This window comes from Limnobaculum zhutongyuii (assembly GCF_004295645.1).
GTDB classification, from domain to species: domain Bacteria; phylum Pseudomonadota; class Gammaproteobacteria; order Enterobacterales; family Enterobacteriaceae; genus Limnobaculum; species Limnobaculum zhutongyuii.
In genome coordinates this window covers 4345330-4460672 of sequence record NZ_CP034752.1, presented here as the reverse complement: position 1 = coordinate 4460672, position 115343 = coordinate 4345330, and the positions used below count along the sequence as shown (strand labels likewise).

Sequence of the window (115343 nt, the reverse complement as noted above, 5' to 3'; positions counted from 1 at the left end):
GGCTCAGCCTGACTGCTTGCGCCTCCTGTAACGCCAGCTTTAGCGGTTCACTGCCGGATTGAGCATAAGCCGATAAGATGGCCCCGACAAACGCCGCCCCCAGACACTGGCCGAAAGTGCGCATGATCGCCAGCACCCCAGATGCATAACCACTGTTCTCACGGGATGCATTCGACAGCATCTCCCGATTATTCGGGCTTTGAAAGCAACCAAAGCCGATACCACACAGCAAACTGCGAGCGCCAATATCCCATTCCTGCGGGTGAGCGGGTAGCAATGCCAGCAGCACCAGCCCGACAGCGAACAGACACAGCCCCACGGTAGAGATAATGGCTGCCGGATAGCGATCCGCCAGTCGTCCGGCATAGGGTGCCGCCAGAATAATACCGATTGGCCAAGGGGTAAAAAGCAGCGCGGAGACAAACGCGCTGTAACCATAAACGCTCTGGAATAAGAACGGCAGCGCAACAAAGGTAATCCCCTGACTGACAAAAGAGGCCAGCGAGGTTAGCGCCGCCAGTGAAAATCGGGAAGAGGCAAACATACCAAGGGGAAGCAGCGGCTTTGGCGCACGCTGTTGACGCCAGACAAAGGCCAGCCCGGCAGCGATGGCGGTTAGCCCATAGCCCACAGAGGTTATCAGTGGGCCAAATGAATATTCTACCCCCTCAGGGCGAGAAAAAGCGCCTGCCGCCATGATAAGCGCCCCTAACATCACCGCAGACAGCACCGCTCCGGGGATATCGAATGGCTCCCGGGTGGTGGTTCGTTTACCGGGAATAACCCGCAGCGCGAGTACTATGGCGATAATGCCCAACGGAATATTAATGGCAAACAGCCACTGCCAGCTCAGGGTGGATAAAATAGTCCCGCCAAGCACCGGCGCAATGGCGGTGCTGGCAGCAACCAGTAAGGCATTCAGCCCCAGTATTCGCCCCAGCAGGCGATTGGGGAAAATAGATCGCAGGATTGCCGGGCCAATACTTAATGTTGCCGCACCGCCAATGCCTTGCAGTATGCGCATTATCACCAGCATTTCCAGCGATGACGAAAAAGCACAGCCCACCGAGGCCAGCGTAAATACGCTTAAACCGATGGCAAACAGTGTCCGAAAGCCAATCTGGCTGGCAATGGCGGCAAATATTGCCAGCGTCATCGCCGCCGACAGCAGATAGCCGTTAGAAACCCAGACCGCATCGCTGGAGGAAACGCCTAAAGCCTGCGCGATTTGCGGCAGGGCGATATTAATCATCGAGCCGTCGAATACGGCCATGGTGGTCATGGTCATTACTGCCACCATGGCTAAACAGCGTTCCCGGCCGGGAAGCCCTTCATCGCCAGGCAGGTCAGAAAATAGTTCCATACGGAAGTTGCTCTTGTTAATGCCATTCTGGCTGGTTAGTTTAGATTAGTTCAGGGAATATAACCCTGTTGGAGATATGGCGGAAGACGCAGCATTTGCACTTATAACCTGCATCAGACGCCTTCTCATATTCATTCGCCAGGAGTACTATGCCAGTATGACTGAACCTGACCTCAATTTACTCATTGCGCTTGATGTGCTTCTTGCTGAAGGGAGCGTGGCCGGTGCTGCCCGTCGTTTGGGGTTAAGCGCTTCGGCAATGAGCCGAACCCTCAGCCGCCTTCGCGCCGCCACCGGCGATCCACTGTTGGTTCGGGCCGGGCGCCATATGGTGCTAACCCCTTATGCTGAACAGATACGCGGGCGAACTCAAAACGCGGTGTTTGAAGCGCGGGTGTTGCTTCGCCCCTCGTCAACGGAACTGGATTTATCCACGCTGGAACGCACCTTTACCATTCGGGCGAACGATGGCTTTGTGGAGGCTTTTGGCGCAGCGCTGATTGCCGCTGCTGCTCTGGTGGCTCCTCTGGTGTGTTTGCGGTTTGTCGCCAAGCCAGAGAAGAGTTCCCGATATTTGCGTGAAGGGCTGGTGGATCTTGAAATCGGCGTTTTAGGGGCGATGGGACCGGAGATTCGTTTGCAGGCGCTATTCAGAGACAGGTTTGTGGGGGTGGTCAGAAAAGGGCACCCTCTTGACGGGGAAGCAGAAGTTACCGTTGAGCAATATGTGGCTTTCGGGCATGTGGTTGCTTCCCGCCGTGAACATATCAGCGGGCCGGTAGATGAAGCGCTGGCGGAGTCAGGTTTAAAGCGTAAGGTTGCTGCTGTGGTTCCCAGTTTTCCTGCGGCGCTGGCAGTGGCTAAGGCATCGGATCTGGTGGCGTTGGTTCCGGCTTCTTTTCTGATTAATCAGTCAATGACTGGCGCGACCGCCACACTCAGGGCTTTTGAGCTGCCGGTAAAAACCAAAGGCATCACAGTGTCGCAGATGTGGCATCCCCGGGCAGAGGTGGATCCGGGGCATCGTTGGTTGAGGGGGGTGGTGTTGGAGGTTTGTCGGGGGCGAGTGTTATGTTGCTAAGGATATATTGCTCAATTCCTGATGAATGAAATCAATGAGCGCTCTTGTTTTAGCAGGCAAGTAACGCCGATTTGAATAAAGTGCGAACAATTGCAATGGGGCTGCCGATTGTTCAAACTTAACCTCGATTAACCGTCCATCGTTAATATAGGGTTGGCAGGTTTGTTTCGATAGAATTGCAAAACCAACACCGGATACCGCAGCTCGTCCTGCCATCTCTCCGCTGTTTACCCGATAATGCCCCTTAACCTTAATTGTCTCGAATCCCCCCTTGATATTGACAAACTGCCAGGGAGCACCTTTCAGTGCACTTACCGTTGTAATGCAGGGTAATTCTTCAAATTGCTGGATATGAGAAGGGGTACCATAACGCTGAATGATGGAGGGGGCTGCAACAATAGTGCAAGGGATAGTCATCAGATGGCGGGCGATGTAGTCACTGTCATCCATTTGGCCACGGGTAATAATGATAGCTAAATCCAGATCGTCTCGCAGGGATTCGAAACCTGACAAGTTTGTGACACAGCTGATCTCCAGGTCCGGGTACTGACAGGCGAAATCAGCAATAACAGAACCCAGCAATGCAGGACCTATTTCATTGGGAATACAGATGCGTAATGGGCCCTTGAGTTGCATTTGCCGCAACGTTAATTCTGTCTCGGTTTGCTCAAGCGCCTCCAGTAATGGTTTCGCTCGGGTATAGAGTAGGTGCCCCGCCTGAGTGAGTTTCATATGTCGGGTGCTGCGCTCAATAAGCTGAAGATTCAGTTTTTCTTCTAACTGAGAAATGCAACGACTAACATTTGATGTCGGCATTTCAAGGACTTTCGATGCCCCAACAAAGCTTTCTCTTTCAACCACAGCAATGAACACTCTCAGGGTATTAAAATCAAGAGCCGAACGCATCAATTATCCCACATATGATAATAATAAAAGCCATTTTTACCATATAATTAACATCATTGATAGCAGTTAAACTCAGGATATCTTTCATCCATAGGTTGCTTGCTATGCCACTGGTCACACAGACGTTTAATCATAAAGCCCTCATGCGGATAGCCATCGTAATGGCTTTTATCCAGTTCACTAATGCGCTGGAGTACATGGCGTTAACGCCCGTTTTTGCTTTTATGGCAAACGGGTTTTCGGTTCCGGTATCATTTTCTGGCTATGTCTCTGGTATGTACACTCTGGGGGCTGTTCTTTCTGGAATTGTCGCTTTTTATTGGATTGACCGGTTTAATAAAAAACAATTCTTGATCAAGAATATGGTGCTGTTGGGAGTACTAACATTTTTGTCCACACTCACTACTGATTTTGACATTCTTCTGGCACTACGATTTTGCGCGGGGTTGGTTGGTGGTACAACAATGGGAGTGGGGATGAGTATTTTGATAAATTATGCCCCAGCAAACTTACGTGGAAAAATGCTGGCAACGGTGATTGCATCATTTTCGATGGTCAGTATTGTCGGAATGCCTGCTGTATTATTTTTGTGCACGCACTATGGTTGGCATACCGCGCTGTGGCTAATCAGCTCACTTTGCCTGTTATCTTTACCGTTGATAGTCTTTATTATTCCCAAGGATACGGCCACGTCAGGCGTGAAGGCTAACCTGTCTATTGATACTCAAACCTTACTTTTCGCCTCTTGTGCTGGACTAGTACAATTTAGTCCAATGCTGATTATTCCCATTTTGACTCCATTAATGATGCAGTATATGGGAGCACAACAAAACCTATTACCCTTATTGTTCTTAAGTGGAGGGATTGCAGGTTATCTGTCTACAAAAATAACAGGTGTTCTAACATCGCATTTATCCGCTCTGATGTTGGCAACAATTTCAACCCTGTTCTTTGTAGCAAGTTTGCTGATCCCTGCGATGAGCTATCATAATGCAACTCTATTTATAACCTTATTTCTAGGGGCCTCATATAGCCGACTTGTTTCCGTTTCGGCAATTGCTGTCCAGTATCCTGAGGATGAAAAACGAGCCAGTTTTTCTTCACTACAGACAGCAATGATGTACCTGATAACAACTCTCGCATTCTTTCTGTCTTCCTTATTACTACCTGACCAGGGAATAACAACGCAAAATCTAAACAGACTGTTGGTTGTCAGTGCATTAGCCGCATCTGGATTTCCCATAATGGTCATCATACTTCAAAAGAAACTGGCTAAACGTACTGTCTAGGCTGATCTTCTTATTAGTGATTAGGATACGAGCGATAGGCCTGTTCCTGCTCCGTGGATAGTTGAACTGGAGAAGGGAGGGGGGCATACGATTGAGCAGGTTATTGATTGTGATAAAACGCCGGATTCTTGTATTAGATTGCCGTAGTGGTTTTGGTGTTTTATGGCTGGCGCGGTTGGAGGTTTATACCACGCCAGTAGTTTGCTTTCAGGATGTTAGTTGTCCATTTGCCGTTCAAAAGCCTGAGTGACTAATGCCATTACCTGCGGCAGGTCTTCCAGATTTTCAAAGCCGACTTCAACATCACCATTACCCCAACGACCAACGTTAGAAACGTCTTTGCATAATCCGTGTGGGTCGTTGATTTCTGCAAAAGGCATATTTAGTGAGAGTCGTAGGCGCTTAGCTTGTGGAACTACGTCGACAAAATTTACTTCGGCTTTGTAAGTGATGTGTTGCTTGAGAAAAGCTTCAGCAACATATGTCAGTTAAGAGTGAAAAGCGGAGGTCATCGTTTATCTTCTCGCCAGAACTTACATTTAATATTCGATTAAGTTGTCCGAAAAACATGTGGGATAAAACATATAATACCTTGCTACTAATTAATGATTTTGTGTGGGCTTCTCATAAAAAGCCATTGCGAGCTAAAAATCACAATGGCTGTACGTTAAACTACTGCAAGTAAGAGTTATTTAAGCTGGTTACCATAGCGATAAATTTCTACCAAGGCTTTACCACAGCTAGGGCTCCCATGTCTTAGACCGTCGGATAAAGCCGTTTTAACATCAGGTAAATTCATAATCGCCTGACGAATCAATTCAGGTAAAATATTCTGAATTTGTGCAATAGCCTCCCCATACCCCACCGTTACACCTACGGACAGTCCATCACGGAACCCTTGTACGTAGCCTCCATCTGTACTTGATGTGGGAATTAACTCACCTTCCAAAGAGGAAATGACCGGAATGTTGCCTAAAAGATCATTGTTTTGCATATTAACTCCATCTGTTAGTAAAAGATATCTGAGCTATTACTCAGTCGGTTTTCAGAATCAATGGTAATCAGCGATGAAAAAACATGAAATACAATGGTTTTTTTTTTGATTTGCTATTGTTATTAGTGAATAATTATGGTAACGAACTACTCTTGATTTTCAATCCCAAGAGGGCTAAGCGATTCATTGCTGAGGACATAACAGATGAGTTCTGATGTGGTATCTCGATTAACAAGTATTTTTGAGACAGGCATTTTCTACAATACTGCAATTGATCTCTATTACGACCAAATACAGCTCGTGGATGAGCTAGAGGGAATCGTATTAAATTGTCCTTCTGAAATTCAAGAAAGGATATTGTCTCTCATCTCTCATTACCATTTAGAAAAAAATCCAAAGCAAGAAAATGAATTTCTTAGAAAGATTAATATATTGACATCAAATCCTAGATTGGTTTCTGCTGTCAATAATACTAAGTTGAAGTTGAATCTTACTTGGGAGTTAAGTATTTTAAATAAAAAAATACGAGACAAGTTACAGCCTGAAACTTTATTAGATGAGTATTTTAATGTTTATAATATCACTGATGGATTCAAAGTTTTTGATGAGAAGAATTTGGCTCCAGTAATAATAAGATTATCAATACTAGAGTTACTTAGGAAAAAAAATACCTTCTTTAAGTATAGGGTTGATTTATACAGAAATAGTGAAACTGGAACCATACATATATTGTATGATGAGTTAAGAACTTCATTCCGCCAATCTCTTGTATTCGCATATGATAACTCTGCAGGAAAGGATGGCCTTGATTTTTTGAAAGAAGCAATATCTTCAAATAATTTAAAAAATCATGGTGGTATTTTAATGGCATTATCTTTTAATCAGGAAAAAAGAAAACATACTATTTCTAAGGAAGCTTATTATGAAAATTTTTTTCAAAAACACCTTAGATCGAATAATGCGGGATTTAGTGATAAACGGATTATTTATCGAGGAAGTAAAAAATTAGATGATTTGAAAATTATAATTAAAAATAAATATGAATTGAACGTTGAGGATAAACTTAATCAAAATAGAGTATTTACGAATGAAAGTAACGCTAAAATTGATGATAGGGTTAGCGCTTACGTTACATTACAAAGCGCACTTTCGGCATATGTTAATTTTTACGCATTTATTTTAGCAAATCTCGATTTCTTTAAGAATTTGAAAGAACTTAAAAAATCGATTGAAAATGAATTTTCTAGCCACTATGAACCTCATCAACTCGATAGTTATCTTCTTTCATTATTTAATTTTATCAATCATCCAGTTGAAAAATCAAATAAAACCAAACTTGATGCTGATTTAGATTATATTAATATCAAATACTCTTCCGAGCTAAAAATACTTAGAAGTTACAATGTGCAACAGGAATATTGGGGTTATTTTTTTACCCCTGCTATTTTTCCTGATCTTAAAGAAATAATAACTATTATAAGTACTATTTATAAAGTATGTGATGGTGATTATACCTCCGTTTCACATAAGCAATTGGACTCCTTGGGGATAACTGACACACTAAAGAAAACAATATTAATAAATCGATTAATACCTAGAGAAGCTAAAATTATTTATGCATGTTATGGTAAAAGCGATCATGCAATTGTTAGACCAATGAATAATATAAACGATATCCCAGGGAATATTATGGCTGCTTTAAGATTGTACGATAAAAATGCTAAAAGTGATTTTTTAGTCAGTACTATATCCATTAAAAAAATAAATAAAATTGAAGAAATAATATGGGGATTACTCCACCATTATGAAAAAGAGTTTTCAAAAGAAAAAATAACAAATAAAATTACTCTTGATAAAATTGATGAGCTATATAATGAGCCAATATTGGAAACTAGGTTTTTATCAGGGTTGAAAGCATCAAAAAAAATAATTAACTCGTTTAGAGAAAAATAATGAATTAAGTTTATGGTTATTATTCTAGCCATCATGCATTTTGTCGCCTCATTAGTTTGACCTTTATTTTTTTAGATGCGTATGGAATGATGTAGAGCTATATGAATCATGATTTATACAGCTGAAAAGGAGAGCTAAACTTGATTTTCTTAAGTGTTCGCTTTTGACACTAAGCTAATTATTAACTCTGGCTGGATTCAGCGTAGTAAAGGAATTAGCTCAAGTATGCGCCAATACAACCAATACCTGTTTAACTATCCCAGTGAATTGACGAGTAAACCCCCATTTCCTGCGATACACATTCCATATCCACATACAACTCCATGTAAATCCCCCCAGCCTATTTCATTAACAAAACCTCAAGCATATAGTCACCTTGCTGCGGCAAAATCCGTAGCCGGAAATTAGCGTTCCGTATCAGATATACTCGGTTATTCTGTGGCATAATGCCGCATGCCTTGATCCATCCAGAACTATGGTGGCTCAGGTAGGGGCTTCGAAAGAAGCGCCGGTTTCCGAGTCCGGTAACGCTAACCCCGCCTGAGCTACCACCCGAGTTTAGCGTCTCGAGTGTTATCAAATATTTTTACTCGGAGTATTAAAATGACTAACACCTTTACCGAAACCACCCCCGACACCTCAATCACCATCCTCCGCACCCTAATCGCCGATCTGCAATACACCCAACTCAGCGACATCGAACTACACGATCTCAGCAGCATCGCCGCCGAATCCATCGAAGGGCTATGCCACGGGCTGCTATACACAGGAGAGTCACTGGAAAACGGAATTCAACCCCAACCACAAAACCTCGGACAACTCGGCGCATGGTTAAAAGCCTCCGCCCATATCATCCCCATACTGCTTGAGCTATACGAACAATCAACCACCCAGCTATTTCAGATGCAAAACGTGAACAGAAGTTAATGGAACAGGAAAGGGATGGCGGATGCCATCCCTTGTAGAATGTAGAAATACTAAAATGCTGAACAAACATGAGCCAGAACGAAAACAATCATAAAACTGACAGGTGTACAGTAACGAACTATAATGACAACACAAATGACACCACAAAAGAGGGCGGGTTATGACCACAATCCATTTTCGCATAGATGAAGAAACCAAGCGTCTGGCAATGAAAGCGGCAGAACGCCATAAGCAAAGTCTGACTGAATTAATGCGTCAGCGGGCAGAGGAACTGGCTGCAGAAGAAAGAGCATATCAAAACAGTGCAAACGATGAATGGCTGGAACAGCAGATAAATCAGGCATTCAGTCGCTACGATGAAGGAAAGGGGGAGTTTGTCAGCAATGATGAGATGACCCAACAAATAGATACTCTGAAAAAATTGGCATCACAAGGCAAACTATGACTATTGTGTTGTGGGAAACTCAGGCGCAAATAGACAGAAAAAATATCTTCCTCTATTTGTACAGAGAGGCTGGGCTACCAGTAGCTAGTGCTGCAGATGAGAAATTCATTATGCTGGCTGGGCTGTTGGAAGATAATCCACAAGCTGGTGTCGTGGCGGGAAAGTTTGGAAAGCATCGTAAACTGACGGTTGCCAGATTTCCTTTTATTATTGTGTATGTGATAGAACCCGGTGAAGTTCGGATACTTCGAATTCTGCACACCTCAAGAAAGATAGCGAGTCGATACAGACAATAGTATCGAATATATTATCCCTTAATCGAGGCTGTGCGAGTAATCAAACAACCAACTGGCAGAATGTAAATAGACGTTAGTGACGCCAAAAGAGATGCCAAACACCACCCCTTCATTAATTAACTCTATCCGCCTTCAAATCCCGACACCCATTAAGCCACTTCTGCCTTTCAGCAAGACCAGCACCCCGCCAAAAGTTATTAAAGCTTCGCGCTTCTTCACTCCAGATAGCCATATCGGCAAGGTTATCTATTATATTTAATGCCGTTTCCGTATTCTCACCAATGCAAAGATGATGTGTAGCCTGCTCAAATAACGAATGATTACTGCCAATTTTTGCCAGCTTATTTTTCCAAAATTCAATGTCCTGATTATTCTGGCTATATTTCGCCTGCGATAACATCCATAACATAGCCGCTATATCCCCACCTTTTGCGGCTATTAAATAATGTGCTTTTGCTTCCTGTTTACTTTCAGGAATAGCGTTGCCTGATTCATATATTTGAGCTAATAACCTTTGTGCAGCAGGATCATTACTCTGCATCAAAGAATGAATCCGGGATTCAGGCATAACGGATGTATAAAATTCTCTGGGCCTATTCTTATACCAGGCAATGGCTCCTTTTGGCGCATCCTGCCTCTTTTCAGTACTATAAAAATAGGTTGTACCATCAGGGTATTTTATTGTTCTGCTGGAATATTTTTTTAAGTCCTTAGTACTGGATTCAAAAAAGGTATCAATTTGTACCCGATAATCCGAATCCATAACCGGCGTCAGCGTAATAGCGATATTTTTGGCGGCAGAAAAATTAAGAGAGTAGTCAGTTCGGTTGGCCTGAAACCATTCACTGGCTCTACTGTCACTGGTGACAAGCCGCCGTTCCTGAGTGCTGACACCATTATTCAGCGAATTAATATCGATAGGATAAATCGTTGGATTTAAAGCAAGCCTGTTAGCGTCTTCATCAACATTAGCACTGTCTGTAAACGTATAAGAATAGGATAATCCTTTATCATCCTTTTGGGGGGAAGTGTTATCTGTATAAACGAATGTGGCCTTAATGCTATCTAAACGCCATTTACAGCTTCCTATTGGCCCGGTAGGTACAGAGATATCGTATTTTTGACTGACGGATGACGCCCGGTACACTTTATTAATACTTGAAGAGATATCTTGTTCTATCCATTTAGGATGCAGAAAATCCCCACCGGGTGTAATCAGCCTGGTCTCTGAACATTGTGTTGAGCTGTAGCTGGAATGAAAATTTAATGCGGTATTCGGGGGTATGGAACCTTGTACCGACACCCTTGGACTATCCTGACTAATCAGCACATGGTTTATCGATTTATCATTACAACCGCTAAGTATACAAACCAATAACCCTATCCATAACACCCTTACTTTATTCACGGTTTGTTCCTTAAATATATTCATTCCAGCTATCTCTTAAACTACAAATAAAGTCCGATAGTGCCAAACAGCCAAACAGCCAAACAGCCAAACAGCCAAACAGCCAAACAGCCAAACAGCCAAACAGCCAAACAGCCAAACAGCCAAACAGCCAAACAGCCAAACAGCCAAACAGCCAAACAGCCAAACAGCCAAACAGCCAAACAGCCAAACACCCAAAACACCCAAACCAACTAAACCAACTAAACCAACTAAACCAACTAAACCAACTAAACCAACTAAACCAACTAAACATAAACGCAGCTAAACGGAGGGAGAGACGGGCGTGGGGGTCGACTTGGCGTAAGCCAACGAAGTGCCCGTAGCCCGGCTAGGCCCGGAGCACTCCGCACTCAAGTACAGATGGTCTACCGGCCGAGCACAACGGTTATATACTTACATTGCTATTTACGGCCGGAACATCCACAAGAGCAAACCAAACCCCAATCTCGAGCCGATGCACTCCGTACTCAAGTACAGATGGTCTACCGGCCGAGCACAACGGTTATATACTCACATTGCCATTACGGCCGGAATATCCACAAGATTAAATCCCGAGCCGACGCACTCCGCACCTAAATACAGATGGTCTCCCGGCCGGGCACAACGGTTATATACTCACATTGTCATTACGGCCGGAACACCCACAGAATCTAACTAACAATAATCCTCTCCGGACAGGTATAAACCGTCGCCCGCCCCGGCTTACTAAACCCCACCAACGTCAAATTACACTCCTCCGCCACCTTCACCGCCAGCGACGTAGTCGCCGAAACCGCAAACAAAATCTCCACCCCACACATCGCCGCTTTCTGCACCATCTCATAACTGGCACGGCTGGAAACTAACACCGCACCCTGCTGCCAGCCCTGCTTCGCCCGCACGCCCAACAGCTTATCCAACGCCACATGACGACCCACATCCTCACAGCCGCCCAGCATCTGCCCTTCAGAAGAGACCCAACCCGCAGCATGAGTACAACCGGTCAACTGACCCACGATTTGCACCTTATTCAACTGCGGCAACACACCATCCAACAGACCCAGATCGAAGGTTTGAGTAAACGGCAGCGGCTTAAGTGGGCGTAAAACCTCACCCAACTGCTCAACCCCGCATACACCACAACCGGTGCGACCGGCCATGGCACGACGCCTCTCCTTCAACCCGACAAAACGACGGGTAGCCAGCTCAATCTCTACCTCAATACCGTTACAACCGTTGTTGATATCGATACCGTAAATTTCCTGCGGCGACTCAATAATTCCCTCCGCCAGAGAAAAACCAATAGCGAATTCTTCCAGCTCTTTTGGCGTAGCCATCATCACCACATGAGAGATACCGTTATAGCTCAGAGCAACCGGAACCTCCTCTGCAACCCAGTCTGGCTCGGGTGCGTTTAAAGCGTTGTGTCGGCGCACGGTAAGCTGCTTCACACCAACAACAGATTGAGAACAGTCGTTTTGCACAGGGATATCGGTTTTCACGTATAGGCCTTCGAATATTGGGGACTTGATGAATATTATTTTCGGGTTAACATTAGAGGTACAAATGCAACGAAAATAGCCAACAAAAAGTTAATTTTTGTAACATTTACGAGATGGATCAAGTTAATCACTATTCTATCTTCGTACAATAATAATGTCTTTAATTGGTTAGTTGGAACAACTGGCGCATCTGGTGAAGAAGACAGTCTATTGGTTATATTTTTTCTTTTTTGGTTCGATTTGCTAAGAAAGCAATAACAAATTGCTAAATAATCCTTAAGCAAGCCAGTAACCGGCAAAGTGTTTGTACGTGAATTTATTCGAGCAATGTAACAGTAATAAGAAAAAAGGAGAAAACCATGCAGGTCAGCAGAAGGCAGTTTTTCAAAATCTGCGCTGGCGGTATGGCAGGTACAACGGCAGCAGCGCTGGGGTTTGCCCCTTCGATGGCGCTGGCAGAGACGCGTAGTTATAAGCTGTTACGCGCTCAGGAAACACGTAATACCTGTACCTACTGTTCGGTGGGATGTGGGCTGTTAATGTACAGCATGGGTGATAGTGCCAAAAATGCCAAAGCCAGCATTTTCCACATAGAGGGAGATCCGGATCATCCGGTCAACCGCGGTGCGCTTTGTCCTAAAGGGGCAGGGCTGATTGATTATGTTAACAGCGCAAGTCGTCTGAAATATCCGGAATATCGTGCTCCGGGCTCTGACAAATGGCAGAGAATCAGTTGGGATGACGCTTTTACCCGTATTGCCAAATTAATGAAGGCAGACCGTGACGCAAACTTCCAGCAAACTTCGGAAAGTGGCGTAACCGTCAACCGTTGGTTAACCACCGGATTACTCGCTGCCTCTGCTTCCAGCAATGAAAATGGTTTACTGACTCAGAAATTTTCGCGGGCGCTCGGTATGCTCGCTGTCGATAACCAGGCACGCGTCTGACACGGACCAACGGTAGCAAGTCTTGCTCCAACATTTGGTCGCGGTGCGATGACCAACCACTGGGTTGACATCAAAAACGCAAACCTCGTCGTCGTGATGGGCGGTAACGCAGCCGAAGCGCACCCGGTAGGATTCCGCTGGGCGATGGAAGCGAAAATCCATAACAACGCTAAGCTGATCGTCATCGATCCACGCTTTACCCGTACGGCCTCCGTTGCCGATTTCTACACGCCTATTCGTTCCGGTACTGATATTGCGTTCCTGTCAGGGGTTATCCTTTACCTGATGGAAAACAACAAGATCAATGCTGAATATGTGAAGGCTTACACCAACGCCAGCCTGCTGGTGCGTGAAGACTTTACCTTTGAAGACGGGCTGTTCAGCGGCTATGACGCAGAAAAACGTCAGTATGATAAAACCACCTGGAACTATCAGGTTGGTGAAGACGGCTTCGCCAAGCGCGACCCGACGCTGACCGATCCAAACTGCGTATGGAACCTGCTGAAAAAACACGTCAGTCGCTACACCCCTGAAGTGGTCAGTAATATCTGTGGTACGCCGCAGGATGACTTTATCAAAGTGTGTGAACTGATTGCTGAAACCAGCGCCGTCGATAAAACCACGTCGTTCCTGTATGCCCTGGGCTGGACCCAGCACTCCGTTGGTGCTCAGAACATCCGTACCATGGCTATGATTCAGCTGCTGCTGGGTAACATGGGTATGGCCGGTGGTGGGGTTAACGCCTTACGTGGTCACTCCAACATTCAGGGTCTGACTGACCTTGGCTTACTGTCACAGTCTCTGCCGGGCTACCTGACCTTACCGTCAGAAAAGCAGCCAACATTGCAAACTTACCTGGATGCCAACACGCCGAAAAAAGCGCTGGCGGATCAGGTGAACTACTGGGGCAACTATCCGAAATTCTTTATCAGCATGATGAAGAGCTTCTATGGTGATAAAGCCCAGAAAGACAACGATTGGGGCTATGACTGGTTGCCAAAATGGGATCAGGGCTACGACGTTCTGAAGTATTTCGAAATGATGGATCAGGGCAAAGTGAATGGCTATGTCTGCCAGGGCTTTAACCCGGTTGCTTCGTTCCCGGATAAAAATAAAGTTGTTCGCTCACTGTCGAAACTGAAGTATCTGGTCACCATTGACCCGCTGAACACCGAAACGGCAGAGTTCTGGCAAAATCATGGTATGCAAAACGACGTGAAACCAGCGGAAATCCAAACCGAAGTGTTCCGTCTGCCTTGTACCTGTTTTGCTGAAGAAGATGGTTCTATCGTTAACTCCGGTCGCTGGTTACAGTGGCACTGGAAGGGCGGCGAACCACCGGGAGAAGCCAGAACTGATGGTGAAATCCTGGCCGGTCTGTTATTCAAAATCCGTGAGCTGTATGCACAGGATGGCGCTAACGCCGTCGGTGCTGAGCCACTGATGAATATGACCTGGAACTATCTGGAGCCAATGCATCCTCAGTCTGAAGAGATGGCGAAAGAGTCTAACGGTCGTGCCCTGGCAGATATCACCGATGCCACCGGCAAAGTGATCCTCAAGAAAGGCCAACTGCTCGACAGCTTTGCTCAACTGCGGGATGACGGTACCACCTCCAGCGCCTGCTGGATTTACACCGGTAGCTGGACTGAAGCAGGTAACCAAATGGCCCGTCGCGATAACTCTGACCCATCCGGTCTGGGTAACACGCTGGCATGGTCATGGGCGTGGCCGCTTAACCGCCGTATTCTGTACAACCGTGCATCAGCGGATGTTCAGGGCAAACCATGGGATCCAAAACGTAAGCTGATAGAGTGGGATGGCGCTAAATGGACAGGGATTGATGTTCCTGACTACAGCGCGGCACCTCCGGGCAGTGATGTTGGTCCGTTTATCATGCAAAACGAAGGCATGGGCCGTCTGTTTGCCACCGATAAAATGGCCGAAGGTCCGTTCCCTGAGCACTACGAGCCGTTTGAAACACCAATCAGCACTAACCCGCTGCATAAAGACGTGATCTCTAACCCGGCAGCCCGCGTATTTAAAGCGGATCTGGCGAATATGGGATCGGCGAAAGACTTCCCATACGTGGGTACCACCTATCGCTTAACGGAGCACTTCCACTACTGGACCAAGCACTCCGTACTGAACGCCATTACTCAGCCGGAGCAGTTTGTTGAAATCGGTGAAGGTCTGGCTCAGGCGAAAGGTATTCAGCACGGTGATACGGTGAAAGTCAGCTCTCAGCGTGGCTATATTGAAGCCAAAGCGGTAGTGACTAAACGTATTCGCACCCTGAAAGTTAACGGTCAGGATGTGGAAACCGTCGGTATTCCGATTCACTGGGGCTTTGTCGGTGCAGCCAAAAAAGGCTATCTGGCTAACACCCTGACACCGTTCGTCGGTGATGCCAATACGCAAACGCCAGAGTACAAGGCGTTCCTGGTTAACGTGGAAAAGGTGTAACGGAGAGAAAATATGTCAATGCAATCTCAAGACATTATTAAGCGTTCCGCCACCAACGCTTTGACGCCGCCTCCACAGGTGCGTCATCACCAGGAAGAAGTGGCGAAGCTGATTGACGTCACCACCTGTATCGGCTGTAAAGCCTGTCAGGTGGCCTGTTCAGAGTGGAACGACATTCGTGATGAAATCGGTCATAACGTGGGTGTCTACGACAACCCGGCAGACCTGAGCGCCAAATCATGGACTGTCATGCGTTTTTCTGAAGTGGAAGAAAATGGCAAGCTGGAGTGGCTGATCCGTAAAGACGGTTGTATGCACTGTAGCGACCCTGGCTGTCTGAAAGCGTGCCCGTCTGCGGGTGCGATCATTCAGTATGCTAACGGTATCGTCGACTTCCAGTCAGAACACTGTATCGGTTGTGGCTATTGCATCGCCGGTTGTCCGTTCAACGTTCCTCGTCTGAATAAAGAGGATAACCGGGTGTACAAATGTACCCTGTGTGTCGATCGGGTAACCGTAGGTCAGGAACCAGCCTGTGTGAAAACCTGTCCGACCGGCGCCATTCACTTTGGCACCAAAGAGGCAATGATTCAGCTGGCAGAAGAGCGTGTTGCCGAGCTGCACACTCGCGGATATGAGAACGCAGGTCTGTACAACCCGGCAGGGGTTGGTGGTACACACGTAATGTATGTGCTGCACCATGCTGATCGTCCTGAGCTGTATCACGGCTTACCGAAAGATCCGGTCATCAGCCCGGTGGTTGGCTTCTGGAAAGGTGTTCTGAAACCGCTGTCAGCAGCCGCATTTGTTGCCAGCTTCGCAGGCCTGATTTATCACTACATCGGCGTTGGGCCGAACAAAGTAGATGAAGACGATGACGAGGAGGAGGATCATGAAGAAAAGTAAGATGATTAAACGAGTCTCGTTTATCGATCGAGCGTGTCACTGGACAGTGGTCATCTGTTTCTTTCTGGTGGCGTTGTCCGGTATTGCGATGTTCTTCCCGACTCTGAGCTGGTTAACCCAGACGTTTGGTACACCGCAGATGGGGCGTATTTTACACCCCTTCTTTGGCGTACTGATTTTCTGTGTGCTGGTACTGATGTTTTTCCGCTTTGTGAAACACAACATCCCGAAGAAAGAGGATATCAGTTGGTTCGTCCATATTGTTGACGTACTGAAAGGCAAAGAGCATGAAGTGGCTGACGTGGGTAAATATAACCCGGGTCAGAAGGCGATGTTCTGGAGCATTATGGGGTTAATCCTTGTTTTGCTGGTGAGCGGCGTGATTATCTGGCGTCCTTACTTTGCTGAGTTCTTCCCGATATGGGCTATCCGCTTAGGTTTAATGATCCATGCCGTAGCGGCTATCGTGCTGATTCACGCTATCCTTATCCATATTTATATGGCATTCTGGGTGAAAGGTTCTATAACCGGGATGATAGAAGGCAAGGTCAGCCGCAAGTGGGCCGCCAAGCATCATCCTCGTTGGTATCGTGAAGTTGTAGCCGAGGAAGAAAAAAAGAATGAGTAGTATCCGCATCGTCTCCCCGGACGAAGTGGCAAAAACGGCGGGAGCAATCCCGCCGTTGTTATTTGCCAATTTAAAGAGTCTCTATTCCCGTCGTGCTGAGCGCCTGCGCCAGCTGGCTGAAAACCATCCGTTAGGTGACTACCTGAAGTTTGTCGCGACGGTGGTGGATGCCCAGAGCCATGCTCAACACGATCATCCGTTAAACATTGACCTCTCCGAGACGCTGAAAACCTCGGCGGCCACCGGAAATCCACCGCTGTCGGTGAAGTATTTCCCACGCACTCAGCACTGGCAACAGCTGCTGTCGGCGATTATCGCCGAGCTGGAGCCGGAAGCGCCGGAGCATGTATTACCGGTTCTGGAATCGCTGAAGAAGATGGGCACTCAGGAGCTGGAAAATCTGGCCACTGACCTGCTGACCGGCGAAATCGGTAAAGTAGGCAGCGATAAAGCGCCATTCCTGTGGGCGGCGCTGTCGGTTTACTGGGCGCAAATGGCGACTCAAATACCGGGCAAGGCTCGCGCTGACTATGGCGAAGGCCGTCATAACTGCCCAATCTGCGACAGCGCACCGGTAGCCAGCATGGTTCATATCGGTACGGAAGCGGGCTTACGCTACCTGCATTGCAGCCTGTGCGAAAGCGAATGGCATATGGTACGGGTGAAGTGTTCCAACTGTGAACAAACAGGTAAGTTGAATTACTGGTCGCTGGACAGCGAAAGTGCCCCGGTCAGAGCGGAAAGCTGCGGCGACTGTGGAAGCTACCTGAAGATTCTGTATCAGGAGAAAGATCAGTACGTTGAGCCGGTGGCCGATGATTTAGCCTCGCTGGTGCTGGACGCCAAGGTAGAAGAAGAAGGTTTTGCCCGCAGTGCGGTGAATCCGTTCCTGTTCCCTTCGGGAGAGTAGTTTAACGCCGCTGTATTTTAACCGTTATCCCGGCTTTTTATCGGGATAACGGTTTCATCGTTTATTGAAGATGGGAAGACGCTGCTCCGGCGTGAGACCCCTGTTGAAACATCTGTTGCTGCTGTAACGTCCAGACCCCGCACTCATTCCAGCATACCTTTTCTTTTTTCCGTTCAATCATATAGTTAGTAAAAAGGCCGGTCTTCATCATTCGGTTGAGGAAAGCAAAGGATTGGTCGTACTGTTTCCAGTTAATTTTTTGCGCGACGATGTCCGCCGTAAGCGGCGTCATTTGCACTTTATCCAGATAGCCAACTTCACAGGCCAGTGTATAAACATGGGCCTTATACAGGATCTCAATATGCCTGAGGTGGTCAGCTAAATGCTTATCGGCAAGCAGCGGAGCCATTTTTTTAGGATGAACCTGCGCAATGGCCTGTAACGCGTCGTTAATGGTGTGAATATCAATGTCAGCCAGCAAATTCTGGTATTCCGTTGCCGAATGATTGTGTTTAATAGCAATCAGCAGCGGAGGCGATATCTTGAATAATTCAACAAACTGCTTGGGGGTCAGGTAGATTAACAGCAGTTTGAACAGAACAACTGCCCGGTAGTGATTCAAATCTTTCGCACCGTTAATGGCAAAATCATCGGCTAATATTTCTCTTAACGACCTCTTCTGCTCTTCGGAGTAATAACCCGGCATATGATTTTCTGGGGTAAATTGATTATTAAAGAAAAACTCTAAACAGCGCAGGGGTTGTGCGCAGGCAACCAGCTTAAGCTCAGCCGGAGTATGCTCATTTCGTTGCTGCATCAGCTTATCCGTATTGAGCTTATTCAGATTTTTCCGTACCGATTTAATAAATGCGCGGGCGATAATAATAAAAACGATACTTGCGAAGATCGCTATGATCATAGTTCATTCCATTGATTAGCTAAACTCACACCGAATGCATATTAAGACAGAATGGTGGAGAAGGGATATGAAATTTAATCCCAACCCATTCGTTCGGATGGGTTTACCCGCTTGAAGAAGTGAGCGCCCTTATCCCGTTACTGCCTGGCATAAGAGCGCTTATCAAGGTATTAGTTAACCCGAAAAACGATTAACCAGGGAATATCCACACCTGATCCGCCGGCATCGAGAGCCGACAGTGGCTGCCGCTGGCAGGTTTGGTGGTGCCGAAAGCCCTCAGTACCGGAGAGTCTTCATTAGACTCACGGAACAGGTACTCCCAGTGGCTACCGAGGTACATACCGGTAAGCAGCGGCAGTTCCAGACTGTTCTGTTCGGCCGCGTCATTGAGTTTCACCTGCTCAACGCGGATCACCGCCGTGACGTTTTGCCCGACTTTCAGCGCACCTCCCGGCTTTCCCCACAGCTTCCAGCTATTTCCCTGAATACAGGCGTAGTCACCGGCAAGTTCAGCAACATGGCCATAAAGCCGATTGTTGCTGCCCATAAATTCGGCACTGAACAGGGTGGTGGGAGTAGAGTACATCTCCTGAGGCGTGCCCTGTTGCTCAATCACACCGTTATTCAGCAGCAGAATACGATCGGAGATTGCCATCGCTTCATTCTGATCGTGAGTCACCATCAGTGCTGATAGCCCCAAATCAACAATCAGACTGCGCAGGAACACCCGCGCTTCTTCGCGTAGCTTGGCATCCAGGTTGGAGAGTGGTTCGTCCAGCAGCAGCACCGGCGGGTTATAAACCAGCCCCCGACCAATCGCCACCCGCTGTTGTTGCCCACCGGATAGCTGATGAGGGTAGCGCTGGCCTAAATGGCCCAATCCCAGCTGATCTAATACCGCCTGAACCCGCTGTTTTATTTCAGCGGTTGGGGTTTTGCGTAGTTTAAGTGGATAGGCGATATTGTCGAAAATGGTCATATGGGGCCACAGCGCATAAGACTGGAAAACCAGCCCCAGATTACGCTCTTCCACCGAGATTTCCTGATTGGTGTTGCCGTCGTACACCACCCGATCCCCAATGATAATACGACCCTTGCAGGGGGCTTCTAATCCGGCAACGGCACGTAACAGCGTCGTTTTTCCACTGCCCGATGGACCGAGCAGCGTAACAACTTCGCCTTTTTTCAGCTGCATCGAAACCCCTTTTAATACCGGGTTAGTGCCGTAATTTAAATGCAGACTCTCTACTGTGAGTTCAGTCATTGAGTTTTACTCCAAAACGCAGTGCGATGCCTAAGCCGAACATGACTAAAACAATATTGATAAATGACAGGGCGGCGACGATATCGACGGCACCGGTAGCCCACAGGGAAACCAACATTGAACCGATGGTTTCTGTGCCCGGTGACAGCAGGTATACGCCAGTTGAATATTCCCGCTCAAAGATCAGGAACATCAACAGCCAGGAGCCAATCAGGCCATAACGGGCCAGCGGCACGGTAATCTGTCGGGTAACCTGACTGCGCTGTGCGCCGGTACTGCGAGCCGCTTCTTCCAGCTCTGCTCCTACCTGCAACAGGGCTGAGGAGATTAGCCGCAGGCCATAGGCCAGCCATACCACGGTATAGGCTAACCAGACGCTAAAGATGGTATTGCGGGTTGCCCGCATCCAGACGATAACGTTATCCCGCATCCACTGAGCGCCGGGCAGAACCGACATATAGCCATTCTCCAGCGACCTGTCCATCCACATCGGGGTGAACAGGAATACCCATAAGAAGGCCAGACCCGCCAGGATTCCCGGTACCGCCCGAGGGATCAGCACGCTATAGTCGAGAAAACGCGTGGTACGGTCCGGCTTACGGTGCATCGCCAGGCCAATAAAGGTGTAGCAAATTACCGCCAGCGCTCCGCCGAATACGCCAATCGCCACCGAGTTAACAATGGCCCGAATCAGGTTAGGCTGTGAGAACACCGTGCGGAAGGTATCCAGCGAAAGCTGATCAAATAGCGAAACACCTACCCCCCAGTTAGAGACAAACGCCCGCAGCAGTATGCCGGTGAGTGGCACAAAAATAGTCACAATCAGCCATAAGATAACCACGGCCGCAGACACCCAACGCCATTTGCCTAACGGCAACACGTGAGCCTGTGAGGCTTTGCCTTTTACCGTGACGAAGCGGTTAGCGGTACGCATTAAGCGGCGCTGTAGCATGATCAGCGGAATGGTAATGTTGATCAGTACTACCGCCACCACCGCCATCAGATGGTAAGAGGGGATGCCCAGCTTGTTGGTCAGTTTGTATAAGTAGGTTGCCAGCACCAGGTTACCTTCCGGATCTCCCAGTACTAACATCAGGCCAAATACTTCCAGTCCGAGGAAGAACAGCAACACGGTGGCGTACAGAATCGCTGGCCTGACCATTGGCAGGCTAACGGAAACCATCACGCGAAACGGTGAAGCACCAGAGATGCGCGCCGCCTCTTCCACATCGGAACCCATATTACGTAACGCGGAGGCGATATACAGATAGGCGTGTGGCACATGCATCAGACCGGCAATAATGATAATGCTGGTCATGGAGTAGATGTTCCACGGCACAAACCCGAACAGATCCTGCATCCACAGCGAGAAAAACCCCACCGGACCGGCGGCAACCACGTAGCCAAACCCCAATACCATTGGCGAGACAAACACCGGCACCAGAATCATCGGTTCTATCCAACGGCGACCCGGCAGATCGCTTCTGACAATCAGGAACGCCAGAATACCGCCCAGAGGAATAACAATAACCACCAGCCCGATAGCCAGAATAAACCCGCTTTTCAGCGCTTTATAAAAGTCCGGATCGTCAAACACGAAGCGGTAGGCATCGAGGCTGAAGGTTTTGTCAGGAACAAAAAAAGGAGCAGACAGAAAGCTTTGGGTGACAATAAGCGCTAAGGGGCCGTAGATAAACAGTGCCGTTAGCATCACTACTACACCGCGCGGCAAACTCTGCTTTATTTTGCGCAACGAGTACATGATAAAACCCTGTAGAAAAGAGAAGGGTTAACGGCAAGTGTGCACACAGCAGCGCTTGCCGTTAGAGTCTTTTTTATTATTTACCGGTGACAGAACGCCATTTTTTCAGATAGTCCAGACGCTTATTCTGCTCCAGATACTCCAGCAGCGTTTCATTAACCGGAATCGGCTTCAGTGAATTTCCCAGCAATTTAGTGGTGCCTGCTACGTCGTTATCACCGTTGATATCGTCACGAATGGAGGTGATATTGGCCTGATTAGCGACAATATCCTGACCTTTTTGTGACAGCAGATAATCCAGCCATAGCTTGGCAGCGTTAACGTTTTTCGCCTGTTTGCTGATAAAGGTCACGCGGGAAAGCACCAGGGTGTAATCCGATGGGTAAGCGATACCCAGCGATGGGTCTTTAGCCGCACGGGTTTTTGCATAAGGTTCCAGAATGTTGTAACCGATCAGGTTCTCTCCGGAAGAGACGCGCTCCAGCATAGTACCGGTAGATGACTGAACCACCATACCTGCACTGGAGATGTCTTTCAGATGATCCCAGTATTTAGCATCGTTCTTCATGTCTTCAACCGAGAGCATAAAGCCAAGGGCAGATTTCTCAATATCATAAGTGGTGACTTTGTTTTTGAATCTGTCCGGCTGACTTTTCACTAATTCACCCAGAGCGGCGTGGGATTTAGGAATTTCATCTTCTTTAATCAGACGCTTGTTATAGATAAATACCAACGGCTCATAGGTGGTGCCGTAGGCAGTATCTTTCCACACTGCCCAGGTTGGGATCTTACCGGCTTCCGGTGATTTATAGGTTAATGCGTAGTCGGTAGCCAGTTTCAGGCCGGTATCCATTGCGGAGCTCCAGACCACATCACCGCTGCCGCTGGATGAGGCTTGCTCGCTGATATAGCGGTTATACAGCTCGGTACTGTTCATATCGTTATATTCAACGGTGATATTCGGATAGAGCGTTTCGAACCCTTTAATAATCGGTGCGGCGGCAGCAGTATCGGTGGTGGAATAGATCACCACTTTGCCCTCTTTATTGGCGGCATCGATGATTTTTTGATAGTCGGCAGGGTAGTTTTCAGGGGCAGCCAGAGCGGAACCAACGGACAGGGTTAGCATACTGACGATGAATAAATTTGATTTCTTGGACATGCTAGTATTCCCATTATTTATCAGGTTATAGACAAAATTAAGTATGGGTGGAAAGGGGGGGATGACAAGGTGATGGTAGGTGAATGTTAATTAAATGTGATGAGATTCAAGTTATTGTTGTTGAGTTGTTAATTTTTGCATTGGGGGGTGATGGGAGAGGGTTTTTGGAGTTGGTGGGAGTGGTTTTTATGGAGTTAATTAAGGTTTTTTATTTAACTGTTTGATAGAAAAGATTTTGTTAGGGACGCATGGAGAAGGTTTCGTCCACTAAGAGCGCGGTGTCTGAATGTGCTGTTGTGCACGTGGCCGAGTCAAGGGGGTTGGCGAACCCCCTTAACAATCCCGCGCCTTCGCACCCGAATCCAGGTCGCTTAGGCGACTTCCCTCCGCCTTCATTCGGGCTTACGCACCGGCACTGATTCGCTCCAGGCGAAGCAGTGCCTCGCCAAACATCCCTGTTTGGCGTGCTACCCTCTCTCAGTTGTCGGCTGAATTCCAGTGCTCCTTTGAAGGTCAAAGGATAAAGGTCAACGGACAAAGGCCTAAAGGTCAAAAGATAAAGACTGGAAATTATAAGCTTTCCGTTTCAATTGATTTCATATCAATAACAAACCGGTATTTGACGTCGCTTTTTAGCATTCGGGTGTAGGCCTGGTTGATTTCCTGGATGTTGATCATTTCTACGTCGCAGGTGATGTTGTGTTGGGCGCAGAAGTTGAGCATTTCCTGCGTTTCGGCGATGCCGCCGATCAGTGAACCGGCCAGGCTTTTACGGCCCATCACCAGTAGGCCGCTGTTCATTGGGGGTTCTACTGGTTCCAGCAGGCCGACCAGTACGCAGGTGCCGTCGCGTTTCAGGGTGGCGAGGTAAGGGTTAAGGTCGTGCTGTTGAGGTACGGTGTCCAGAATGAAATCGAAGTGATTGCTTACCGCTTTCATCTGATCGGCATCGGTGGATAGCACCACGTGATCGGCGCCCAGTCGGGTGGCTTCCGGGGCTTTGCTCATGGAGCGGGTGAACAGGGTGACGTCAGCGCCCAGTGCTTTAGCGAACTTCAGTGCCATATGACCTAAGCCCCCTAAACCGACCACCGCCACTTTATGGCCTTTACCAATCTTCCAGTAGCGTAACGGTGAGTAAGTCGTGATACCTGCACACAGCAAAGGCGCGGCGGATTTAGGATCGAGTTTTTCCGGCAGGCGCAGGACGAACTTCTCGGAAACCACGATAGATTCTGAATAACCACCGTAAGTAATGGTGCCGTCATGGCGATCTTTACCGTTGTAGGTAAACGTGGCGACGTTTTCACAGAACTGCTCAAGGCCATCCTGACAGGAGGCGCAGTGCTGGCAGGAATCCACCATACAGCCAACGCCAACCCAGTCTCCCGGCTTATAGTGATTGACGTTCTTACCGACGGACGTGACCTGACCAATAATCTCATGGCCGGGAACCACCGGATAAATGGTGTTATGCCATTCATTACGGGCCTGATGGATATCAGAGTGACAAACGCCACAGTATAAAATCTTGATTACGACATCGTCTTCTCGCGGATCACGACGAATAATGGCGTGAAGAGCAACGGGAGACGTAGCGGAAGTGGCAGCAAAGCTGCGAATATTCATAGTCATAGTGATTATCACCTTGTAACGCTGACGGAATAAAAAGAGGGATGAGCGGAAGTAAAGCGTGCCGCATCCATACAGCATAAAAATTATGCTGACTGCTATTAAGCGTAGCCGCCATTGACTGATTTCACCATTTCATCGATATCATTCACGCCCTGATAAGCTTACGCTTCACGTTATGGCGCTGAGCCGATATATTAGCGTCATTGATTTTTAACAGGCCGCACTCATGAATAATCAAACTCAATCCCTGTACAGCCAGCTTCCTTCGGTAGATCGCTTACTTAATGAGCCGGATATGGAGCCGCTGTTGGTTCAATTCGGTCAACATCTGGTAGTGGCGTCGCTGCGCCATTTGCAGCAGCAGGCCAGACAGGAGATTAGCCAGTTCAATCGATTACCCGAGTGGAGCCGCAACTGGATTGAGGCAGTTAGCAGCCATCTGATGCAAAAACAGCGCAGCGGTTTACAGCCGGTATTTAACCTGAGTGGAACCGTACTGCATACTAACCTTGGGCGGGCGCTGTTGGCGGAAGAAGCGATTGATGAGGTTGCCAGCGCTATGCGCCATGCGGTGACGCTGGAGTACGATCTGGACGGTGCCGGGCGTGGCCATCGGGATAATGTGATTTCCGAGTTGCTGAGTGAATTAACCGGTGCAGAAGCGGCCTGTATCGTGAATAACAACGCCGCCGCGGTGATGCTGATGCTGGCTGCGGTCGCTGCCGATCAAGAGGTTATCGTTTCTCGCGGTGAGCTGGTGGAAATTGGCGGTGCATTTCGGGTGCCGGACGTGATGCGTCAGGCGGGATGTCAGCTGGTGGAGGTGGGGACGACCAACCGCACACATCTGCGTGATTACCGTGATGCGGTGAGTGAAAACACCGGACTGTTAATGAAAGTGCATACCAGCAATTACAGCATTCAGGGCTTTACCGCTGCGGTTGATGAGCAGGAACTGGTGGCGCTGGGGCGCGAGTTGAATTTACCGGTAGCTACTGACCTTGGTAGCGGTTCATTAATCGATTTACAACAGTATGACCTACCCGCTGAGCCAATGCCGCAAAACCTGATTGCGGCCGGCGTTGATTTAGTCACCTTCTCCGGCGATAAACTGCTGGGGGGCCCACAGGCGGGAATTATTCTTGGCTCGAAAAAGTGGATCGAAAAAATCCAGCGTCACCCATTAAAACGCGCGCTGCGCGCCGGAAAACTGACGCTGGCGGCGTTAGAAGCCACCTTACGCCTTTACCAACAGCCAGAACGTTTAGCTTACTCCCTGCCGACTTTACGTCTGTTAAGCCGTGATGCCGCTGAAATGAAAGGGATGGCCTCACAGTTATTATCGCCATTGCAAGCCTGTTACGGTGGGCATTTTACCGTACAGGCAGAGCCTTGCCTGTCGCAGATTGGCAGCGGTTCATTACCGGTAGACCGTCTTCCCAGCTATGCCGTGACTTTCGAGCCAAAAGATGGCCGAGGCCGAACGCTGGAAGCACTGGCGGAAAAATGGCGCGCCTTGCCCAAACCGGTGATTGGCCGGATACAGGAAGGAAAGCTATGGCTGGATTTGCGCTGCCTTGAAGATGAATCAGAATTGCTGGAGATGCTGTTAGCATGATTATTGCCACCGCCGGACACGTTGACCACGGAAAATCTACCCTGCTGCAAGCGCTGACCGGTGCAGGCAGCACTGACCGCCTGCCGGAAGAAAAACGCCGGGGAATGACCATTGATTTAGGCTATGTTTTTTTGCCGCTGGAAGATGGTCAGGTACTTGGTTTTATTGACGTTCCGGGTCATGAAAAGTTTTTAGCCAATATGCTGGCAGGGGTGGATGGTGTCCAGCATGCGCTACTGGTGGTGGCCTGTGACGACGGCATTATGGCGCAAACCCGCGAGCATCTGGCGATTTTACGTCTGGTGGGCATTCCTGCCATTACCGTTGCCTTAACCAAGACGGATCGCGTCACGCCGGAGCGGGTTGCCAGCGTCAAAAGTCAGATTACCGATGAGTTAAACGCTCAGGGCTGGAATGATTGCCCAATCTTTATCACTGCCGCTCCACAGGGAACCGGCATAGCGGAGTTACGCGAGCATTTAATCAATTTATATCAGCGCCGAATTGAAGATCGTGAAGCAGCAATACACCGCTTTCGTCTGGCAGTTGACCGTAGTTTTACCATCAAAGGCAGCGGCCTGGTGGTCACCGGAACCGCATTTAGCGGGCAGGTTAGCGTAGGGGATACCCTGTGGCTGACGGGTGTTAACCGACCGGTCCGGGTAAGAAGTATTCATGCCCAAAATCAACCGGCAGAACGGGCGGGAGCCGGTGAGCGTATTGCATTAAACATTACCGGCGATATGGGAAAGCAGGATGTAAATCGTGGAGACTGGCTATTACAGCAAACGCCACCAGAAGCCGGGGACAGAGTGCTTGCGCTTCTCCATTGTGATAAGCCAATTCGTCACTGGCAGTCGGTACATTTACACCATTCGGTTAACCATATTACCGGACGCATTTCTCTGTTACAGGAAGGGGCGGTTAGCGCTGGCAGTGACGTTTTAGTGGAACTGGTGCTGGATGACGCTTTATTGCTGGCGGAGAACGACCGCATCATTGTGCGCGATATCAGTGCCCGGGAAACGCTGGGTGGTGCGCGAGTGCTATTACTTCAACCTCCGCGCAGGGGCAAACGCCAGCCGGAATATCTTGAAAAACTCAACCTGCTCAGTCAGGCACAAAACGATATGCAGGTGTTACAGCTGCGTCTGGCGGAAGGAAGTTTATCCCTTAAAGCGTTCGGTTGGGCGCGTCAGTTAACTGATGATGGCCTGCAAATGTTGTTAACGGCATCAGGTTGTAAAGTCGTGGGTGATACTGCCCTGCAGCAGGAAAAAGTGCAGGAGTTTCAGCAGCGATTAGTTGATACCCTGAAAGATTTTCATGAGCAGCATTTAGATCAACTGGGGGTTGGACGGGCCAGACTGCGCCGGATGGCATTACCTGCTGAGCCGGAAGCATTGGTGTTCTCATTGATTGATATGCTGCTGGCCGAAAAACGCCTGAGCAATAGCCGGGGTTGGCTGCATCTGCCGGAATTCAGTCTGGCATTCACCCCAGATGAACAGGCGATATGGCAACGTATAGAAGAGAAATTTGGTGATGATCCCTACTGGGTGCGGGATTTAGCCACCGAGCTGGGGCTGGATGAGCAACTGGTGAGAGGCGTATTGCGTAAAGCGGCGCAGCTGGGTCACGTTACTGCGGTAGTTCGCGATCGCTATTATCTGAGCGGTCGTATTCGCCAGTTTGCCGATTTGATTCGCACCATGCATACCACTCAGGGAAGTACCTGCGCCGCTGATTTTCGCGATCGGTTGGGGGTTGGGCGTAAACTGGCGATTCAGGTTCTGGAGTTCTTTGACCGCAGCGGCTTTACCCGCCGACGTGGCAATGACCACTTGCTTCGCGATCAGGGGCTGTTTCTGGATTAAAATATTAAGCCCGCGGTATAAAGCGCGGGCTTACTTTTGTTCTTCAGGTGTTTTTTCTTCTAGGGCCTTTTCTTCTTCCGCTGCTTTAACCACTTTGCTTTCAATGGCAAACGGGTCGATGCCACGTTTTTGCATGCGATAGAAACGAATAATATTAAAGCCGTTCATCAGCAGAAAACTCCCTTCAATCAGGGTTCCGCCGATGGAGCCAGCCCAAATATTGTGGGTAACCCAACAGGCGGTTGAGCACCACATAATGCTGCGCATTTTCAAACCATGAGTACGAAACATCGCCCAGGTACTGGCGATAGTACCGGCAATCGGCAGGGCTTCAATTGGGTGCTGAATTTTCATGGTGGCTAATATCAGCGTCAGAGTAATGAAGATCATCATTACCCAAAGATTGCGCCACCAGATGGAGGTGATAGTCCGTATTGCGCTAAGCAGTACGCTCATTGCAGCTGCATTGGCACCCATCATAAAGAAGTGACAGCTCATGATGGTTGAGTAGGCCGACAGTTGATATTTAAAACCGCGCTCGTTGCGGTTAAAAAACATGGTAATGCCTACCAGAAATGCCACGCCGCCCACGGCCTGCGCAGCCCAATAAAATGTCATGACCAAAATATCCTTACAGAAAATACTGTTATTTTTTTGCAGATAATAAAACGTGAGAAGTGAATCGCATCACTCGGGTTGGTTCAGAGATACTCTTGATCAGGTCATTTAGGGAATGGCTGTTTCAGTCACTAATTAATGTGAAGTTTATCACACTTTAATCGGGTGCTCCCATAGCATTGTTAGCAGGGTTAAAATATAGTCAGATATCAGGACATTCCTGAATTAATCGGGGTTTCTGTTTATAAAATCATAGAACTTTAAACAATAATAAACCGGAAAGCCTGTCAGACAGTTTGCTTTAAGGTGTATCGTTTTACTTCAGGGCCATTTTTATGTCGATTAGCCGTTCTTCCTTGCCGTTAAATGAAGATTTACGGGTTTTCCTTACCGTAGTCAGAAAGCATAGTTTTGCTAAAGCCGCCGTTGAGTTGGGGGTTTCTCCTGCTTACATCAGCAAACGGATTAATGCACTGGAAAAGGTACTGGATATAAAATTGTTTCATCGCAGTACGCGCAGCATTGTATTAACCGAAGACGGAGAGAAAGCCAGAGTCTGGGCAGACAGAATTCTGGGAGATCTCGATGACTTTATCAGCGATGTTTCAGAAGCACGTCATGAACCTCAGGGCACATTGCGCATTGTCAGCTCGTTTGGCTTTGGACGACAGTTTGTTGCCCCGGCCATCTCTCAACTGGCAAAACAGTATCCTAATCTGGCCATTCAACTGGTTACTTCGGACCACGTTATTGATCTGGTTGCCGAAGGTTTCGATTTAGAAATCCGTGTTGGCAGCGACCTGCCAAATCACTATATGGCGAAAAAGCTGCTGGATAACCAGCGGGTACTTTGTGCCTCACCCGCCTATCTGGCGGCTAAAGGTCAGCCTGAAACTCTGGATGATTTAGCCCGGCACGACTGTCTGGTGATCAAAGAGCGGGATACCCCTTTTGGCAGTTGGCTACTGAGCGGCAAAGATGAAAAACCACAAACCGTTCGGGTTGACGGTCGTCTCTCCTCTAACAGTGGTGCCATTGTATTGCAATGGGGTCTCGAAGGGCACGGCATCTTCCTGCGCTCCATGTGGGATGCCAAACGCTATATCGATGAAGGCAAACTGATCAACGTACTGCCGGAATACAGCCAGAGTGCTGACATCTGGGCGGTATACCCAATGAGACTATCAAACTCGGCCAAGCTGAAGGTCTGTGTCGAATTCTTACAGCTCTATTTTAAGTGGGCAGATATAGAGGAGTAGGATTTATCCCTAAGCCGTTGTGTTATTGCTCTCATCCTCATCTTTTGCTTAATCGACCAAAGTGTCGAATACCTTTTAATTTTTTCAATCCATTCATGTAAGACCATTCGGTCGATAGTCATCATCGTCTAACTCCTGAGTTCAACGCCCGACAATGCCGGGTATCAGCATATTGAGACTCTCCCTGAGCAGGGGATTAAGGGCTATGAGCTATAGCTTCTTCTCTTTCAAGGGACGCTTTTTATTCACCGGAAGGGATGTCGTTTGAGATCTTGCTCACTTTTCTGCATGAAACATGATTAATTTCTACTCATTATATATTATATATTATATATTATTTTTAAGAGTCGAGTAAGTGATGCTTGTATCGCTTTATTTTTCATGTGGTTATGTTTTTGTGCCTTAAGGAGAATTAAGATGAAAATCGTTAGTGTCGATATTATTGATGTGAAAAACCCACTTCAGTCTGCTGTTGCTAAGTGGCGCCCGATTGTGGTTCGTATTAATACCGATGAAGGCATTTCTGGCTTCGGTGAAGTGGGCATGGCTTACGGTGTGGGGGCTTCGGCCGGGTTTGGCATGGCTAAAGATCTTGCCAGTATTATCATCGGTATGGATCCCATGGAAACGGAAAAAATTTGGGACAAGATGCAGAAGAAAACCTTCTGGGGACAAGGCGGAGGAACCGTCGTTTCGGCCGGGATGAGCGCTATTGATGTTGCGTTGTGGGATATCAAAGGGAAAGCGCTTAATGTGCCCTGTTATCAGCTATTGGGCGGGAAATGTCGCGACACACTGCGTACCTACGCCAGTCAGTTACAGTTTGGCTGGGGAGATGCAGAGAAGAAAGAGATCCTGACCACGCCGGAACAGTATGCGGCGGCGGCAGAACAGGCAGTGGCTGATGGTTATGATGCGATTAAAGTTGATGTTAATGAGATTAACGAACAGGGCGGCGTGAAGAAAAGTAACCTGTACGGTGTATTTAGCGACCGTGAACTGAAGGTAGGTTATAAGCGCCTTAAGGCTATCCGTGACGCGATTGGTGATGATATTGATATCATCGTAGAAGCTCACGCATTAACTGATACGGCTTCTGCAATTCGCTTTGGTCGGATGATTGAAGAGCTCCGCATTTCTGCCTATGAAGAACCTGTGATGAACCTGAATCCGGGGCAGCTGAAAGAAGTGAAGCAAAACGTCAATATTCCTATCGCTGCCGGTGAGCGTATTTATACTCGCTGGGGCTTCCGTCCCTTCTTTGAAGAACACATTATTGATTTGATTCAGCCCGATCTCGGTACTTGTGGTGGCTTCAGTGAAGCGAAGAAGATTTGTGATATGGGCCATATCTACGATACCACCTGCCAAATCCATGTTTGCGGCGGTCCGATTATGACGGCGGCGTCGCTTCAACTGGAGTGTGCGATCCCTAATTTCGGTATTCACGAGCTGCACCGCTACTCCTTGTTAGATGGCAATCGTGCGACCTGTAAGTACGACTATTTACCGGAAAATGGTCAGTACAGTGTTCCCGATCTGCCGGGAATTGGTCAGGAATTGACAGATAAATCAATTGCTGAGTCACCAAAAGAGACCGTGAAGTAATCAGCAACTATTACCGAAGGGCACCGCCTTTAGTGAGTGTTGAACATACCTGATGTGAGTAAGAAAAATGTCGATTGGCGATATGTCGTTGTTATGACATTCGCCAGCAAGTTTGACGATTAACAACAACACATTCAGGTCAGTGCTTCATCATGAATAAATAATAAAAGAACAGCGGTAGCCCTGATGAGGGAGGCAAAGTCCAGGGTGTTAATACCTCCCGAATATTGATAGTGGGTTATTTGCGCGAAGCCATTGGTTTCGTGAGGAGTCAAAGTATGGGATTAACAATATCACTTGTTGTTATCGGGTGGGTCGCCTGGATGATAGCAAGAAAAGGATATGCGACGGCGGTGCTGTTGATCGCCGGCGTGTTCTTGTTAGGAACATCAGTAATGCTCGATCTCGGCCCGGGATTAACGCTGAAAAAATCAACGGGTAGTGGTTTTTTTGATATTTTTCAGGTCGTTCAAAATATTATGTCCAGTAACCTCGGTGGGTTGGGGTTAGCCATTATGGCGATGGGGGGATTTTCTCGCTACATGGATACGCTGAATGCGGGTCAGGCGCTATATGCCGTTGTTGGTGGCCCGTTGAAGTATATCAAATCGCCTTATTTACTGGCATGTATGGGGTTTGTTGTTTCTCAAATCATCGGTATGGCTATCCCGAGTGCATCAGGATTAGCGTTGATGCTGATGGTGACGTTGTATCCCGTCATGATCCGCGCAGGCGTGTCTCGACTGACTGCGGTGGCTATCATTGGCTCTAGTCGATTCTTTGATTTAGGACCCGGATCGGCCAACTGTCTGCTGGCGGCCAAGATCTCAGGTATTGAGTGGGCGGAGTATTTCCTTAGCTGGCAAATGATGATCTACTTTCCCCTGTTGGCGACGATGCTGGTTTCTCACTACTTCGTACAGCGCTTCTGGGAACGTCGTGAAGGGCCAGACCCAGAGGATTTGATCTTGCAGGCGCGGTTTCGTCAGGAGCAGGAAGGGCAGGTGGCCCAAGTACCGAAGATTTACGCGCTGCTGCCGATCGTACCGCTGGTTATTCTGTTGCTTTTCAATCCAGTGGTGCTTGGTCAGTTCGGTATCGATATCAAAGTCGGTGTGCCTTCAGCGATTGTGCTCAGTACGCTGGTTGCCATGCTATTTGAGTTCATCCGTAACCGTAACACGCTTGAAGTGCTTAACGGCATGAAGTCTTTCTTTGAAGGTCTGGGAAAACAGTTGACCATCGTTGTGGCGCTGATTATTGCCGGTCAGGTGTTCGGTGAGGGGCTTATCGCTATCGGTGCTGTCGAATCACTGATTACGGGTGTAGAAGGTGCAGGACTGGGTGCTGGCTTTATGATTATTCTGATGAGTCTGATCATCGGTGCCGTTGCTTTCCTGATGGGTTCAGGTAATGCCCCATTCTTTTCATTTGCTTCGCTGATTCCCGCTATTGCCGCGAAAATGGGTGTGCCATCTGCCGCTATGTTGTTGCCACTGCAAACCATGACGGGTTTTGGTCGCACATTATCACCGGTAACCGGTGCGATTGTGGCTGTTGCTGGTATTGCCGGTGTTTCGCCGTTTCAAATTGTCAAACGCAACGCGATTCAGCTCATCTTATGTATGTTAGTCAATTTTATATTGACCTTTACTGTCGTGTTGCCTTGAACCACGTTTCATTAATACCACCACTCAGGAGGCCGCGGCGCGTTAAACGCGTCGTAGCCTCCTGATCAAGGGGGGAGATCATGGGAAAAGATGTTCAGAAAAAATTAGCCGATTTTATTGTTGATTGTCGTGACGAATCGATAGCAGAGCGGCTGATGACGGACATGAAGTATCGAGTAATTGACTGGCTGGGTTGTGCGGTGGCAGGAGTGCACTATCCGCAATCCGACATCGCTCGTCGTGTTTTTACGGGTTCTGGCGGATTGGAAGAGGCGACGGTTATCGGCACTGGAGCGCGTTATCCCGCAGCGATGGCGGCGATGGTAAACGGTGTCATTGGTCATGTATCTGAACTGGATGATGGTCATCGTAAGGCGATAGGTCATCCGGGTTCAGTAACCTTACCCGTTGCGTTGGCATTAGGTGAATCACTGAATGTCAGCGGCCAGGCGTTTCTGAAAGCGCTGATTATTGGCTACGATGTTTATATTCGCCTGGGGCAGACAGTCAATCCTTCACATTATGCTTATTGGCACACCACGGGTACCTGCGGGACCTTTGCGGCTACCGCCACGGCGGCATCATTAATGCAGCTCACGCCAGAGCAAACCTGTAACGCGTTGGGTATCTCAGCAACGTTAGCCAGTGGATTGGTGGCATCATTTGGTTCACACGCCAAAGCGTTAAATGTGGGACATGCCTGCCAAAATGGTGTTTATGCTGCGCTGTTGGCGAAAGAAGGATTTACCGGATCACCGTCGGCAATGATGGGAGAAAAAGGATATGTAATGGCGACCAGCGATGCGGACTCTTTAGCCTACTTTGATCGCCTCTCTGCGTCAGAACTGCTGTCCGATACGGCATTTTATAAGGTCTACGCGTCCTGTGGTCACACGAACTCGCCGTTGGACGCCATATTTAGCCTGATGAAAGAATATGCGCCCGATGTGAAAAAAATAATCGGTATTAAGGTAGAAACTTACCGTATTTCAGTATCCCTGACGGCGGCGCTGAAAGTGAAAAATGAGGATGAAGCCAAGTTTTCGCTACCATACTGTATGGCGGTAGCCATGCTGTTTGGTCAGGTCTCGTTAGCCGAATTCCAACCCGAAGTATTACAAGCCCCGGATGTGCTGGAATTGGCGAAAAAAATTGAGGTTGTTGAATCTGAGCTGGCGACGGCACGCTTCCCTAAACGACAGGCGCATGTCACTGTCTTTATGGAGGATGGGCAAGTCTATCAATGCGAAGTCATGGACTCCACTGATGTTGCGGATTTCGCAATGTTGGAGAAAAAGTTTCTCAACTTGACGCATAACGTAGATCGGCAGGCGTCGGAAGAGGTGCTGGCGTTCATTAAACACATGGACCAAAGCGCGGAAATTGTACCGCTGTTGAGTTATTTGAGAAAAATTTAACCAGCGTTAATCCATCAGGTGCTCAATATAAAAAGAATGATTTATTGTATTGAGCACTGTTTTGCTGATATTCCGCTATCCCTTCAGTAACAAAAATCTCGTTTTCACTCAAACTTATAACCTGTTCACAAGAACGCCTGTAAACAGGTTATGCGTTGATAATCATGCTTAATATATAAGATATAAATGGATGCTATTGCAGGGTCGTGTCAGAAATATGAGGCCGAAAGTATTTCTTGACGCATTCATCACATGCGCTAACCTCATAAAAGAAAAAGTATTCTACTCTTTTCCCCGTCTATTGAGTAAAATCATGCTTATACACAGCGGTTTTCGCTGTTTGACACTTGACGTTTGGTCTCAATAAAAATGAAAACAAAAGCGAAGACGATCTACTTTGATCTAAAACATCGGATTCTGTCAGGTGAGCTGAAGGCAGATACCCGTCTGGTTATTCACCAACTGGCAGGTATGTATGACAGCAGTGATATTCCTGTTCGCGAAGCGTTAAAGGAATTGGCCGCTGAAGATCTGATTGAAATGAGTCCTCATAAGGGGTCTCGGGTGAAGAGGCTTTCCGTTAAGGAAATGCAGGATATGTTGGAAATCCGCAAAACCCTTGAGCCTCTGGCCGCCAGACTGGCCGCAGAAAATTCGACGCCAGAGTTAGTTGATGAGCTCGAGAAAGTATATGAGAAAAGCGTACATATGGCGCAGGAACATAATTACACCGATTACTCTAATGCTAACCGTGAGTTTCACCAACTGATCGTTGAAGCAAGCGATAATACTTATTTAAAAAAGCTACTGAGTGAGCTTTTGAGCAATGAGCGACGTACTAAGACCATCTTCGATCTGTTCCCTGACGTTGTTGACATGTCATTACAAGAGCATCGGGAGATGATTCAGCTGATTGCGGAAAAGAAAGGAAAAGAGATGGCAGAGCTGATGCTTAAACACAAGAGCCGCTCTTACGATAAACTTAACAATTATTTTTCTAATCTGCTTAAAGAGCAAGATAACGACCAGCCATAACAAAGGCGTTCACGCTGTCTTTGTTATGGCTGAAGAACCAGACTTAACGAATTTAGCTTTTTTCTTTCATGATGGCGTCCGCTTTTTCTTTAGCGTGAGCCTTCACTGTGTCATAACGGCTGTTGCCTTTACAGTCCATCGTGACGATAAATGGCCCGAAACGCTCAGTCTCCATGACCCACATCGCTTCCGGCATTCCATTTTCCAGCCAATGAACGGCTTTAACCTTGCTGACGCCTTCGGCCAGCACGACGGCACAACCAGGAGCGGCTTGTAAATACGCCTGTTTGTGTTTTTTAAAGGCCGCTAAGCTACCTTCTGCCATTCCACCTTTACCGATAATCAGTTTAATACCCTGCTGACCGATAAACTCAGCGTGAGGCTCCATGCGAATTGAGGTTGTGGGACCAATGACCCGAAGCTGCCAATGGTCTTGTGCATCTTTCACCATCACCGGCCCTGCGTGAAAGATAACTCCGCCCTGAAGGTTTTCTGGCAGCGGATGGTGATTATCAACCAGTTCACGCATGTTAAGATGGGCCATATCTCTGGCGGTACAAACAGTGCCGGTCAGGTACACTGCATCACCAACATTAAGCTGCTCAATGTCAGTATCTTGTAAGGGTATGGTTAGTTCATAAATGGCCATAATTATTCCTTCACCTGAAAGAGCATTTCACGTTTGCCGTCCGGGTAAATACGAACGCCAAATCGACGGGCGACCCAGCAGTGAAAATTGATAGTGACCGGGCAAATAGCGGTGTGAGTGGCGGCACCGGCTATTTTCACTGCCAACGTTGTTGTTTTTCCACCAATTCCCGCAGGGCCAATGCCCAGCTGGTTGATATCTTCCAGTAATTCTTGTTCCAGTTGATCCAGCAATGGGTCGGGGTTGTGATCCAGCCAGCTACGGGTACTAATTGCTTCGCGGCTCAGTTTGGCGCTAACATCCATTTGTCCACCGAGACCAATACCAATAGCGGAAGGTGGGCAGGGGAATCCACCGGCATTAATGACCGTATCCAACACCAGTCGTTTTAATCCACTGTAGTTTTTACCCAGCGTCGCTGGCGTCAAAATTTTTGATACGTTACCCAGCTCGGCACCGCATCCTTTGGCACTCATGATGATTTCTACATATTCCTGACCAGATACATGTTGCAGTTCAATATTTGGCACCCCTTCACCGGTACTGTCGCCAGGATTATGACGAGTCAGTGGATGAACAATACTGGGGCGAATTAAGCCTGCTTTGGTCGCTTCGGTTAACGCCTTGGGCAGATAGCTTAATAACGGATCCATATCGAATGCTTCACCAAAACGGATCCAAACGGTGGGGTAGCCAGGAGACTGACACACAGGCTTATCTTTTTCAGTTGCCTGAGCGACGTTATCTATCATCGTTTGTAAAAATACTTTGGCTTCCGGGTAGCTTTCTTGCTCCACCGCATTTCTCATGAGGTAGAGCACATCAGGAGAAATCGTGGTACAGGCTTGGTGAAGGAGGTCATAAACCTCTTCATAGGTAATGCCCAACTCTCTCATTTTTTTATCCTCTGATTGGCATCGGCAAATCATATATAATATATAATATATGAAAATGCAATGCTTTTGCTTCATCGGGCAGAAATGAAAATCAGCAGGTAAAGGCCGTAGTTATTCTAATCAAGGTACAAAGGGGGGGGTTGGATTGCTGTGTTTGAAACGTCAAAGCTCGCCTTCAAGCTCAACATGATTAGGCTTCAATGCAGGAAGTGCAGGAAGTGCAGGAAGTGCAGGAAGTGCAGGAAGTGCAGGAAGTGGGGAATAGAGAGGCGTTTATTTTAACGCCTCTCTACCATTCTTCAGCGTAAACGTTATATGGTTAGTCATTGAAATGGGATCAATATTTAATAATATATTAATGACTAATTTTCAGGGCGGGGTATTTGCACCCAAAGATTTCTTTCCCTGTATTGTTCTTCGAACTCCCTGATTTCTCCCTCATATTCCATTGTTACCCCAATGGCATCCAATCCTTTCATGAGTGCCTGTCTGTTGCGTTCATCCAGTTGAAAGCCAATAGTGCGTCCATCGTCCAACTGAATTTGCTGTAGCGATAAATCAATGCTGACGGTGTTGTGATGCGGCTGAGCGGCGACGGCGGCCACTTCTGCAACCTGTTCGGGCGTCAGGCAAATCAGTAATACGCCGTTGCGCTGGCAGTTATCCGCAAAGATTCCGGCAAATGAGGTGCCAATCAGGGCGCGAATGCCGGTTTGCTGTAAGCCCCACACCGCATGCTCACGGCTGGAACCACAGCCAAAGTTAGGGCCAACCACCATAAATGCGCTGTCGCGCCACGGCGGACGGTTAAGAATGAACTCAGGATTGGGTTGACCGTCTGATAGCAGGCGCAGATCGAAAAACAGGCCACGATCCAGATTTTGACGATCGATGCCTTTTAAAAACTGCTTTGGCATAATGACATCGGTATCGATATTGGCATCCATCATCGGTGCCACTTTCCCTGTAACCACTGTGAACGTTTGCATTATTGTTCTCCACCGTTGATTGAGCGCACATCCGTCAGATGCCCGGCGATAGCTGCCGCGGCGACCATAGCCGGGCTCATTAAATGGGTACGGGAGCCGGCACCCTGCCGACCGGCAAAGTTACGGTTGGTACTGGAGGCACAGCGATCGCCGGGTTCCAGTACGTCTTCATTCATTGCCAGACACATGGAACAGCCGGACTGACGCCACTCAAATCCTGCATCGATAAAGATCTTCGCCAGGCCTTCCTGCTCCGCCTGCTGCCGTACCAGGGTTGAGCCGGGAATTATCATCCCTCTGACGTGTGAAGCGATTTTCTTACCTTTCAGCACTTCTGCCGCCAGACGCAGGTCTTCAATTCTCCCGTTAGTGCAGGAACCAATAAAGGCGTGAGAAATTTGAATATCGGTTAAACGCATACCGGGTTTCAGCGCCATATAGGCCAGGGCTTTTTCCTGTGCCAGACGCTTCTGAGGATCTTTTTCGTTTACAGGGTCGGGCAGTTTGCCGCTGATATTATCGGCCTGATCCGGGCTGATACCCCAGGTCACCATAGGTTCGAGGGTATCGCAATTCAGTTCTACTTCCCGGTCGAATTCTGCTCCCTCATCGGTAGATAAGTTTTGCCATGATTGCAGCGCCAGCTCCCACATTTCGCCTTTTGGCGCGCGGGGCTTATCCTGCAAATAGTGATACACCTTTTCATCCGGCGCCATAAAGGCCCCGCGAGCACCGGCTTCCACCGCCATATTACAGATGGTCATTCGACCTTCAACGCTGAGTTGAGTAATCACCGGGCCGGTAAATTCGATGGCAAAACCGGTAGCGCCGGAAGCCCCAATCTTCTGAATCAGTAACATAATGATATCTTTGGCGGTGACTGACGAACCGAGTTTACCGATAACCTTAACCCGCATGGTTTTCAGACGTTTGTAAACCAACGTTTGGGTTGCCAGAAAATGTTCAATCTCAGAAGTACCGATACCAAAGCCAAAGGCGCCAAGGGCTCCGTAGGTGGTGGTGTGGCTGTCTCCGGCAGCGATCACCATACCCGGCAATATAAATCCCTGTTCGGGGGCGACCACATGCTCGATACCCTGACGGGTATCTAAAACATCAAACAGTTCGATACCAAAATCGCGACTGTTTTCGCGAAAATAGTCCACCTGTAACTGACCGCCGGGATCGGTCATTTTGTTATCGCGCACCGGGCGGGTAGGGTTTACGTGGTCTACATTCAGCAAGACGCTTTCAGGTCGCCATGCCTTGCGGTTTTTCTCTCTTAGTCCGCTGAATGCCTGCGGACTGGTGTATTCATTCAGTATGGAACGGTCAATATACAGCAGCACATTGCCCTGATCGTCCAGCTCACGGACGGTATGGGAATCAATCAGTTTTCGATATAAGGTTTTTGCACAAGCCATGATGTTATTCTCTTGGTTCGTTGTCTGGTTGGCATTAGCGAATGGAGGTAAAAAAATCCATTACTTCTCTGGTGAGCAGCTCAGGCACCTCTTCAGCTATATAATGGCCGGATGGCATGGCTTTTCCCTGAACATTGGTGGCGACTTTCTTCCATTCCGTCAGCGCATCAAAACATTGCTCTATTGCGCCATGTTGTCCCCACAGTGCCAGCATCGGACAGGTAACGTGGTGCCCTCGATCCAGATCGTGCTGGTCGTGCTCCAGATCGATACCGGCGCTGGCCCGATAGTCTTCACAAACGCCGTAGGCCCCACCGGGAAGGCTCAGGCAGCGTTGATATTCAGCCAGTGCTTGTGGGGTAAATGGCGCCATACCCGCGCTGCGAACCCCCATTACGCTGTGCAGATAAAGTAAGGGATCGCTTTCGATTAATTTTTCCGGGAAAGGGGTAGGGCGAATCAGCGTAAACCAGTGCCAATAGGCGCGGGCAAATTTTTCATTGGTTTGGCGGTACATGGCCAGCGTTGGGGCAATATCCAGCAGAACCATTCCTGATACCGCATCTGCGTGATCCAGTGCCAGACGGTGGGCTACACGCGCACCTCTGTCATGTGCCAGCACATAGAATTGTGAGAACCCCAGTTGATTCATCAGTTCACGCATGTCCTGAGCCATCAGGCGCTTGGAATAGAGGCTCTGACCCGGTGGAGACACCGGCTTATCGCTGTCTCCGTATCCACGCAGATCGGCCGTTACAATGGTAAAGTGCTGTGCCAGAGCCGGAGCCACTTTATGCCACATCATATGGGTTTGGGGATGGCCATGAAGCATCAACAATGCAGGCCCCTGACCGGTGGTGCGATAACTAATATCTATATGATTAACTTTGCATTTTCTTTGTTCTAATCCAGCCAACATTGCGACATCCTCCCGCTAACAGATCGTTTTTAAGCATTGTAAATAGCCTGTTGGCATTAACAATAGAGCGTTATGTGAACAGATTAAACACGAATTGTGTTGAGTGAGGTTAATAAATGAGCAATAAGCGGTGGTGTAGACACTGAATATGTTAGTAGTCACTAACTTAATAAAAGGGGATAAAGATATTTGAATGATTATTAAGGATATTTATTTTTCCCGGTATTTGATGCCGATAATCTGAAAAGCAAATCAATCAAGATGAATTGTTAGTAAGCACTCACTGGGAGAGTGCTTGTGACTAAATTGCTTTGAATAAGGGTTAACGCTTTTTCTTTCCACCCTGTACCGCTTTAAATCGTGGATTGGTTTTGCATATTACGTAAATCTTGCCCCGGCGGCGCACCACTTTACAGTCCGGGTGGCGCTGTTTGGCGGAACGTAGAGAACTTAATACCTGCATGATCACCTCTTAATTGATATGTTATAATATAACAATTGCAAGTATGCACTTACCTTGGGGTAGGGTCAATTGGTTGGTGATAAAAAATGATGTGATGATTAGCGGAAATAAAGATGTCAGGCGAGATATATGAGACTGCTAACAAACCCGATAAATTGGCCTCACTGAATATTCCGACCGTAAAAACACGGTGCTTATATCTGCACGGAGTGCGGTCGGGAAACCGTCAGTAGTTAGCTATGGAGCGCTTATGCCAAGTCGATCCCAACACCCGTCCTTGCCGTCGATTGACAATCTTAAGAACCATCAGACTTGAAATATCCCGCCTGATGGCGGGATATTTTTGTTATGGAGGGAAGAATCAGGCCGCTTTTTTCAGGCAGGTGTTCATAAAGGTTTTACGGTCGTCGCCTTTCAGCGCTTTATCACCGGCTTCTTTATTACAATCGGCCATTTTTTGTTGCTGTGGCGTTACGGCCTTTTCAGCTGTATCCGCTTTACCTTTCAAACAGCTGCTCATAAAGGCTTTACGATCGTCGCCTTTCAGGGCTTTTTCACCGGCTTCTTTATTACAGTCAGCCATCTTTTGCTGCTGAGCAGTCATTTTCTTTTCGCTTTCTGCAGGTTTGGCTTTCAGACAGTTACTCATGAAAGCTTTGCGCTCATCACCTTTAAGATCTTTGTCTGTTGCTTCTTTATTACAGCTGCTCATTTTATCGCGCTGGGCGGTTTGAGCTTTGGTTGGCTCTTTTGCCGTTGTGTCCGCAGCCATCGCCGCGCCGGATAAAAAACAAAGGCTTAGTACAACAGGTAAAACAGAAGAAATACGCATCATGGTTACTCCCTTCAAATAGTGGAAATCGTGATAAGCATAGACCTTGTCGTAATAAAGTGACACCGAGAGGCAAAAAATTTACCGATGTGACGATCGAAAAATCAGAGGTAATCACTTATAATTCAAGTGGTTGATTAAACCTGTTCATTATGTGGATTTAATGAACAGGTTTGGGTTTGATTAACACAATGGCAGGAGTTGCTGGTAAAGCGTTTTAAACGTCGCTCTTCTTTCCTGATAGCGGGCATAAAGCGCAGGATTTGGCTGATGGCGCTGTTCTAACGGTAATTCCGGACAGAGATCTGCCAGCGCAACGCCAGGGTTCATGGCAATTTGCGCCAGTCGTGCAGCACCCAGTGCCGGACCAACGTCGCCACCGGTACGGTATTCCAGCGTTTGGCCGCTGATATCCGCCAGAAGCTGACGCCAGTATGGGCTACGGGCACCACCGCCAATCAGTGCGATTTGAGTTGGTTTCAAGCCAGTAGCGTGTAATACGTCCATACCATCGGCCAGTGCGAAGCTCACCCCTTCCAGCACCGCTCTGGCCAGATCGGTGGCGTTATGTTGATGAGTTAACCCCCAGAATGCGCCTTTAGCTGCCGGGTTATTGTGCGGTGTGCGTTCCCCGGAAAGGTAGGGCAGGAACCACACTGGCGTATCGGCAGCAGGGGTTTGCTCAATGGCTTTCAACAGTTCCGGTACGCTGGAAATATTGGTTAATTTACAGGCCCAGTCAAGACAGGAAGCAGCACTGAGGATCACCGACATTAAGTGCCAGGTATTTGGCAACGCATGGCAGAAGCTGTGAACCGCGCTTTCCGGATTACTTAAAAAACCATCGCTGACGGCAAAATAGACGCCGGAAGTTCCCAGCGAAAGCATCGCCTGACCTGCACGATACAGCCCAATGCCAATAGCACCGGCTGCGTTATCACCACCACCGGCCGCTACCGGGATTTGGCCAATCTTCCAGCGAGCAGCGATATCCGCTTTAACATTGCCGGTAATCTGACAGCCTTCAAACAGCTTCGGCATATTATTGCGGCTGAGATGGCAGGCAGAGAGGATCTCATCGCTCCAGTCACGTTTACCAACGTCCATCCACATGGTGCCAGCTGCATCAGACATATCGCTGGCCAGTTCGCCGGTAATCAGCAAACGCAGGTAATCTTTTGGCAACAGAACTTTATCTATTGCCTGAAAGATTGTGGGTTCATGTTTTTCCACCCACTTTAGTTTAGGGGCGGTAAATCCCGGCATCATCAGGTTGCCGGTAATGGCTCTTGACTGAGGAACCTGTTTTTCCAATTCCGCACATTCGGCAGCACTGCGGCCATCGTTCCATAAAATGGCCGGGCGCAATACCTTCATCTGCTTGTCCAGCAAGGTAGCTCCATGCATTTGTCCGGTCAGCCCCATGGCTTTAACCGAACTCAAATCATGCTGTGCTGCCAGCGCTAACATTGCCCGATCGGTGGCTTGCCACCAGTCATCAGGGTTCTGTTCTGACCAAAGGGGATGAGGACGGGAAATAGAAAGTGCTTCAGAGTGAGTGGCAATAACCTGCTGCTGCTCGCTGAGGAGGATAACCTTTACGCCGGAAGTACCGAGGTCGATACCGATGTACATAGTGAGTGATCCTTGTTGTTCAGGATGTTTGTCCAGAATGGTGTTAGTTTCGCCGTTAATCGTTCAGTGTCTATATCGGCATTGTGCTACCGGCGAGCAGGGGCATTAGGGCGAATGCCCCTGTACCCCGCGCCTTTCGCACAGGAACTCAGGTCGCTGACGCGACTTCCCTCCTTCTTCGTTCGGGCTTACGCACCGGCACTGCTTCGCCTGGAGCGAATCAGTGCCTCGACCCGCGTCCATGCGGGTCGTGCTACCCTCTCTCAGTCGTTGGCTGAGTTCAAGTGCTCAAAAAAATAACGTCAAGGTCAACCGAAAGATCAAGAGCTTAACCAAACAAATACCGGTTCACCATATTCTCCAGCAGCTCCTGCTGCCCTGACTTATGCTGTGGCTGCAGGTTATTGCTTTCCACATACTTCGCCAGTGAATCCAGTGAGCTTTCGCCTTCCAGGATTTGTTGACCCAGTTTGCCATTCCAGCCAGCGTAGCGCTCGGAGACTTTTTGGTCCAGTTTACCGTCTTGTACCATTTTAGCGGCAATTTTCAGCGCCAGCGCCATGGTGTCCATGGCACCAACATGGCCATAGAACAGGTCATATTTATCGGTGCTCTGGCGGCGTACTTTGGCATCATAGTTCAGGCCACCGGTGGTGAAACCGCCCGCTTTGATGATTTCATACATAATTAGCGCGTTTTCTTCTACGCTGTTCGGGAACTGGTCGGTGTCCCAGCCAAGCTGAGCATCGCCACGGTTGGCATCCACTGAGCCAAAAATACCCAATGCAATGGCAGAAGCGATCTCATGGTGGAAGCTGTGGCCCGCCAGCGTAGCGTGGTTAGCTTCGATATTAACCTTAATCTCTTTTTCCAGACCAAACTGCTTCAGGAAGCCGTACACGGTTGCTACGTCGTAATCATACTGATGCTTGGTTGGTTCCTGTGGTTTTGGTTCAATCAACAGGGTGCCGTTAAAACCAATTTTATGTTTATGCTCCACCACCATTTGCATAAAGCGACCTAGCTGCTCGCGCTCCTGACGCAGGTCGGTATTTAACAGCGTTTCATAACCTTCGCGGCCACCCCACAGCACATAGTTCTCACCGCCCAGACGTTGAGTGGCCTGCATGGCACTGACTACCTGAGTGGCGGCGTAGGCAAATACTTCCGGATCCGGGTTAGTCGCTGCACCGGCAGCATAGCGCGGGTTGGTGAAGCAGTTAGCCGTGCCCCATAACAGTTTTACGCCGGTTGCCTGCTGCTTTTCTGCCAGTACATCGGTCATTATCGCCAGATTGTTCAGATACTCTTTAACCGTACTGCCTTCAGGCGATACGTCCACATCGTGGAAGCAGTAGAAAGGAACATTTAGCTTATGGAAAAACTCGAAAGCAACGTCGGCTTTGGCTTTTGCCAGTTTGATAGCATCACCTGCTGATTGCCATGGGCGATCGAATGAACCTACGCCAAACATATCGGCACCATTCCAGCAGAAGGTGTGCCAGTAACAGGCGGCAAAGCGCAGATGGTCAGCCATACGCTTACCCAGAACCAACTCATCCGGGTTATAGTGGCGGAAGGCCAGTGGATTGTTACTGGCGGTGCCTTCGTAGCGCACCTGGTCAAGTTTATCGAAATACTGAGTCATGGTGGTTTCCTTTAAGCGATGTATTTAGGTCATTCGGTCAAGTGCATTAAGCGCAATTTATTTTTTATTGAAACAACAAGCTGAATAAATAATAAAATTGCGTTATTACATTTTTTTAAAAATATAAATGGACGCAGTTTTAGCGCTATTAGTTTTATATGGAGGGAATCATAGAACTTTAAAAAAAGGAGGGTTATTCCTAGATTTGAATAGTGAATTACGAAATTTAACTACTGTGATTATGCTCACAATAATAAGCCATGAAACGGTAAGATGATTATTTTGTGGGGTGTTTGTTTTTATGGTTTTATAAGAATATTGTATTTATATACAATTGGTTATGTTTTATTTTTAAAATCAAAACATTCATTTGTTTTTTTATTTTATTAGTAAAACATGACCTCTCTCAAAAAAATGAAAATAAACTAAAAAACGTAATAACGGGGTAAGAATCTGTAATTGATACTCTGGTTATAACTGATAACACTATAGTGGTTAAATATTTATCGGTAATAAATAGAAACGGGGAAATACCCAGTTTCACTGAAATAGCTTAACCAAAATAGGATGTTATCAAATGAAATTAAAGCATGTTTTACTTGCCGTTTGTGCATCGCTGGCGCTATCAGGACACATGGTAAATGCCAAAGAAGTCAAAATAGGTATGGCGATTGACGATCTGCGTTTAGAACGCTGGCAGAAAGATCGCGATATCTTTGTCAAAAAAGCCGAGTCGCTAGGGGCCAAAGTCTTTGTACAGTCTGCCAACGGTAACGAAGAGACCCAAATGTCGCAGATTGAAAACATGATTAACCGTGGCGTAGATGTACTGGTGATCATTCCTTACAACGGTCAGGTACTAAGCAACGTTATTGCAGAAGCTAAACGCGAAGGCATCAAAGTACTGGCTTATGACCGCATGATTAACGATGCGGATATCGATTTTTATATCTCCTTTAACAATGAAAAAGTGGGTGAGTTACAGGCTCAGAGTCTGGTTGAGCGTGTACCTCAGGGGAACTACTTCCTGATGGGCGGCTCACCGGTGGATAACAACGCCAAGCTGTTCCGTCAGGGGCAGATGAACGTGCTTAATCCTCTGATTAAAGAAGGGAAAATCAAGATAGTTGGCGACCAGTGGGTTGATGCATGGTTAGCAGAAAACGCGTTGAAAATTATGGAAAACGCCTTAACCGCTAACAATAACAAAATTGATGCAGTGGTTGCCTCCAATGACGCCACCGCCGGTGGTGCGATTCAGGCACTGGTAGCACAAGGACTGTCGGGGAAAGTGGCTATCTCCGGTCAGGATGCCGACCTTGCCGGTATCAAGCGTATCGTTGCCGGCACTCAAACCATGACGGTGTATAAGCCAATCAGCAAGCTGGCAAATGATGCGGCAGAGATTGCGGTAGAAATGGGTAAAGGCGAGACGCCAAAAGCCAACGCCACCCTGAATAACGGTAAAAAGGATGTGCCATCTTATCTGCTGACGCCAATTCAGGTGGATAAATCCAACATCGATTCAACGGTTGTGGCCGATGGCTTCCACAGCAAAGAGAGCATCTATAACTGATTTTCCTGCAATCGGGTGCCGCACAAGTGGCACCCAGCATCAGCTTAATGGTCGTTATCGCTTTGTGGAGTACATGTGATGCCACATCTGTTAGAAATGAAAAATATCACCAAGGCTTTTGGTGATATCAAAGCCGTCGATGACATCTCTTTAACGTTAGATGCCGGGCAGGTGCTCTCCTTGTGCGGGGAGAATGGCTCCGGTAAATCAACGCTAATGAAGGTGTTGTGCGGTATCTATCCTTACGGTCAGTATCAGGGTGATATTCTGTTTTCTGGTGACGTCATACAGGCAAAAACCATTCGCGATACCGAACAGAAAGGCATTGCCATCATTCACCAGGAACTGGCTCTGGTGAAAGAGATGACCGTGCTGGAGAATATTTTCCTTGGTTCGGAACGCGGGCGTTTTGGCATCATGGATTACGACAGCATGTTTTTACGCTGTCAGCGTCTGTTACAGCAGGTGAAGCTGGCGGTCAGTCCGGATACCAAAGTGGGTGAGTTGGGGTTAGGCCAACAGCAACTGGTGGAAATCGCCAAAGCGCTGAATAAGCAAGTTCGCCTGCTGGTACTGGATGAGCCCACCGCATCACTGACGGAAAGCGAAACTGAAATTCTGCTGAATATCATTCGCGATCTGCAAAGTCATGACATTGCCTGTATCTACATCTCTCACAAACTGAACGAAGTGAAAGCCATCTCCGATCTGATTTGCGTCATTCGCGATGGCAAACATATTGGCACCCGTCAGGCCAGTGAGATGAGCGAAGACGACATTATTGCCATGATGGTAGGTCGTGAGCTAAAAGAACTCTACCCTCAATCAGAACACACTATTGGTGAAGAGGTGCTGCGGGTGGATAACCTGACCGCCTGGCATCCGATTAACCGCCATATTCGTCGGGTGAATAATGTCACTTTCTCGCTGCATAAAGGGGAGATTCTGGGCATTGCCGGATTGGTGGGCGCAGGAAGAACCGAAACCGTTCAGTGCCTGTTTGGTGCCTATCGCGGGCGCTGGGAAGGGGAAATTAAAGTTGGTGGCAAAGCGGTAAAAATTCGCAACTGTCAGGACGCCATCAGCCACGGTATCGCCATGGTGCCGGAAGATCGTAAGAAAGATGGAATTATCCCGGTGATGGGCGTTGGTGCCAATATGACGCTGGCAGCGCTGGACGATTTTAGCGGCTGGCTGAGCATACTGGACGATGCCAAAGAGCAGTCCACCATTCAGCAATCTATTGAGCGGTTGAAGGTCAAAACCTCATCGCCGGAATTAGCCATTGCCCGCCTGAGCGGCGGTAATCAGCAAAAAGCCATTCTGGCTAAGTGTCTGTTACTTAATCCTAAAATTCTGATTCTGGATGAACCAACCCGGGGCATTGATATCGGTGCCAAATATGAAATTTATAAGCTGATTAATCAACTGGTTGAGCAGGGTATTGCCCTGATTGTTATCTCTTCAGAATTACCCGAAGTGCTGGGCCTTAGCGACCGGGTATTAGTGATGCACGAAGGCTGTATTAAAGCGGATTTAGCCAACCGGTCTTTGACACAAGAACAGATTATGGAAGCGGCACTCAGGAGTGAACAACATGTCTAATGAAACATTATCAACCACGGGAAATACCGGCGGAAAAGCCGCCGGTCCGGCTCAGCCTAAGCGCGTGAACCTGCAGGTTTTCGTGATGCTGGCCGCCATTGTGGTGATCATTCTGTTTTTCAGCGTAGCAACGGATGGCGCCTACATCAGCGCACGTAATATCTCTAACCTGCTGCGCCAGACGGCGATTACCGGCATTCTGGCGGTAGGGATGGTGTTTGTCATTATTTCGGCGGAGATTGACCTGTCGGTTGGCTCGATGATGGGGCTGCTCGGCGGAGCAGCGGCGATTTTTGATGTTTGGTTTGGTTGGCCTTTGCCGCTGACGATTGTTGTCACGCTGGTGATGGGGCTGTTATTAGGCGCATGGAACGGCTGGTGGGTTGCCTATCGCAAAGTGCCGTCATTTATCGTTACGCTGGCAGGAATGCTGGCCTTCCGCGGAATTTTGGTCGGGATCACCAACGGTACTACGGTTTCCCCAACCAGTAATGCCATGTCGCAAATTGGTCAAAGCTATCTACCGGACAGCCTGGGTTTTGGTATTGGTATCGGCGTGATGGTGCTGTTTGTTATCTGGCAATGGCGTCAGCGGGCGCACCGTGAAGCACTGGGATTGCCGGTGCCGGGTAAAGGCAGCGATGTGGGGCGTCAGGCCATCACCGCCGTGATCCTGTTAGGGGCTATTTACCTGCTGAATGATTATCGTGGTGTACCAACGCCGGTACTGATTCTGGCTGCGCTGATGATGGTGGGTATCTTTATGGCAACCCGCACTGCATTTGGCCGTCGTATTTATGCCATTGGTGGCAATATTGATGCGGCCCGACTGTCAGGTATTAACGTTGAACGGACCAAGCTGGCGGTGTTTGCGATTAATGGACTTATGGTGGCGATTGCTGGTTTGATCCTCAGTTCTCGTTTAGGGGCGGGGTCACCTTCGGCGGGTAACATTGCCGAGCTGGATGCCATTGCTGCCTGCGTTATTGGCGGAACCAGTCTGGCAGGTGGTGTGGGCAGCGTTGCCGGGGCGGTGATGGGGGCATTTATTATGGCATCACTGGATAACGGCATGAGTATGCTGGATGTTCCGACCTTCTGGCAGTACATCGTTAAAGGTGCCATTTTACTGTTGGCCGTGTGGATGGATTCTGCCACTAAAAAACGCGCCTGATAGATTGGTCTGGCGGCTCCGTACATATTTTCAGCTATGGGTTTATTGGTTAGCTGAAAAGTGTGCGGAGCGTTGTATTTTCAGCAGTGTGACCTGACAGGCTATGGATAATTGTGTTACTCCATTCAACCTGAACAGAGGGTTGCCGACCCAGCGGCAGTGGTGATTTATCTTGTGTTGATCGGGAAATTGAACGCCATGTTTGAAAAACGCTTCCGTATTACGCTGTTGTTTAATGCCAATAAGGTTTATGACCGGCAGATTATTGAAGGTGTTGGCGAGTACTTACAGGCTTCTCAATGCGATTGGGATATCTTTATCGAAGAAGATTTTCGCTGCCGCATAGACAGCGTTAAAGACTGGCTGGGTGATGGGGTGATTGCCGATTTTGACGATCCGGAAATCGAGCAGGCGCTAAGCCAGGCCAATATACCGGTAGTGGGCGTTGGCGGTTCTTATCATCGACCCGAGGATTATCCTCCGGTTCATTATATTGCTACCGACAACCATGCTCTGGTCAGCACCGCCTTTATGCACTTAAAGGAGAAGGGACTAAACCACTTTGCCTTTTACGGACTACCACACCATATCTCTCATCGCTGGGCAACGGAGCGGGAGCATGCTTTCCGTCAGTTGGTTACTGAAGGAAATTACCGTCACTCTATTTTTCAGGGAATGGAAACCGCGCCGGAAAACTGGAAGCACGCTCAGAACCGCCTGGCGGATTGGTTACAGAACCTGCCAGCCCATACGGGAATTATTGCGGTTACCGATGCCCGCGCTCGTCATTTGCTACAGGTGTGTGAACATATGGATATCGCGGTACCAGAAAAGATGTGCGTTATTGGCATTGATAATGAAGAGCTGACCCGCTATTTGTCGCGGGTGGCACTCTCTTCGGTGGCGCAGGGTTCTCGTCAGATGGGCTATCAGGCGGCCAAGCTGTTGCATAAGCTGCTGAAGCAGGGTGATTTTCCGGTTCAGCGCATTTTGGTACCACCAGTGAAAGTGGTGGAGCGCCGCTCAACGGATTACCGTTCGCTGCACGATCCGGCAGTGATTCAGGCGATGCATTTTATCCGCTACCATGCCTGTAAGGGCATTAAAGTGGAGCAAGTGCTGGATGCAGTCGGTATTTCCCGCTCTAATCTTGAAAAGCGCTTTCGTGATGAAACCGGCAATACTATTCATGGCCTGATCCATCAGGAGAAGTTGAATCGGGCCAGCGAGTTTCTGGCTGCCAGTACCCTGTCGATTAACGAGATTTCCCAGATGTGCGGTTATCCATCGTTACAGTATTTCTATTCGGTATTTAAGAAAGAGTACGGCATCACGCCAAAAGAGTATCGGGATAAGTTCGGCGAGCTGGTGTATTGATTGCGGTTTGCGGTGGTTGTGAGCACGCGCAAAAACCGCAAGTTACGAGAAAAATTAGCAGTTCCATCCCATTCGTTTAACGGTATAATCGACGGGCTCATCTGTTACAGCACTTCTGTTGCTTCTAAAACGGAAGGTCATCGTCCCCGGTGGGGCGGCTGGACTTCAAATCCAGATGGGGCCGCCAGCGGTCCCTGGCAGGTTCGACTCCTGTGACTTTCCGCCACTTCATGTCTTTTTACATCTCACAAAGTCTACAAAACCCTTATTTAATCAGTGTTAAAGACCCGCCTTAGTATCTTGATGTATTTTATAGTCTATTGAAATCTACGGTCATCTGGGGGTACATTTGGGGGTACATTTTATACCCCCAAAAAGAGATACCCCCAAATGAAGCTAAATGCCCGCCAGGTGGAGACTAGCAAGCCGAAAGAGAAAGACTATAAGCTCACTGATGGAGGAGGTCTGTATTTATTGGTTAAAGCGAATGGTTCTAAATATTGGCGGTTGAAGTATCGAATTGCGGGCAAAGAAAAATTACTTGCTGTAGGGGTGTATCCAGATACCTCTTTGGCTGATGCCAGGTTAAAACGTGAAGAAGCTCGAAAACTGATTGCTGCTGGTGAAGATCCCAGTGAACAGAGGAAGGCAGAAAAACAGGCACAGAAAGTATCAGTAGAGAACACATTCGAAGCTATTGCCAGAGAATGGCATAAATCCAAAGCTGATCGTTGGTCTATTCGCTATCGTGACGAGATTATTAGTACTTTTGAGGGTGATATATTTCCGTTTATTGGTAAGCGCCCTATTGCGGATATAAAGCCTATGGAGTTGCTAGAGACGTTAAGACGAATGGAGAAACGTGGGGCTCTGGAAAAGCTGCGTAAGGTTCGTCAGCGTTGTGGTGAAGTATTTCGCTATGCCATTGTTACCGGAAGGGCTGAATATAATCCAGCTCCCGATCTCGCTACTGCATTAACTCCTCATAAAAAGAATCACTTTCCATTCTTAAAAGCTGATGAGCTCCCTCATTTTCTCCGTGACCTATCCGGCTATACAGGTAGTGTCATTACTAAATTGGCAACAAAGTTCCTGATGCTAACAGCAGTCAGAACGCAAGAGATGCGTTTTACGCGATGGGAAGATATCGATTTTGAACATGGTATTTGGCATGTTCAGGTTGAAATAATGAAGAAGCGTCGCCCTCATACGGTTCCATTATCATGCCAGGCTATTGATGTACTTCACCAGTTACAGCCTATTACTGGCCGTTACCCTCTGGTCTTTATTGGTAGAAATGACCATCGCAAACCCATCAGCAAAGAGAGTGTTAATCAGGTTATCGAGCTTTTAGGATATAAAGGCCGAACTACTGGACACGGCTTTAGGCATACCATGAGCACAATTCTAAATGAGCAAGGCTATAACTCTGATTGGATTGAAATACAGCTTGCTCACGTCGATAAGAATAGCACCCGCGGGACTTATAACCACGCTCAGTATCTGGATGGGCGAAGAGAAATGCTCCAGTGGTACGCGGACTATCTGGATAGATTGGAATGTGACGGTAAATAATTTTTCTATACGCGCGAGAAAACAGGTCGGGTAAGTCGGGTAGTCGGGTAAATAAAATAAAAGGTATCTATATCAGTTAATTATATCTTTCAAGTTACCCGACCTATACCCGACTTAGGGGCCATTTACCCGACCTATACCCGACTTAGGGGCCATTTACCCGACCTATTAACTTAAATCGCACTTTCTGGTAGGTAACTCCGTGGTGTCATCATTCATGAGGTAGCGATAATGTGATTTATGGCACATTAGGCAATCGGACTTAAGCTGGATATATAGACAGTGGTAAACTATAGTAGACGTTGATTTATATGTATAATGAATTGAAAGAACAAGGTTATGCCTAGGTTCGCTACCGAAAACCAGTACACCTCTACTGGCTGGCATAATCTCTACTGAATGATAGAGGGCAAGAGGTGGTGTGTGGTTAAAAGTAAATTGTTAAAAGTAAAAAAATGGGTTGATTTAAATGAAGCCGCATCAAGATTATCTATCGCTCTTAATGAACCAGTTAACGCTTTAGACTTGTTGGAACTTGCTCTTGATGGCGAGTTGGTTTTATCCGTTAAATTCCCTTTTGACAAAAAATATGTTGCTAAAAAAATGTGGGAGATACACACCCCTATGGGTGAGAGGATGAGAAAGTTATTTTCATTTTCCTGTTTCTTTTCTGGCAAAGATGAAAATGATGTTAATTATATCGAAAAAGAAAATGAATATTTAATAGCGAAACATAAAGAATTTTTAGAGAAAAGCCATGGCTGTGAGTTATCTGAGGAACAAAAAACATTTGATTACTATTGTAATAGTGTACAAATGGTTGAATGGAAATATGGCGAAATTGATTATTTAGAAGAACAAATATATGAACTATCGATGTTAGGTTCTGAATCCATTGATATTATGTGGTTAATTCAAGCAAATAAAAATAAGGAAATGGACGAGCTGACAAACCTTGATGGAGTTATCTTAAGGGATAACGATGGTATTCTTTATAATTTGCAAGAAAAATTTGATGAAAAGTATATTAATAAAAATCGTGATGATGAAGCATTAGACCCATTAGATAAATTAAATAAGATATTCAAATTGAATGGGAGTCATTATTTTCCTGCTGGTGGACTCCCTTCTGGATGTGAAATAGGAATGTCTCCGGCTAACATGTCAAAATTTGAAGCAAGGTTATCAGAGGACGAATCCGCGTTTTCTGAATCTCAGCTTTTAACTGTTATAGGAGCAGTTCTTAAAGAGATAACAACATCAGAAGCCAGGAAGTGGACTCAGGGCGACCTTGCTTCTCGTATAGATGATAAAAAGATGGCAAATCTTAGCGAGAGAGTTATAAATGGTGTCTTTGCAAATGCAAATAAACATTTAAAATCAATTAATTAATTTTGCATGCAATGACGAGATTATCTTTCAATAACTATATTCACCCTGTTATCTCAACGTCCACCCGCGACAATAAACAGAAACAGGAGAATACATGTCACAATCACTCATTCGCTTATCAGAAGTCCGCCGCCGTACTGGTTATAGTAAGGCATGGATTTATCGCCTTATTAGTCAGAAACGCTTTCCTCAATCCGTCAAGATTGGCATCCGTTCTATTGCTTTCGTTGAGAGCGAAATTGACGAATGGATTAATCAGCGTATCGCTGAGTCTCGTAAGGAGGTTGCTTAATTTTATGAGCTATATCTTCAGTATTAGTTATTACGCAATAACCTTATTTAACGGGAAATAAATCATGAAAATGAAAAATTCTGGCTTAATTGCCAGCGGCCAAACTCAATCTGAATTTATGCATTATGGTATTTCTGTAAGCCCCACGCCAACTATGAGCAGTCTCGAGATGGTTGATTACATCAATGCTGATCGTAAAGAAAAAGCAGTGATGGAAGGGCTTCATTTTCCTTCTAAGAAATATCGTAAGTTATCTCATAAAAACTTTATGGCAAAGGTGCCGAAAGTCCTTGGGGAAACATCAGCTAAATTTTTAGCCGATGATTCTTATGTTGTAGGAAATGGGGCTGTGAGTACCCGTAGTATTTATCAATTTCCGAAACGTGAAGCTTGTCTGATGGCAATGAGTTACAGCTATGAATTGCAAGCTCAAGTATTCGATCATATGACAACCTTGGAAGGTAGCAAAGATATTAACCTGCTAGATTTTTCCGGGCTAACCGATATGGCAATTATAGAAATGCAGAATAGAGTCGTTTTGGCTGAGAGATTTTCATTCGAACGACATGGACAACACGGTAGTTCTCTAATGCATTTGCGTAAACGTGAAAAGAAAGCCATCAAGAAAGCGGAATTACTGGTGAAACAGTTTATTCAATACAGCTTAGGGCTTGAGGACTTCCCTAAAGTAAATTACCAGGCTCTAGAGGTTTAATTATGGATTGCTTGATATTAATTTTAGCTATTTCAGCTAATGTTGGATTAGCCCACTTAGCTAATCAAGTGAAGGATATGAAAAGGGGTAGCGAGAAGAGTACTACCCGTAATGTTTATTCTTTATCTTGTTCTGACTTCAGTTTTTGTCCGCAAGCATCTAGTACCCATGCAGAAAAATTAGCATTCGGATTATCTTTTTTTTCTCGTTCAACGCAGGCATCTATTTCCTCAATTAGCTCATGTGGAAAACGGATATTCTTTTTTGCAGATTTATTGTTTGTATTACCACTAGGCATGCTAGCTCCTCAGTATTGCTATAGCTATGTGCGCACAAAATACAATAAAAATAATAGAAATGTAAGTATTGACATGTGCGCACACATAAGGCTAATCTGTGCGCACAATTTGGGTGTTAGGTCTTATAATGAACAATGCCCCAGAGTGCTGCAACACATCTGAGGCATCTAAACACATAATGTAGTTAGAGGTCACACTATGGCATTAAATAATAGTACCAAACCTGTATTAATTTTACAGGATAGTTTTTATCTGCCCATAGTGATCTTTGGAAAAACAACAGGAGGTCAATATGTTAGCAGATAAGGCGTTAGTTAAAAAAGCTAGGTTTTGTATAAAAGTTATTCCAAACGAATGGGGATGGAGACTAGCTAATCATAAGCTGAAAGAGGCTTATGGAATCTTTGATGAACCACCTGTGCCAAATATTGGTGATATCAATGGCAATTTTGTTTGTATCTATTCCGATCCAATTTCCGGTGATTATGAATTTGCTCATAGAAGTAAGGTGGTTTGTCATGCATGAATATTCTCTTGATAGTTACTACAACGCTATGGATCGTATTAATACTATTATCGGCAATGCTGAGACATCAATAGTAAATACGGTCGATAATCTTTCTCGTGACAGATTGTTCAGAGTACAAAAGGGCTTGCTTCATTTACTGACTGAGATAATCCCACAAATTGAAGATGAACAGAAAAAGACTGAAATACATTATTGGATTGATAGTATTTACATTATAACTCGATGCCAAGAGTGGGATTTTAATAAGGGGACAAGCTATGTGTAATCTACCAATTGTTCATAAAGAGTCTTTTTCAGAGAAACCGTTAATTGAAAAGAGAGATTTTCGCTGTATTAGTGAATTCAATGATGTAGAACGACTTGCTTATTACGCAAATGCTGCAAAGACATATGCTAAACAGATTAGAGAACTTTATATCGGGTTATTGGATACGCCATTAAGGAAGGCCGATATAGCTACAGCGGCACGTATGTGGTCACTTACTCAAGAGCTACAAGTAATGGTGGGTTTAACTGTGAATGGTATTGAAAAAGTTACAGGAGTAAGACATGAATAATTCACAATGCGTTATGGCTGTCCATCCTATGGATGGCGATTCCTTAGCAAAAATTTATACATGGGATGTATCTGATAATGGGGTTGAATACCAGATTCTTATTAGAAAAGGAAATTATTGGCATGAAGATATTTCTTTTATTGAAAGTGAGATTGAGTCAGTGCTTGAAATGGGACTACTTAATAAGTACCCAAAAGGTGTGAATAGATACTTTAAAAGATTATTTGAATATCAGAGAGAATATTTAATTAACTAAATAAAATTCATTTATAACTAATTAGCTATTTTAATTTTTATTACGGTTCCCCCACCGGGGGATCGCTCGGCCAAAATCTGGGAAGAAGAATATATTTATGAGCACTCAAATTAAATTAAATCGTAAGCATATTGCACAGGCTTTTCTTGATTATTGTCGGTGTAGAAACGGTGGTCATTCAGTAATGGCTGTAACCGTAGGAAGTCAGAAAATTATCCTCAGTGATTTAACTGTAGATGCGATCAGCCGCTGCTTGACGGATTGTTTTGAGGTGAAGTGTTTTCAAAAGTTAGGAAGAGATAAAGCCATGCCGCAATTAATGGCGACATATTCTGGAATGTTAAATAAGGACAATACCAAACTAATGCCAGAAGGAATTGAGTTTATGAATTTGGTTATGACTAATAGTGTCGAAATCGCACTGAAGAATCCCAAAGATAATACCTTCGGACTGGAGATGTACTGATGAATAACGTCATTCAGTTTAAAAGAAATACTGTTCTTGAAGGGTACTACGTCGAAGCTAAATCTGAGGTGATAAAAATCTATCAATTGCAGTCTGACAATAAGTATCACGAACAGGAAGCAATTCCTTTCGCTGATGTTGCCAGACGTCTTGATGAGGGCGCGTGGGATGATAAACCTGCACTGGCGCTAAAAATCATCACCATATGGGGTAATACAATTAACCAACTTTCTGATACAGACGTGCTTTTAACCTGGCGCTGGTTAATTGCTTCGACGTTCGAGCGGGAGTTGCGGGAGAAGAATGGAGTTGTTCGGGTTGAACGCTGTCCTGATGAGTTTGTTGATTGCGCTGTGTATCGGAGTAATCAGGGGGCAATGAATATCTATTTGTCCACGGAACGTTTTGCAATGGCAAATAATATCGAAGCTGCATTAATTGAACGGTTTGGGGTAGAGCAGGGCACACGCAATGCAACTCAGTTTTACATCATGATGAGAAGCGAGGATGGCGGATTATCTGACTTTGGATGGGAAGTTCTTACTGAAATGCATGATGGTTTCCTTCAACAACTGAATGAATCCGGCATGCCGGAAGCGCCAACTGCTCACTGAGGGAAATAGCATGAAAATTATTGAAATTATCCGGTCAGTAAAAAAACAGGCTTCAGGCCGTTGGGATTATGTGCTCTCTGCTTGTGGTGTGGATGTTCCGGCAAAAGGGAAACATGGGCCTTGCCCCATCTGTGGCGGTACCGATCGCTTCCATTTTATCGATGATAACGACAACGGCGAATGGCATTGCCGTCAGTGTACAGAACCGAATTACGGTGATGGTTTGGATTTGGTTGCTCGCGTTAATCAGGCATCTATTTATGAAGCGGTAGAACGTGTGGCGAATGTGTTAAATATGGATATCCGCTCAATGAAAGTCATGTCCTCAATCCATGTCGAACCAGCCAGAAAGGAGGCTCCGAAATCAGAGGCTCAGCCTATAGCCGATAAAGTCGCAGCGTTGCTGACAAAATCTGAACTGGGACAATCTGCTTATCTGACTGCTAAGGGGCTTCAATACCCTATGCCGTTGCTTTCTGACGGATCGTTGCTGGTGGTACTGGCGAACGGCGATGGAGAGACTACCGGCGCACAGGTGATTAAACCTGATGGTAGTAAACGACTATTAGCCGACAGCACCAAGAAAGACTCATTCTTTGTTGTTAACCCATTGATTAATGCAGAGACCGTCACCTTGGCGGAGGGATTAGCCACGGCGTTATCTGTTCATCTTATGTTCCCTGATGCGCTGACTGTAGTAGCTATCGATGCTGGCAACCTTATTCATGTGGCTAAGGTGATGAGAAACCGCTATCCGGAGGCAAAAATTATTATTGCCGCTGATAACGATGTGAAACCTGATCACAAAAATGTAGGAAAAGAATCAGCAGAGAAAGCAGCCGCCTCTGTTTCGGGTTGGGTCACTCTACCACCAACAGACCACAAATCAGACTGGGATGATTACCGTCAACAGTCTGACGTATTGAGTGCAAAACAGGCTTTCGAAAATGGACTTTATCAACCCAAAGTGCAGCCCGTTCATGTTCAGTCCGGGGTAAAGCGTAAGGATGACCTAAAACCCTATGTGGATGACCGTCATGGCGGCCTGTATTGGATAGAGCCAAAGTTGGATAAAGATACGGGTGAGATTAACGACCGGGAGTCATGGCTTTCAACATCCGTTTCTGTTGTAGGTGTCGGAGAAGATGAATCTGAGCGTTATCTGGTGCTGTCATGGACACCAGAGGGCGATAAGACCGTGAAGACAGAAGCGATCCCATTAAAGGATATTGGTGAGCGCGAAGGCTGGTCACGGATGAAGGCAGGGGGATTGCTGGTGACATCTAAAACAGCACTCAAAGCTATTCTTGCCGATCACCTCCAGCGCAGTGGTGAGCGTGGGTTATGGCATGTATCGAGTGCAACCGGGTGGCAGTATGGGGCTTACATCATGCCAGACGGGGAAATTATCGGTCAGCCTGAGCATCCGGTGTTATTCAACGGTCGCTCATCAGCAGCAAAGGGCTATATCGTGAAGGGAACGCCGGAAAGCTGGCGCGAGAATGTCGGTCTGTTGGCCTCAGGCAATCCTTCGATGATGCTGGGCATTGCGTGTGCTTTTGCCGCGCCGCTGATTGGTCTTGTTGGTGCTGATGGATTCGGAGTTCATCTGTTTGGTGGTTCATCGGCAGGTAAAACGACCACAGGCAATGCAGCTACTAGTGTCTATGGTGAGCCAGAGACTTTAAAACTAACCTGGTATTCAACGGCGTTAGGGCTGGTTAACGAGGCTGCTGCCCATAACGACGGATTTATGCCTCTGGATGAAATTGGACAGGGAAGCAACCGGAGAGCCGTTGCAGAGTCTGCCTATGCTTTATTTAACGGTGTCGGCAAAATTCAGGGTGCTAAAGATGGCGGTAATCGGGAGTTGAAACGTTGGCGGGCGATGGCTTTCAGTACAGGAGAGATTGACCTTGAGAGCTACATCCGTGCGGATGGAGGAAAGATTAACGCAGGCCAGTTAGTCCGGTTGTTAAATATTCCCATCTCAAAGGCGACAGAGTTTCATGGTTTTATCGATGGTAAAGCTCATGCTGATGCAATGAAAGATGCATATCAGAATCATTACGGTGTTGTTGGACGGGCCTGGATTAAGTACCTGTGTGGACATTATAGCGAAGCTGTTACGGCAGTGCGGGATGCTGAGCGGCGTTGGCTGACCTTACCCCAGGTGGAAGCCAGCGAGCAGGTCAGGCGGGTTGCTTCCCGGTTTGCCATTCTAGAGGCAGCACTTCAATTATCCTTACCGTTGACGGGGTGGACGTCTGAGCTATGCCGTGATGCGCTTCAACATAGCTTTAATGCGTGGGCAGATGAATTCGGCACGGGTAATCGGGAGGGAAAGGCGTGGGTAGAACAAGCTGAGTCATTCCTCCAGCGATTTGGGTATAGCCGATACCTACCTTACCCAGACTCGGATCCCCGAGATTTACCAATAAAAGATTTAGCCGGGTACCGTGTTTCCAATAAAACGACTGAGACGGTTGTATTCCATACGTGGCCAGCCGTTTTTCGGGATGAAATAGCCGTTGGCGCTAACCCTGCTGCTTTTGCCCAGGCGTTGGCCAATGCCGGCATGCTGGATAAACCGAAAAAAGGATTCACGAAAAAAACACTCACGCACAATGGAAAGCAATGCCATTTCTATGTGATGACAATAATTGAATCACCAGAAAATAACGATGAATAGAGCTTTATCTGAGTAGAGCATATTTCAATATTATCCTTATGGAGTATCAAATTATGACAGTACATATTGCAGCACATGGACGATTAGTCGCTGATGTTCAGATAAAGACAACCAGTAACGGTAATCAGATGGCTTTAGGGAGAATGGCAGCAGCATTACCTTGCCATAGAGCAGAAGTAGGGACAAGTCACTCTCTGGCTGGCCATTACGGCCTTTGGTAAGCAAGCTGACTTTCTGGCCCGACACGCCAAAGGAGACCTGATTAGTGTCTCTGGTTCGATGAACGCCAACCAATGGACAGGTGGAGATGGGAAAATGAATACGGGATATCAAATATTAGCTGATTCTGTCATCAGTTCAAAGACGGTTAGAGGTGGCCGTAGTAAGAGAGCGACATCCCAGCAATCATTGGATGAAATGGAAGATGGAATCCCATTTTAATCATCGAGGAATATTGGTGTTAATGCATTGTTTCATTATACGCAATGAAATTAATATTATTTCATTTTATGGGATAATTATCCTTTATATATTAAGTCTGGGGTAATGAGATGAAACTCGAATCAGCACTTAAGCATTTTAGCCCACAAGGGATGACTATCACTGACACTCCTAATGGAACGTCAGCAGATCGTCTTACGGGAACTGATGTCATGGCTGCTATTGGGATGACAAAAGCAAAGGCGAGTTTCGGTATATCTGCATTCCTGGGTAAAACAGGGATTAGCGCTGAAGATAAGGAAAAGGCCATTCATGAGCTAATTCAATACGCTTACCAGAAAGCTCCAAAGCTGGTGGGTAAAGTTGCCGGACGTCGAATGGCTCGTTGTATGCAGATTCTGTCCACTCTCGCTTATGAGGAATATTCTCACTCAGCAGGTGCCAGTGTGACATGTCACAGTTGTTATGGAAAAGGGACTGTAGAAGTTTGGCGGGATGTTGTGAAGTATCCCGGGTATATCGGTGCTGATGGTGAAGAGAAAATACCACCAGTCATTGAACGTGAGATAGTTCGTGAACTCTGCCAGCCCTGCAACGGGAAAGGAGTAATATATAAACGTTGCCGTAACTGTAAAGGCACAGGGAAAGCGATTGATAGAGATGCGACAAAAGCTACTGGTGCGCCGGTTATTAAAGGGTGTGAACGTTGTGGAGGAAAGGGATATAGCCGGATGCCGTCATCGGTAGCTTACAGGGCGATTACCGCATTATTGCCAGACCTGAATGAAAGGACATGGCGCAGAAACTGGAAACCACTTTATGACCTATTAGTGACTAAGTGCGACATAGAAGAAGGTGTGGCGGCAGATGAATTTCAGAAAATAACGAAATAGTGATAGAGACGGATACAATATTTTTATCACAAACTTGCATTTTGTCCGAAAGTGGCGTAATTTATCTAGATAGTGGGAATTTTTAACTATATGCCACTGATAAGAATTAAGGATAAATGCAGTTAAGACTACATCTGATTAAATGACGTCTTAACACTACTTGTTGTCCTACCAAACAAACAGAGCCCTGTCAGAAATGACGGGGTTTTTTATTTGGCTGTTTTTTTTGTTATTTTGCATGACCCGTGATTTAACTAATGGATATCCTCATGTCATATCAATTGAAAACAGAATTTATAGTCATACGGTTAACAAAAGAAGAGCGGTCGATCCTGGAGTCTAAAAAGACGCATCTACTTATTGGTGATTGGTTAAAAGAATTAGCTTTTTCTGCGCCGGATCGGCAAGAGAAAACGTCTGAGTGAGATCTTCCACACCCCGTAGAACGGGGCTTTATGGCGCGTCGGGTAAAATGCCTTAGCGCCACTTGTTGTTCTGTTAATAAAGGGGCAGTTTTTATGTGAAACTACGCATTTTTTAGGCTATATGGTAATTATCGAATTACCAAAACAGGGCACTTTGCATAACGAACTATCGCAGCAGCATTTGAACCAAGAAGATAAGTGGCCATGCTTGGGCGATGTGAAGCGACAATGATAATGTCTGCTTGAATAGATTCTGCAAGTCCTAATATCCGATCTTTAGGGGAGCCTGTAGCTAAATGCGTTTCCATTCTGCTTTTTGGAATATTAAATGGTTTTATTGCTTCAGTCAGTTGTGATAACGCTTCACTTCTTATCATTTCATTATCAGGCGCCTCTGGTGAGTAGGCTAACCCTAACGAAGCATAATAAGGAAAAATGGGAATAACTGTTAGAAAATGAACGCGAGCGTTGTCATTAAGGCTAACCTGAGCTTTAACATGAGGAACAACTAGCTGGGTTAACTCAGGTGTGGAAATATCTATGGGTACTAGAATCGTGTGATACATATTACCTCCTGTTTGCTTTGCTCTCAAATTAAGTGTAGTTATTCTCTGAAAGTTGGCAATATTTCTAAATTAGGTCATATACTTTCTGTGTGTGTACAAAAAGCGGAGGTAGTATGAAATACTTTGTTCATACAGAAGCAGATGATCGTGGTCATCATACAGTGCATGTTGAAACGTGTGTTCATTTACCAGGTAAGCTCAGATGTCATGATCTTGGTGAATTTAGTAATTGTAAGGCTGCAGTAACAGAAGCAAAACGCTTAGGATATTCGCGAGTCAATGGTTGTTATTATTGCTGTAATTCATGCCATGCTACATCATGACCTGATGGGCTATAAAACTCCCGCCTTACATAGCAGGGAATAGTTTCGACTCCTCAATCTTCCGCCAATTTGAACTATCCAAGAATTTGAGGTAGTTCGCTGGTACCGGCTCCCGAACTGCTCCCCCTAGATTGGATTTTGAATCCATTTTTCGGGGGCAGTCCATCGAGTTGTTTTTTGCTATCTGGAAGGTTGGTTTAAAGGCACTTCTGGGTCTGGCTCACGAGTTATTCTATTCCGTAAATCACGACGAATAATTTCAATAGACCAAAACCAAATCAAGTGACCAAATATCTCCGAGACATTTTCATACCAAGGAAGATCGAAAAGCGGTGGTGTTAATCCCATAATAGGGAATGAAATCATATGAACAAATAATTGTGCTAATGCTCCTGCAAACAATCCCTGCCATAATTTGATTTTAGGAAACACCTCAGCAACAATACAATACCCAACCGCAAAGACAATTGAGAATATAATATGCGTTACACCAACCCAGTTAAATACGTGACCAGCAAACGTATAAACTACCGCATTAGGATCCGCTAATCCAAGCCAATCACGAAGAAAAATGTATGGGGGATTGAGAAAATTTCTAGAGCAATCTATTTGCCCCGCGACTCGGATTAATGATTCTGGCCCACAAGCGCTAGTAAACATATCTACAGGGCTGCGAGGAGGGAGAGGAACTTCTGCACCCCATTTTACAAATGCAGAAACGATACCAGCGATCACCCCTATAAACGCAGCAAGACCATAACGTCTCCGTGTTTTTGGTGTTTGTTCAAATAAATTCATCTTTATCCTTGCTTATATTAAAAAAATAAAAAAGAGATTAAATAATAAATTATGAAATAACGTGATGCACGATTTTTCTATTTAAATATCATTAAGGAACGCCAAATCGAGAGCCTCGCCATCGTGCAGGGCTTCTCGTATCTAAATGAGTCACCGGCAGTTATTAGACCCTTAGTTTCCTAGGCCAAGATCTAATAGCTGCTTCTTTATTTTAGCCCACAACCAAACGTCAACCACTCCACACAGACTCTGCACATAGTGACTAACGGCTGTGGGCTAATATTAAATATATTCTGGTTAGGGAAACGAGAAGAATAGAACCTCACCTCAGTCAAATTTGAGATACTAACTGGCATACAGTTTTATTGAGGATTTGTAGAGGGAACACTTTACGATCGTAAAAGCATTGCTATCCATTAAGAATCAAGCAAGAGAGAATCTGTTTGAATAGCGGTTTTTTTGTTGTAACTGATGATTGTAAAGTAGTCAAAGTTATGGAGCTAAATTTTTAGCCTATGTTATTGTGATTAGGCTGAAATCTTAAAAACCAATTACGCCATTAGCTTAACCGGTAGAGTAGTCAATTTTGTAGCGGAAGTTGAGAGTCGGGGTTCGATACCTCGATGGCGGATCAATCAAATATAGCCTCGCCTTGTGCGGGGCTTTTTGTTATCTGATTGGGCATTGCTTCAGCGTGAAGTATGTTTTTTCTTTACCTAAGTCATTCAGCATCCACCCTGTTGTAACTGATACTGCACACATGGCAATAACTAAGGTAATAGCAGAAAGTGACATGTTCATAAATATATCCTCATCGAAAAATACTGGTTATATTTAATTACATAATTTTAACAATGTCACTTATTTTTTAACATTAAGTGTGTTTTTAATTAAGCTGAGTCACCGGCAACTCTTAAAACCCTTAAGTTTCTCAAGCCAAGATCTAATAGCTACCTAGTTTTAATATACGCTAAAAACAAGAATGCCCGATATGGCACATAGGCATAAGATGACAAGTGTCATTAGAATAAACGCTTTTTCAAAGTTACTTATTTTCATGTTCTTTCGCCATTCTATAGTGATTATCTAATGTTATAGTTTCAAATCGAAATAATTCAAGACTCGTAAATAAGGGCGTATTCAGCCCCAGCCAAAACCAACACTCCCTCATCTATCAGAAAACGACTGATGGCTAATTCTATTAGAGGCATTCGTATTAAAATATTCAGCAGTACATTTGTATTGGCGATTTAACCGAAGATAAGTTAGTTGAATGGTTGAAGCGGCAGCATATAGCTTTGTCCTACTATATAAAATTGAAAAAAGAAAGAGCCGCACTGATAGAACGGCTCGGAGAGCTTGACTTGATTATAAGTGATTATCAACCTGAATATCATGAAGGAAAGCTGAGCTTTCCCCAGGAGCCCACTCATTATCAAGAAAGCCATCAAACGTTAGAGAATAATCATTTCTCTTTAAATTTAACGAATAATGGACACTTCCAACGGAGGTGGATATGCGTATGTATAAACAACCAGATATTTACGGAACCATCATCGCGTGGATTGCTGAACATCGAGGCGAATTACTGAGTGCTGTATTAGCAGCTCTTATGGCTTTGTTACGTGGGGCTTATGCAGGTGGCGGAAAGGCAAAGGTAATGCTTGATGCTGCTATGTGTTCAGTAATCGCGTGGTTCATTAGAGATATCCTGATGATAATTAATGTCGAGCCAGACTGGGCATTAATAACAAGTGTATTTATTGGGTATCTGGGAACTGATTTTATTGGCTCAGTTCTGAAAAAACTAATTAGTAATAAATCAGGAGCGGCAAACACAAATGGCAGCTAATCAATCACGCGGTATTAGAAATAACAATCCTGGCAATATCGACTACAACCCGGAAAATAACTGGAAAGGTCAGTTGCCATTTGATCCGGTATTAGAAAAACGCTTCTGCCGGTTCCAGTCTGCTGAATATGGTATCAGGGCATTAATGTCATTACTGGGAACATATCAACGGAAGTACAAATTAAGGACAGTAGCTGCACTAATTAACCGCTGGGCACCGACTAACGAAAATAACACGTCTGCGTACGTTAACGATGTAACTAAAGACCTTGGTGTATCACCGGTGCAGGAAATCAGTGTAAGCGATAAGAAAACAGCTATTGCGCTGGCTAAAGCTATTGTCCGGCACGAGAACGGTTCTCAACCCTATCCAGATGAGATGTTTGAAAAAGCGTTTAGCTTGCTATGAGCTTCGTTAATAAGTGGATTACTGCTGCTTTAGGTACTCTATGCGTTGTGATGTTGCTTCTTTATTGCCGCTGGTTAAGTCATCAACTAAATCAGTTGAAAAATGAGAAGCAACAGGCAGCCGTGGCGTTAGCAGAAGAACGCGCCTATTCAGCCAAAATCAGAACGCAGTACCTACAGATTCAAGAGGTTATGGATGGAGTCGCAGAACAAAAGCAGGCTAGTGAGAGTCGGGCCAAAGAGCTGCAAAAACAGCTTGTCGCAGCGCAGGCCAACAGCAAGTGCTTTAGCGTTCCTGTGCCTGACTCTGTTACTCAGCAGTTGCGTGAGCGCGCCGCCGAAATCAACGCTGCCACTACCGGTGCCAAGTAGCCTATTTAAGTCGTGCCAAGTACCTGATTATCAGGTTCAGAATTACGGTGATTATCCCGGTTATATTGCGGAACTCTTCGCAGTCATCGAGCAGTGTAATAGTCAGATATCAGCACTGAAGACGATAGAAAGAATTAGCTTCACGCTAAACAATAGTGCTAATTAAATAAAATCTAAGCGTTGTAAATACATTAAATTCGAAAGTTTTCTCCTAATAAATTCCTAATATTTTTAACTTATTGAATGCAAATCAATAATGTGATCAATATCACAAAGAATACCATGCTAGTATAAATAGCAGTTAAAATATCCTCTAACATGTTCATTATTATAATACTGCTTGTAGATATTTATTTTGAATATCAGCAGGGAAAAAGGGAGCGTATTATGGTTAGGAAAATATTATTATTATGCACATCTGGATTTATATTTATGGTGTTACCAGCAAATGCTTACCAGACAGGATGTTCTGAAAGGTGGGGAAACTGGCAATACTTGTCGTCATCGTCAAATGGAATTTTTGTTACGTGTAAATGGCGCAGACCATTTTACACAAAGTTCTGTACTACTCAGTGGGTGCCTAAAACGACTAGCGCAATGGGCTTTTGCCCGATGCCATAGCCGTGAGATGCCATAAACCTACTTCGGTGGGTTTTTCATTTAAGCCTCTTTCACAACGGCTTTTACTCTGCGTCAAACAAAAAAAGCCCCGAGAAGGGGCGTCCAATAGGTATAAAGCAAGGTATTTATTAGAATATGTACATGTAAATAACATGTTCTTTAAAGTTAGTTGATATTCAGTGAAGAGCAAGGTGAATTTGCGAGTGCGTCCAAAAAAATCCCCTCGCGAAGAGGGGAAGGAAAGAAATGAAACATATAATTATTGTATTAATCTTGAATGTCCCATCCTTGGGGTGCTCAATAAATATACTCGATTAATGACTTAATTGAAACAGTCGAGTCACAGGAACTTCATACAAAAGTAGTATGACGGCTTCCAACACAGGCGTAGAGGTAAGGGATGCTAATCTCACCTCTTTGCCATTAGGATAATTATTTCATTTGCATGTCATTTTTAATCGTCTTAACACCACTAATTTTAGATGTAATATCAATTGCCTTGTAAATATCATTTTTGGAATTAACGAAACCGCTTAGTTGTACATTTCCTTTAAAAGTTTCAACATTAATTTCAGATGATTTTAACGATGGTTCATTGAAGATAGCGGCCTTTACTTTTGTTGTAATCACTGTGTCATCGAAATATTCACCAGTACCTTCATGTTTTGCTGTTGGTGCACAACCGAGCATTGTAACTAGTACAAGAGCCATTAAAGAGGTCCCTATATATTTATTGAATATCTTCATAATAATCTCCTGATAATTTTAAGTGTTTTGATTTAGTTAGATGCGTGGAAATTGAGTGGGAATGTGTAATGATGATTAAAAAGAGCCCCCAATAGTTTATGGGGGAAATAGTTCTAAAGTGTTATACATTAATGCAAGAATTAGGATTGCATTAATAGTTATATACTCTACTTATTTGCGATTTATGCAACTTTTTTATTTTTTAGTAAAAAATCCAAATAACGAGTTTTGGTTGTTTTATTTATATGTGCCCATGTACATTCTGATTATCCTTTAAAACTGCGATTGCAGTTTGCATAGCAATCCTGTCGTTGAGCTTCATTTTTTTAGCGGCCTGAACGACATATAAATATTCAATCAGGGTTCTGGTGTTGATTGGACGGCCTTGCCTTACGACTGCGATGATAGCAGTCCCGAGTATTAGTTTGACTGAGGGTAATTGAGATGGATACCAGGCTAAAGTTTCTGATGATTTCATTTGATACTCCTGAATAGGGCACCAAATATAGCACAATATGATAGTTCATTCATTGTATAAAAAACTATCAAAAGTGAGAGTGTGATACAATAAGACTCATTCGCCAAAGAGGTAGAATATTATGTCTTATCTTCATGAAATGATGCAGAAGATGAAGGAACGTACTTCTACAGTAGAGTGCCCTTTATGTAAGGAAAATTCAAAGCAATCGACGCTGAAAATTTCTCAGGAGCTTGTGTTATGTTGCCCGCATTGTAGGGGGTTATTCGTCATTCATCGGTAAGGATATCTTGATATTAAAATGCGAATAATTATTAGCCCCAGCATCTGCTGGGGTTTTTTCATTTCAATCTCTTTCACAATGGATTTTATTCATAGTTCTAAATGAAGTATTTCAGCGCCAATAATCTTTGATTCATTACCAGTCTCAACCACTGTAGTTAGTCGGACTGGAATACCATTAAGTTTAACTTTCTTTTTTGTCGGTCTTTCTAGTTCAAACTCATCAGGCAACTCAAGAGAATCTTCCACTGAGGGATTGCAGTTGGTCATTGCAATAAGATAAATCAGGTTAGGCGAATCAGGGGAATTAGCTCGAACAAAGACGACTTTAGGGTTATTTAATGGCTTATTACTTTTTGATATCTGGCTAATAGTCAGTTTCATAACACCCCCGAAGTAATAGAGAAGGATTGTACTGTTAAAAAAGCCCCAAGAAGGGGCTACCAAGATGGTTTAAAGCAAGGCGGTTCTAAAGGCATGTACAGGTAGGTAACATGCTATCTAAGGGTAGTTGGTATTCAACGAAGAACAAGGTGAGCTTACATTTGCTCATAAAAAATCCCCTCACGAAGAGGGGAAGGAAAGGAATTAAACATATATGATTTTACGTTATGCTTTGATTATGTCATAGAGTGATTAAATAATCATCTATTGCTGATTGGTTGCCGGGTGTCAACTGGACCCTATATAAAAGACCGGGCATATTCCCCTTGCAGGTATTGTATTACGCCTCTCCACCCAACATCAGGTCGTTGATTTTAGTTTAGAATATTTCATATATCCAGATATTGAGCTATTTTTTATGTTTGGAGAGCGAAAAATAAGAGCCCCACGGGACAAGCGCAGGGTTCTTTAGTTTTACTATTGGTGCTTTATAAGAGGCGCTGTAATGATTATATAGTTTTATTCGTTGAGCAAATGACGGATTAAATATTTCGATACATCGCGCAAATATTAAATTTAACCAGCCAAGTGCTGGTTTTTTATGTCTGGAGAATATTGGAATGAGTATTAACTGATGCCAGCGAGAATACCAAAAGCCTGTCGTAAACGTGGGTGCCCTAAGACTACAACGGATAGATCGGGTTATTGTGATAACCATAAAGGCGATGGCTGGAATAGTTATCAGCAAGGCAAGAGCCGCCATGAGCGTGGATATGGTTCATCATGGGACCGACTAAAACCGATTGTTATGAAGCGCGATCGCTATCTTTGTCAAAACTGTTTAAGAAATGACATTGTGATATCGGGTACTACCGTTGACCATATTATACCTAAAGCCCGTGGCGGTAGTGACGAACTGTGTAATCTTGAATTGTTATGCGTGCCTTGTCACCGCAGAAAAACGGCGAGAGAAAGAATAAAATAGTTTCAAGTGAAATTATAACGCATGTTGGGGGGGGTAAAAATCTCTGAAAACCTCTCTTTCCCGTACTGCCCGCCTCCTTACATTTTTATACCCGCGAAAAATGAAATTTAACCCAGATGAGAAATAGTCTCATTTATAACGGAGATAGCTTATGGCTGGAACGGTGGGCCGGTCTGGTCGCCGCGCTAAGCCAACAGCGCGAAAGGAACTGGCTGGAAATCCCGGCAAACGGGCATTAAATAAAGATGAGCCTGTATTTACACCAATTAAGGGTGTAGCACCTCCGGAGTGGTTCGCAGAATGTGATCTTTCTCTGGCTTCCATTATGTGGGCGATGACCACAAAAGAGCTGTGTGGGCAGGGGATCTTGTGTATTACGGATCTTGCAGTTCTTGAGCGTTGGTGCGTTGCTTATGAGTTCTGGCGTCGGGCTGTTAAAAAAATTGCTATCCAGGGTAATACAGTACCTGGAGCAACAGGGGGAACAATAAAAAACCCTGAGCTTACAGCTAAAAAAGAACAAGAGTCTGAAATGAATTCAACGGGGGGCAATGCTTGGACTGGATCCCAGTAGTCGCCAACGGCTCATCGGTTTGGCCGGAAAGCAAAAAGAAAATAACCCATTTATTAAGATGATCACCTCATGAGCAGAAAATCTTACCCGAATGTTAATGCGGCAAATCAATATGCTCGTGATGTTGTACGCGGGAAGATTGTCGCATGCCGATATGTGATTGATGCTTGCCAGCGCCATATAGATGATCTGACCGTAGAAAAAACGAAGAAATTTAAATACAGATTTGATAAAGACCTGGCGGAAAAAGCGGCTAGGTTCATTCAACTGTTACCCCATACAAAAGGGGAGTGGGCATTCAAACGAATGCCAATAACTTTGGAACCGTGGCAACTATTTATTATTTGTTCTGTGTTCGGCTGGGTACATAAAGGAACAAAGTTACGGCGATTTCGGGAGGTATATACAGAAATTCCCCGTAAGAATGGAAAATCAGCCATATCTGCTGGCGTGGCTTTATTCTGTTTTACTTGTGATGCGGAGTTTGGGGCAGAAGTTTATTCAGGGGCGACAACAGAGAAGCAAGCATGGGAAGTTTTCAGACCTGCGCGTCTAATGTGTAAACGCACACCGATGATGGTAGAAGCTTTTGGTATTGAGGTTAATGCGTCTAATCTAAATAGGCCAGAAGATGGCGCCCGATTTGAACCATTAATTGGCAACCCTGGCGATGGGCAGTCACCGCATTGTGCTGTTGTTGATGAATATCACGAGCATGAAACTGACGCGTTGTATACCACCATGATAACGGGCATGGGGGCAAGGCGTCAGCCGTTGATGTGGGCTATTACAACCGCAGGTTATAACATTGAAGGACCGTGTTATGACAAACGCCGCGAAGTAGTCGAAATGCTTACTGGAATGGTACCAAATGATGAGCTATTTGGTGTTATCTATACGGTTGATGAGGGCGATGACTGGACCGATCCAAAGATTCTGGCAAAAGCTAACCCCAACATGGGGGTATCTGTTTATACCGAATTCTTATTAAGTCAGCAGCAAAGAGCTATTAATAACGCCAGACAAGCCGGTGTATTTAAAACTAAACATTTAAATATATGGGTTTCTTCACGTTCTGCTTTTTACAATATGGTGAGCTGGCGTAATTGTGAAGATAAAACATTAACGCTGGAAAAGTTCGAAGGGCAACCATGCATTTTGGCTTTTGACTTAGCCAGAAAGCTGGATATGAACAGTATGCCTCGCCTGTTTACCCGTGAGATTGAAGGTAAACGTCATTACTACTGTGTTTGCCCAAAATTCTGGGTGCCGTATGACACCGTATATAGCGTTGAAAAAAATGAAGACCGCCGTACAGCAGAACGTTTTCAGAAATGGGTTGAATTAGGTTTTCTCACTGTTACCGATGGGGCTGAAGTTGATTACCGTTACATTCTGGAAGAAGCCAAAGCCGCAAACCGATTAAATCCAGTTTCTGATTCACCCATTGACCCATTTGGAGCAACGGGCATTTCTCATGAGTTAGATGATGAAGAGATGAATCCCATTACCATCATTCAAAACTATACCAACATGAGTGACCCAATGAAGGAGTTAGAAGCAGCAATTGAGTCTGGCCGCTTTCATCATGATGGTAATCCTATTATGACCTGGTGCATTGGTAATGTGATCGGTAAGTATCTGCCCGGTAATGACGATGTTGTCAAACCTATTAAGGAGCAATCATCCAGTAAAATTGATGGGGCGGTTGCTCTTATTATGGCGATAGGGCGGGCTATGCTAAATGAGCCTAATGACTTCCTTTCCAGTCTGGATCCTGATGAAGATATTCTTTTCTTATGAAAACACTACTAATTGATTTAATTGTGTTGGCTGGTTTCAGTCTGCTGGTGACTGGTATCTACCTCCAATTTGGGCTGGCTACAGCATTGCAGATTGCTGGTAGTGGTTTGCTTGCATTTGCATTACTGGCTGCGTGGAGGGGTAAACGTGCTTGAAGCTATTTTTCGTAGCGATCCACTGGAGAATCCTTCTGTTCCTATTACAGCTGATTCTTTTGATTCTGATGGCGTATTTAAAAGTGATGTTTATGTAACGCCAGAAACATCAATGAAGCTGGCAGCGGTATATGCCTGTATTTATGTTCTTTCATCCAACGTTGCGCAGATGCCGTTGCATGTAATGAGAAAGGATGGAGATAGGGTTAACGTAGCTCGTGATCACCCTGTTTTCTATTTGATCCATGATGAACCTAATATGTGGCAGACCAGTTACAAATGGCGAGAACTTAAACAGCGACACATATTAGGCTGGGGGAATGGCTATACGAAAGTTGTAAGATCTAAGCGTGGAGAAGTTACGGGGCTTGATGCCTGCATGCCATGGGAAACCACACTAATAAAAACGGCTAACCGTTATACCTACGGTGTATATAACGATGAGGGGGCGTTTTCCATTCCGGTTGATGACATGATTCATATTCGGGCGCTTGGGAACACCCAAAAGATGGGGTTAAGCCCGATACTCCAGCATGCTGAGACAATTGGCATGGGGATGAGCGGGCAAAAATACACGAATACCTTTTTTAGTGGTAACGCTCGTCCGGCAGGAATTGTTTCTGTTAAAGGTGAAATTAAATCTGATGGCTGGGAACGTCTTAAAAAGATGTGGCAGAAGGCTTCATTAGCTTTACGGGGTGAAGAGAATAAAACGTTATTGCTTCCTGCTGAACTTGATTATAAGGCTCTGACGGTATCACCGGTCGATGCTCAACTGATCGATATGCTGAAACTGAACAGGTCAATGATTGCCGGTATTTTTAATGTGCCGGCTCATATGATTAACGATCTGGAAAAAGCGACATTCAGTAATATTTCAGAGCAGGCCATTCAGTTTGTCAGATATACCATCATGCCCTGGGTGGCAAATTGGGAACAAGAGCTAAACCGGCGATTGTTCACCAGAGCAAAGTTGGCTGCCGGGTATTATGTGCGTTTTAATCTTGCCGGGCTTTTACGCGGAACGCCAAAGGAACGGGCTGAGTTTTATCATTATGCTGTTACCGATGGCTGGATGAGCCGAAATGAAGTCAGAGCATTCGAAGATATGAATCCGGTAGAAGGCCTGGACAAAATGCTGGTGAGCGTTAATGCAGCGACACCGATTAAAGGTGATAAAGAAGAAGGGGAGCCTGATGAGTGAAAGAGAAACCCGATGTTATAGCGGGGAAGTAAGAGCAGAGCAGCGAGAAGCGGAGCCTACACGAATTATCGGATATGGCTCCGTTTTTAATTCCCGCTCTGAAGCGATGTGGGGTTTTCGTGAAATTATTAAGCCTGGCGCTTTTGATAACGTGCTGAATGATGATGTGCGCGGGTTATTTAACCATGACCCTAATTTTATCTTAGGTCGCCGTGCTGCTGGAACCTTATCACTATCTGTTGATGAGCATGGTTTACGTTATGACATAACGGCACCGGATACTCAAACTATACGCGATTTAGTGATTGCACCAATGATCCGCGGTGATATCAACCAGTCATCTTTTGCTTTTCGTGTTGGTCGCGATGGTGAGCATTGGTATGAAGATGATGAAGGGATTGTTATTCGGGAGATTACCAAGGTTTCCCGTCTATTTGATGTATCACCGGTGACTTATCCCGCATACCAGGAGGCTGATTCTGGTGTGCGTTCAATGAAAGCATGGCAAGAAGCTCGCGATAGTGGAGCTATTCAACAAGCCATTAATCAAAGAATGGCGCGTGAGCGCTTGTTACAACTTATTAATAAGTAAGGATTTAAGATGTCATTAAAATTTCATGAAATGCAGCAAAAACGCCAGACGATCGCCAAAGAAATGCGAGCGCTTCACGATTCTATTGGTGAAAGTGTCTGGACAGAAGAACAGCGTAAAAGTTGGAATGATGCCAAAACTCAACTTGATCAACTTGATGAACAGATCCAGCGAGAGGAAGAGTTAAGGCAGCTGGATGATATCGCTGTTAAGAAACAAGAGCCGGAACAGCGTCAGCAAAACAATGAGCAGGAAGTTAGAGCTGCAGCTTTTGATAAGTTTCTGCGTCACGGTATGGGGGAGCTAACCAATGAAGAGCGTAACGCTGTCAAAGAGTTACGAGCTCAAGGCGTATCGCCTAACGAGGCTGGTGGTTACACTGTGCCAACTCAAATGTTGAATAAAGTTATTGATTCAATGAAAGCCTACGGTGGAATTGCATCAGTAGCGCAAATTTTAACAACTTCAAATGGTCAGGATATTCCCTGGGCAACGTCTGACGGTACGGCAGAAGAAGGTGAGTTGCTGGGTGAAAACACTCAAACAACGGAAGAAGATGTTGAATTTGGTGGCGCAACTTTAGGTGCCAAAAAGTTATCGTCTAAAATTATTCGGGTGTCTAACGAACTTTTACAAGATAGCGGCATTGATATTGAAGCCTATCTTGCAGGTCGAATTGCCCAGCGTATCGGGCGTGGGGAAGCTAAGTATCTTGTTAATGGAACAGGGGCAGGAACACCATTGCAACCAAAAGGACTGGCGGCATCGGTAACCGGAGCTACTACAGCAAAGGCATTAACATTATCATGGCTGGATATTAATGCTTTAAAACATAGTATTGATCCTGCGTATCGTAATGGACCAAACTTCAGACTGGCATTTAATGATTCCACTCTGAAGGTCATTAGTGAAATGGTTGATGCTCAGGGGCGCCCATTGTGGTTACCCGATATAGTTGGTGCTGCTCCAGCATCGGTGTTACATACTCCTTATGTCATTGATCAGGCCATTGCTGATATCGGTGCCGGCAATAAGTTTATGTATTGTGGTGATTTTAACCGCTTTATTTTGCGACGTATTGCCTATATGACATTAAAACGCTTGGTTGAGCGTTATGCTGACTTTGATCAGACGGCGTTTTTAGCATTCCACCGCTTTGACTGTGTGTTGGAAGATGTTGCGGCCATTAAAGCTCTGGTAGGTCCGGCCAGTAAATAACTTTTTCATGTAGCCAGTGATGCCGCGTAAGCGGTTTTTTTATGCCCGTAATTCAGTGTTGCGGGCTTTTACTTTGAGGAGCACCAATGCTGACACTCAAAGAAATAAAGATTCAGTGCCGTATTGATGCAGACTATACCGTTGAGGATGATTTTCTGGAACTGATAGGAAAGGCGGCGATAAAACGTATCGAAACACGGACTAATCGTCACCTCTACAAAACAGAAGTACCGGAAACCGATCTGGATGGATTGTTGTTTCAGGAAGACATTAAATTAGCTGCTCTTCTGTTAGTCGGTCATTGGTATGAAAACAGAACCGCTGTCGGGGATTTTGATCAAACCGAAGTTCCTATGGGGTTTAATTTTATCATCGATCCTTACAGGTTTATTCCATTATGAAAAGACGTTTAATGGAGATAACCGGGAATTTCAGAAACCCAAAGATAGGGGAGCTGGATAAGTGGATTACTTTCCGGAACCGAGAAGACCTCCCTGCTGATGATTTTGGTACGACTGCTGTTTATCAGGATATTTGTAGTACATGGGGGAGACTGGCTCCGGTTGGTGAGTCTGTTCGTATTGGCTCTACTCAGATAGATAACGCGATTACCCATAAGATATTAATCCGGTTCAGAACGGATATCGATACAGACAGTGAGGCCGTGATCGGTGGTGTTAGCTATCGGGTTAAAGGTGTGACTGATTTGAACGGAAAAAAGCGATTTCTTGTCGTGAACGTGGAGGAGTTATATGGCGATAGAGGATTCTAATACGGGTCTTTATCTGCACGTTGATTTCCCTAAAGATCCTGAGTTCAGATTTATCAGGGCAAGAGTCAGGAAAGCATTTATTGCTTCTGGTCAAAGTGTAATGAAAGAGGCACGCAGGCAACTGGCTCGTCGTGCCGTCTCACGTGCTGGGGAAATACCTGGATTTAGAACGGGTAAATTATCTAAATCTATTGGGTACTATGTACCCCGAGCCTCATCCCGACGACTGGGATTTATGGCTAAGGTTGCGCCTAATCAGAAAAATGGGAAGGCCAGTCGCCCCATTAAAGGTGATTTCTATCCTGCGTTTCTTTATTACGGTGTTCGTCGTGGCGCTAAACGCCGCCGCAAGCATCACAAAGGGGCGAGTGGTGGTCAGGGGTGGAAGATTGAACCGCGTAAGAATTTTATGGAAGTGGCGCTGTTAAATCGCCGGGCATGGGTCGAGGCGGTGTTATTTAAAGCTCTTCAAGATTCATTGAGGCCAGTTAAAAAATGAAACTTTCATTAATTATCGCCGCACTTCGGCTGCGTTGTCCTGTGTTTGAAAGCCGGGTTTCAGGCGCAGCTGAATTTAAACCCCTTCCCGACACTGCAAAAATGAAGTTGCCAGCAGCTTATGTTATCCCTCTGGATGACAATGCCGAAGATAATAAATCTCAAACTGACTATTGGCAGAATATAACAGATGGCTTTGCTGTTATTGTCATTATTGATAATCAGTCTGATGAGCGCGGGCAAAAGTCCAGCCATGATGCTGTTCATGACATCCGCAATGAGCTATGGAAGGCGTTACTAGGCTGGCAGGTAGATGATTGTTACGATCCTATTCAGTATGACGGCGGTAATTTGCTGGATATGAATCGTAGCATGTTGTATTACCAGTTTGAGTTTTCAGCTCGCCGTGAAATATCAGCAGAAGAAACCCGACAATGGGATGACCTGCAGCAACTAAAAGAATTTAGTGAAGTGCTGGGGGGCATTGATTTGATTGTTCATGAAGATCAACAGCCCGATGGACATATTGATTTTCCTCTTCAAATTCTATTAAACGAGTAAAAACATGCATGTAATTCCTGTAAAAGGGCGGTCGGTTCCCGATCCTGCCCTGGGGGATCTTTTGCCTGAAAAAGGGCGGAATGTGACCCCGAATGGATATTGGTACCGTCGGATCGCGGCGGGTGATGTTATTGAAAAAAAAGTAAAGGTGAAAAAGCATGTCAATGAGCTTTAATACCGTTCCAGCTGATATTCAGGTGCCGTTGTTTTTTGCAGAAATGGACAACAGCGCGGCAAATACCAGTCAGGATAGCAGTCCAGTTCTTCTTATCGGTCATGCTTTGTCTGACTCAAGCATTGAACCAAATACATTAACCATCATGCCATCCGCTGATCGTGCCAAGAAGCTGGCTGGTCGCGGTAGCCAGTTAGCACGGATGGTTGAAGGGTACCGTAATGTTGATCCGTTCGGCGAGGTATGGGTGATTGCTGTACCTGAAACAGCATCAGAAGAAGCTGCTACGGGTGAAATAACCATTACCGGGACAGCGCTTAGCGCGGGCGTTATTTCGCTTTATATCAGTTCTGTCCGCGTTAGTGTTCCGGTGGTGGCTCAGGATGAGGCAACAGCGGTTGCTGCTTCTATTGCTGCGACAGTGAATGCGAATTTAGATGTGGCTGTAACGGCACAGGCAGAGGCCGGAAAAGTAACGTTAACGGCTAAAAATAAAGGCATTAGTGGTAATGAATTACCGGTTTCTGTCAACTACCGTGGTACGGTCGGTGGAGAAGAAACGCCATCAGGCGTCAATATCGCCATTCAGGTGATGTCTGGTGGCGTGGGCGTTCCGGACTTAACGGCGGTCATTGCCACCATGGGTGATGAACCCTTTGATTTTATTGGGTTACCATTCAATGATGCTGCAACGTTGGCACTAATGGGCGCAGAAATGAACGATGACACCGGGCGCTGGAGTTATGCCCGCCAACTTTATGGTCATGTCTATACTGCCAGAATTAGCGATCTTTCAAACCTTGTCGCATTTGGTTCAACACTCAATGATCCGCACCTGAGTGTGGCAGGCTATGAGTCTGATATTCAAACGGCTGCGGATGAATTGACCGCTATTCGTGTGGCTCGTAATGCGGTATTTATTCGCAATGATCCCGCCAGACCAACACAGACGGGGGTGTTAAACGGTGCTTTACCTGCCGTGAAAGGGAAGTGCTTTGCGTTGCCGGAACAACAATCACTGTTAACTCATGGCATTGGTACGGCGTATGCAGAAGGAAATACATTGCGTATTCAGCGCGATATCACAACCTATCAGCGTAACGCCTATGGTGTATCCGACAACAGCTATTTTGATAGTGAAACCTTACATACCAGCGCTTATGTTTTACGCCGCCTGAAATCAGTGATTACTTCAAAATATGGACGGCATAAGTTAGCAAATGACGGTACCCGTTTTGGTCCCGGTCAGGCGATAGTGACACCCAAGGTTATCAAAGGTGAACTGTGCGCGGTATATAAAGAGCTGGAACGGGCAGGGATTGTTGAAAATTTTGAATTGTTTAAACAATACCTGATTGTTGAGCGTAATGCTGACAACCCAAACCGTCTTGATGTTTTGTTCCCGCCTGATTATGTCAATCAGTTGCGGGTGTTTGCGCTGATTAACCAATTCCGACTGCAGTATAAGGAGGCCGCATAATGGCTAAGATTGGCGGTACGACTTATTTTAAAGTGGATGGATACCAGCTTTCTTTAACTGGCGGTATTGAAGTGCCCATGAATACCTCTGTTAAAGATGATGTAGTTGGTTTAGATGGCTCTGTTGATTATAAAGAAACACACCGGGCCCCATACACCAAGGGGACGTTTAAAGTTCCCGAAGATTTTCCGATTGATAAGCTGACCAGCTCTGATGCGATGACGATTACATCAGAGCTGGCAACTGGTCGGGTTTACGTTTTATCAAATGCCTGGCTGCATGGTGAAGCAAACCATAATGCGGAAGAAGGTACAGTTGATATGGAATTTCACGGACAAGAAGGGTTTTATCAATGATTACTGTTCCTCTTAGTAAACCAATTAAAGCACATGGTGAAGAGCTTAACGAATTGAATTTAAAGGCTCCATCCGTACCGGATATCCGTAAAAATGGTATACCTCTGATATTTCAAACTGACGGGGCGATGTCTATTAATGCCAACGCGGTATTAAACTATTTACCTGCGTTAGCAGGAATACCGCCATCTGCGGTAGATCAACTGGATCCACCTGATATCACAGCTATCTGTATGGCGGTAATTCCTTTTTTTACGGGCTCGGGGACGTAACTTCACTCATTACCCGAGTATATAACCTGGCCTATTTTTTCAAGATTAACCCCCTGGATTTAATGAATGAACCCATCTCAGTTATTGCTGAGATGGAGATTCATGCCAATCGTATTGCCGGTATTTGACTATCAGATGGAAAACGGTCTGTTTGCCAGCACGTTGAGAGGCATTGGTTATCGGGGCGACATTGGCAATTTTGACTACAGCGCTTCACTTAACTATCGGCCAGAGCGTAAAAGCAAAGATCTGCGTGATAGTCAGGATAAAAAAGGCACCCTGAAAGGAATGGGGAATGTTAAAGCCTCTATGGTTGCCGATGTGGGGCTGGGTTACAGGTTAACCGACTACCTGAGTGTTAATGCCCAAATGAATCTTCCCCTGACGGAAGATAAAAATGGTAATTCCATGCAGCTTGGTATGGATGCATCGTTGCTACAGACTGACCAACATCAAATTGGCTGGAATATTGCCACTCACTTTGCCGATAGTAAGTACATGCAAACTTACTATGGCGTCACTTCACGACAGTCGGAAAAGACTGGCCTAAAAGATTATAAGCCCAGAGCCGGTATCTATGCCGTTAGTACCGAGTTGAGCTGGCGATATGGTGGAACTGACGGCTGGTCGCTCACGACCAAAGCCGGGGTCGCTCAACTGCTGAGAGACGCATCAAAAGGGCCGCTGATAAGGCGCAAAACCGAACCGGGTGCCGGATTGATGGTGGCTTACACTTTTTAGTTTGTATTAAAGCAAGCAGGTTATCAGATGGCCATAACGTTGAGGTCATCTGAGTGAGTTACAGGAGATAAATTATGTATCGATCCATCGTTGTCCATGAATTAGTTGACTGGATTGAAGAACATTTGGAGGAGCCGTTATCCCTTGATCGCGTTGCCTATAAATCAGGTTATTCCCAATGGCATTTGCAGCGGATCTTTCGTGAAGTGACCGGCGATTCTGTGGCTAATTACATTCGTAAAAAACGCTTACAGGAAGCGGCATTCGAGTTAAAGCAGAGTGAGAGAACTATCGCCGATATCGCCTATCAGTATCAGTTTGATTCTCACCAGAGCTTTACTCGCGCATTTAAAAAGCTATTTGATGAGACGCCGTCAGTTTATCGGCAGTATCGCTGAAAGCAGTGTATTGGTGGGTCAAAACATAAGTTAAAAGGCTATAAATCGACATCTTCTCCTGTGGTTGAGGAATAGTTCAATTTAATCAGGGGTGAATAAGCAGAAATAGTTGTAAAGCTATGCTATATCCCTATTAAATACAGGCCATATCTATTTTCTTCGATATATAAAACAGTTAGTAGATATTATTAATAATATGTTTGTTGGCATTTGAAATCATACGAATGGGTGACTAAATTTGAAGGTAATGTGTGTTACCTGTACACACATAATAGTAAGCGTATTTAAGACCTCATTTGGTTGAGCCCCTCGCTGAGGGGCTTTTTTTTGGGGGGGTGTTATTTATATTCAAGATTATTAAATCATCGGTAAACCACTTCATTCTGGCTTCACGTTGTAGCAATACAGTTATCAACGTTGAATAACGAATAATGAGAAATTGCTATGATTAAGCTAATTATGACTATGGCGTTTTGCGGTATTCTCCTTGCAGGATGCAATAAGGGCTGTGAACCAGGATGTAATAGCAGCTGTGCATCAGGCATGGTAAAGGCGGCATTTTCTGCCTGCGGTCCTGTATAAAATGACGATTTCAAGCCTGTCAGGGAAGTAAGGAGTGTAGCGAATGCTACCCATAAAATATTCTGCAGTTATCGGATGTTTGCTTTTACCGCTTGTCACTGCCTGTGCCAGCCCCCTCTCACAATCATCTCAACATGTTCAGACCAATGACGGGCCGAATTCTGCTGCACGTAACAGTACGCATAACGGCGTCGTTACCCAGTGGAATGATGAGGGGCAAAAAGAGCAGGTAACTTACGTTAATGGCGTGAGAAACGGACGCTGGACTCAGTGGGATAAAGATGGTCAAAAAATTGCGGAAGGGACTTATCAATCAAATCAGCCAGAAGGCGAATGGACCTATTGGTATAAAAGTGGTCAGAAGCGCACGATTACCTATTATAAAAATCTTAAGCGAGATGGCGTCTGGCGCGGCTGGACTGAAGAAGGGCAACTGAACTGGGTCATTCACTATCAGGATGGTAAACGGCATGGGGTATCAACCTCCTGGCATAGTAATGGGCAAAAATATCAGGAAACTTTTTATCACAATGATAAGCCCGATGGCGTGAGTTCACGTTGGTATGAAAACGGCCAGAAATTATCAGAAACGGTTTATCAACATGGTGAACCAATCGGTATTGAGCGTGGGTGGCATCAAAATGGACAAAAGGCAGCTGAAGGTGGTTATCTGAATGGTAAAAAGGATGGAGAATGGCTGCGGTGGGATTTTAATGGTCAGATAAGCCAGTCTGGCCATTATAAGCGCGGTCTGCAGGAAGGTATGTGGATAGACTACTGGTCAACGCGACATCTGGAGCGCCTCTCCGGTATTTATCGAAAAGGAAAGCGCGAGGGCGTCTGGCTGGCATGGCATCCGAATGGTCGGCTGTCAGAGAGAATGAGCTATCAGCAGGGGCAACTTAATGGCCGGTGGGAATATTGGGATTCTCACGGTACAAAAACAGAGGAAGGTGAATATCTGAACGGCTCAAAGAATGGCCTTTAGTTTTTTGATGAGTCTTGCCCTGGGGGAGCAGTCTGGATACTTGAAGATGGCTATTTGGAGTGGACTTAAAATGAAGCAGAGATTATTTGATGAATAAGAAAAGTTTTTATGAAGAGAAACTACTTTGGAGGCTCCAGAGAAATAAGTTAAGTTCTTCTGATAAGTTAGTGTTCACAGGGTTGCATGATTCTATCAAGCAGCATTTGTTAGAGTATGCGGGTATAGAGACCATCCCTGTAATTGTATTTTGGAACGGTAAAGAGTTATGGACTTTTATTAGTGGATTAGAAGTCGTTAGTATGCACAGTGGCTTAGTTCATCGTATTCATCTTGATGATATTAATAAGAAAATAAAAGTTCCATCATTGGTTAAACAAGGCAAAGAATCGAAAATGACTTTTAACTATCTTGATCTTGGTGACGAAGGTATCCGTGTTTGGGCTCCTGAAGGGAAAGAAATGTTTGTTTTGATGAATCTGCTTCAGATGTTTCCTTTACTTAATAATCAAATTACATAAATAACAAATAATGGTTAAATTTAGGGGATATCAATAATGAAATTACCAGATGGTTTCAAATTTGATTTTGTTGAGTACTGTAATGCGTTAGAAGGTCGAAATTTACAGTCTGTTTGGTGGTCAACAGAATCATTAGCTAAAACATTTGAGTTAAGAAAAAAAGTGTTTTTCATACTGTTTGAAAGGCTATTGGAAAATAATTTAATAAAATTAGCGAAGAAGGGTATTTTTTTAGAAGGAACGATATCTGAATAAATTGAGCTTTTTAAACAAAAATTTCCTAAGACAGAAGTTGAAATGGAAGAGGGACTTTGGTTTTTTGATGAAGACTGTCCGGGAGGGGCAGTATGGCTTCATAAGAATGGTACTTTGGTGTGGACCTGATGTAGAAGGTTAAAGTTGAATATCTATTTCAATCATCAGTCAATGAGTGATATGTATTGGAGCCAGAATAGTGAGTACACCAGAGTTTGATAATAGAGATGTTAAATTTATTAGGGAGATATCTTATATAAATCAGGGTGAGTACTTTATAAAAATGCAATCTAAAAATGGCGATTATATATCGTCGTTATGTAAATTATCTATATTGAATGATAATAAGTCAGGCTCAAATAAAATAATTAACTTCGAGTCTGATGAATTTAGTACAGAAATTATGATGGGTTTTATTAACGTAAAATCACTCTGCAAAATGATTGGGTATTTTCATGATCTAACATTAATTACTGATTAAGATTAGTTCTGATCTTTTGTATTTAGATTCATATGATAATCACTACTTTAGCTACCAAAAGTAATGATGACTGCAATGAATTTTGCATCAAGGAGGAAAAATGAACATTGTACCTAACACTGAGAAAATAATTAAAGATTCAAAAGGGTTATGGCTATCCGGGCTATTTGGTTCCACTATTGGCTGGAATCCTGATCATGCTCTATCTACATATAAAAATATGTTTTTTAATATTATCAAAGTATTACTTGATGATGGGGCTGTACGATTTTGTAGACCAGACGATCCTTTAGGTAAGAAAGAACCATATTGGAAAACAGATAGTGACACCATCATTAATTATCTTCAGGAAAATTGGCCGGATAACGTAACCGATGAAAATGATGAAGAGCTGAATATGTATTTTTATGAAATGCCCGCTATTTTATGGCGAGATGACTCTGGTAAATATATAGGTTCGTAGTGAACGCTTCAGTGAAATAAATCATTCCATTTTTGCGATACTCCCCCAAAATCCCAAATTTTCCCATCAAAACCCCGGCCATTCAATTGACCCCTTTGCTGTATAAATATACTGTGGCGGTGCAGGTCAATATGCCTGCTAAAAGGCAAAACCCCGTAGTGCGGGAACACTAACGGGGTTTCTAACCACAACGTTACTGGAGTAACCTCATGGCTGTCGTGAAGCATACCCAAACTCACCCTGAATTTATAGCTCGCCCCCCATCCAATTTCAGATCGGGATCGGAAAAACGCTCCTCCATTGCAGTTTGTTACCTGAAAACTGGAGGGCGTATCGATGATTAATCCTGTTGAAGTGACCTCAAATGACCCACTGGAACTGGCGGAGCAATGCCTTGCGCTGATTAGCGCGGTAGTGAATCTTGATGACACGCCGACAAAAGAGTCGCTACAGTTTATTCTGCAAGAGAAGATGACGGCATTGTTTGCCGTGTTATATGCCAGTAACGGCTAAGTTCAGGTTTGAGGTTGTTCTTTGAGGCTTACAGGTGCCAATGTGCACCTGTAATGCACATTGGCACCGTTTTTGTTCAACAAAATACTAATACTTTCCTGCTTGTTCCTAAAGTTTTATGAAAGGGCATTATTCTCTTGTTAATTCAATATCGTAACGTTCTTTTCCAATGAAAAACGAATATAGCATTTTATTGTTGGATATAATCTTGATTATTGAACTATGTTGTGACTTGTGGAATGGATGTTCATATAGAGTTTCTTTTTTTGAATATGCATAGGATTCGTAATGTAATTCATTATTGACCCAATGGACATTATTGTAGAGGAAAGTCCAATTTTCATTACTATCTGTCTTTAAATAAGCGTGACCATTCTCATTTTGAGAAATTTCAATTTGTGTAACACCCTCATTATTAGCCCATTTTCCTATGTAGTCATTAATGTTTTTATCTGATGGTATCATCGGAGATGGAATAAAATCACTTTCTTTATATTCAGTCTTAGGTGGGGCATTTACAGGTCCGATGTAGAGTTTGCACAAAGGATGCACATTATCCATTTTCAAATAATCGAATGAGAGATTGATATCATCATTGATTTTTTGTTCTAGTCTCATTGTAGATAGCTTCAATTCTAATATTTTTAAGTCGAAGCTATACGAAGGAGATTTTAATTGGATTATGTTATTTTTTTCATTAATTGAATATGTAAATATTTCTAACTCATTTTTTTCATTAGGTTTTGCGCAATTAAAAGGGTGTAATAGAGATGTTCCATTTGATTTAAATTCAATTACATTGGCAATGCCATTTTTCAACGGATACATAGCCCAGATACCAATCAAATTGTCTTTGCTGGTAGCAAATGAATTTAATGAAAGAAAAACTAAAATAATAGAAAATAATTCTCTCATTGATAAATCCTATAAATTTAATTTTGTAGATAAGCAACTAATCAGGCTCTATATGAACCCTTAGTATAACCTTTCACGATAACAGTTAAGCTCAGTTGTTGTATGTGGCTAGCCGCAATAATGAATGTCATCCGTTGCGGCTATGTTGGAATTAGATGATCAAAGGTGATGAAAGTCAACGTATGGGACTGGACAAGGTAATAATAGATAGTCAATTAAAATATCGCTCCAGAAGATAAAGTGTGAAGTACTAACTTTTCTGAAGTTATCCAATCTCAATTAATAAAAACTAAAGAACCAAACATCTCCTGAATCGCCCGACGTTTCACCTCTGGCATTGAATGAATTCTCCATTACTGGCCTGCATCATATTAATGACTCAGCTACGGCTGGCACTCAATCACTTCCGGCTTATCATGGCTGATGACCTTCACCAACCTCGCCACATCAAAGTCATCATTTTGTTGCTCATTAATACGGTAATCCGCCACCTCTACCGTTAGCTTACCGCTATAGCCACAACCCTGTCTGGGCGGGGCGGCGGGAACATCTAATGCTTTTCTGGCCTGCTGGAAATCACTAAAACAGAACCAAAGATCCCGCTCATCACCCTTACTGCGGGGGATCTGTTTACCGCTTTGGGCATCCGGGAATATACAGATATTTTGCCCGATCATCTCCAGGCTCATTTCGTCGGTATAAAAGGTGTATTCTCCCGACAGCACCATAGTGCTTGCAGCTACCGAAGTACCCGCCGTTATACCCAGCAAAATGCAGGCGATTAGCCCGGTCTTAATGTGCGGCATGTTCTGTCCTGTTACTGTTGTTTGCCATAGATTAATCATAACCTAATTACTATGCTTTTCTGCCCAACGGCAAAACGCATCTTCACTGTCCCGATCGCCCATCTCCGCCGGATGCTTAACAATTTCCAAAGCCGTGGCTGGAATAGTGGTATTAAAGGTCTTTTGCACCCACTGCTGAAATTCCACGTTAGGGTGAATATGCATACCACTGTCAGATTGTGCGTGATTGGGTGGATAAGGGAACTCTTCATTCCAGCATATCTCATCATATCCAATGGCCAGTAATCGCAGAAAGTCCACCATATTATCAGCCAGAATACAGCTGAGAATAGAGCCGGAACCTGAACCCATATGCACTATTTTGAGCTTTCCATCATCGTCCAGCCACAGTGCCGCTTCAGAACCCTCCGCTCCGGTGCGGGCAAAAACGCACAGGCGTTGGCAAATTTCCGGCTTATCTTCCTCCAGCCCGAACCAGTAGCGTAATCCATCATTTCTGTTCGCGTTAAACAAAATGATGGTTCCCCCTTGTCGTTCCTCGTCTGTCCAGCTCTCTTCCAGCTTATCGGTGGGATATAAAAATCCGGTGCGATGACCATCGTCGTAGTCTTCATAATAGCCTTGCTGCTCAATCCATTGATAAAGCTGTGCCAGTTCATCCGGAACCCAAAGTTTTTCAGGTAATACGGCTTTTAGTTGTTCCAGTAGTTTTCCCATGATGGTTTCTCCTGACAGAGGTAAAATTGGGATACAGATAGGGCATTTTAACGGAAACGCTGGCGGTATTCGCTGGGGGATATGCCCAGAGCCCGACTGAAGACGGCAGAGAAGTAGTTGCTGTCTTCAAAGCCACATTCTGATGATATTTCACTAATTTGTATTTGTTTTTGCCGCAGCAATGCCATCGCCTTACACAGCCTGAGCTGGCGCAGGTAATGGCTGATACTGACTCCGGTATGCTGCTTAAATAGCGCCTGTATACTTCTCGGCGATAGCTGGTGGCGGTGGCAGAAATCCTCCAGCCGGAAGGCGTTACCGATACCCGCATGCAAATCCAGCATCAGACGGTCGAGCAACTGCGCATCTGCCAGTTGATGACTGTCCGGCGGGTGGCGATAACGCTGTAACAGTAAAATTAATTGTAGAAACAGGGACTCACTTAGCTGAACAGAGAGGGCATCAGATTTAATACACTCTTTTGCCAGCGCATCAATTACCGTCTGAATGGTGGATATTCCCTGAATGCCCAGTCGCCAGTAACGCTTTTCCTGACTGTCATTATCGCCGGGGATCAGTGTCTCCCAGTCTGCGGACAGGTTTAATCGCGAGCGGCAATAGAGAATATTGTTCAGCTCCAGATCGTTAACCGACTCATAGCCATGATGGTCGCTGGCGTTGATATAGAACAAATCGCCGCAGGTAATATAGTAGGGCACGTCATTGACGATATGCAGGCCATTGCCGCGTCGGACAATCACCAGTTCATAAAAGTCATGGGTATGAATAGGGAAAACCGGTTGGGGTAACCGTTCGGCAACGGTTACCGTATTTTTCTCGCTAAAAAAGAAATCATGAGTGTGAAGTTTCAGTAATGACATGCGATCTGTTTCCCTGCCGGCACTTCTGGTATTCAGTGTGACATATCACCGTCAGCTTTACGGTGATGGAGGTCTTAATCTGGTCGTCATTAGTCACCTTGATTAAAGTAACGGTTTGTTATTACTGGCTGGTAGCGTTTCTCATTTGTAGTGGCGACAGCGAGAATTCTCGCCGAAACTGAACCGAGAAATTATTACTGTCACTAAACCCGCAGGCATAGGCAATATCGGTAATACTGTCATCGCTTTGAAACAGACGCCGTCGGGCCTCCAGCAGCCGGAGTCGGTTAAGATAGCGCTGTGGCGTCATACCGGTGGCCTGTTTCACCTGACGGTGCATGGTGCGCAGGGCCAGCGAAAAACGCTCTGCCAGCTCTTCCCAGTTCACCTCTTCATTGTAGTTATTGCGTAGCCAGTTAAGCAGTGCGCCAACGCAGGCTTCCCGACTGTCTTGTCTGGCGGTTTCGAAGCAGCTTTGACGTAGCAACATCAACAGTTGTAAGAATAAACCTTCGCTGGACGCAATATCTTCCAGTTCGCTGCTGTTGGTACTCGTTTGCAGACAATCAATGCAGTTTTTCGCTTTTTTTAATGCAGATGAGTTGATTTGCCAGTGTGATTGCTGCTGGGCATGAGAACCGGGTAACCAGGCTTCGATATCCGTCAGAAAACGAAAATTCTTCGGTGAACGGTACAGCACATTGGTTAAATGCAGGTTATCCACGTTTTCAAACTGATGATGATCTCTGTCGCGAACAAAGCAAACGGTGCCGCTGCATAGTGCATAGGGAGTGTCGTTAAAGATATGCACGCCGGAACCGTGCTCCACAAGAACGATTTCATAGAAATCATGGCTGTGTTCAGGAAAAACACATTGTGGTGCCCGGTTCTCAATTGCAACCGTTGAGGCATCGGATGCAAAAAAGCCATCACTTTTTAGTAAGGTCATTTTTGTGACTCCTTTCAACATCGTGTAGCTCAAAGCTTAGAGGAAGATCGGGGCGCTTCGCCTTAGAAATCAGACGTGACATCGGCCAAAAATGACCATTTTTTTAAGATTGACGAGTTTATTGATTAGTTTGTGCAGAAGGTCACATTACATTTTTGGCCCGATAATTCAGTGCGGTTTTGCCATTTTGTGATCGGTTTCACATCAGTCTTTGTTATTTTGCCAAACCTGCTGGTGGCATGGCAGTGGCCCGAAGGTAGAGGCGACTTACTCTCCGTAGACTTCCCGCTATAGATGAATAAGGGGAAGGTTACTATGAGCGTACGCAATATTGTCGCCATTGATTTAGGCGCATCCAGTGGGCGGGTGATGCTGGCAACCTGGAGTGCTTCAACTCAACGCTTAACGCTTAAAGAGATCCATCGGTTTACTAATTGTCTGACGCCGGTGGACGGTCATGATACCTGGGATCTGGCGGCGCTTGAGCGCGAAATTCTCACCGGACTGACCACCATTGATAATAATGGTGTGCGGATCGCCAGTATCGGTATTGATACCTGGGGCGTTGATTACGTTTTGTTGGATAAGCGTGGCGAACGCGTTGGGTTGCCGTATGCCTATCGGGATCATCGTACCGATGGCGTGATGACCCGAGTGATGAACGAACTGGGCCAGAAAAACCTGTACTGGAAAACCGGTATTCAGTTTTTGCCCTTTAATACGTTGTATCAACTGAAAGCCTTCAGCGAGCAACAGCCGGAATTGATTGAGCAGGTTAAGCATTTGCTGCTGATACCTGACTATTTGCACTATCGCCTCACCGGCAAAATTAACCATGAATATACCAATGCCAGCACCACGCAAATGCTCAACTTGAGCAGCGGTGACTGGGATAAGGAGCTGCTGGATTATCTGGGCATTCCCGCTCAATGGCTGACTAAACCATCCCAGCCGGGAACGCCAATTGGTGAGTGGCAGGCGCCGTCAGGCCGTTCGGTTCCGGTGGTTTCTGTTGCCACCCATGATACCGCCAGCGCGGTGATTGCCGCGCCGTTAACCGGACACCATTGTGCCTACCTGAGTTCAGGAACCTGGTCGCTGATGGGAATTGAAAGCGTCAATCCGTTTAATGACCTGAAGGCGATGGCCGCTAATATCACCAACGAAGGCGGCATTAACGGTACTTACCGTGTGTTAAAAAATATTATGGGTCTGTGGCTGTTGCAGCGCATCTGCTGTGAGCTGAAGATAACCGACCTACCGCAGCTGATTGCTAAAACAGAGAAGCTGCCGCCTTTTACCAGCCTGATTAATCCCAATGATGAGCGGTTTATCAATCCTTCCTCCATGGTGGAAGAGATCCGTCAGGCCTGCGCTGAACATCAGCAACCGGTGCCACAAGTGCCGGAAGAATTGGCTCGCTGTATTTTTGACAGTCTGGCCATGCTCTACCGTCAGGTGATGCTGGAGCTTTCTGCCTTACAGGGGCAGCCGATTAAGCAACTGCATATCGTGGGTGGCGGCTGTCAGAACGCCTTCCTGAACCAACTTTGCGCCGATGTTTGCCAACTGACGGTATTAGCCGGACCGGTTGAAGCTTCCACGCTGGGAAATATTGGTTGCCAACTGATGGGGCTGGGAGAAATCGACAGCGTTGCCAGCTACCGCAAGCTGCTAACCGAAAGCTTCCCGCTGCGCTGCTATACCCCAAATCCTGTTTTTGATTTTGCACAACACTGGTGCCGCTTTCAGGCACTCAGCCACTCTTATGAGGAATTTGTACTATGACAACATCAATTGACCAGGCCTGGAATCTGGCCAAAGCCCGCTATGCCGAATTTGATGTGGATGTGGAATCCGCACTGAAGCTGCTGGATACCTTACCCGTTTCTATGCACTGTTGGCAGGGGGATGACGTTGCTGGTTTTGAGAATACCGGTGGCGCTCTGACGGGCGGTATTCAGGCGACGGGAAACTATCCCGGAAAAGCCCGCAACGCGGCAGAACTGCGTTCGGATCTGGAGCAGGCGCTGGCGTTAATTCCGGGGCCGAAACGCCTGAATCTGCATGCTATCTATCTGGAATCCGATACCGCCGTTGAGCGTAACGAAATTGAGCCAAAACACTTTGCCAACTGGGTTGAGTGGGCGCGCCAGAAAGGCATGGGACTGGACTTTAACCCAAGCTGCTTCTCTCATCCTCTTAGTGCCGATGGCTTTACGCTATCCCACGCGAATCCGGAGATCCGCAAATTCTGGATTGAACACTGTCAGGCCAGTCGTCGTATCTCTGCCTACTTTGGACGTGAGCTGGGCACCGCTTCAGTGATGAACATTTGGGTTCCGGATGGCATGAAAGATCTGACCGTTGACCGCTTTGCCTTCCGCGAGCGTCTGATGACTGCACTGGATGAAGTGATTAGCGAGAAGATTGATGAGAAATATCACCTTGATGCAGTAGAAAGTAAGCTGTTTGGTATCGGTGCTGAAAGCTTTACCGTGGGTTCTAATGAATTCTATCTGGGTTATGCCACCACCCGTAAAACTGCACTTTGTCTGGATGCCGGACATTTCCACCCGACCGAAGTTATCTCCGACAAGATCTCTACCGCCATGCTGTATGTGCAACATCTGCTGCTACACGTCAGCCGTCCGGTGCGCTGGGACAGCGACCATGTGGTACTGCTGGACGACGAAACTCAGGCCATTGCCCATGAAATTATCCGTAACCGCCTGTTTGATCGTGTACACATCGGTCTGGATTTCTTTGATGCCTCGATTAACCGGATTGCTGCCTGGGTAATCGGTACCCGCAATATGAAGAAAGCACTGCTGCGGGCGCTGCTGGAACCTACCGATATGTTGCGCAAATTGGAAGCTGACGGTGATTACACCGCCCGACTGGCAATGCTCGAAGAGCAAAAAAGTTTACCGTGGCAGGCCGTATGGGAAACCTACTGCCAGCGTCATAACGTACCGGCGGGCAGTGAGTGGTTACAAACCGTTCGCCAATATGAACAATCCGTACTCAGCAAACGTTAAGGGCTCTCTATTATGCAACACATTATTTCTTCTTGGTTTGTTCAGGGTATGGTCAAAGCGACCAGCGATATGTGGCTTAAAGGTTGGGATGAACGCAACGGCGGCAATATCAGCCTGCGTTTGCTGCCTGAAGACATCGCCCCTTATCAAAAAGATTTTTATGCCGAACCTCGTTACGAGGCGCTTAGTCAGGCGATGCCACAGTTGGCAAATCACTACTTTATTGTGACCGGATCGGGCAAGTTCTTCCGCAATGTGCAGTTAAATCCGGCGGAGAATCTGGTGGTTCTGCAGGTGAACGGAGAAGGGAGCGGATATCGTATTCTGTGGGGGCTGGATAAAGGCGGTTTACCGACCTCTGAACTGGCGGCTCATTTCCAGTCACACATTGTGCGTATGGGTGTCAGCGCAGGCAAAGATCGCGTCATCATGCACTGTCATGCCACTAACCTGATTGCTCTTAGCTATGTGCTGGAGTTGAAAAACGAAGTGTTTACCCGCGAATTGTGGGAAGGTAGCACCGAGTGTCTGGTGGTTTTCCCTGATGGGGTAGGGATTGTCCCATGGATGGTGCCGGGTACCGATGGCATTGGCGTTAGCACCGCAGAACAGATGCAGCACCACCCGCTGGTGCTCTGGCCGTTCCACGGTATTTTCGGCACTGGACCAACGCTGGATGATGCATTTGGATTAATCGATACCGCGGAGAAATCGGCAGAAATCATGGTGAAAGTTCGATCCATGGGCGGTAAAAAACAGACCATCTCTTCGGAGGAACTGGTGGCTTTAGCTAAGCGGTTTGGTGTTACGCCGATGGCGTCGGCGGTTAAACTGTAGCGTATCAGGCTGCTGACAAACCAAATAAATTGGCCTCAATGAATATTCCGGTCGTAACATCGAAAGTGATTATATTGACGTTGTGCTCGACCGGAAGACCGCCTGTATTTGGCTTCAGAGCGTGTCGGGCCTGGTCTCCCTACGGGCAGTTATGAAACACCTTGCGGTGTTTCACCCTGACGGGCCAGCGCAAGCGCTGTTCAAACAGGCTTTGCCTGTTTGTCGTTGGCTCACGCCAAGTCGACCCCCACGGGAGCCCCTCCCGACAATTGACCATTTCAAAACACAAACTGAACAAATCAGATTTTGTCATGAATCTGAGACTGCAAGACATTGGTAGTCTTTTGTCAGGTAGTGAATGGAGTTAATTATTATGATTCGTAAAGCCTTCTTAATGCAGGTAAATCCTGACTCACATAAAGAGTATCAGCAGCGGCATAGCCCGATATGGGAAGAGCTGGAACAGGTGTTGAAAGCCCATGGGGCGCACCATTACAGTATTTTTCTCGATGAACGTGGTCATCAACTGTTTGGCTATGTTGAGATTGAATCAGAAGAGCGTTGGAATGCGGTAGCAAAAACCGATGTTTGCCAACGCTGGTGGAAGTATATGTCTGATGTTATGCCTTCTAATCCGGATAATAGCCCGGTGAGTGCTGAGCTGCGTCAGGTTTTCTATCTGGACTAAGTATTCGTCTGTTTTTGCCAGCGCGCTGGCAGCCGGAATCGGAGGGGGTTTCTCTGGTTCCGGCTTTTTTATTTCCACGCCTTTTATACTCCTTGTTTTTGTTCGTTCTGACAGTTTGTTAAAACCACTGAATCAGTGGTCATCAAATGAGACATCCTGTTTTAATTCACTATTTTGTGACTCCGCTCACCTTCATCTTTTGTTTTTTGCCAATACCCGTAAGACAGTGGCACTGGCATAAAGGCTGGCGGACAGATTCATTTTTAGAATGAAGGCATTGTAGTGATGAGGTATTCCTCATTCATTCATAATGCCGCGATACGGATTGCGGCCCCCTGCGGTTAATAATGTTTAATAATAAAGGGTTACCGGTATGAGTGGTTCTATTCTTCTGGGTATTTTCTGGCATTTCGTTGGCGCCGCCAGCGCCGCATGTTTTTATGCGCCATTTAAACAGGTTAAAAAATGGTCATGGGAAACTATGTGGTCTCTCGGTGGCTTTTTTTCATGGATTATCCTTCCCTGGACCGTTAGTTATCTGCTGTTACTTGATTTTTGGGCTTACTTTGGATCGTTCTCCATTGCAACGCTGCTGCCCATATTTTTGTTCGGTGCGATGTGGGGGATAGGCAATATTAACTATGGCTTAACCATGCGTTTTCTCGGCATGTCGTTAGGGATAGGTATTGCTATTGGGGTGACGCTCATCATCGGAACCCTGATGACGCCAGTATTACAGGGCAAGTTTGGCCTGTTGCTCAATACCTCTGGCGGGCAGATGACGCTGCTGGGGGTGTTTGTCGCGGTTATTGGAGTCGCGATTGTTAGTTACGCCGGTTTGTTAAAAGAGCGGGCGCTCGGAATTCAGGCTGAAGAGTTCAACCTGAGAAAAGGTCTGATTCTGGCGATCATGTGCGGCATTTTCTCTGCCGGTATGTCATTTGCTATGGATGCGGCAAAACCAATGCATCAGGCGGCAGAGCAGATAGGTATCAGCCCGCTGTATGTGGCACTGCCAAGCTACGTGGTGATTATGGGTGGTGGAGCCATTGTTAACCTGGGCTTCTGTTTTATTCGTCTGGCAATCAAACCAGAGCTTTCTGTTAAAGCTGACCTCTCTGTGGCTAAAAAGCTACTGATAACCAACGCGCTGTTCTCCATTCTGGGCGGTGTGATGTGGTATCTGCAATTCTTCTTTTATGCCTGGGGACATGCCAACGTTCCGGAACATTATGGCTATATGAGCTGGATGCTGCATATGAGCTTCTATGTGCTGTGCGGTGGCATTGTTGGCCTGCTGCTTAAAGAGTGGTTGGGTGTTGGCCGCAAGCCGGTACGTATCCTGTGTATTGGCTGTCTGGTGATTATTCTGGCGGCAAACATTGTTGGTATGGGTATGGCTTCTTAGTTTTTCCTTTTCTCAGATTCGCGGGGATATCACCAGATATTCCCGCGATGATATTTAGGGCCGGTGAATGGTGTGACATTCAGCGTGCTAAATCCCAAAACGCTGAACGGCACACCTACTCCGGCCAACTATGTGCCAAAAGGAGTAATCGATGAAGAATACAATAAAATCTCTGGCTACGCTGTTTCTGGTAACGGCCATGACATGGGGGCCGATTTCTGCATTTGCAGCCTCGGTATCGAAGACCGATGAAGCCAAGGTATTACGCTTTTATCTGGTCAGGCATGGTCAGACTTATTCAAATATTAAAGAGATGACCATTGGCGGCGGAGGTAACGCTCAGCTAACGCAAAAAGGACGTTATGATGCCAGCAGCCTTGGGTTAGGCTTGGCTGATGTCCCCTTTGTTGCCGGTTACAGCAGTACTCTGGGTCGCGCCTATGAAACCGCCAATCAGATTCTGCGGGGCAGAAACATGCAGGTAACGCAGATTGAGAATCTGAAAGATATCTCATGGGGCGATGCTGAAGGTGGGCGCATTGATGATTTAACCGGTAAATTTGGTCATTCCGGTAATGATTTTGAGTTCTACTTTGGCAAGTTTAACGATCCGGACTTTAAGTCGCCGGTGAATGCGGAAAATATGTATCAGTTTTCTGAGCGATTTGAAGGTGCGTTAAAACAGATCGCCCGCCAACATCAGGGACAAAGTGGGAATATTTTAGTCACGGCCCACTCATCCATGGCTTTCTACCTGCAAAAATATCGGGGAGATAAACCCCTTTCCGGACTATCCAATACCAGCGTGTCAGTATTAGAGCTAAAGGATGGGACATTCTCGCTGGTGGACTTTAATAACACTGAATACCTGAAATCTGGCTATGCCAAAGAGAAGCAACTGCCTCCGTTAGACATCACGCTGGTGATCAATCCGATGACTATTTTGAATAAGGTCGGCGTAATGGAAGGAACTTCAGATTCAGACTTTACTGCTCAGGGAATAAAAGCCAATCAACAATTGAAGAGTGATTTAAAAAATACCCATTTTACTGCCGCATACAGCAGTGAACTGGGGCGTGGGTATAAGACGGCAGAAGCCGTGCTTGCCGGACATCAGCAAACCTTAATCAAAGATAAAAATCTGGACGAAATGTTCCTTGGCCACTGGGAAGCAGAAAAGATAGAGACGATTAAAGCCAGTGATTCTCAGGCAGCAAAAGATCTGTTCTCCGCCGATCGCGTTATCCACTTTCTGTCGCCGGATGATGGTGAAAATGGTGATATCGCTGCTTTCCGCTTAGATTCGTTATTATCCGGGATCGGTTACCAGTATGAGTTCAGTAAAGGTCATGTGGCGGTGTTTACTCATCCGCTGATTGTAAAAGCCTTCCTGAATAAACGGGTTCCTGACTACCGCTTACCGGAAAGCGACGGTATTCAGGTGATTAATCTGCAATATAAAAATGAAGCTTTTAGCGTGAAGGATGTGAAGGTCGTGAAGTAATTATCGAATGGATTAATCCAACCCCGCACTCTGATGGCGGGGTTTTTTGTTGCTTTAATCACCGGATATTGCTTGTGCTTATTCAGCAGAGTTTTTATATTGCACGGATGTCTGCCTGATAAGACGAGAGTCGCTTTTTACAGGTGAGAGTGCGGGAAACCAATAAGGAACGTTATGCGATTAACCGTCTTGCTGGATAATAATACGCTTATCGACCGTTATCTGGTGGGTGAGCCGGGGGTGTGCTACCACATTGATATTGATGGTCGGCAAATTTTGCTGGATACCGGTTACTCTGATGTGTTTATGCAAAATGCCGATATTTTGGGTATCGATCTGAAACAGGTGGATACCATTGTTTTGTCCCACGGGCATAACGACCATACCTGGGGATTAGGTCACCTGATGCAGTACTTTGATCGTACCGATCGCGCAACGGACCGGCGCATTCAACTGGTTGCCCATCCTGATGCCTTTGCGCCCAAGTTCCACGGCGAGAAGATTATTGGCGCAAACTACCCACAGGATTGCTACAGCAATTATCTGGACAAGGTGGAAACTAAGCAGCCTTATTACATTACTGACAACTTACTGTTTCTTGGTGAAATAGAGCGAACTAATGACTTTGAAGCTCAGCGGCCGGTAGGCCAAACTAAAGATTGTTGTGGCAATCTGGTGGGTGATTATATGCTGGATGATAGTGCATTGGTGTATATCAGCCCCGAAGGTCTGGTCGTGATTTCTGGCTGTTCTCATTCTGGTATCTGTAACATTGTGGATTACGCTATCAGCGTAACCGGAGAGCAACGAGTGCTGGCAGTGATTGGCGGCTTTCATCTACAAAATGCCAGTGAAACCCTGATGTCCCGTACTGCTGAGCATTTAGGTCGGATACAGCCGGAGCGTTTATATCCCTGCCACTGTACCGATCTGAACGCCAAAATTGCGCTGGCCCGAACCACTAATGTTAATGAAGTGGGTGTCGGGAAAGTCTTCGAGTTTGCCTGAGTCTGGCACCAGGAATATCGTGAAAAGTTAAGGACAATAGAATAGTGGAATCCATGAAAATTAGAACGGCCCAACCGCAAGATACCGCCCGCTGCTATCAGATTGAAATAACCGCCTATGAAGGTGATGAAGCCGCGACGGAAGCGAACATAGCCAAACGCATAGAAACTTATCCTGAGGGCTTTCTGGTTCTGGAAACGCCGGAAGGCATCGCGGGCTTTATTAACTGTGGCTGCGCTTATGATGTGGTGATGTCTGATGAGGAGTTTAAAGAGCTCATCGGTCACGATCCTGATGCGCCAAACGTCGTGATAATGTCAGTGGTCGTTGATCCTGATTTTCAGGGCAAAGGCTATTCTGCAGTTTTAATGAAGGCATTTATCAAACATATGCAGAAGCTGGGTAAAAAAACGATTCATCTGATGTGCAAACAGCGCCATATCGGGTTGTATGAAAAATTTGGTTTTGTTTATGTGAAGCAATCAGAATCCGATCACGGCGGGATGTCGTGGCATGAAATGGTAATGGATATTTAAGGTGTATTGATGACAGGGATAGTTAAGAAAAGGCAATTATGGTCTGGGTTAGCGACCATTTTTCTATCTTTTTTATTGCTTGGGTGCGACCAGTCTGATACCGATAAGAAAGAGCATGGGAAGTATTTACCTCAGGTTATTTTTCAGCTGGATAATGACAGGTTTCTGACATTAGAGAACTATGAAAACTGTGAAGGTGGAAAAGTTTGGTATAACGACACCGGCAAAGCGCTGCGCCATGAGCTAAGTGAAGATATTCTTTACTATCAGGGTAAAGTTTTCTTTGAAAATAGCGATCCGGATATTGTGGTACTACCAAAAGCACTCAGGCAATACCATTGCAATAATCGTGGTGTATGTTGGGAATCTTTCCTGAGTTATTCCGTTGATGGTGGTAACAGTTTTTCTGGATTGCCTTATGGCATTGGTGGCTCAGGAAGCCATATGCATATGTCGAGAGATTTCGCCATCATTGTGAATGATGAGAAGTTATACGTGGTTAAATATATGCATAAAAGAGATTATCACTGTGAGAGCACGGATAAACCTTGTGATGGCATTCAGTCAGTGGCCTTTTTTGACGTCGATGAATTTGTTATCAGTAAAACAGAGCAGGAGCCCGAACACGATCCGGACAAGGTTCGTGGGTCTAAAACTCCGCATCTTTCAAAGCATAAGCAGTATGGTCTATCGGTTTATAGCGACGGAACTTTCTCCGGCCATAATTATGATTATCAGACGCGAGTGAACAGGTATCAGGATGAGTTCCCTGAACAGTATGTTCCATTGATTAGGCAGGCCATTGAACAGCATAATAATCCTACGCCTTATGCAGTATGTGATATGGCTAAAGCTAAAAAGAGAAATTAATGCCCGTGCGCATAGCCCCATAGTGTGACCAGAATCCAGGCGGCAATACCCCAAGCCACACAGGCCATCAGCAGTGAGGGTACCAGCCGAAAATAACCGACCAGACAATAGAGCGCCACCAGATAGCTGAGCATCGGTAGGGTGGCGAATCCGCTAAATAGTATGGTTTCCCGTAAATCTGATGTTGAACGGGTAGACCCAACGCTGTAATGGGCTATCAGGGCAAAGGTAGGGAATAGCGGAGCCAGCCCGGCGATATAGTAATATTTTGATTTAGAAAGCAGAGAAATCAAAATGACGACAGCAGCGCCGATGAGTGATTTAAGTAACAGTGCCATTAAAATGCTTGCTTCCTGTCCGGATGAGAAACGATGTGTATCAATACTATATGCCTCCCCATCAGAAGTTACCAACCGAAATGTGTGGTAAATCAGCGCAATATGTTTGTTGTTTACTGACCGGGGTGATAAGGCGGCAGAATGTGGTACTGGACGACTCAGGAGTAGGCTATAATTTGTTTCTGACCGAATGGAGAATTGTATATGAGTGATGATATTTTTGATTTTGATATCGATGCTGAATTAGAGAAAGCAGAGAAGAAAGCCGAACAGAAAGTAAATGAACTTCCTGAAATTATTCAAGATCAAGATGACTGTGAAGGCTGCAAAATATAATCTTTAGCCATTTGATAAAAGCCACCATCGTGTGGCTTTTATATTTTTAATTGATAGTAACATGGGGGATTAGTAGTCTGCTCTTTTTTTCATTTAATACTTCAGATTTATCCTGGCTATTTTATAATTCCTCTTATATTAATTAAATGCCTGCCTGATTAATCCATATAATATTAAATTGTTATTTATTGGTTAATAAAATGAATATATATTGATGTATATATTTAGAGAACAATTCACAGGTCGTTAACCATTGGTATCGCTGGGCTATCTTGTTTTCCGTTATTTCATTTTAATTTCCCTTTTATATATCGTCTGAGCGCAAACTATTAGTTAAAAATTATATCTGCATCAAAAAATGGATGGATTAAACCATATATAGTCGAATAACCATATGGGAGTAGAGCAGGGAAAATTAATAATGAGATTTTTGGGATAATTATTAATTTTATAATTTCATATGTTTTGGCAAGGCTGCTCATCGTTTCGAGTAAGTCTTAATAATTGATGAAAATCACTGACAAATTAGAAATAACAAAACAATTAAATTTCAGATAACAGATTCACTTTTTTTGATTATTAATTGGTATGTTCGGGGGTATACATGGATTTTGCTATACAACTTCTTATCATCTTGATCTGTCTGTTCTATGGGGCACGTAAAGGTGGTATTGCGCTCGGTTTACTGGGCGGTGTGGGTTTAGTTATTTTGGTGTTTGTGTTCCATCTTCAGCCGGGTAAACCTCCTGTTGATGTAATGCTGGTAATCATTGCGGTGGTGGCCGCGTCGGCGACGTTGCAAGCCTCCGGTGGCTTAGATGTGATGCTGCAGATAGCGGAAAAGCTGCTGCGTAAAAATCCAAAGTATGTCTCTATTGTGGCACCTTTTGTGACCTGTATACTGACGATCCTCTGCGGTACTGGTCACGTGGTGTACACCATTCTCCCCATTATTTATGACGTGGCGATTAAGAATAATATTCGTCCTGAACGCCCAATGGCGGCCAGCTCCATTGGTGCCCAAATGGGTATCATTGCCAGCCCGGTATCCGTAGCGGTAGTTTCTCTGGTAGCGATGTTGGGGAACTTTACCTTTAACGGTAAGCATCTGGAGTTTTTAGACCTGCTGTCAATTACCATCCCATCAACCCTGATTGGTATTCTGGCGATTGGTATTTTCAGCTGGTTCCGTGGTAAAGACCTGGATAAGGATGAAGATTTCCAGAAATTTATCTCTGTTCCGGAAAACAAACATTATGTTTATGGCGAGACCGCTACGCTGTTAGACAAAAAACTGCCAACCAGTAACTGGATTGCCATGTGGATCTTCCTGGCTTCTATTGCGGTTGTTGCTCTGCTGGGTGCCTTCTCTAACCTGCGTCCTTCCTTTGATGGCAAAGCGCTGTCAATGGTACTGGTTATCCAGATGTTCATGTTGCTGTCAGGGGCATTGATCATCATTATTACCAAAACCAATCCGGCATTGATTTCCAAGAATGAGGTGTTCCGTTCGGGGATGATTGCTATCGTGGCGGTATATGGTATCGCCTGGATGGCAGAAACCATGTTCGGCGCGCATATGTCTGAAATCAAATCTGTACTGGGCGACTTAGTCACCAAGTACCCGTGGGCATACGCTATTGTGTTACTGCTGGTCTCTAAGTTTGTTAACTCTCAGGCGGCTGCGCTGGCGGCGATTGTTCCAGTGGCACTGGCCATTGGTGTTGACCCTGCATACATCGTTGCTTCTGCACCGGCGTGTTATGGTTACTACATTCTGCCAACTTACCCAAGCGATCTGGCGGCTATCCAGTTTGACCGCTCTGGTACTACCCGTATCGGTCGTTTTGTTATTAACCACAGCTTCATTCTGCCGGGATTAATCGGTGTGGGTGTCTCTTGCGTATTCGGCTGGATATTCGCCGCAGCGTACGGATTCCTGTGATGTAATTAGCGTGCGCTATATCTGCAATAAAAAAGCAGTGGTAAAAGGATATAGCGCACCGCTTTCAGGAATATCTACTGGATATTTTGTAGCCCTTTCAGTGCGATTCTGTTCATTAAAATCATAATAAAAATAAATAAAACTCTTATAAAATCAGCAGAATAAAAACGCTTTAAATTTATGAGCCAAATGGGTTCACAAACAGTTGTATAAAGAGTCTCCTTACTTTATGGTGTCGGCGTCGCTCAGGCATCAGTCACGATATATCGTGTTGATTTTTTCAAAAAACTTATAAAAGGCTGGAAGCACATGTCAACGATTGAATTTAAATATCAGGAGTCCTTTCCACTAGGAAAAGACGATACAGAATATTATTTACTGACAAAAGATCACGTTTCAGTAGCAGAGTTTGAAGGAAACGAGGTCCTTAAAGTTGAACCTGAAGCTCTGACACTGCTGGCACAGCATGCATTGCATGATACCTCTTTCTTACTGCGCCCCGCTCATCAGGCTCAGGTAGCCCAAATTCTTGAAGATCCGGAAGCCAGTGAAAACGATAAGTATGTTGCTCTGACATTCCTGCGCAATGCTGAAATTGCGGCCAAAGGCATTTTGCCTTTCTGTCAGGACACCGGCACCGCCATTATTATGGGGAAAAAGGGCCAGAACGTCTGGACCGGCTGTAATGATGAAGAGGCATTATCTCGCGGCGTGTTTAATACCTTCGTGGAAGATAACCTGCGCTACTCTCAAAATGCTCCGCTGAATATGTACGATGAAGTGAATACGGGTTGCAACCTGCCTGCACAAATCGATATTTATAGCACCGAGGGTTCTGAGTATAAGTTCCTGTGCATTGTTAAAGGCGGTGGTTCTGCAAACAAAACCATGTTGTATCAGGAAACTAAAGCGCTGCTGACGCCAGAAAAACTGGAAAAATACCTGATCGAAAAAATGAAGAGCTTGGGTACGGCAGCTTGTCCTCCTTACCATGTAGCTTTCGTTATTGGTGGTACCTCTGCTGAAACCAACCTGAAAGTCGTGAAGCTGGCCTCTGCCAAATACTATGATGAGCTGCCAACGACCGGCAATGAAGGCGGTCAGGCATTCCGTGATTTAGATATGGAAGCCAAACTGCTGAAGGCGGCGCAAAACCTGGGTATTGGTGCGCAGTTTGGCGGTAAATATTTTGCTCATGATATTCGCGTGATCCGTCTGCCTCGTCACGGTGCTTCTTGCCCAATCGGCATGGGGGTTTCCTGCTCTGCAGATCGTAATATTAAAGCGAAAATTAACAAAGAAGGTATCTGGATTGAGAAGCTGGAAGACAATCCGGGTAAATATATTCCACAGTCATACAGAGAAGCTGGCGAAGGTGAAGCGGTACATATTAACCTTAACCGTCCGATGCCTGAGATTCTTGCCGAACTGTCGAAGTATCCGGTTTCAACTCGCGTTTCTCTGACGGGCACGATTATCGTTGGTCGTGACATCGCTCACGCACGCTTGCAGGCTATGCTGGATAAAGGCGAAGATCTGCCACAGTACATTAAAGACCACCCAATCTATTATGCAGGTCCGGCGAAGAAACCAGAGGGCTATGCTTCCGGTTCACTGGGCCCAACCACGGCGGGCCGTATGGACTCCTATGTCGATGCTTTCCAGTCTCGCGGTGGTAGCCTGATTATGTTATCAAAAGGTAACCGCAGCCAGCAGGTAACGGATGCTTGTAAGAAGCATGGTGGTTTCTATCTGGGGAGTATCGGTGGACCAGCGGCTATTCTGGCGCAGAACAGTATCAAGAGCCTGGAATGCATAGCTTATCCTGAGCTGGATATGGAAGCTATCTGGAAAATTGAGGTAGAAAACTTCCCTGTGTTCATCCTGGTGGATGATAAAGGTAATGATTTCTTCCAGAAATTTAAATAAGCACTAAGTCTGCTATTTAGTCCGTCTCAAGGCCCTGAGTATTGCTCAGGGCTTTTTTATTAATAAGTAAAAAATTCAAATAGATAAATTGATTTTAGTCTCGCGGCTGGTTCCACTTTCCTTTCCCAATATCCCCTTATCATTATTCTGGTTATTTTCTGTTATTAGGCACGATATGTTCGTTTGAGTTGTAAATGAAGAGTTATTCTATTTGAGCGTTCATGTTAACAAAATATGATCAAAATCAAAAAAAGCGATAAAAATAGGATAAGCGAGGAAGCCAATGTCTGATATCAAACATTCCAATTCCCGGCGCGATTTCTTGCGTAAAGGATTTGGTGTTATTCCCGTGGTCGCCATTGCCAGCAGCGGATTAGTTTCTAATATCGCTCAGGCGGATTCCCCTTCACCATCCAGCGACTATAAGCCAACATTCTTTAATCAGGCTGAATGGGCCTTTGTTCTGGCAGCCTGTGATTTATTGATCCCTGAAGATCAATACGGTGCTGGTGCGATTAAAGCCTGTGTACCGGAATTTATCGACCGCCAGATGGATACCCCCTACGGCCGTGGTGAACTCTGGTATATGAAAGGGCCTTTTCATCCGGATGCGACCCCCGAGTTTGGCTATCAGCTAAAGCTGGTACCCCGGGATCTTTACCACCTGGGCATCAGCGGTTGTGACAAATGGTGCCAACAGCAGTACAAGAAAACCTTTGCCGAGCTGGATAAAGAGACTCAGATTGCGGTACTTAAACAGTTGGAAGCAGGAAAAATTGAACTGGGTGACGTACCGGCAAAAACCTTCTTTTCTTATTTACTGACCAATACCAAAGAGGGCTATTTCGCCGATCCTCAATATGGTGGTAACCGTCATTTGGTGGGATGGAAAATGGTTGGTTTCCCTGGTGCCCGGGCTGATTTTATGGATTGGGTAGAACATTCTGAGCGGCCTTATCCATTAGGGCCAGTATCAATATCAGGCGAGCGGGGATAATCAATATGTCGATCAAAAAAGAAGCCGTTGATGTTGTTCTGGTCGGTTTTGGCTGGACGGGCGCCATTATGGGCCAGGAGTTAACCGAAGCGGGTTTGAACGTACTGGCGCTGGAACGTGGAGAAATGCGCGATACGCCAACGGATGGTAAATATCCAAATGTGGCGGATGAACTGGCTTATTCGGTACGTGGTAAGCTATTTCAGGATCTTTCCAAAGAGACCGTGACTATTCGTCACAGTGTGAGTGAGCAGGCAGTTCCCTATCGTCAGCACGGCTCGTTTTTATTAGGTACCGGCGTGGGTGGTGCGGGCCTTCACTGGAATGGCTTACACTGGCGTGCTTTGCCGGAAGAGCTAAAAATTCGTAGCCACTATGAAGAACGATACGGTAAAGATTTCATTCCGGAAGGGATGACGATTCAGGATTTTGGTGTCAGCTATGAAGAGCTTGAACCCTATTTTACCCAGTTTGAATATGTGTGCGGTGTTTCCGGGTTAGCCGGTAATGTCAATGGTGAAAAGCTGGAGGGCGGCAACCGGTTTGAAGCGTCGCGCAGTAAACCTTATCCTCTGCCGCCACTAAAAGACGTATACAGCGCTCAGCTGTTTGCTAAAGCGGCCAGTGAGTTGGGTTATAAACCATTCCCGATCCCGGCATCCAACGCTTCAGAAGCCTATACCAATCCTTATGGTGTCAGGTTAGGACCCTGTAATTTCTGTGGTTACTGTGAACACTATACCTGCTATCTCTATTCTAAGGCATCGCCACAAACCACTATTCTTCCGGTGTTATTAAGAAAGCCTAACTTTGAGTTGCGTACTCAGTCTCAGGTGATTCGGGTTAATCTGGACTCTACCGGCAAAAAAGCCACCGGTGTAACCTATATCGATCCACAAGGGCGGGAAGTAGAACAGCCTGCCAGTATCGTGATTCTAAGCGCCTTCCAGATGCACAATGTGCGTTTACTGCTGCTGTCCAAAATTGGTCAACCCTATAACCCAATGACTAATGAAGGGGTAGTGGGAAAAAACTATGCTTATCAAATGTTGAATTCCGTTAGCCTAATGATGCCTAAAGGCACAACGCTGAACCCATTTATTGGTACTGGCGCCGGTGGACAAGCAATTGATGATTTCAATGGTGATAACTTTGACCATGGCCCACTTGGGTTTGTTGGTGGTGCGAATATAAACCATCACCGTTCAGGTGGACGTCCTATTAAGCAAGCAACGGTTCCTGCCGGTACGCCTTCCTGGGGTTCTGAATGGAAGGGTGCAGTTCAGGATAGCTATCAGCGGGCAATGAGCATCAGTTCATCCGGTTCGGTGATGTCGTATCGCGACAGCTATCTGGATCTCGATCCCAACTATACTGATAGCAATGGTCAGCCGTTGTTACGTATGACCTTTAACTGGCATGACAATGAGATCAAGATGGCGCAGTTTACGACCAACAAAGCCGGGGAAATTGCCAAAGCAATGAACCCTGAATCTTATAAGGTGAATGCCAAAAAATTGGGCGCACAGTATGACACCCGACCTTATCAGACAACCCATAATACCGGGGGCGCCATTATGGGCAGCGACCCTAAAACCAGCGTAGTAAACCGTTATCTGCAAAGCTGGGATGTACCAAATGTCTTTGTTATGGGGGCTTGCGTATTTCCACAAAACTTTGGTTATAACCCAACCGGGTTGGTGGGGGCATTAACCTACTGGTCAGCACATGCCATACGTGAGCAATATCTGAAGAACCCTGGCCCACTGGTGCAGGCATAACAGGAGACGGAAAAATGAAAAAACTGCTTCTTGCCGCCAGTTTAACCATGGGCTTAGTAACGTCTGCCTGGGCTGCGGAAAATATTGATTATACGGATGCCAAACTGATTAAGCAGGGGGAATACCTTGCTCGTGCTGGTGATTGTGTGGCATGCCATACGGCATCAGGTGGTCAGCCGTTTGCCGGGGGACTGCCTATTGAATCTCCGATCGGAACCATCTTTTCTACCAATATAACTCCGGATAAACAGACCGGTATTGGTGAGTACAGCTTTACCGATTTTGATAATGCCGTGCGTCACGGTATTGGTAAGGATCATACGCTGTATCCTGCCATGCCTTACCCTTCTTATGCTCGGGTAACGGATGAGGATATGCAGGCATTGTATGCCTACTTTATGCATGGTGTACAGCCGGTTAATCAGGCGAATAAAGATACTGATATCACCTGGCCGCTCTCTATGCGTTGGCCACTCTCTGTATGGCGCTGGACTTTCGCACCAGAGGTTAAAGCATTTAAAGCGACAGAGCATCAGGACGCTGTGGTTGCACGCGGTGCTTATCTGGTTGAAGGATTAGGGCACTGCGGTGCATGTCATAGCCCTCGCGGTTTTGGTATGCAGGAAAAAGCCTTAACCAGTGAAGAGGGCGATCTTTATCTGTCCGGCGGTGAGCCGATGGATGGATGGGTTCCTAAGAATCTACGTGGCGATCAGCGAGACGGTTTAGGTAGTTGGACGGAAGAACAACTGGTTCAATTCCTCAGCACCGGTCGTACTGCCCACACTGCCGTGTTTGGTGGGATGAGTGATGTGGTTGTTCAAAGCATGCAGTATATGAGCAATGAAGATTTAACCGCGATTGCTCGTTATCTGAAAACGTTGCCGCCAAAATCTGCTGAACAACAGCCGTTTAAGTACGATGAAACGGTATCTAAAGCGCTATTTAACGGCGATGACAGTATGGTTGGCGGGAGTGTATATGTTGATAACTGCGCAGCTTGCCACCGAACTGATGGTAAAGGTTATGCAGAAGTGTTCCCGGCGCTGGCAGGAAATCCGGTACTGGCGACCAGCGATGCAACCTCTCTGATCCATATCGTTCTGAAAGGTGGCGTGGTACCAGCAACCATAAAAGCACCAACATCTTATGATATGCCGGCTTTTGATGTCCGACTGACAGATAAACAAATTGCGGATGTGGTTAACTTTATTCGCAATAGTTGGGGTAATAAGGCATCTACAGTGACGGAAAGTGATGTGGCGAAAGTACGGGAAGAGGTGAAAGCCGAAAAGTATGGCGCAGTAGCAAAACCTGAAAACAGCCAGAAATAACCGGTGAGAACAGCGTATTTACTCTCTGTTTGTATCTGACTAAAAGAAAACCCCCGAAGGTTATCGCTTCGGGGGTTTTTCTATTCAAGCGTTCAGTCGTGCTATTTAGATTACTGCAATTGCAGAACCAGCATTGGCCAACGCAGTTCAAACTCTTCCGTTGGGCGATAACGAAATTCTGAGCGAACAAAGCGTGACATCATCCCTTCACAGAAAGCGAGTAACTGGCTGGCAATCAGCCCTTCATCATAACTAAACGACTGCCCTTCACGCAGTTTCCTCTCCCGTAGAACCTGACGTAACTGGGTTTCTATCCGTTCAAATAGCTGGTTAATTCGTCCCTGAAGCCGGTCTTGCTCAAACATTAAGGCGTGCCCGGTCATAATTCGGGTTAACCCCGGATTTTTTTCTGCAAAACCAAGCACTAATAATATGATTAAGCGGATGCGATTATAGGTATCTTTCTCATCCTGCAAGATTAGGTTAATACGGCTATTGAGGCTATCTTCGATAAACTCAATCAGACTATCGAACATGCGCATTTTACTGGGAAAATGGCGATACAAAGCCGCCTCTGAAACACCAACAGTGGCAGCAAGTTTTGCTGTAGTAATTCGCTGACTACCGTCGCTTGACTCGAGCATTTGAGCCAGCGCTTGCAGTATGTCTTCCTTGCGATTTTTCTTTGTTACTTTTTCGACCATGTCCAGTGACATCCTAATAAGAAGTGGGGTTCCGCCCACTTCCAAACAACTAACGATAGTGTTGAGTTACACTATTTTATTATGGCATTCAAAACGGAAATAATTACTGGCGACCAGAGTGGCCAAAACCACCTTCACCGCGTTCACTGCTTTCAAAGTCTTCAACAATATTGAATTCGGCCTGTACCACAGGTACGAAAACCATTTGGGCAATACGCTCGCCAGGTTCAACAACAAATGGCGTTTGACCACGGTTCCAGACGGAAACCATAAGTTGCCCCTGATAGTCAGAGTCAATTAAACCAACCAGATTGCCTAATACCACACCATGCTTATGACCAAGACCCGAACGAGGTAAGATCACCGCAGCGAGTGAAGGATCGGCAATATGAATCGCCAGACCGGTTGGTAATAGCTGGGTTTCTCCCGGATTCAGCGTCATTGCCGCGTCCAGACAGGCTCGCAGGTCTAATCCGGCAGAGCCAACGGTCGCATAGGTTGGCAGTGGAAAGGTGCTGCCAATACGGGGATCCAGAATTTTTACGTCAATTTTTTTCATCATAACGTTTGACTATCTCGTCCATCAGTTTTTGACCAAGCGAAGATTTGTCGCTCAGGGGCAGACTCATCTCGCCGTTTGACCAGTACAGGTGTAATGCATTGGTATCACTGTTAAAACCTTGACCAGACAGCGATACATTATTCGCGCAAATAAGATCAAGATTTTTGCGGGCCAGTTTGAGCCGCGCGTATTCTTCCACATTTTGGGTTTCAGCCGCAAACCCTACAACAAAAGGGCGGTTAGCGGTCATCGCCGCTACCTCGGCGACAATATCGGGATTTTTTACCATTTTTAAGACCAAATCGTCGCCCTGTTTTTTAATTTTCTCATCGGCGATATGCTCAGCACGGTAGTCGGCAACGGCAGCACAGGCAATAAAAATGTTTTGAGACCCCGCCAACTGCATAACGGCCTCACGCATTTCCAGCGCACTGGTGACATTAATGCGAGTAACGTTCACAGGAGTGGGTAATTGGACCGGACCACTGACCAGCGTGACGGTAGCACCTCGCTCAGCAGCGGCTTTTGCAATAGCATAACCCATTTTTCCGGAGCTGTGGTTGCTGATGAAGCGAACGGGGTCCAGTGCTTCCCGGGTAGGACCTGCGGTAAGCATGATGTTGATGCCAGCAAGATCCTGAACGGGATTAAAAAAATCGACGCAGTGTTTAACAATACAAAGTGGATCCAGCATTCTTCCAGGGCCGACATCACCACATGCCTGTGAACCGCTGTCAGGTCCCCATAAAAGGAGATTACGCGAAGCCAAAACTTGTAAATTATGTTGAGTTGCCTGAGCCCGATACATTTGCTGGTTCATGGCGGGAACCGCAGCAACAGGAGCACTGGTAGCCAGACAGATCGTGGTTAACAGGTCGTTTGCCATTCCGGCAGCAATACGGGCCAGTATATCTGCAGTGGCGGGGGCAATAACCACCAGATCGGCCCATTTGCCCAGCTCTATATGGCCCATAGAGGCTTCTGCCGCGGGATCAAGTAAATCATCAGAAACCGGATAACCAGAAACAGCCTGCAACGTGAGTGGGGTAATAAATGCTTTTGCCGCTGGCGTCATGACAACGCGTACGTCCGCCCCCTGATCTTTCAGGCGGCGTACTATTTCCGGGCATTTATAAGCAGCAATACCACCGCTGATACCCAGCACAATTTTTTTACCGTTCAACATTGCCATGATAACTGCCCTATAGATTGTCAGGGTCATTGCCCCTGATGATTAAAAGCGTGTTGAGGATTTTATCATAACCCCGTCGAAGGAGGACTATCTGTCTGAAGCAACTTTATCACCGCTAGCGTGACAGATTACAGGCAGCATGTTTCTGCTGTATGAATACCTTTATATACCAATATCGACGAGATGAGCATAAAACGAACATCTTTTACTGATTATATATACAGTAATTGTAAGATGCTATAACAAAAAATCATAACCGTTTTGCCAGCTCCGAGTCTTGTTTATCGCCTGTTTAAGGCGGTATTGATGAATAATCTGTGCGATGCCTTCAGAATAAATGCGAACAGAATGATTCCCGCGATTTTATTTTTGGATAAAGCTTCCAGAAATTATTTTTCAGGTTCGTATTGTTTTCTCTTCACTATCAGAATGTTGATAGCGGGAGGATAGGATGATAAATACGACAGTGAAGGTATGGAGTGCTCAAGGTGCTCCCAGAGAAAAATTATTACAGAATGGTGCTTCATCGCTTTCTGATGATGAATTACTGGCGATTTTTTTACGTACGGGAGTTTCCGGGGTTCATGTGCTGGATTTTGCACGGCAATTATTAAAAGAATTCGGTTCTTTATATGGACTGATCTCTGCAGATTATGTTCGATTTTGTGATATCAGGGGGTTGGGACTGGCTAAATATTCTCAGTTGCAAGCATCCGTTGAACTCTCTCGGCGTTTTTTAGGGCATCAACTGGCCAAAGAGTGTTCAATTAATAATCCACAGATTACCCGGCGTTATTTGCAAAGTTTACTGGCCCAGCGGGATCGTGAAATTTTTATTGTGATGTTTTTGAATAACCAGAATAGGGTGCTTTATCATAAGGAGATGTTCACCGGCACGCTAAACAGTGTTGAAGTACACCCCAGAGAGATTGTGCGCGAGGCGTTAAAATCAAATGCAGCGGCGGTCATATTAGCGCATAATCACCCCTCCGGAATGGCAGAACCCAGTCAGGCGGATCGTTACGTCACTGAAAAAGTGAGGGAAGCCTGCTTGTTACTGGATATTCAAGTGCTTGATCACATTGTTATTGGGCGTGGAGAGTACGTTTCATTCGCCGAAAGAGGGTGGATTTAAGGTATTTTTTGCGATCTTATGGGATCTTTGTCCGTTCAGTACTTGAGCCCTGCCGGCTAAGGGCGTATACTACGCCACCTTTGAGGATCACGGATGTGGTATGAGAGCCTATCTCAGCAGGTTCCGACCTGACTTAACGTCTCATCTCGGCTGAATTTGCTGAGATTGGCTCTAAGGCCTGACGAGGCAGCCAACATCCTAACGAAGCTCGAGCTGATTTGATTTTTGGAGAATTTTGACATGTCACGAGTCTGCCAAGTTACCGGCAAGCGCCCAATGAGTGGTAACAACCGCTCTCACGCACTGAATGCGACCAAGCGTCGTTTTCTGCCTAACCTGCACTCACATCGTTTTTGGATTGAGAGTGAAAAGCGCTTTGTAACTTTGCGTGTATCTGCTAAAGGTATGCGTGTAATTGATAAAAAGGGTATCGATGCGGTGTTAGCCGATCTTCGTGCCCGCGGTGAGAAGTTTTAAGGAACTGAACCATGGCTAAAGGTATTCGCGAGAAGATCAAGCTGGTTTCTTCAGCTGGTACAGGTCACTACTATACCACCACGAAGAACAAGCGTACTAAGCCGGAAAAATTGGAATTGAAGAAATTCGATCCAGTTGTCCGTCAACACGTTCTGTACAAAGAAGCTAAAATTAAGTAATTTTATTTTCGTTGTATAACGTATATCAAAACCCGACTTTGGTCGGGTTTTTTATTGCCTGAAGATTATCTGTTGATGAAACGTCGGGGTAACTTTATGTCATATCCGCTTATGTGTATGATCGGTATTTTGTGGCATAAAAGTAAAAACAGGAAGGTCGTCAATGCCAGAATTACCGGAAATAGAAACCAGCCGTCGCGGAATAGAGCCCTATATGGTTGGGCATCATATTGTCAAAGCCGTTGTTCGCCAGCCTAAATTACGCTGGCCAGTTTCCGGGCAAATTATGGCGTTAGAAAATGCACCTGTTATAAGCGTTCAGCGACGAGCCAAATATCTGCTGATTGAACTGCCCAACGGTTGGATTATCGGTCATCTGGGGATGTCGGGTAGCGTCAGAATTCTGCCGGAATTTATTGAGCCGGGTAAGCATGACCATGTGGATTTCATTCTGTCTACGGGGCAAGTATTGCGTTATACCGATCCAAGACGTTTTGGTGCCTGGCTGTGGGAAGAAGATTTGGCCACCAGTAATGTACTTAAACATCTGGGGCCAGAACCGCTAAGCGATGCGTTTAGTGGAGAATATCTGTTTACTCGCTCACGTAACAAAAAAACGCTTATCAAACCGTGGCTGATGGATAATAAATTGGTGGTTGGTGTGGGCAATATCTACGCCAGCGAATCACTGTTTGAGGCAAAAATATTGCCACAACGTCCGGCGGGTTCATTAACGGAATCTGAGGCACAGCAGCTGGCTGTAACGATCAAGAAAGTTTTACAACGATCCATTGAGCAAGGGGGAACAACCCTGAAGGATTTTCTACAGGCTGACGGTAAACCCGGTTATTTTGCTCAGGAATTGCAGGTTTATGGCCGGGCAGGGGAACCGTGCAAAGCTTGTGGTACCTTGATTGAAAGTGAAAAGCACGGGCAGCGAACGACCTTTTTCTGTCGCCACTGCCAGCGTTAATCAACCCAGTTTTTTCAGTAAAGCCTCTGCAACCACGGGCGGTAAAAATGAACTTACATCGCCGCCGTGGCGGGCAACCTCTTTCACCAGAGAAGAGGAGACGAACGACCATTTCTCTGAAGGCATCAGAAAAATACTTTCTAAATCAGCCATAAGGTGACGGTTCATACTGGCCAGCTGAAGTTCATATTCAAAATCAGATATTGCCCGTAACCCACGAATCAGGACATTAGCTTTTTGTTTTTGAGCAAAATGGGCCATGAGTTCACCAAACCCAACGACTTCAACGCTGGGAAGATGAGCGGTAACGGCTTTGGCCAGTTCAACCCGCTCTTCCAGAGAAAAAAGTGTGTTTTTACCGGGACTACGGGCAATGGCAAGGACTAAGTGATCAAACATATTTACGCTGCGGGTGATGATATCCAAATGACCATTGGTCATGGGATCAAAGGTACCCGGATAGATCGCTTTAGTGAATTCAGCTCTGCGTAAGGTCATTGGCTGATGTTCTCCTGTTGGTGGATTGCCCAGAGAGCTGCATATTTATTAAATGTATATTGAGCATTGATACAAGCAAGAAGGAAACCGTGTTTTCCATCCATAAAGCCGCGCCGCAACAGCCACGTTTTAAAAAATGCCCCGGCAGAATGGGTCACTGCAGAGAACATTGAGGCTCTTTTTCCGCGCTGATAGCTTTGTCTGGCCCAGCCTTCTGCATAGTTGAATTGCTTTCTCTGAAAGACAAAATAATCCCGGCAGGTTAAGTGCAACAGATCACCATTCAGAGAAATGACCTGCGCATTACCATAGTCTACCGATTCGTGAACCAGGTTGTTGTTATAGCGATAAAGACTATTTTGATATAGCCGAATAACACGGTCGGGATACCAACCGCTGTGGCGCATAAATCGGCCTAAAAAGTAGTTACGACGTGGGCAGCTATATACCTGTTCAGGATGATGAACTTCACTATGAATAATGTGCTCGATAGAGGCGCGCAATTCAGGTGTTATACGCTCATCGGCATCAATCATAAAAATGTAATCGCCACTGGCATGGCTTTGAGCTAGCTGACGTTGTTTACCATAGCCCAGCCACTCAGAGTGGGAGAAAATTTTAGCATTATGTTGTTGTGCGATTTGCAGGGTGTTATCGGTACTACCGCTATCCAGCAAAATAATTTCATCGGCCCATTGAGCAGATTGCAGACAATCAGCCAACAATTCGGCTTCATTTTTTGCAATTATCACCACCGAAAGACGTTTTTTATCCACGAGTTAATGGCTCCGGGCTGGTAAATAGGGTTCTAAAAGCGTCAGGAGTTTTTCCAGCGCCCCCTGATTTTGCAACAGTACATTAACGGCTCTTTGTCCGCGATAGCTACGGTACTCTTCATCTGTCAGCAGCGGCTCAATAGCGTCAACTAAAGTGTCTGCATCTTTAATCGTTATCAGACCTTCGGCTTGTTCCAGTTTGTTACAGATATCTTTAAAGTTGAAAATATGTGGCCCCATCAATACCGGAATACCGTGGGCAGCAGGTTCCAGAGGGTTGTGACCGCCACGCTCCACCAGACTACCACCAACAAAAGCCAGGTCAGCAATACCATACAGCAACATGAGTTCTCCCATAGTATCACCTATGACTACCTGCGTATCCGCTGTCGGCACATCGCCACTGCTACGGGTAATAAACTTCAGTCCAGCCTGCGACGTTAGCTGTTGAGCAATCGGGAAGCGTTCCGGATGACGGGGAACTAAAATCAGTAATAGGTCGGGAAAGCGTTTGAGAAGGTTGGCATGGGCTGCCAGCAAAATACCTTCTTCTCCATCATGAGTACTGGCCGCAATCCATACAGGGCGATGGGGGGCCCATTGGCGTCTTAAACTTAACGCTCTGGCGGAAAGTTCTGGGGTAACGGAAATATCAAACTTAAGGCTACCGGTTACCGCCAGATGCGAACGTTTCAAACCCAGTTGAATGAATCGTTCACCATCTTCCTGATTCTGTGCGGCGATTAGCGTAATTTTTTGCAGCATGGTTCGTATGGTACTACCCAGCTTACTATAACCATTAGCAGAGCGTTCTGACAGGCGAGCATTGGCAATAACCAAGGGAACGTGACGTTTATTTAACTGATGGATTAAATTTGGCCAAAGTTCGGTTTCCATGATGATAACTAACTTGGGCCTGACCTGATTCAGAAAGCGGTTCACTGAACCCGGTAAATCATAAGGCAGGTAAACATGATGAACGTCATCGCCAAATGCGGACAAGACCCGCTCTGAGCCCGTTGGTGTCATGGTGGTTACGGTAATCGGCAATGTTGGGTAACGGTAACGTAATGCTCTGACCAGAGGGATGGCCGTTAATGTTTCACCCACGGAAACAGAATGCAGCATGATGCCATCAGGTTTAACTTTACCTTTGCAAAATCCATATCGTTCTGCCCAGCGTTTTTTATAGGCTGGTGCTTTACGGCCACGCAGAAACAAGCGAAGCCATATCAGAGGTTGTAGTAAGTACAGCAGAAATGAGTAAATCAACCGCAACATAATATATCCACAATTACCGGACGTCAGATGGCGTCCGGTAATATTTTAAACTAATTAATCGTTCGCGAGAGCGAGGTACTTTGAACTGGTTGGAATAATACCATAGTCCAG

General features: G+C 45.8%; 117 protein-coding genes, 1 tRNA gene and 5 pseudogenes (2 of these 123 only partly in view). 83 read left to right on the top strand and 40 right to left on the bottom strand.

Annotated features, from left to right (window positions below; translation table 11 throughout):
- Window positions 1-1363: the 5' portion of an MFS transporter gene (locus EKN56_RS20050; protein ID WP_130593410.1), read on the bottom strand. Its footprint begins 83 nt before the window's first position; only the first 1363 of its 1446 coding nucleotides appear in the window; its start codon is at window positions 1361-1363; its stop codon lies off the left edge, out of view.
- A gap of 157 nt (window positions 1364-1520) precedes the next feature.
- Here EKN56_RS20050 and EKN56_RS20045 point away from each other — a divergent pair, with 157 nt between their 5' ends.
- Window positions 1521-2444, top strand: coding sequence for a LysR family transcriptional regulator (locus EKN56_RS20045; protein ID WP_130593409.1), 924 nt, complete (start codon window positions 1521-1523; stop codon window positions 2442-2444).
- On the opposite strand, the gene EKN56_RS20040 is transcribed toward EKN56_RS20045, so the two are convergent.
- Entirely contained in the window at window positions 2433-3350 is a 918-nt protein-coding gene (locus EKN56_RS20040; protein WP_130593408.1) for a LysR family transcriptional regulator, read from the bottom strand. The two genes, EKN56_RS20045 and EKN56_RS20040, sit on opposite strands and share 12 nt — an antisense overlap.
- A 104-nt stretch (window positions 3351-3454) precedes the next feature.
- Between EKN56_RS20040 and EKN56_RS20035 the strand changes: the two genes are divergently transcribed.
- Entirely contained in the window at window positions 3455-4639 is a 1185-nt protein-coding gene (locus tag EKN56_RS20035; protein ID WP_130593407.1) for an MFS transporter, read from the top strand.
- 215 nt (window positions 4640-4854) lie between these two features.
- Here EKN56_RS20035 and EKN56_RS21045 read toward each other — a convergent pair.
- Both EKN56_RS21045 and EKN56_RS20025 read right to left on the bottom strand, forming a co-directional pair.
- A pseudogene (locus EKN56_RS21045) lies at window positions 4855-5118 on the bottom strand (DUF5655 domain-containing protein); the annotation flags it as partial.
- Between the two features lie 209 nt (window positions 5119-5327).
- Window positions 5328-5633, bottom strand: coding sequence for a hypothetical protein (locus EKN56_RS20025; protein ID WP_130593405.1), 306 nt, complete (start codon window positions 5631-5633; stop codon window positions 5328-5330).
- Window positions 5634-5837: 204 nt separating this feature from the next.
- On the opposite strand from EKN56_RS20025, the gene EKN56_RS20020 reads away from it, so the two are divergent.
- From EKN56_RS20020 to EKN56_RS20005, 4 genes are all read left to right on the top strand, one after another.
- Window positions 5838-7586 carry a hypothetical protein gene (locus EKN56_RS20020; RefSeq protein WP_130593403.1) on the top strand — a complete coding sequence of 583 codons (1749 nt, stop codon included), beginning with the start codon at window positions 5838-5840 and terminating at the stop codon, window positions 7584-7586.
- A gap of 603 nt (window positions 7587-8189) precedes the next feature.
- Window positions 8190-8513, top strand: a complete 324-nt coding sequence (locus EKN56_RS20015; RefSeq protein ID WP_130593402.1) for a hypothetical protein — start codon at window positions 8190-8192, stop codon at window positions 8511-8513.
- Between the two features lie 160 nt (window positions 8514-8673).
- The gene (locus EKN56_RS20010) at window positions 8674-8958 is read left to right on the top strand and encodes a damage-inducible protein J (RefSeq protein ID WP_130593401.1); all 285 of its coding nucleotides are present in this window, start codon (window positions 8674-8676) and stop codon (window positions 8956-8958) included.
- Window positions 8955-9254: a type II toxin-antitoxin system RelE/ParE family toxin gene (locus EKN56_RS20005; protein WP_130593400.1), complete on the top strand. Its 300-nt coding sequence runs from the start codon at window positions 8955-8957 to the stop codon at window positions 9252-9254. Before EKN56_RS20010 ends, EKN56_RS20005 begins: the two co-directional genes overlap by 4 nt.
- A 112-nt stretch (window positions 9255-9366) precedes the next feature.
- Here the strand turns inward: EKN56_RS20005 and EKN56_RS20000 are convergent, their stop codons facing one another.
- The gene (locus tag EKN56_RS20000) at window positions 9367-10686 is read right to left on the bottom strand and encodes a sel1 repeat family protein (protein WP_130593399.1); all 1320 of its coding nucleotides are present in this window, start codon (window positions 10684-10686) and stop codon (window positions 9367-9369) included.
- 668 nt (window positions 10687-11354) lie between these two features.
- Complete coding sequence (gene fdhD / locus EKN56_RS19995) at window positions 11355-12134, bottom strand: formate dehydrogenase accessory sulfurtransferase FdhD (RefSeq protein WP_407656565.1); 780 nt, start codon at window positions 12132-12134, stop codon at window positions 11355-11357.
- Window positions 12135-12544: 410 nt separating this feature from the next.
- Here fdhD and fdnG point away from each other — a divergent pair, with 410 nt between their 5' ends.
- Genes fdnG through fdhE form a run of 4 tightly spaced genes read left to right on the top strand, consistent with a single transcriptional unit; the run spans window position 12545 to window position 18042 of the window.
- A complete protein-coding gene (gene fdnG / locus EKN56_RS19990; protein WP_130593397.1) occupies window positions 12545-15598 on the top strand; it encodes a formate dehydrogenase-N subunit alpha in 3054 nt (1017 codons plus the stop codon).
- A 12-nt stretch (window positions 15599-15610) separates the two neighbouring features.
- A complete protein-coding gene (gene fdxH, locus EKN56_RS19985; RefSeq protein ID WP_130593396.1) occupies window positions 15611-16504 on the top strand; it encodes a formate dehydrogenase subunit beta in 894 nt (297 codons plus the stop codon).
- Window positions 16491-17132, top strand: a complete 642-nt coding sequence (fdnI, locus tag EKN56_RS19980) for a formate dehydrogenase-N subunit gamma (protein WP_267079638.1) — start codon at window positions 16491-16493, stop codon at window positions 17130-17132. Before fdxH ends, fdnI begins: the two co-directional genes overlap by 14 nt.
- The gene (gene fdhE, locus EKN56_RS19975) at window positions 17125-18042 is read left to right on the top strand and encodes a formate dehydrogenase accessory protein FdhE (protein WP_130593395.1); all 918 of its coding nucleotides are present in this window, start codon (window positions 17125-17127) and stop codon (window positions 18040-18042) included. The genes fdnI and fdhE overlap by 8 nt, the downstream gene beginning before the upstream one ends.
- 61 nt (window positions 18043-18103) lie before the next feature.
- On the opposite strand, the gene EKN56_RS19970 is transcribed toward fdhE, so the two are convergent.
- From EKN56_RS19970 to EKN56_RS19950, 5 genes are all read right to left on the bottom strand, one after another.
- Window positions 18104-18961, bottom strand: a complete 858-nt coding sequence (locus EKN56_RS19970; RefSeq protein ID WP_130593394.1) for a hypothetical protein — start codon at window positions 18959-18961, stop codon at window positions 18104-18106.
- Between the two features lie 190 nt (window positions 18962-19151).
- Window positions 19152-20225 carry an ABC transporter ATP-binding protein gene (locus tag EKN56_RS19965; protein WP_130593393.1) on the bottom strand — a complete coding sequence of 358 codons (1074 nt, stop codon included), beginning with the start codon at window positions 20223-20225 and terminating at the stop codon, window positions 19152-19154.
- The gene (locus EKN56_RS19960) at window positions 20218-21987 is read right to left on the bottom strand and encodes an ABC transporter permease (protein WP_130593392.1); all 1770 of its coding nucleotides are present in this window, start codon (window positions 21985-21987) and stop codon (window positions 20218-20220) included. Before EKN56_RS19960 ends, EKN56_RS19965 begins: the two co-directional genes overlap by 8 nt.
- Window positions 21988-22063: 76 nt before the next feature.
- A complete protein-coding gene (locus tag EKN56_RS19955) occupies window positions 22064-23149 on the bottom strand; it encodes an ABC transporter substrate-binding protein (protein WP_130593391.1) in 1086 nt (361 codons plus the stop codon).
- Window positions 23150-23719: 570 nt separating this feature from the next.
- On the bottom strand, window positions 23720-24784 hold the full coding sequence (locus tag EKN56_RS19950) for an NAD(P)-dependent alcohol dehydrogenase (RefSeq protein WP_130593390.1): 1065 nt from the start codon (window positions 24782-24784) through the stop codon (window positions 23720-23722).
- A gap of 226 nt (window positions 24785-25010) precedes the next feature.
- Between EKN56_RS19950 and selA the strand changes: the two genes are divergently transcribed.
- On the top strand, window positions 25011-26402 hold the full coding sequence (gene selA, locus EKN56_RS19945) for an L-seryl-tRNA(Sec) selenium transferase (protein WP_130593389.1): 1392 nt from the start codon (window positions 25011-25013) through the stop codon (window positions 26400-26402).
- Window positions 26399-28279: a selenocysteine-specific translation elongation factor gene (gene selB / locus EKN56_RS19940; protein ID WP_130593388.1), complete on the top strand. Its 1881-nt coding sequence runs from the start codon at window positions 26399-26401 to the stop codon at window positions 28277-28279. The genes selA and selB overlap by 4 nt, the downstream gene beginning before the upstream one ends.
- 30 nt (window positions 28280-28309) lie before the next feature.
- On the opposite strand, the gene EKN56_RS19935 is transcribed toward selB, so the two are convergent.
- On the bottom strand, window positions 28310-28897 hold the full coding sequence (locus tag EKN56_RS19935; protein WP_130593387.1) for a YgjV family protein: 588 nt from the start codon (window positions 28895-28897) through the stop codon (window positions 28310-28312).
- A 335-nt stretch (window positions 28898-29232) separates the two neighbouring features.
- Between EKN56_RS19935 and EKN56_RS19930 the strand changes: the two genes are divergently transcribed.
- The 5 genes from EKN56_RS19930 to EKN56_RS19910 all read left to right on the top strand — a co-directional run bounded on the left by EKN56_RS19930 (window position 29233) and on the right by EKN56_RS19910 (window position 35887).
- A complete protein-coding gene (locus EKN56_RS19930; protein WP_130593386.1) occupies window positions 29233-30156 on the top strand; it encodes a LysR substrate-binding domain-containing protein in 924 nt (307 codons plus the stop codon).
- A gap of 417 nt (window positions 30157-30573) precedes the next feature.
- The gene (locus EKN56_RS19925; RefSeq protein WP_130593385.1) at window positions 30574-31764 is read left to right on the top strand and encodes a mandelate racemase/muconate lactonizing enzyme family protein; all 1191 of its coding nucleotides are present in this window, start codon (window positions 30574-30576) and stop codon (window positions 31762-31764) included.
- Window positions 31765-32042: 278 nt separating this feature from the next.
- On the top strand, window positions 32043-33434 hold the full coding sequence (gene dcuC, locus EKN56_RS19920; protein ID WP_130593384.1) for a C4-dicarboxylate transporter DcuC: 1392 nt from the start codon (window positions 32043-32045) through the stop codon (window positions 33432-33434).
- Window positions 33435-33514: 80 nt separating this feature from the next.
- Window positions 33515-34852, top strand: a complete 1338-nt coding sequence (locus EKN56_RS19915) for an MmgE/PrpD family protein (RefSeq protein WP_130593383.1) — start codon at window positions 33515-33517, stop codon at window positions 34850-34852.
- 369 nt (window positions 34853-35221) lie between these two features.
- Window positions 35222-35887: a GntR family transcriptional regulator gene (locus EKN56_RS19910; protein ID WP_130593382.1), complete on the top strand. Its 666-nt coding sequence runs from the start codon at window positions 35222-35224 to the stop codon at window positions 35885-35887.
- 52 nt (window positions 35888-35939) lie between these two features.
- Here EKN56_RS19910 and EKN56_RS19905 read toward each other — a convergent pair whose 3' ends face one another.
- From EKN56_RS19905 to xylA, 9 genes are all read right to left on the bottom strand, one after another.
- Window positions 35940-36536: a FumA C-terminus/TtdB family hydratase beta subunit gene (locus EKN56_RS19905; RefSeq protein WP_130593381.1), complete on the bottom strand. Its 597-nt coding sequence runs from the start codon at window positions 36534-36536 to the stop codon at window positions 35940-35942.
- A 2-nt stretch (window positions 36537-36538) separates the two neighbouring features.
- Window positions 36539-37432: a fumarate hydratase gene (locus EKN56_RS19900; protein WP_130593380.1), complete on the bottom strand. Its 894-nt coding sequence runs from the start codon at window positions 37430-37432 to the stop codon at window positions 36539-36541.
- 362 nt (window positions 37433-37794) lie between these two features.
- Window positions 37795-38421, bottom strand: coding sequence for a 3-isopropylmalate dehydratase small subunit (leuD, locus tag EKN56_RS19895; RefSeq protein ID WP_130593379.1), 627 nt, complete (start codon window positions 38419-38421; stop codon window positions 37795-37797).
- Window positions 38421-39845: a 3-isopropylmalate dehydratase large subunit gene (gene leuC, locus EKN56_RS19890; protein WP_130593378.1), complete on the bottom strand. Its 1425-nt coding sequence runs from the start codon at window positions 39843-39845 to the stop codon at window positions 38421-38423. Before leuC ends, leuD begins: the two co-directional genes overlap by 1 nt.
- 34 nt (window positions 39846-39879) lie before the next feature.
- On the bottom strand, window positions 39880-40764 hold the full coding sequence (locus EKN56_RS19885; protein ID WP_130593377.1) for an alpha/beta fold hydrolase: 885 nt from the start codon (window positions 40762-40764) through the stop codon (window positions 39880-39882).
- 322 nt (window positions 40765-41086) lie between these two features.
- Window positions 41087-41227, bottom strand: coding sequence for a type B 50S ribosomal protein L36 (ykgO, locus tag EKN56_RS19880; protein ID WP_130593376.1), 141 nt, complete (start codon window positions 41225-41227; stop codon window positions 41087-41089).
- Window positions 41228-41588: 361 nt separating this feature from the next.
- Complete coding sequence (locus EKN56_RS21680) at window positions 41589-41999, bottom strand: PsiF family protein (protein ID WP_407656564.1); 411 nt, start codon at window positions 41997-41999, stop codon at window positions 41589-41591.
- Between the two features lie 243 nt (window positions 42000-42242).
- Window positions 42243-43694 carry a xylulokinase gene (gene xylB, locus EKN56_RS19870; RefSeq protein ID WP_130593375.1) on the bottom strand — a complete coding sequence of 484 codons (1452 nt, stop codon included), beginning with the start codon at window positions 43692-43694 and terminating at the stop codon, window positions 42243-42245.
- A gap of 328 nt (window positions 43695-44022) precedes the next feature.
- The gene (xylA, locus tag EKN56_RS19865; RefSeq protein WP_130593374.1) at window positions 44023-45342 is read right to left on the bottom strand and encodes a xylose isomerase; all 1320 of its coding nucleotides are present in this window, start codon (window positions 45340-45342) and stop codon (window positions 44023-44025) included.
- A gap of 577 nt (window positions 45343-45919) precedes the next feature.
- Here xylA and xylF point away from each other — a divergent pair.
- The 9 genes from xylF to EKN56_RS19825 all read left to right on the top strand — a co-directional run bounded on the left by xylF (window position 45920) and on the right by EKN56_RS19825 (window position 55048).
- A complete protein-coding gene (gene xylF, locus EKN56_RS19860) occupies window positions 45920-46918 on the top strand; it encodes a D-xylose ABC transporter substrate-binding protein (protein WP_130593373.1) in 999 nt (332 codons plus the stop codon).
- A 78-nt stretch (window positions 46919-46996) separates the two neighbouring features.
- Entirely contained in the window at window positions 46997-48523 is a 1527-nt protein-coding gene (locus EKN56_RS19855; protein ID WP_130593372.1) for a xylose ABC transporter ATP-binding protein, read from the top strand.
- Window positions 48516-49697 carry a xylose ABC transporter permease XylH gene (gene xylH, locus EKN56_RS19850; RefSeq protein ID WP_130593371.1) on the top strand — a complete coding sequence of 394 codons (1182 nt, stop codon included), beginning with the start codon at window positions 48516-48518 and terminating at the stop codon, window positions 49695-49697. Before EKN56_RS19855 ends, xylH begins: the two co-directional genes overlap by 8 nt.
- A 198-nt stretch (window positions 49698-49895) precedes the next feature.
- Entirely contained in the window at window positions 49896-51074 is a 1179-nt protein-coding gene (xylR, locus tag EKN56_RS19845; RefSeq protein WP_130593370.1) for a D-xylose utilization transcriptional activator XylR, read from the top strand.
- A gap of 131 nt (window positions 51075-51205) precedes the next feature.
- A tRNA-Sec gene (locus EKN56_RS20995) sits at window positions 51206-51300 on the top strand.
- 164 nt (window positions 51301-51464) lie between these two features.
- Window positions 51465-52649 carry a tyrosine-type recombinase/integrase gene (locus EKN56_RS19840; RefSeq protein ID WP_130593369.1) on the top strand — a complete coding sequence of 395 codons (1185 nt, stop codon included), beginning with the start codon at window positions 51465-51467 and terminating at the stop codon, window positions 52647-52649.
- Window positions 52650-53072: 423 nt separating this feature from the next.
- Window positions 53073-54041, top strand: a complete 969-nt coding sequence (locus EKN56_RS19835) for a hypothetical protein (protein WP_130593368.1) — start codon at window positions 53073-53075, stop codon at window positions 54039-54041.
- Window positions 54042-54135: 94 nt separating this feature from the next.
- Window positions 54136-54333 (top strand): helix-turn-helix transcriptional regulator, encoded by a 198-nt coding sequence (locus EKN56_RS19830; RefSeq protein ID WP_130593367.1) that lies wholly within the window; start codon window positions 54136-54138, stop codon window positions 54331-54333.
- Window positions 54334-54451: 118 nt separating this feature from the next.
- Window positions 54452-55048 carry a Rha family transcriptional regulator gene (locus EKN56_RS19825; protein WP_130593789.1) on the top strand — a complete coding sequence of 199 codons (597 nt, stop codon included), beginning with the start codon at window positions 54452-54454 and terminating at the stop codon, window positions 55046-55048.
- A gap of 115 nt (window positions 55049-55163) precedes the next feature.
- Here the strand turns inward: EKN56_RS19825 and EKN56_RS19820 are convergent, their stop codons facing one another.
- Window positions 55164-55346: a YlcI/YnfO family protein gene (locus EKN56_RS19820; RefSeq protein ID WP_130593366.1), complete on the bottom strand. Its 183-nt coding sequence runs from the start codon at window positions 55344-55346 to the stop codon at window positions 55164-55166.
- A gap of 293 nt (window positions 55347-55639) precedes the next feature.
- Here EKN56_RS19820 and EKN56_RS19815 point away from each other — a divergent pair, with 293 nt between their 5' ends.
- From EKN56_RS19815 to EKN56_RS19775, 9 genes and pseudogenes are all read left to right on the top strand, one after another.
- Window positions 55640-55873 carry a hypothetical protein gene (locus EKN56_RS19815; RefSeq protein ID WP_130593365.1) on the top strand — a complete coding sequence of 78 codons (234 nt, stop codon included), beginning with the start codon at window positions 55640-55642 and terminating at the stop codon, window positions 55871-55873.
- Window positions 55866-56141 (top strand): transcriptional regulator, encoded by a 276-nt coding sequence (locus EKN56_RS19810; RefSeq protein ID WP_130593364.1) that lies wholly within the window; start codon window positions 55866-55868, stop codon window positions 56139-56141. Before EKN56_RS19815 ends, EKN56_RS19810 begins: the two co-directional genes overlap by 8 nt.
- A complete protein-coding gene (locus EKN56_RS19805) occupies window positions 56134-56433 on the top strand; it encodes a hypothetical protein (RefSeq protein WP_130593363.1) in 300 nt (99 codons plus the stop codon). The genes EKN56_RS19810 and EKN56_RS19805 overlap by 8 nt, the downstream gene beginning before the upstream one ends.
- Window positions 56426-56689 (top strand): hypothetical protein, encoded by a 264-nt coding sequence (locus EKN56_RS19800; RefSeq protein ID WP_130593362.1) that lies wholly within the window; start codon window positions 56426-56428, stop codon window positions 56687-56689. Before EKN56_RS19805 ends, EKN56_RS19800 begins: the two co-directional genes overlap by 8 nt.
- A 97-nt stretch (window positions 56690-56786) precedes the next feature.
- Entirely contained in the window at window positions 56787-57155 is a 369-nt protein-coding gene (locus tag EKN56_RS19795) for a hypothetical protein (RefSeq protein ID WP_130593361.1), read from the top strand.
- Window positions 57155-57769 carry a hypothetical protein gene (locus EKN56_RS19790; protein ID WP_130593360.1) on the top strand — a complete coding sequence of 205 codons (615 nt, stop codon included), beginning with the start codon at window positions 57155-57157 and terminating at the stop codon, window positions 57767-57769. The genes EKN56_RS19795 and EKN56_RS19790 overlap by 1 nt, the downstream gene beginning before the upstream one ends.
- A 10-nt stretch (window positions 57770-57779) precedes the next feature.
- Complete coding sequence (locus tag EKN56_RS19785) at window positions 57780-60461, top strand: TOPRIM and DUF927 domain-containing protein (protein WP_130593359.1); 2682 nt, start codon at window positions 57780-57782, stop codon at window positions 60459-60461.
- 53 nt (window positions 60462-60514) lie between these two features.
- A pseudogene (locus EKN56_RS19780) lies at window positions 60515-60902 on the top strand (single-stranded DNA-binding protein).
- A 110-nt stretch (window positions 60903-61012) separates the two neighbouring features.
- On the top strand, window positions 61013-61795 hold the full coding sequence (locus tag EKN56_RS19775) for an antitermination protein (RefSeq protein WP_130593358.1): 783 nt from the start codon (window positions 61013-61015) through the stop codon (window positions 61793-61795).
- Between the two features lie 553 nt (window positions 61796-62348).
- On the opposite strand, the gene uspF is transcribed toward EKN56_RS19775, so the two are convergent.
- The gene (uspF, locus tag EKN56_RS19765; RefSeq protein WP_130593356.1) at window positions 62349-62786 is read right to left on the bottom strand and encodes a universal stress protein UspF; all 438 of its coding nucleotides are present in this window, start codon (window positions 62784-62786) and stop codon (window positions 62349-62351) included.
- Between the two features lie 503 nt (window positions 62787-63289).
- Window positions 63290-63907, bottom strand: a complete 618-nt coding sequence (locus EKN56_RS19755) for a YagU family protein (RefSeq protein ID WP_130593354.1) — start codon at window positions 63905-63907, stop codon at window positions 63290-63292.
- Between the two features lie 553 nt (window positions 63908-64460).
- On the opposite strand from EKN56_RS19755, the pseudogene EKN56_RS20990 reads away from it, so the two are divergent.
- The 5 genes and pseudogenes from EKN56_RS20990 to lysC all read left to right on the top strand — a co-directional run bounded on the left by EKN56_RS20990 (window position 64461) and on the right by lysC (window position 66705).
- A pseudogene (locus tag EKN56_RS20990) lies at window positions 64461-64538 on the top strand.
- A gap of 885 nt (window positions 64539-65423) precedes the next feature.
- A complete protein-coding gene (locus EKN56_RS19750) occupies window positions 65424-65759 on the top strand; it encodes a phage holin, lambda family (protein WP_130593353.1) in 336 nt (111 codons plus the stop codon).
- Window positions 65749-66168, top strand: a complete 420-nt coding sequence (locus EKN56_RS19745) for a structural protein (RefSeq protein ID WP_130593352.1) — start codon at window positions 65749-65751, stop codon at window positions 66166-66168. The genes EKN56_RS19750 and EKN56_RS19745 overlap by 11 nt, the downstream gene beginning before the upstream one ends.
- Window positions 66165-66539 carry a DUF2570 domain-containing protein gene (locus tag EKN56_RS19740; RefSeq protein ID WP_130593351.1) on the top strand — a complete coding sequence of 125 codons (375 nt, stop codon included), beginning with the start codon at window positions 66165-66167 and terminating at the stop codon, window positions 66537-66539. The genes EKN56_RS19745 and EKN56_RS19740 overlap by 4 nt, the downstream gene beginning before the upstream one ends.
- Window positions 66493-66705 carry an Rz1-like lysis system protein LysC gene (gene lysC / locus EKN56_RS21740; RefSeq protein ID WP_456085567.1) on the top strand — a complete coding sequence of 71 codons (213 nt, stop codon included), beginning with the start codon at window positions 66493-66495 and terminating at the stop codon, window positions 66703-66705. Before EKN56_RS19740 ends, lysC begins: the two co-directional genes overlap by 47 nt.
- Window positions 66706-67592: 887 nt before the next feature.
- On the opposite strand, the gene EKN56_RS19735 is transcribed toward lysC, so the two are convergent.
- On the bottom strand, window positions 67593-67907 hold the full coding sequence (locus EKN56_RS19735; RefSeq protein WP_130593350.1) for a BON domain-containing protein: 315 nt from the start codon (window positions 67905-67907) through the stop codon (window positions 67593-67595).
- Between the two features lie 241 nt (window positions 67908-68148).
- Entirely contained in the window at window positions 68149-68385 is a 237-nt protein-coding gene (locus EKN56_RS19730) for a hypothetical protein (protein WP_130593349.1), read from the bottom strand.
- A 121-nt stretch (window positions 68386-68506) separates the two neighbouring features.
- Here EKN56_RS19730 and EKN56_RS21675 point away from each other — a divergent pair, with 121 nt between their 5' ends.
- Entirely contained in the window at window positions 68507-68668 is a 162-nt protein-coding gene (locus tag EKN56_RS21675) for a YnfU family zinc-binding protein (protein ID WP_218652004.1), read from the top strand.
- 89 nt (window positions 68669-68757) lie between these two features.
- On the opposite strand, the gene EKN56_RS19725 is transcribed toward EKN56_RS21675, so the two are convergent.
- Window positions 68758-69051, bottom strand: coding sequence for a hypothetical protein (locus EKN56_RS19725; protein ID WP_130593348.1), 294 nt, complete (start codon window positions 69049-69051; stop codon window positions 68758-68760).
- A gap of 634 nt (window positions 69052-69685) precedes the next feature.
- On the opposite strand from EKN56_RS19725, the gene EKN56_RS19720 reads away from it, so the two are divergent.
- From EKN56_RS19720 to EKN56_RS20975, 23 genes and pseudogenes are all read left to right on the top strand, one after another.
- On the top strand, window positions 69686-70036 hold the full coding sequence (locus EKN56_RS19720) for an HNH endonuclease (protein WP_130593347.1): 351 nt from the start codon (window positions 69686-69688) through the stop codon (window positions 70034-70036).
- A 151-nt stretch (window positions 70037-70187) separates the two neighbouring features.
- Window positions 70188-70683, top strand: a pseudogene (locus EKN56_RS19715) (phage terminase small subunit P27 family).
- Window positions 70680-72413, top strand: a complete 1734-nt coding sequence (locus EKN56_RS19710) for a terminase large subunit (protein ID WP_130593346.1) — start codon at window positions 70680-70682, stop codon at window positions 72411-72413. Before EKN56_RS19715 ends, EKN56_RS19710 begins: the two are co-directional and overlap by 4 nt.
- Window positions 72410-72568 (top strand): hypothetical protein, encoded by a 159-nt coding sequence (locus EKN56_RS20985; protein ID WP_168189690.1) that lies wholly within the window; start codon window positions 72410-72412, stop codon window positions 72566-72568. The genes EKN56_RS19710 and EKN56_RS20985 overlap by 4 nt, the downstream gene beginning before the upstream one ends.
- The gene (locus tag EKN56_RS19705; RefSeq protein ID WP_130593345.1) at window positions 72561-73772 is read left to right on the top strand and encodes a phage portal protein; all 1212 of its coding nucleotides are present in this window, start codon (window positions 72561-72563) and stop codon (window positions 73770-73772) included. Before EKN56_RS20985 ends, EKN56_RS19705 begins: the two co-directional genes overlap by 8 nt.
- Entirely contained in the window at window positions 73765-74364 is a 600-nt protein-coding gene (locus tag EKN56_RS19700) for an HK97 family phage prohead protease (RefSeq protein ID WP_130593344.1), read from the top strand. Before EKN56_RS19705 ends, EKN56_RS19700 begins: the two co-directional genes overlap by 8 nt.
- Window positions 74365-74373: 9 nt before the next feature.
- Window positions 74374-75582: a phage major capsid protein gene (locus EKN56_RS19695; RefSeq protein WP_130593343.1), complete on the top strand. Its 1209-nt coding sequence runs from the start codon at window positions 74374-74376 to the stop codon at window positions 75580-75582.
- A gap of 86 nt (window positions 75583-75668) precedes the next feature.
- Window positions 75669-75983 (top strand): head-tail connector protein, encoded by a 315-nt coding sequence (locus EKN56_RS19690; RefSeq protein ID WP_130593342.1) that lies wholly within the window; start codon window positions 75669-75671, stop codon window positions 75981-75983.
- The gene (locus tag EKN56_RS19685; RefSeq protein ID WP_246019901.1) at window positions 75980-76354 is read left to right on the top strand and encodes a phage head closure protein; all 375 of its coding nucleotides are present in this window, start codon (window positions 75980-75982) and stop codon (window positions 76352-76354) included. Before EKN56_RS19690 ends, EKN56_RS19685 begins: the two co-directional genes overlap by 4 nt.
- Window positions 76335-76853, top strand: a complete 519-nt coding sequence (locus EKN56_RS19680; protein ID WP_130593340.1) for a hypothetical protein — start codon at window positions 76335-76337, stop codon at window positions 76851-76853. The genes EKN56_RS19685 and EKN56_RS19680 overlap by 20 nt, the downstream gene beginning before the upstream one ends.
- On the top strand, window positions 76850-77413 hold the full coding sequence (locus tag EKN56_RS19675; RefSeq protein WP_130593339.1) for a phage tail terminator protein: 564 nt from the start codon (window positions 76850-76852) through the stop codon (window positions 77411-77413). The genes EKN56_RS19680 and EKN56_RS19675 overlap by 4 nt, the downstream gene beginning before the upstream one ends.
- A 4-nt stretch (window positions 77414-77417) precedes the next feature.
- On the top strand, window positions 77418-77588 hold the full coding sequence (locus tag EKN56_RS19670) for a DUF2635 domain-containing protein (protein WP_130593338.1): 171 nt from the start codon (window positions 77418-77420) through the stop codon (window positions 77586-77588).
- Window positions 77572-79068: a phage tail sheath subtilisin-like domain-containing protein gene (locus EKN56_RS19665; RefSeq protein WP_130593337.1), complete on the top strand. Its 1497-nt coding sequence runs from the start codon at window positions 77572-77574 to the stop codon at window positions 79066-79068. Before EKN56_RS19670 ends, EKN56_RS19665 begins: the two co-directional genes overlap by 17 nt.
- Window positions 79068-79424 (top strand): phage tail tube protein, encoded by a 357-nt coding sequence (locus EKN56_RS19660; protein WP_130593336.1) that lies wholly within the window; start codon window positions 79068-79070, stop codon window positions 79422-79424. The genes EKN56_RS19665 and EKN56_RS19660 overlap by 1 nt, the downstream gene beginning before the upstream one ends.
- The gene (locus EKN56_RS19655) at window positions 79421-79696 is read left to right on the top strand and encodes a phage tail assembly protein (protein ID WP_130593335.1); all 276 of its coding nucleotides are present in this window, start codon (window positions 79421-79423) and stop codon (window positions 79694-79696) included. Before EKN56_RS19660 ends, EKN56_RS19655 begins: the two co-directional genes overlap by 4 nt.
- 102 nt (window positions 79697-79798) lie before the next feature.
- The gene (locus EKN56_RS19650) at window positions 79799-80437 is read left to right on the top strand and encodes a MipA/OmpV family protein (RefSeq protein ID WP_168189689.1); all 639 of its coding nucleotides are present in this window, start codon (window positions 79799-79801) and stop codon (window positions 80435-80437) included.
- A 74-nt stretch (window positions 80438-80511) separates the two neighbouring features.
- Window positions 80512-80835 carry a helix-turn-helix domain-containing protein gene (locus EKN56_RS19645; RefSeq protein ID WP_130593333.1) on the top strand — a complete coding sequence of 108 codons (324 nt, stop codon included), beginning with the start codon at window positions 80512-80514 and terminating at the stop codon, window positions 80833-80835.
- A 625-nt stretch (window positions 80836-81460) separates the two neighbouring features.
- Complete coding sequence (locus EKN56_RS21395) at window positions 81461-82405, top strand: toxin-antitoxin system YwqK family antitoxin (RefSeq protein ID WP_246019899.1); 945 nt, start codon at window positions 81461-81463, stop codon at window positions 82403-82405.
- Window positions 82406-82474, top strand: a pseudogene (locus EKN56_RS21670) (DUF596 domain-containing protein); the annotation flags it as partial.
- A 20-nt stretch (window positions 82475-82494) separates the two neighbouring features.
- Window positions 82495-82923: a hypothetical protein gene (locus tag EKN56_RS19620; protein WP_130593332.1), complete on the top strand. Its 429-nt coding sequence runs from the start codon at window positions 82495-82497 to the stop codon at window positions 82921-82923.
- A 36-nt stretch (window positions 82924-82959) separates the two neighbouring features.
- Complete coding sequence (locus tag EKN56_RS21390; RefSeq protein ID WP_246019897.1) at window positions 82960-83178, top strand: hypothetical protein; 219 nt, start codon at window positions 82960-82962, stop codon at window positions 83176-83178.
- Between the two features lie 581 nt (window positions 83179-83759).
- Complete coding sequence (locus EKN56_RS19610) at window positions 83760-84122, top strand: hypothetical protein (protein WP_130593331.1); 363 nt, start codon at window positions 83760-83762, stop codon at window positions 84120-84122.
- A gap of 336 nt (window positions 84123-84458) precedes the next feature.
- On the top strand, window positions 84459-84635 hold the full coding sequence (locus EKN56_RS20975; protein WP_168189568.1) for a hypothetical protein: 177 nt from the start codon (window positions 84459-84461) through the stop codon (window positions 84633-84635).
- A gap of 129 nt (window positions 84636-84764) precedes the next feature.
- Here the strand turns inward: EKN56_RS20975 and EKN56_RS19605 are convergent, their stop codons facing one another.
- The 5 genes from EKN56_RS19605 to rhaS form a co-directional block, all read right to left on the bottom strand.
- Window positions 84765-85550 carry a hypothetical protein gene (locus EKN56_RS19605; RefSeq protein ID WP_130593330.1) on the bottom strand — a complete coding sequence of 262 codons (786 nt, stop codon included), beginning with the start codon at window positions 85548-85550 and terminating at the stop codon, window positions 84765-84767.
- Window positions 85551-85933: 383 nt separating this feature from the next.
- Window positions 85934-86356: a hypothetical protein gene (locus tag EKN56_RS19600; protein WP_130593329.1), complete on the bottom strand. Its 423-nt coding sequence runs from the start codon at window positions 86354-86356 to the stop codon at window positions 85934-85936.
- Between the two features lie 42 nt (window positions 86357-86398).
- Window positions 86399-87073 (bottom strand): hypothetical protein, encoded by a 675-nt coding sequence (locus tag EKN56_RS19595; RefSeq protein WP_210405316.1) that lies wholly within the window; start codon window positions 87071-87073, stop codon window positions 86399-86401.
- 47 nt (window positions 87074-87120) lie between these two features.
- Window positions 87121-87954 carry an HTH-type transcriptional activator RhaR gene (gene rhaR, locus EKN56_RS19590; protein ID WP_130593327.1) on the bottom strand — a complete coding sequence of 278 codons (834 nt, stop codon included), beginning with the start codon at window positions 87952-87954 and terminating at the stop codon, window positions 87121-87123.
- Between the two features lie 121 nt (window positions 87955-88075).
- Complete coding sequence (gene rhaS, locus EKN56_RS19585; RefSeq protein WP_130593326.1) at window positions 88076-88903, bottom strand: HTH-type transcriptional activator RhaS; 828 nt, start codon at window positions 88901-88903, stop codon at window positions 88076-88078.
- 315 nt (window positions 88904-89218) lie between these two features.
- On the opposite strand from rhaS, the gene rhaB reads away from it, so the two are divergent.
- From rhaB to EKN56_RS19540, 9 genes are all read left to right on the top strand, one after another.
- Entirely contained in the window at window positions 89219-90691 is a 1473-nt protein-coding gene (gene rhaB, locus EKN56_RS19580) for a rhamnulokinase (protein WP_130593325.1), read from the top strand.
- Window positions 90688-91944: an L-rhamnose isomerase gene (locus tag EKN56_RS19575; RefSeq protein WP_130593324.1), complete on the top strand. Its 1257-nt coding sequence runs from the start codon at window positions 90688-90690 to the stop codon at window positions 91942-91944. Before rhaB ends, EKN56_RS19575 begins: the two co-directional genes overlap by 4 nt.
- 12 nt (window positions 91945-91956) lie before the next feature.
- Window positions 91957-92781, top strand: a complete 825-nt coding sequence (gene rhaD / locus EKN56_RS19570; RefSeq protein WP_130593323.1) for a rhamnulose-1-phosphate aldolase — start codon at window positions 91957-91959, stop codon at window positions 92779-92781.
- A gap of 373 nt (window positions 92782-93154) precedes the next feature.
- On the top strand, window positions 93155-93469 hold the full coding sequence (rhaM, locus tag EKN56_RS19565) for an L-rhamnose mutarotase (protein WP_130593788.1): 315 nt from the start codon (window positions 93155-93157) through the stop codon (window positions 93467-93469).
- A gap of 373 nt (window positions 93470-93842) precedes the next feature.
- Complete coding sequence (gene rhaT / locus EKN56_RS19560; protein WP_130593322.1) at window positions 93843-94877, top strand: L-rhamnose/proton symporter RhaT; 1035 nt, start codon at window positions 93843-93845, stop codon at window positions 94875-94877.
- Window positions 94878-95028: 151 nt separating this feature from the next.
- Entirely contained in the window at window positions 95029-96381 is a 1353-nt protein-coding gene (locus EKN56_RS19555; protein WP_130593321.1) for a 2-carboxy-D-arabinitol-1-phosphatase, read from the top strand.
- 174 nt (window positions 96382-96555) lie between these two features.
- Complete coding sequence (locus tag EKN56_RS19550) at window positions 96556-97389, top strand: MBL fold metallo-hydrolase (protein ID WP_130593320.1); 834 nt, start codon at window positions 96556-96558, stop codon at window positions 97387-97389.
- A 44-nt stretch (window positions 97390-97433) separates the two neighbouring features.
- Window positions 97434-97925: a GNAT family N-acetyltransferase gene (locus EKN56_RS19545; RefSeq protein ID WP_407656501.1), complete on the top strand. Its 492-nt coding sequence runs from the start codon at window positions 97434-97436 to the stop codon at window positions 97923-97925.
- A 9-nt stretch (window positions 97926-97934) separates the two neighbouring features.
- Window positions 97935-98795, top strand: coding sequence for a T6SS immunity protein Tli3 family protein (locus tag EKN56_RS19540; RefSeq protein ID WP_130593318.1), 861 nt, complete (start codon window positions 97935-97937; stop codon window positions 98793-98795).
- Here the strand turns inward: EKN56_RS19540 and EKN56_RS19535 are convergent.
- Entirely contained in the window at window positions 98792-99133 is a 342-nt protein-coding gene (locus EKN56_RS19535) for a GlpM family protein (protein ID WP_130593317.1), read from the bottom strand. The two genes, EKN56_RS19540 and EKN56_RS19535, sit on opposite strands and share 4 nt — an antisense overlap.
- Before the next feature lie 204 nt (window positions 99134-99337).
- On the opposite strand from EKN56_RS19535, the gene EKN56_RS21525 reads away from it, so the two are divergent.
- The 6 genes from EKN56_RS21525 to EKN56_RS19510 all read left to right on the top strand — a co-directional run bounded on the left by EKN56_RS21525 (window position 99338) and on the right by EKN56_RS19510 (window position 107455).
- On the top strand, window positions 99338-99469 hold the full coding sequence (locus tag EKN56_RS21525) for a hypothetical protein (RefSeq protein ID WP_260676945.1): 132 nt from the start codon (window positions 99338-99340) through the stop codon (window positions 99467-99469).
- A 604-nt stretch (window positions 99470-100073) separates the two neighbouring features.
- The gene (locus EKN56_RS19530) at window positions 100074-101414 is read left to right on the top strand and encodes an anaerobic C4-dicarboxylate transporter (protein ID WP_130593316.1); all 1341 of its coding nucleotides are present in this window, start codon (window positions 100074-100076) and stop codon (window positions 101412-101414) included.
- A gap of 309 nt (window positions 101415-101723) precedes the next feature.
- Window positions 101724-103343 (top strand): fumarate hydratase, encoded by a 1620-nt coding sequence (locus EKN56_RS19525; protein WP_130593315.1) that lies wholly within the window; start codon window positions 101724-101726, stop codon window positions 103341-103343.
- Between the two features lie 283 nt (window positions 103344-103626).
- On the top strand, window positions 103627-104340 hold the full coding sequence (locus tag EKN56_RS19520) for a gluconate 2-dehydrogenase subunit 3 family protein (RefSeq protein ID WP_130593314.1): 714 nt from the start codon (window positions 103627-103629) through the stop codon (window positions 104338-104340).
- 5 nt (window positions 104341-104345) lie between these two features.
- Window positions 104346-106121: a GMC family oxidoreductase gene (locus tag EKN56_RS19515; RefSeq protein WP_130593313.1), complete on the top strand. Its 1776-nt coding sequence runs from the start codon at window positions 104346-104348 to the stop codon at window positions 106119-106121.
- Between the two features lie 14 nt (window positions 106122-106135).
- On the top strand, window positions 106136-107455 hold the full coding sequence (locus EKN56_RS19510; RefSeq protein ID WP_130593312.1) for a cytochrome c: 1320 nt from the start codon (window positions 106136-106138) through the stop codon (window positions 107453-107455).
- A 110-nt stretch (window positions 107456-107565) separates the two neighbouring features.
- On the opposite strand, the gene slmA is transcribed toward EKN56_RS19510, so the two are convergent.
- The 3 genes from slmA to coaBC form a co-directional block, all read right to left on the bottom strand.
- Window positions 107566-108159: a nucleoid occlusion factor SlmA gene (gene slmA / locus EKN56_RS19505; RefSeq protein ID WP_130593311.1), complete on the bottom strand. Its 594-nt coding sequence runs from the start codon at window positions 108157-108159 to the stop codon at window positions 107566-107568.
- 103 nt (window positions 108160-108262) lie between these two features.
- Entirely contained in the window at window positions 108263-108721 is a 459-nt protein-coding gene (dut, locus tag EKN56_RS19500; RefSeq protein ID WP_130593310.1) for a dUTP diphosphatase, read from the bottom strand.
- A complete protein-coding gene (gene coaBC, locus EKN56_RS19495; RefSeq protein WP_130593309.1) occupies window positions 108705-109913 on the bottom strand; it encodes a bifunctional phosphopantothenoylcysteine decarboxylase/phosphopantothenate--cysteine ligase CoaBC in 1209 nt (402 codons plus the stop codon). The genes dut and coaBC overlap by 17 nt, the downstream gene beginning before the upstream one ends.
- Before the next feature lie 451 nt (window positions 109914-110364).
- Here coaBC and radC point away from each other — a divergent pair, with 451 nt between their 5' ends.
- From radC to mutM, 4 genes are all read left to right on the top strand, one after another.
- Window positions 110365-111048 carry a RadC family protein gene (gene radC / locus EKN56_RS19490; RefSeq protein WP_130593308.1) on the top strand — a complete coding sequence of 228 codons (684 nt, stop codon included), beginning with the start codon at window positions 110365-110367 and terminating at the stop codon, window positions 111046-111048.
- Between the two features lie 240 nt (window positions 111049-111288).
- Entirely contained in the window at window positions 111289-111525 is a 237-nt protein-coding gene (gene rpmB, locus EKN56_RS19485; RefSeq protein ID WP_108900751.1) for a 50S ribosomal protein L28, read from the top strand.
- Between the two features lie 11 nt (window positions 111526-111536).
- Window positions 111537-111704 carry a 50S ribosomal protein L33 gene (gene rpmG, locus EKN56_RS19480; protein WP_029093261.1) on the top strand — a complete coding sequence of 56 codons (168 nt, stop codon included), beginning with the start codon at window positions 111537-111539 and terminating at the stop codon, window positions 111702-111704.
- A 163-nt stretch (window positions 111705-111867) separates the two neighbouring features.
- Window positions 111868-112677 carry a bifunctional DNA-formamidopyrimidine glycosylase/DNA-(apurinic or apyrimidinic site) lyase gene (gene mutM / locus EKN56_RS19475; RefSeq protein WP_130593307.1) on the top strand — a complete coding sequence of 270 codons (810 nt, stop codon included), beginning with the start codon at window positions 111868-111870 and terminating at the stop codon, window positions 112675-112677.
- Here the strand turns inward: mutM and coaD are convergent, their stop codons facing one another.
- The 4 genes in view from coaD to EKN56_RS19455 are tightly spaced (at most 54 nt apart) and all read right to left on the bottom strand, a layout consistent with a single transcriptional unit that may run on beyond the window.
- Window positions 112678-113175: a pantetheine-phosphate adenylyltransferase gene (gene coaD / locus EKN56_RS19470; protein ID WP_130593306.1), complete on the bottom strand. Its 498-nt coding sequence runs from the start codon at window positions 113173-113175 to the stop codon at window positions 112678-112680.
- On the bottom strand, window positions 113172-113951 hold the full coding sequence (locus tag EKN56_RS19465) for a glycosyltransferase family 2 protein (RefSeq protein WP_130593305.1): 780 nt from the start codon (window positions 113949-113951) through the stop codon (window positions 113172-113174). The genes coaD and EKN56_RS19465 overlap by 4 nt, the downstream gene beginning before the upstream one ends.
- Window positions 113952-113954: 3 nt before the next feature.
- Window positions 113955-115232 carry a lipid IV(A) 3-deoxy-D-manno-octulosonic acid transferase gene (gene waaA, locus EKN56_RS19460; protein WP_130593304.1) on the bottom strand — a complete coding sequence of 426 codons (1278 nt, stop codon included), beginning with the start codon at window positions 115230-115232 and terminating at the stop codon, window positions 113955-113957.
- Between the two features lie 54 nt (window positions 115233-115286).
- Window positions 115287-115343, bottom strand: the end of a protein-coding gene (locus tag EKN56_RS19455; protein ID WP_130593303.1) for a glycosyltransferase. The gene runs 1041 nt beyond the window's last position; the window shows 57 of its 1098 coding nt (coding positions 1042-1098); its start codon lies beyond the right edge, outside the window; the stop codon is at window positions 115287-115289.

Excerpts from the sequence above, each read along its gene's own strand:
- EKN56_RS19725 (WP_130593348.1), bottom strand. The coding sequence starts at position 69,051 with ATGAAACTGACTATTAGCCAGATATCAAAAAGTAATAAGCCATTAAAT.
- mutM (WP_130593307.1), top strand. The coding sequence starts at position 111,868 with ATGCCAGAATTACCGGAAATAGAAACCAGCCGTCGCGGAATAGAGCCC.
- EKN56_RS20045 (WP_130593409.1), top strand. The coding sequence starts at position 1,521 with ATGACTGAACCTGACCTCAATTTACTCATTGCGCTTGATGTGCTTCTT.
- EKN56_RS19655 (WP_130593335.1), top strand. The coding sequence starts at position 79,421 with ATGATTACTGTTCCTCTTAGTAAACCAATTAAAGCACATGGTGAAGAG.
- EKN56_RS19660 (WP_130593336.1), top strand. The coding sequence starts at position 79,068 with ATGGCTAAGATTGGCGGTACGACTTATTTTAAAGTGGATGGATACCAG.
- EKN56_RS19530 (WP_130593316.1), top strand. The coding sequence starts at position 100,074 with ATGGATTTTGCTATACAACTTCTTATCATCTTGATCTGTCTGTTCTAT.
- EKN56_RS20975 (WP_168189568.1), top strand. The coding sequence starts at position 84,459 with ATGATTAATCCTGTTGAAGTGACCTCAAATGACCCACTGGAACTGGCG.
- EKN56_RS20040 (WP_130593408.1), bottom strand. The coding sequence starts at position 3,350 with ATGCGTTCGGCTCTTGATTTTAATACCCTGAGAGTGTTCATTGCTGTG.
- EKN56_RS19930 (WP_130593386.1), top strand. The coding sequence starts at position 29,233 with ATGTCGATTAGCCGTTCTTCCTTGCCGTTAAATGAAGATTTACGGGTT.
- fdhE (WP_130593395.1), top strand. The coding sequence starts at position 17,125 with ATGAGTAGTATCCGCATCGTCTCCCCGGACGAAGTGGCAAAAACGGCG.
- uspF (WP_130593356.1), bottom strand. The coding sequence starts at position 62,786 with ATGTATCACACGATTCTAGTACCCATAGATATTTCCACACCTGAGTTA.
- leuD (WP_130593379.1), bottom strand. The coding sequence starts at position 38,421 with ATGCAAACGTTCACAGTGGTTACAGGGAAAGTGGCACCGATGATGGAT.
- EKN56_RS21675 (WP_218652004.1), top strand. The coding sequence starts at position 68,507 with ATGTCTTATCTTCATGAAATGATGCAGAAGATGAAGGAACGTACTTCT.
- EKN56_RS19915 (WP_130593383.1), top strand. The coding sequence starts at position 33,515 with ATGGGAAAAGATGTTCAGAAAAAATTAGCCGATTTTATTGTTGATTGT.
- EKN56_RS19855 (WP_130593372.1), top strand. The coding sequence starts at position 46,997 with ATGCCACATCTGTTAGAAATGAAAAATATCACCAAGGCTTTTGGTGAT.
- EKN56_RS19600 (WP_130593329.1), bottom strand. The coding sequence starts at position 86,356 with ATGCCGCACATTAAGACCGGGCTAATCGCCTGCATTTTGCTGGGTATA.
- EKN56_RS20010 (WP_130593401.1), top strand. The coding sequence starts at position 8,674 with ATGACCACAATCCATTTTCGCATAGATGAAGAAACCAAGCGTCTGGCA.
- EKN56_RS19755 (WP_130593354.1), bottom strand. The coding sequence starts at position 63,907 with ATGAATTTATTTGAACAAACACCAAAAACACGGAGACGTTATGGTCTT.
- EKN56_RS19510 (WP_130593312.1), top strand. The coding sequence starts at position 106,136 with ATGAAAAAACTGCTTCTTGCCGCCAGTTTAACCATGGGCTTAGTAACG.
- EKN56_RS19720 (WP_130593347.1), top strand. The coding sequence starts at position 69,686 with ATGCCAGCGAGAATACCAAAAGCCTGTCGTAAACGTGGGTGCCCTAAG.
- waaA (WP_130593304.1), bottom strand. The coding sequence starts at position 115,232 with ATGTTGCGGTTGATTTACTCATTTCTGCTGTACTTACTACAACCTCTG.
- EKN56_RS19805 (WP_130593363.1), top strand. The coding sequence starts at position 56,134 with ATGTGTAATCTACCAATTGTTCATAAAGAGTCTTTTTCAGAGAAACCG.
- EKN56_RS21395 (WP_246019899.1), top strand. The coding sequence starts at position 81,461 with ATGCTACCCATAAAATATTCTGCAGTTATCGGATGTTTGCTTTTACCG.
- EKN56_RS19670 (WP_130593338.1), top strand. The coding sequence starts at position 77,418 with ATGCATGTAATTCCTGTAAAAGGGCGGTCGGTTCCCGATCCTGCCCTG.
- EKN56_RS19825 (WP_130593789.1), top strand. The coding sequence starts at position 54,452 with ATGCATTATGGTATTTCTGTAAGCCCCACGCCAACTATGAGCAGTCTC.
- EKN56_RS19555 (WP_130593321.1), top strand. The coding sequence starts at position 95,029 with ATGAAGAATACAATAAAATCTCTGGCTACGCTGTTTCTGGTAACGGCC.
- EKN56_RS19680 (WP_130593340.1), top strand. The coding sequence starts at position 76,335 with ATGGCGATAGAGGATTCTAATACGGGTCTTTATCTGCACGTTGATTTC.
- EKN56_RS20035 (WP_130593407.1), top strand. The coding sequence starts at position 3,455 with ATGCCACTGGTCACACAGACGTTTAATCATAAAGCCCTCATGCGGATA.
- xylF (WP_130593373.1), top strand. The coding sequence starts at position 45,920 with ATGAAATTAAAGCATGTTTTACTTGCCGTTTGTGCATCGCTGGCGCTA.
- EKN56_RS19840 (WP_130593369.1), top strand. The coding sequence starts at position 51,465 with ATGAAGCTAAATGCCCGCCAGGTGGAGACTAGCAAGCCGAAAGAGAAA.
- coaD (WP_130593306.1), bottom strand. The coding sequence starts at position 113,175 with ATGACCTTACGCAGAGCTGAATTCACTAAAGCGATCTATCCGGGTACC.
- dut (WP_130593310.1), bottom strand. The coding sequence starts at position 108,721 with ATGATGAAAAAAATTGACGTAAAAATTCTGGATCCCCGTATTGGCAGC.
- EKN56_RS19785 (WP_130593359.1), top strand. The coding sequence starts at position 57,780 with ATGAAAATTATTGAAATTATCCGGTCAGTAAAAAAACAGGCTTCAGGC.
- rpmG (WP_029093261.1), top strand. The coding sequence starts at position 111,537 with ATGGCTAAAGGTATTCGCGAGAAGATCAAGCTGGTTTCTTCAGCTGGT.
- rhaR (WP_130593327.1), bottom strand. The coding sequence starts at position 87,954 with ATGTCATTACTGAAACTTCACACTCATGATTTCTTTTTTAGCGAGAAA.
- EKN56_RS19700 (WP_130593344.1), top strand. The coding sequence starts at position 73,765 with ATGAGTGAAAGAGAAACCCGATGTTATAGCGGGGAAGTAAGAGCAGAG.
- slmA (WP_130593311.1), bottom strand. The coding sequence starts at position 108,159 with ATGGTCGAAAAAGTAACAAAGAAAAATCGCAAGGAAGACATACTGCAA.
- EKN56_RS19965 (WP_130593393.1), bottom strand. The coding sequence starts at position 20,225 with ATGACTGAACTCACAGTAGAGAGTCTGCATTTAAATTACGGCACTAAC.
- EKN56_RS19950 (WP_130593390.1), bottom strand. The coding sequence starts at position 24,784 with ATGACTATGAATATTCGCAGCTTTGCTGCCACTTCCGCTACGTCTCCC.
- selB (WP_130593388.1), top strand. The coding sequence starts at position 26,399 with ATGATTATTGCCACCGCCGGACACGTTGACCACGGAAAATCTACCCTG.
- EKN56_RS19695 (WP_130593343.1), top strand. The coding sequence starts at position 74,374 with ATGTCATTAAAATTTCATGAAATGCAGCAAAAACGCCAGACGATCGCC.
- EKN56_RS19540 (WP_130593318.1), top strand. The coding sequence starts at position 97,935 with ATGACAGGGATAGTTAAGAAAAGGCAATTATGGTCTGGGTTAGCGACC.
- EKN56_RS19900 (WP_130593380.1), bottom strand. The coding sequence starts at position 37,432 with ATGAGAGAGTTGGGCATTACCTATGAAGAGGTTTATGACCTCCTTCAC.
- ykgO (WP_130593376.1), bottom strand. The coding sequence starts at position 41,227 with ATGCAGGTATTAAGTTCTCTACGTTCCGCCAAACAGCGCCACCCGGAC.
- dcuC (WP_130593384.1), top strand. The coding sequence starts at position 32,043 with ATGGGATTAACAATATCACTTGTTGTTATCGGGTGGGTCGCCTGGATG.
- EKN56_RS19710 (WP_130593346.1), top strand. The coding sequence starts at position 70,680 with ATGAGCAGAAAATCTTACCCGAATGTTAATGCGGCAAATCAATATGCT.
- rhaT (WP_130593322.1), top strand. The coding sequence starts at position 93,843 with ATGAGTGGTTCTATTCTTCTGGGTATTTTCTGGCATTTCGTTGGCGCC.
- EKN56_RS19665 (WP_130593337.1), top strand. The coding sequence starts at position 77,572 with ATGTCAATGAGCTTTAATACCGTTCCAGCTGATATTCAGGTGCCGTTG.
- EKN56_RS19735 (WP_130593350.1), bottom strand. The coding sequence starts at position 67,907 with ATGAAGATATTCAATAAATATATAGGGACCTCTTTAATGGCTCTTGTA.
- xylA (WP_130593374.1), bottom strand. The coding sequence starts at position 45,342 with ATGACTCAGTATTTCGATAAACTTGACCAGGTGCGCTACGAAGGCACC.
- EKN56_RS20015 (WP_130593402.1), top strand. The coding sequence starts at position 8,190 with ATGACTAACACCTTTACCGAAACCACCCCCGACACCTCAATCACCATC.
- EKN56_RS19595 (WP_210405316.1), bottom strand. The coding sequence starts at position 87,073 with ATGGGAAAACTACTGGAACAACTAAAAGCCGTATTACCTGAAAAACTT.
- radC (WP_130593308.1), top strand. The coding sequence starts at position 110,365 with ATGATAAATACGACAGTGAAGGTATGGAGTGCTCAAGGTGCTCCCAGA.
- EKN56_RS19690 (WP_130593342.1), top strand. The coding sequence starts at position 75,669 with ATGCTGACACTCAAAGAAATAAAGATTCAGTGCCGTATTGATGCAGAC.
- EKN56_RS19960 (WP_130593392.1), bottom strand. The coding sequence starts at position 21,987 with ATGTACTCGTTGCGCAAAATAAAGCAGAGTTTGCCGCGCGGTGTAGTA.
- EKN56_RS19905 (WP_130593381.1), bottom strand. The coding sequence starts at position 36,536 with ATGGCCATTTATGAACTAACCATACCCTTACAAGATACTGACATTGAG.
- EKN56_RS19520 (WP_130593314.1), top strand. The coding sequence starts at position 103,627 with ATGTCTGATATCAAACATTCCAATTCCCGGCGCGATTTCTTGCGTAAA.
- EKN56_RS19575 (WP_130593324.1), top strand. The coding sequence starts at position 90,688 with ATGACAACATCAATTGACCAGGCCTGGAATCTGGCCAAAGCCCGCTAT.
- EKN56_RS19550 (WP_130593320.1), top strand. The coding sequence starts at position 96,556 with ATGCGATTAACCGTCTTGCTGGATAATAATACGCTTATCGACCGTTAT.
- EKN56_RS19605 (WP_130593330.1), bottom strand. The coding sequence starts at position 85,550 with ATGAGAGAATTATTTTCTATTATTTTAGTTTTTCTTTCATTAAATTCA.
- EKN56_RS19775 (WP_130593358.1), top strand. The coding sequence starts at position 61,013 with ATGAAACTCGAATCAGCACTTAAGCATTTTAGCCCACAAGGGATGACT.
- EKN56_RS19970 (WP_130593394.1), bottom strand. The coding sequence starts at position 18,961 with ATGATCATAGCGATCTTCGCAAGTATCGTTTTTATTATTATCGCCCGC.
- rhaB (WP_130593325.1), top strand. The coding sequence starts at position 89,219 with ATGAGCGTACGCAATATTGTCGCCATTGATTTAGGCGCATCCAGTGGG.
- EKN56_RS20005 (WP_130593400.1), top strand. The coding sequence starts at position 8,955 with ATGACTATTGTGTTGTGGGAAACTCAGGCGCAAATAGACAGAAAAAAT.
- EKN56_RS19795 (WP_130593361.1), top strand. The coding sequence starts at position 56,787 with ATGAGCACTCAAATTAAATTAAATCGTAAGCATATTGCACAGGCTTTT.
- EKN56_RS19910 (WP_130593382.1), top strand. The coding sequence starts at position 35,222 with ATGAAAACAAAAGCGAAGACGATCTACTTTGATCTAAAACATCGGATT.
- EKN56_RS19685 (WP_246019901.1), top strand. The coding sequence starts at position 75,980 with ATGAAAAGACGTTTAATGGAGATAACCGGGAATTTCAGAAACCCAAAG.
- EKN56_RS19535 (WP_130593317.1), bottom strand. The coding sequence starts at position 99,133 with ATGGCACTGTTACTTAAATCACTCATCGGCGCTGCTGTCGTCATTTTG.
- fdnI (WP_267079638.1), top strand. The coding sequence starts at position 16,491 with ATGAAGAAAAGTAAGATGATTAAACGAGTCTCGTTTATCGATCGAGCG.
- rpmB (WP_108900751.1), top strand. The coding sequence starts at position 111,289 with ATGTCACGAGTCTGCCAAGTTACCGGCAAGCGCCCAATGAGTGGTAAC.
- EKN56_RS19810 (WP_130593364.1), top strand. The coding sequence starts at position 55,866 with ATGCATGAATATTCTCTTGATAGTTACTACAACGCTATGGATCGTATT.
- rhaD (WP_130593323.1), top strand. The coding sequence starts at position 91,957 with ATGCAACACATTATTTCTTCTTGGTTTGTTCAGGGTATGGTCAAAGCG.
- EKN56_RS19925 (WP_130593385.1), top strand. The coding sequence starts at position 30,574 with ATGAAAATCGTTAGTGTCGATATTATTGATGTGAAAAACCCACTTCAG.
- fdxH (WP_130593396.1), top strand. The coding sequence starts at position 15,611 with ATGTCAATGCAATCTCAAGACATTATTAAGCGTTCCGCCACCAACGCT.
- EKN56_RS20000 (WP_130593399.1), bottom strand. The coding sequence starts at position 10,686 with ATGAATATATTTAAGGAACAAACCGTGAATAAAGTAAGGGTGTTATGG.
- EKN56_RS19610 (WP_130593331.1), top strand. The coding sequence starts at position 83,760 with ATGAACATTGTACCTAACACTGAGAAAATAATTAAAGATTCAAAAGGG.
- EKN56_RS20985 (WP_168189690.1), top strand. The coding sequence starts at position 72,410 with ATGAAAACACTACTAATTGATTTAATTGTGTTGGCTGGTTTCAGTCTG.
- EKN56_RS19830 (WP_130593367.1), top strand. The coding sequence starts at position 54,136 with ATGTCACAATCACTCATTCGCTTATCAGAAGTCCGCCGCCGTACTGGT.
- EKN56_RS19885 (WP_130593377.1), bottom strand. The coding sequence starts at position 40,764 with ATGTTGGCTGGATTAGAACAAAGAAAATGCAAAGTTAATCATATAGAT.
- selA (WP_130593389.1), top strand. The coding sequence starts at position 25,011 with ATGAATAATCAAACTCAATCCCTGTACAGCCAGCTTCCTTCGGTAGAT.
- EKN56_RS20025 (WP_130593405.1), bottom strand. The coding sequence starts at position 5,633 with ATGCAAAACAATGATCTTTTAGGCAACATTCCGGTCATTTCCTCTTTG.
- EKN56_RS19820 (WP_130593366.1), bottom strand. The coding sequence starts at position 55,346 with ATGCCTAGTGGTAATACAAACAATAAATCTGCAAAAAAGAATATCCGT.
- EKN56_RS19650 (WP_168189689.1), top strand. The coding sequence starts at position 79,799 with ATGCCAATCGTATTGCCGGTATTTGACTATCAGATGGAAAACGGTCTG.
- rhaS (WP_130593326.1), bottom strand. The coding sequence starts at position 88,903 with ATGACCTTACTAAAAAGTGATGGCTTTTTTGCATCCGATGCCTCAACG.
- EKN56_RS19515 (WP_130593313.1), top strand. The coding sequence starts at position 104,346 with ATGTCGATCAAAAAAGAAGCCGTTGATGTTGTTCTGGTCGGTTTTGGC.
- EKN56_RS19955 (WP_130593391.1), bottom strand. The coding sequence starts at position 23,149 with ATGTCCAAGAAATCAAATTTATTCATCGTCAGTATGCTAACCCTGTCC.
- EKN56_RS19645 (WP_130593333.1), top strand. The coding sequence starts at position 80,512 with ATGTATCGATCCATCGTTGTCCATGAATTAGTTGACTGGATTGAAGAA.
- EKN56_RS21525 (WP_260676945.1), top strand. The coding sequence starts at position 99,338 with ATGAGTGATGATATTTTTGATTTTGATATCGATGCTGAATTAGAGAAA.
- xylR (WP_130593370.1), top strand. The coding sequence starts at position 49,896 with ATGTTTGAAAAACGCTTCCGTATTACGCTGTTGTTTAATGCCAATAAG.
- EKN56_RS19815 (WP_130593365.1), top strand. The coding sequence starts at position 55,640 with ATGTTAGCAGATAAGGCGTTAGTTAAAAAAGCTAGGTTTTGTATAAAA.
- EKN56_RS19675 (WP_130593339.1), top strand. The coding sequence starts at position 76,850 with ATGAAACTTTCATTAATTATCGCCGCACTTCGGCTGCGTTGTCCTGTG.
- EKN56_RS19790 (WP_130593360.1), top strand. The coding sequence starts at position 57,155 with ATGAATAACGTCATTCAGTTTAAAAGAAATACTGTTCTTGAAGGGTAC.
- EKN56_RS21390 (WP_246019897.1), top strand. The coding sequence starts at position 82,960 with ATGAAATTACCAGATGGTTTCAAATTTGATTTTGTTGAGTACTGTAAT.
- EKN56_RS19730 (WP_130593349.1), bottom strand. The coding sequence starts at position 68,385 with ATGAAATCATCAGAAACTTTAGCCTGGTATCCATCTCAATTACCCTCA.
- EKN56_RS19525 (WP_130593315.1), top strand. The coding sequence starts at position 101,724 with ATGTCAACGATTGAATTTAAATATCAGGAGTCCTTTCCACTAGGAAAA.
- EKN56_RS19620 (WP_130593332.1), top strand. The coding sequence starts at position 82,495 with ATGAATAAGAAAAGTTTTTATGAAGAGAAACTACTTTGGAGGCTCCAG.
- EKN56_RS19740 (WP_130593351.1), top strand. The coding sequence starts at position 66,165 with ATGAGCTTCGTTAATAAGTGGATTACTGCTGCTTTAGGTACTCTATGC.
- xylH (WP_130593371.1), top strand. The coding sequence starts at position 48,516 with ATGTCTAATGAAACATTATCAACCACGGGAAATACCGGCGGAAAAGCC.
- rhaM (WP_130593788.1), top strand. The coding sequence starts at position 93,155 with ATGATTCGTAAAGCCTTCTTAATGCAGGTAAATCCTGACTCACATAAA.
- coaBC (WP_130593309.1), bottom strand. The coding sequence starts at position 109,913 with ATGGCAATGTTGAACGGTAAAAAAATTGTGCTGGGTATCAGCGGTGGT.
- EKN56_RS19750 (WP_130593353.1), top strand. The coding sequence starts at position 65,424 with ATGCGTATGTATAAACAACCAGATATTTACGGAACCATCATCGCGTGG.
- EKN56_RS21680 (WP_407656564.1), bottom strand. The coding sequence starts at position 41,999 with ATGGCTGCGGACACAACGGCAAAAGAGCCAACCAAAGCTCAAACCGCC.
- leuC (WP_130593378.1), bottom strand. The coding sequence starts at position 39,845 with ATGGCTTGTGCAAAAACCTTATATCGAAAACTGATTGATTCCCATACC.
- EKN56_RS19935 (WP_130593387.1), bottom strand. The coding sequence starts at position 28,897 with ATGACATTTTATTGGGCTGCGCAGGCCGTGGGCGGCGTGGCATTTCTG.
- EKN56_RS19800 (WP_130593362.1), top strand. The coding sequence starts at position 56,426 with ATGAATAATTCACAATGCGTTATGGCTGTCCATCCTATGGATGGCGAT.
- EKN56_RS19745 (WP_130593352.1), top strand. The coding sequence starts at position 65,749 with ATGGCAGCTAATCAATCACGCGGTATTAGAAATAACAATCCTGGCAAT.
- xylB (WP_130593375.1), bottom strand. The coding sequence starts at position 43,694 with ATGTACATCGGTATCGACCTCGGTACTTCCGGCGTAAAGGTTATCCTC.
- EKN56_RS20020 (WP_130593403.1), top strand. The coding sequence starts at position 5,838 with ATGAGTTCTGATGTGGTATCTCGATTAACAAGTATTTTTGAGACAGGC.